The sequence below is a fragment of the Ascidiimonas meishanensis genome, from assembly GCF_037782385.1.
Taxonomy (GTDB): Bacteria; Bacteroidota; Bacteroidia; order Flavobacteriales; family Flavobacteriaceae; genus Ascidiimonas; species Ascidiimonas meishanensis.
On record NZ_JBBEXD010000004.1, the window covers coordinates 1 to 115,343 of the forward strand.

Genomic DNA, 115,343 nt, shown 5'->3' on the forward strand with positions numbered 1-115,343 from the left:
TTAGTCTATACGGAAGGTAAAGAACTCCACCAAACCGTGAAAATCGTTTGATTCGCATTTTTTATGCAATAGAACATCTATATCTTATTATTGGTGAAAATAAAGTAACTTTAAAGATTGAACTGAAAGTTTTCTTGAATTTCAATTTAGCTTATTCTAAACTTTTTTTGCCTAATGAAGATGAGAGTCATACTAATATCCTTATTGCTACCACTTTTTTTTTGAATCTTCAAGCATAGCCATCTTATGGAGAATTACAGAAAACCGACTACTGAAGAAGGCTTATCGCATAACTCTATAAACTATATAATTCAAGGTAATGATGGTTTAATTTGGATAGGCACATGAAACGGTATGCATAAATTTAATGGTTATACTTACTCTGTTTATAAATCCAATCCTAAGGATACCAACGTACTACATATACACCTTACTAAAGAGCATTTGTCCAAGCAAAATAAAGAAATTTTAGAATTAAACATTAACAACAACACAAAGATAAATACAAAGCGAGTTTTACAGAACTTTAAAGCTCTATATTGACAAGAGATAAATTCATGGTGAAGAATATTGATGCCAAAATAGTTGTTTAATATGTAGAATGGTATCAAGCTAGTAAGGAAGATTAATCAGTATGGTTTGCTCAAAATAATATAGAAAATTGAAAGGATTAGCTATATCAAAGGGAAATCATATGCTAATAAAGTTATTTTATCATTTAATGCCTTTTTATATGCGATTTAACCGCTATATTTTATTTTTGGTAAAAAAAGTTTAATTTTTATAACATATTGCAATTTTAATTAGTTGTATCCTGTTTTTAAATACTTTTTTCTCATGAATAAAGAAGTTCTTTTGATATGCCTACTTCTTGCGACGATTTTTAATCTGCAAGCGCAATCATTCTATACTGATTACAGGAAATTATCCACCGAAAACGGTCTATCACATAACTATGTTACATCTCTTATTCAAAGCAGAGATGGTATTATATGGGTAGGTACTATAAACGGTCTCAATAAATTTGATGGATACAATTTTACCGTCTATAAATCTAATCCTAAAGACAGCACCTCTATTTCAAATAATTCAATTACTGCTTTAGGTCAAGAAAGTAATGGACTTATTTGGATTTCTACAGATGGTGGTGGTATTTCTAGATTTGATCCAAACACTGATAAATTTAAGCAGTATGTTCAAAAACCCAACGACTCTTCAAAGATTACGCACAATCATTATTATACCTTATTTGTAGACTCTAAAGATAGAGTCTGGGCAGGAAATTGGGATGGATTAGATCTCTATAATCCAGAATTAGACATTTTTGAAAGGATACTAAGTTCTGAGGAATTTGATTATGCTTATGGAATATATAGTATCGTTGAAGATAAAAAAAACCGCCTCTGGCTAGGTACAGATAGTAATGGACTTCAACGCTACAACCCCGAAACTAAAAAAGTAGAAGCAGTATTTAAATATGATTATAAAAATTCAAGTAGTATAAGCGCTGATTTTGTGAATTATATTTTTATTGACAGTAAGGAAAATATTTGGATTCTGCATGGGAATGATACAGCATCCAAAATAGACAGGGTAAATCCTAATAATGGATTGGTAGATACCTTTGATTTTTCTTCACAAGGATATAAAGACCTCTGCACTGGACTATTTGAAGACAAAAATAATAACATTTGGGTTTTATTTGAAACTTCTGGAATCAAACAATTAAATACTTCAACAGGATTACTGGAGTCTTTAGATAAAAAGCTGCCAATAATTCAAGAACGCATAACGGAGGTTTTTAAAGATAGAGATGGTTCTCTTTGGCTAGGGACAGAAGAAGGCATTACCTATTTTTCCTCGAAATTAAAATCTTTTGAATTCTGGCCAAATATGCCTGTTTACCCTAGTGACACCAAAAAACCGGTGGATGGAATTCTAGAAAGTAAAAATGGTGATATCTGGTTTGTAAATGAATCTTACGGTATTCGCAAATTAAACCCAAAAACTAATAAAATAGAAACCTTTCCAAAATTACATGAATTTTTAGAAAAAAAAGGAAGTAAAATAGAGGTATCAGATGTTATGGAAGATAGTCTGGGAAATATTTGGTTTACCTATAGCTATGGTTTTATTAAGATAAATCCCTTAAACAGTGAGTTCAAAAATTATAACTATTTAAAATCGGTTAATGAATATGAATATTTTAAAACTACCCAGTATAACCGGATTATTCAATCTAAAAATGGTAAAATATGGGTAGGAACATATGATGGGTGGTTATTAGAATTTAATCCTATTACAGAATTATTTGAGAATGCTTACCTATATGGTCTCGAAGATGATAGCCTTAATATAGCCAAGCTCCCAGGTTACTATTTAACAGAGCTCTATCAAGATGATTCAGATAATATATATGTTGGTTTTTTAGACGAAGGTCTATATCAATTGCATAACGAAACCAAAGAATTCTCGAAAATAATCTATCAAGACACCGCTAATATAGACACCAATGCTAAATACGTTACTTATGCGTATCGTTCTAAAAACATACTATGGATAGGAACCGGAAACGGTTTATTTAATAAAAACTTGAAGACAGGAGAATTCTCTTCTTTTAATATTCAGGAAGGATTGGCTGATAATTTTATTTCCGCAATTACCGAAGATAATGTGGGAAACTTATGGGTTAGTACCAGCAAAGGAATTTCAAAACTCGATCCAAAAACAAACAAGTTTACCAATTATGATAGTAAAGAAGGACTGCAACAAGCTGATTTCAGAATAGGTAGTTGCTTTAAAAATAGCGAGAAAGGATTGTTATATTTTGGTGGAGACAAAGGCTTTAACGTATTTGACCCAAATAATATAAAAGATAATAACATCGTACCTTCTATAGTGATTACTAATTTCAAGAACCAAAATTCTGAAGGCAATTTTATAAATATTCCAGGCATTAATTTTAAAAATAAAATTAAACTCCCTTATGATGAAAGAGACTTTACCGTAGAAGTCGCCGCATTAGATTTCACAAATCCAGATAAAAATCAATACGCTTATTGGCTAGAGGGCTATAATAAAAACTGGATTAAAATTGGAGATAATAGAGAAGTTACTTTTAACAATCTTAGCCCTGGAACCTATACATTAAGGTTAAAAGGCTCCAATAATGACGGGATTTGGAATAAGGCTGGAAAATCAATTGACATAACCATTATTCCACCTTGGTGGCGCACCTGGTGGGCTTATTCTTTGTATCTTTTTTTGTTCCTTTTTTTACTGTACGGTATTTATAGCTATAGAATTAATCAGTTAGAAAACATTCGCTTACTGGAACTAGATGAGGCCAAAAGAACCATGTACACTAATATTACCCATGAATTTAGAACTCCACTAACCGTTATCTCTGGTATCAATCAAGAGCTTAGAGAACAAACTGGAGGAGCCTATAAACAACATTTTGACCTTATTGACAGAAATAGTAAAAACATGCTTGATTTGGTTAATCAGCTACTTGAACTTAGAAAATTAGAAATTGGCAAGAATCAAGTAAATTTTATTCAAAATGATATTATTGCCTATCTTAAATATATATCCGAAACATTTGTTAGCTATGCCAAAACCAATAACATTAATTTATATTTTGTCTGTATTACTAATGAATTGATCATGGATTATGATCCAGATAAACTATTGATGATTCTCTCTAATTTACTCTCTAATGCCATCAAATACAGTAAATCTGGTAGTGAAATCTATTTACAGGTAGATGAGTTTAAAGATGCCTTACAAATTAGAGTTGTTGATTCTGGAAAAGGCATTCCCGAAAAAGAACTTCCCCTTATTTTTGAAAGATTTTACAAAGTAAAAAATAACCATAAAGATAATATAGATGGTATTGGTGTTGGACTTGCATTAACAAAAGAATTAGTTCATTTATTAAAAGGTGAGATAACGGTAAACAGCCACCTAGATAAGGGAACTATTTTCACCGTTACCTTACCCATCCAAAAGAATGCATCTTTAGAAAAAAAGATGGCGCAAGCACCGCGATTTGTTGAAATTTTTAACAACATAAAAACTGATAATTTTGCAAAGAACCATCAAAATAAAAGTGCAAACGATGCCCTGAAATTATTGGTAATTGAAGATAATAAAGACATCATTACATATTTAACCAAATGTGTAGAAAAACAATGGAATCTCACCATTAGACAAGATGGACAAAAAGGAATTGATGAGGCTATTGAAAATGTTCCGGATATTATTTTATGTGATTTAATGATGCCCAATGCTGATGGTTACCAAGTATTAGATACTTTAAAAAATGACACCAAAACAAGCCATATTCCTATTGTTATTTTAACCGCAAAAGCAGACGATGAATCTAGAATTAAGGCATATAAAAAAGGGGCAGATGTCTTTTTGCTCAAACCTTTTAACAAAGAAGAACTTCTTACTATACTGGAAAAACTAGTACAACAAAGAAGACAACTGCAAGAACGACATACCTCACAGATAGCTACGTTTTTTAAAGAAAGTAGCGAGATTCATAAAGAAGACACATTTATAAAAAAACTAGAAGAATTAGTCTTGGCAGAAAATTCAAAAAATTCCTATAACGTAACCCGTTTATGTAATGATTTAGGGATGAGCCGCACACAACTTCATAACAAGATTAAGGCACTTACCGGTAAGTCTACTTCCATCTTTGTTAGATCGTTAAGATTAAGTAAAGGAAAGTACCTTTTGGAACATACAAACAAGGGTATTTCTGAGATTGCTTACGAAGTTGGATTCAATAATCCAAGCTATTTTACAAAATCTTTCACAGAAGAATTTGGACTTCCACCTAGTACCCTAAGAAAAGAATAAACAAATATGTTGTATAGCAGAATACCAGCTTATTACAACCATTTATTATCTTAAAATTAAACACCCTTTAAATTGCATTTTTTTCATTTTTTTAACATTTTTTATGGATAATAACTAACGGAATATTTAAAAAATCAAATCCAAATCCCTTTTTGTTCCGTATTTATTAAAACAAAGATTCCTAAAACTTTGTAATTGAAATGAAAACAAAAATTTTATTTTTCCCGCTGCTGTTCATCACGATATTTACGATATCTGGTCAACAATTTACAAGTAAAATCAATAAATTTGATATAGATAATAGTCTATCAGGAGTAGTAGTCACTTCCATTTTACAAGACAAACAAGGATTCATTTGGGTAGGCAGTCTTGACGGTCTTACTAAATACAATGGATATGAGTTTACCAAATTCCGAAATATCTCTGGAGATTCTACCTCTCTTTCCTATAATCAAATAATGAATCTTTCTGAAGATCGGCAGGGAAATATATGGGTTGCAACATTTGGAGGAGGTATCTCCAAATACAACCCAAAAACAAATACTTTCAAAAAGTATATGCAGAAACAATCAGACTCTACAAAAATAAGTCATAACCATATTGAATCTATTTTTGTTGATTCCAAAAACCAAATTTGGGCTGGACACTGGGAAGGTCTTGACCTTTACAATCCAGAAAAAGATCGTTTTGAGCGAGTTTTAGGCCCAGAATCAGATACCAATACATATCGCTATTTAGTTTTTGATATAGAATCTGATACGGAGAACAGTCTTTGGCTTGCTACTAATGGATCTGGATTATTAAAATTTAATACAGAATCCCTTCAAATTGAAAAATCATATAGTTTAAACCCAAATTATCCAGACAAACGACCTGGTTCTAAATACCTAAAAGTCAATAAAGTAGTAAAAGATGATCAGGGTACTTTTTGGTTTTCAGGAATGTATGGAGCAGCTCATTTTAATCCAAATACCGATGAAGTTCCAACAAATATTACCAACATTGTTAATGACCAAAAAGACTATTATCACTTTATAAGCAAAACAGAAGGTGGTGAAATTATTGTTCAATCTTCGTTAGATAAAAAGTTTAAACTTCTAGATCCTAAGACTGGAAAAATATTACACGTGTTTAATCGATTAAACCTATCAGAAGATTTAAATATTTCTTCTGTCATTGAAGATAAAGCAGGGTCCTTTTGGTTTGGAGGAAAAGGTCTTTTTTATGCAGGTGCAGAGAGCAAACCTTTTAGGTATCATGAAAGCATTTCAGATAATAAAATAGAACCAGATGTTTATTCTGAACTTTTTGAAGATAGTAATGGTTTTCTATGGTTCGCCAGTAAAAATGAAGGCTTGGTTCGTCTAAATAGGGATAATTGCCAAAGAGAAACCTATCCGCAAATCACTGCTAAGCTCAAACCAGATGAAAATGGAATTACTGTAAGGAACATAATAGAGGATAAATCTGGAAATATTTGGATTTTTTCATTTGCTCAGGTTATTCGTCTCAATACAAACACCAACGATTTTAAAATTTTTGATGATCTTGTAAAAACAACTTCAGGATATCCTATGGATGGGTATTTTGAATATGGTATTGAATCAAAAGACGGCACTCTATGGATTTGCACAAAACGAGGTTATTTATTCGCTTTTGACCCTATTTTAGGAAAAATAAAACAGCAATATCTTTTTCATGAAATTGAACGAGATGATGCCATTCCTGCTCCTGGTTTTTATATGAATATAGTCTATGAAGATTTGCAAGGAAACCTATTAATTGGTTATGAAGATGCAGGATTATTTAAACTTGATAGGTCTAAGAATATATTTCAAAAAATAAATTATCACAGTACCGATGAAACTGATATTGCTGCTAAACAAATCACTTCTATTTATCAAAACAATAAAGAGGTATTATGGATAGGCACAGCGAGCGGCTTATTTAAATTTAATACCCAAAACAATACATCTGTTCAATATGGAATAAAAGAGGGGCTTCCTAACGCTATGATTAATGATATTATTGATGATGGACTAGGCAATTTATGGCTCACTACGAACAGAGGTATTTCTAAATTTAATCCTTTAACAGAAACGTTTAAAAACTATGATTCTGATGATGGGTTAAATCAAAATTTCTTTAATCGAGTAAGCTCTTTTAAAAGTGAAAAAGACGGACTCATATTTCTATCCAGTTTGGAAGGAATAAATGTGTTTGACCCTAGGGACATAAAAGACAACAACTATATTCCTGAAATTGTTATTACAAATTTCAAAAAACACAATGCTCAAGGAGATTTTATTTCAATGCCAGGAATTAATTATCTAGAAGCCTTAAGCCTACCTTATAACGAAAGAGACTTCACCATAGAAATTGCCTCACTTGATTATACCAATCCTGGTAAAAATCAATATGCCTATTGGTTAGAAGGATATAATACCAACTGGGTAGAAATTGGTAGCAGAAGAGAAATCACCTTTACAAACCTGAGTTCTGGTAGCTATACACTAAGGATTAAAGGATCTAATAACGATGGTGTTTGGAATGAAAAGGGAAGAACGCTTAGTATTATCATATTGCCCCCTTGGTGGCTTACTTGGTGGGCTTATACAATATATATGTTTGTAGTACTCGCATTGTTCTATGGAGTGTATAGGTATAGAGTAAATCAGTTAGAGACCGTGCGGTTAAAAGAATTAGACCAAGCTAAGAAAACCATGTACACCAATATTACACATGAATTTAGAACACCTCTAACTGTAATCGCTGGTATAAATAAAGAGCTTCGAGATCAATCTAATGGTAATTTTAAAAAGCAATTTGATCTTGTAGAACGCAATAGTAAAAATATGCTTGATTTGGTCAATCAATTGTTAGAGCTCAGAAAATTGGAAATTGGTAAAATTAGAATAGAATATATTCAAGATAACATCATCTCTTATTTAAAGTATATAGCTGGAAGTTTTGAGACCTATGCACAAACTAAAGATATTACATTACATTTTGTTTGCATTACCAATCAATTACTTATGGATTATGACCCTGACAAACTTTTTATGATTTTGTCAAACTTACTTTCTAATGCCATTAAATATAGTGAACAAGGAAACGATGTTTTTATGCAGGTAGATGAACTTGATGGTAAGTTACAAATACGTATTGTTGATTCCGGTAGAGGAATTAGCGAGCAAGATCTCCCGCATATTTTTGATAGGTTTTATAAAGTTAAAAACAGTGGTCAAGACAATTTTGACGGTATGGGAATTGGGCTTGCGGTAACTAAAGAACTTGTGGAACTACTCAACGGAGAAATCACCGTAAATAGCACTGCCCATAGGGGAAGTATTTTTACTATTACACTTCCCATTCTAAACAATGCTTCCAAACCAAAAACAATAACACCCCCAGAACCTAAGGTTTGCAAAACACCAAATGAGTTTTCTTTGTCGACCAAAGAACTAGAAAAAAATACACTTCGTATTGCATCTAAAAAGGAATTAAGGCTATTAATCATTGAAGATAATGCTGATATTATTCATTATCTAACCTCCTGCCTACAGGAACACTGGGTTTTAGATGTAGCGCAAGATGGCAAGTTGGGCATTGAAAAAGCAATAGAGAATGTTCCAGATATTATTTTATGCGATTTAATGATGCCAAATGTTGATGGTTATCAAGTATTAAAAGTGTTAAAAAATGACACAAGAACCAGTCATATTCCAATAGTAATACTTACTGCGAAAGCTGATGATGATTCTAGAATTGAAGCCTATAAAAGAGGAGCAGATTCATTTCTTCTCAAACCATTTAACAGAGATGAATTGCTTATTATTCTAGAAAATTTAGTGGAGCAACGTGCTTTATTACAGCAGCGATACAAATTACAAAATGCGTTCCCAAATTCAGAGAATTTTGATATTAACAAAGAAGATCATTTTATTCAAAAGCTGGAAGAACTGGTTTTGAATGAAGATTCCAAAACTCCTTATAGCGTGAGCCGTTTATGTACAGATCTTGGAATGAGCCGTACACAACTTCATCACAAAATTAAGGCCTTAACTGGTAAGTCTACATCTATATTTGTTAGGTCTCTTAGGCTTAGGAAAGCAAAGTATCTTTTAGAGCAAACTAACAAGGGAATTTCTGAAATTGCCTATGATGTTGGCTTTAACAACCCTAGTTATTTTACCAGATCTTTTACAGAAGAATACGGTATACCCCCTAGCGCTATAAAAGATAGAAAAGTAGTTTAGCTTAAAATTTATAACCTCATAAAAGCGTATTGGGTACAATACGCTTTTATGAGGTTATGATGTGAAATTCTTTTAGTCTCTTTTTAAAAAATTACTAGTATTCTTGAAAAACGAGACCATTTATTATGTATAAATCAGTTTACAAAGACTTTGGTTTCATTGTTTATTTTATAAGGTTAGTTATATTATTTATCGCCTCATTTGAATGGAACTCCCTATAGTTTCTGCATTCCTTGCCTCCTTGCCTTTGACTTTTGTTCGAGTCTTCAGCCTCTCTTTTACCGCAGCAGTACCTGTTTGTGGGGTATAACCTTTACTTAATGCTTGTTTAGAAGGTTGGGCCTTAGAAAATGCATTTACATTGATAGTGGTAACTTGCCCCATAGAATTGGTTGCCACAGCTACTTCAGGTTTCACCGGAGCTTGTGTTGGCTTATTTTTCTGGTCCTTGATTTTAACCTTGGTTACCTTTCTAACTTTTTTAACCTCTTTCTCCTTTGCTTTCTTTTGTTCAATAATCTCTTTTCTTATACCACCGCTATCAGTTTTGGCTTTTGCCAGATTTTTAGCAACCTGTTTTGCAGGTGTTATTTTTGCTTTTGCGGTTACTTGCTGTACCGAACTTTGAAGCTCTTTTGCACCAGTTACAGGCTTTTGAAGACTTACTCTTTCTGTAACATTCAATTCTTTGGTAGCAACTCCTGACTTAATTTCTGTTTTGGCAGCAACTTCAGATTTTATTTCAGCTTTAGCAGCAACTCCTGATTTTATATTACTTTTTACCGCATCACCTGGCTTTATTTCTGCTTTAGCAGCAACCCCTGATTTTAGATCTTTTTTTACACTGGCAGTATTTGTAAGATCCGTTTTTGCAGCTAAGCCGGTTTTTGCACTGATCTCTTTTGCCGTGTCTAAACCCGTTTTAAGATTTGCTTGAAGTTCTTGAGCCGCTGTAGGAATAGCTGCTGTGGTATTTAAAGTGTTTGTAGCAGCTTTAGCGTTACTTAAACTTTTACTTTGAGTTACTTCTTGTGCTGCCTGCATAGCTGCTTCACCCATACTTTGTTTTGTGACGGGTGCATCTTGTGCAACAGGCACTATTTGTTGTTTCTTACGCCCAAATAAGCCAGCAAATAAATTTTGCAGCGGATTTTGGGTTTTCTGTGGAGTAGCATAAGGTCTTTGTTTAGGCCCCTGTTCTTCGCGTTGCTTTTTCTTTTCCTCCATACTTTTATTCTTAAATATTATCTTCTGTATTAAAATACCTAAAAAGTTTGAATAATGCTAATTAGATAAGCAGATTTAAACTTTAAAAGTAACAATATGTTCTTTAAACCTTTCAACTAGTTTACGCTAGTTAGTTTAATATTGGTCAGACATGTAAATTCTTATATAGCTTGCTACATACTAGGTTTTGATCTTTTTGCTTCCCGCGTTTCAGATTTATTGTTTACAGATGACCTCCTTTTATTTGATTCTTTTACCATAGCAGGTGATTTCCCTAATACCATAGCCTCTTGTGCCTTTGCCGTTTTTGTTGCCGTAGACATCGCTACAAGAAAATCTGGTGACCCAAAATCAGGAGTCTTACCTGAAATAGGTATCACTTTACCACCATTTTGGGAGGCTCCCAATACAGATTCATTGGTAACTGTACTTGCAAACGTAGATAAGGTAGCACTGCTCTCTTGTCTGGTTCCTTCCATACCCTTTTCCTGTGTTTTAGAATCTCCTAAATTATCTAGATCTGAAGCGATAGAAGAATTTTCACTTCTATCATCTGAAGAAATGGATATTTCATTAGGAATTCCGTTGTTCTTTTCATTTGAAGTACTATCAATACTTTCACTAGGAATTCCATCAATGCTTTCATTGAAAACATACGAATCCTGCATTTCACTTTGATTTAAACTGCTTTCATCTTCTGATCTGATACTTTCTTGTGAATTTGTTGCAGCAACTTGATTTTCTTTTTCACTATCATCTGCAAAATTAGAGGTTGCCAAAGAATCTGCAATACTTTCGGTATCACTTGCTGAATACGCCAAAGAATCTGTCTCAGGAACAAATTGCTCTCCAGATAATTCTACCGAAGAAGTTTCACTAATATTGTCAAATTCATTACTTAATCCTTTATCTGCTTCACTTTCATCGAAACTACTAGCTATACTAAAATCTCTAGCATCGTTCTTTAGTTCTGCTGCTTCTTGCTTATTTTCCGATATTTCTGTTGCTTTTTCCTCTTTTGCTTCTGCAACTTCTTGTCTATCCTCAAATGATTGCGTTACGCTTTCTTCCTTTTCCTCCGCTGCTTCTTGCCTATCTTCAAATGACTCCGTTACACTCTCTTCCTTTTCCTCTGCGGCTTCTTGCCTATCTTCAAATGATTGCGTTACGCTTTCTTCCTTTTCCTCTGCTACTTGTTCATTTTCGGCCACAATTTCTTCTGGCATATCAACATCAGAAGCGTTGTCAAAACTAATTTCTGAGCCAATTATTGAATCTACTTCTTCTGTTTGGGCTATCGTTGGATCAATATCTTCGTTTACAGATTCTTCTTCATCACTATCAACAGCTGCAAGATCTGGTAAGCTTTCATCTTCTACACCTTTCGTATTTTCTTCTTCTAATTGCTCTTCTTCCGAAAACTCAATGCTTTCCCCTACAGACTCTTCTTCATCACTATCAACAGCTGCAAGATCTGGTAAGCTTTCATCTTCTATACCTTTCGTAACTTCTTCACTTACCTCTTCTTCATTAGTTTCCGATTGAATTTCGGCCTCATCTTCCTCCTCTTCGTCCTCATTATTGTCGCCCTCACTAAAACTATCCGTGGTTAGATCACTTGATACCGAAGCGTCCTCTTCCGTTCCAATTCCATCCCTTGATTCTACTATGCTAGAAGCAACAGAAGTCTCTGGGGTATCTTCCCTTTCAGGATTTGTTGGGGGAGGCATTCCTTGCCCTTGCCCTTGTCCCTGCCCCTTATCTTGATCATTAGATGGATCGGGAGTTGGAGTGGCACCCGGTGGTGTTTGTGGAGGTGTTACATTGGGTCCATTACCTTGCTGTCTAGCAGCTAATAATTCTTTTACCTGTTCCTGTAACTGTTTGATTTGATTCTGTAGCGTTTCGCGTTCTTTATTAAATAATTCTCGGTATGATTCGTTCTCGCGTCTATTTGTAATTGATTTTTCAATGGCTTTAGCAGCAAAAAGACCTGCTGCAAATATCGCAAACAACATAGGGGCTATGGCAAGCATTAAAAGCCCTATAATCACATTTTGAGTAGTCAGCTTAATGTACAAGCCGTCATCCTTCTTCTTCTTTTTTCCCGTTTGATTATCGTCTGCCATTTTATTAGGTTTTACTTAAACTTTCTTAATTTAGATCATATTGGTATATGTATGTATCTATATAAGACAAAATCCCCCAATTATTATTTATTTTTTTAATAACGGTAAGATTCCAACTGTCAACCATGTGAAAACTCAAGAAATTCTTTTTGTAAATACTTATGGTATTCAACCAAAAACCTACTGTTTCTCAATAACTCTTTAGATGCATCTTTTAATTCTGGTATTTTATTTTGGGGAGCGGGCAAAACATATACATTGTATTTAATCTGAATTCTAGACTCTATATCTTTATTTGTAGCGTTTTTAGATTCAAGTAACAATGTGGACTCCTGGTTAACAATATCTTTTTCAAGAGTAGACGCAGCTTTTTTATTACATTTTTTTGCAGCACCTTTTCCAAACAAAGTAAAGAAGGACGTTTTAAGTACGACAAAAACCCGATAAGATCTATCTATCAGGTATCTAAAAATATATTGCCCTATTTTCTTAGTCATTACTTCATTTTTTTAATGAAAGGAAATTTTAGTTTGATTTATTTTCTTCTTCTTCCGTTTTTTTAGCAGCCAATTGCATTTGTTTTCTATTCCTTAGGCTATTAAACTCTTCTCTAAGTGCTCCGTACCATTCTTTAAAATCCTGTTTAATTCTTGCGCCAGTTTTATATTTTTTTTTCTTCTTTTGCTTTTTTAATTCTTGCACCTCTTTAACCCCTTCATTCATTCCCTTTTTAATAGAAACATAAGCTTCCTTAAAAAAAGGGGCTACTTCTTTGTATGTTAATTTAGTTTTTACAGGCTCTTTATTAGTTTCTTTTTTTTCAGATAATTTTAGTGCCTTTAAAACTAAAAATAATGTAAATGAAATTACGTCTTTAGACTTTGATAGGAATTTCTGAAAGCCTGTTTGTTTCTGTATTTCCATTTGATTCTTTCTTAATGAGTATCTAAACATAAACGTTAAAAAACGCTAAATATTTACGTAAACTTTTTATACAATATTTTTAATTTGTGCTTTACGATTATTATTGTTTAAAATCAATTTCGCGAACTGCTTTCACATCTCTTCTAATATCTATAGCAATACGTAATTTTTCTTTAATTTCCTTTCCATTCGCAATTCCTTTAATTAATATGGTAGGATTGGAATGATCTGTACTATCCAACCACACATTAGAAAGACCCACTATACGCAACCAAAAAGGTTGAAGGTGTCTAATATCCTTTACCCTATAAAGTTCTACTTCATTAGTGGTTCTAGAAAAAATACCTGAGTGCTCTATAATACGTTGATTTGTAATTTCCAGCTTATTTTTCTTAGTATCGTAATACTTCCAGATGGCCATGATTATACCAACTCCTATAACGGATAACAAAACACATAACAAATAAAATTTAAAATTCGTCCATTGAGATGGAGAACCTTCCCAAAGAAGTTTTTCTTCATTATCCATTATACTGGAATTTTCAATATTATATGTATTTTCCATAGTAAGCGTTATTTATTTTCTGCAACGGCCTGAGTACTTACATCATAATTCTCTATTAATAATCCATGCGGATTTTCATCGGTTCTGGTTACATTTAGGAGATCAAAAAATGCAGTAAAATTATCTGTTTTTTCATTTCTTTGATCTGTCCTTCTAATATTTAATTTGCCATAAACTGCTGCTTTATAAGGTACAATATCCATGTTTATTTTCACAGAGTCTATAAATACCGCCTGTACCAAATTTTGGGTTTTGATTTTGGTATAATGTCCTTTTGCCTTGAGTGAAAGGTATAGTTCTTTTCCCGAATTTCCAATTAAATATAAAGAACGTTCAATATCATTTTGCATACTAAACTGATCTATATTCCAAAACAATCTGTGAAAACTTTCTATATGATTTTTCACCTCTGGTTCTCTGTAAGTAGAGAGCTCCTGTCTGGATATTCCTTTTGCCAAGGCCAGTTGACCCGTATCTGTAAGAATGTATGCATTTTCTCGCGAAGATTCGTTTGACATGTATGTAAACACTAAACATCCAACAACTACCGTGAAAGCAACCACCATACTCATGATCATAGCTCTTTTTGCTAAAGCAAAACTGGTAGGAATATCTTTTAATGATTTTAACTCCATTTTTTATGTTTTTAGATTCTTACTTAATTCATTTTTACTTGTTTATTGAAGCTGCAGCACCATAAATGGTGCATGCAACTTCATTATAAACAATGACAAGCAATTATGTCACTAATAAATAAATTATTAGATAAACACAACTACCATTAATTCAGCTAAACCGAAAACAGCTAAACCAATCACGTATCTGATTAAGTTTTTCTGTGCTTGTTCGTTACCTTGCATGTACTGGATGAAAATTAAAAATGCACCCACAATAGCAAAAATAAGTACTGCTGCATCTAACGCTGTCTTTACATCATTTTTCCATCCTGTAATTTTACCTGTAACAGCAAAAATTGGCATTGCAGCTAACATCATAAGCGTTGTTAGCATCATGGTTCTCTTTTTGGTGTTACTTAAAACTGTGGCGTTTGCAACTTGGTTTTGATCTGAATTTCTGTTAATAGTTTTCATGTTAAAAAGTGTTAAGAATTATTAATTAATTTAATTGTTAAAAATTTATAAGTAAAAATGTTTATTCATCTGTTTTAGTTCTTATGAGTTGCTTTAAGGGCACATCGTGTTTAATACAATGACTGCTTGTATTGTATTTTATAAACTGGGAGAGCTCTCCTTTCCCAGGGAATCTAAAGGTGATTCCAAAGTATATTCCTGCAAAAGCCACAAAAATTAAGGAGACATAAAACTTTGTGAATACAGTAAAAAGAAAACCCAAACCACATCCTACAATAATGGCTACCTTAAGCATACTGAATCCCATTACCTCCGGTTCTTTTTCTAAAACTTTTGGGCTTTTAAACTCCATAATTATATCGCTTTTATTAAATAATTAAATTGTATCATTTACATTAAACCAGCTTTCTTACGCATGCCTCTACTAATGCTATCTCCAAGACCAGAGCCTAATTCACTGCCTTTACTCACCAACGCATTTGCGTATTTGGGTATTTGTAAAATAGTTAGTATCATAACCACTTGTAGTGCTACGGAAAGGATTCCATTAGGCACACCGGCTAAACCCTGAATAGTCACTACATTAAAGTTTTCCACATTCAACGCCACAATTATCCCCTTCATAATATGTAAAATGGGTCCCCATAACAAAATTGAGATAAAGCCAAAAAACCAACTTCCCAATACACTTTGATTCCCCACAATTAAAGAAAACGGCAACGCTAAAATTCCAATTACATAGTAAATAGAGGCAATCACCACTTGTCTTAACAAAATATAGAAACCTACCGCCGTAGCAGCAAAATAGATAACTAAGTGCAATACCTCCAGAAAAGGATTAATCGCAATAATATCATATACACCTGGAATACCTGCTGTACCTGGATACACATAAGACATTCCTGTATTAAACAAAGTCTCCCTTGCAGGCTCTGCACCTAATACATTAAAACCATTGGAAACCATTTCATCTACTATAAACATAGGCGTTAGAAGCAAAAGGTCTACTAAATCACGATAAAGACCCACAGCTGCCACCACTAAAACGGGTCTGATAATAACAAACGGATCTAATTTTGAATTTACGTCAGACAGATAAAGCATTACTTTATATCCAATATAAATAATAGCAATTACCACTACCAGACTCTGTACATCACCTTGAAGGTTACCTACTACCCCATATATGGTACCTCCCCCGCTTCTACCTACAAGATCATCCCAAAAAGCATCTAAGTTTAACATATATATATATATTTTATTTATTTATTTATTTTAGCGAAAGACGGTCATGAACGTTAGAGAATTCCCGTATTCGTAATCAATTTTTTGCACATTAGACTTGATTCTTTTTACCCGTAGAAAAAGTTTTAAACAATAGGTATACGAGTAGCCTGCACCACCCGTTATTCTAGGTGATAAGGCCGCTACATCAATATAACTAAGATCGTCTCTAATTCTCTGTAGATATACTTTTTCCCGTTCTAACTCACCTTTCAATTGTTTGTATCGTCTAAATACTCTAGCAGAAAGAATCCTAGCTATCTCAAAAGCAAATAAAAGATCATCAATTCTAGTTTCTAAATTGGTCAAACTAACTTGCGTTATTCCATATACGAAGACGGTTCCCGCTTCTGGTGTAGTGGTTAAGAAATCCCGATATTTTTGCTCCTCTGCACCTAACGCCTTGTAAGAATTTTCAATAAGCGCTTTTTCTACCGCTAAGGCGGCTAATAAACCAGCAACTATTGCTTTCTCTCCTGCCAACACCTCATCTCTCACTTCTGCCTGGCTCCAGCTTATTCCCGGTGCTAAACATAGTAACAATAGTATAATTTTAATATGTCTCATTTTCCAAAGTATAATTAATAATATTCCCTAACGCTTGGAGTGTAAATAACATTCGCTCTCCCTCGGGTATAAGCATTTCATGCGTTACTCCCGGTTTTATTTTACCTAAGTAGAATTCTATATTCTCTATCTCTGAATCTACTTTTTTATCATATCTATACCTAATAGCTACATTTTTAAAGAAATCATCACGTGGGTAAGGCACATAAATACCAAACAAATCTGTTATCAATGGATATTTATATCGGTAATATTGCTGTCTTGCATCAATATTTATAAAATTTATAATATCCGTTCGCCTAAGAGCTAGCGGGCTTCCTGCAATAAAAAGACGGTCATGTTTTTCTATAATAGCCATAGAAACTGCTTCTACTACTAGCCAATGCTCTGTATTCAACTTTGTCATTGTTCTATGATCTGCCAATATTTTTTTGTAGCTGCCCTTACTCAAAATATCTATCATTTTTGTTTTAATAGGAATAGGAAATAGTTGCGCATCTACTTGAGTAGAAAACACCAAAACCAACAGTATAATAAGCTTTTTCATATTTAAATTACTTTCATTTCTCTCTTTTAACTCTTGTTATACATACCTTAAAACGGGTATGATTTACTACAACCCAAGCATCACGCTTAGAATCCTGCTTTTAGCAATGTTTGATTCTATATCATCTAATTTGCGATGAATTTCTTCCAATGTCATTTCTGCGTTTTGATTTAAATTAATGCGCTCCCCATATATCATATCTGGAACAGAGGTCCGCAGCTCTGCATCTAATCTCATAATATGTGTCAAAATCAAATTTAGTTTTTCTCTGTTATCCTTCTTTTTGAAAGGATAGAAAAACGCTAATGATTCGTTATCCAATATTAATGTATTTGTACGTACTATAATCTCGTCTAAATCTGCCACTACCCCTCTGTCTAAAGCAGTTCCCGCATAATAGTCCATTCTATGCTTATACAAATCTGCAAAGTCTTCTACTTCTCTTCTTAAATCTGGTTCCAACTTCAAATCAATTGCGGCTAAAGGTGCTAGAATAAGAACGGAACCACCATTAGATCCTGCATTCCAACCGGGCACTTGCGCCATAACTGGTAAAGCCCACAGGCATAGTAAAACGCTAAAATAAATTGAATACTTCATAATGTCTTTAATTAATAATTTCCATTGCTTGTAGTGCCAGAAAAACCTCATCTACATTTTGTGCCATATAAAATGCTGCGGTAATCATGAGTAATGAACGCCCTCTCTTTTCATTTTTAGAATATTCTTTCATAATTTCACGGCGAATTCTATGTATATGCTGCCTGTCTGCATTTCTTATTTGGTTATCATTCTTGTACTGTAGCCAAGCTAGATTTAAACTCGTATTACTAATTTCCTGTAAATAGTCTTGTTTGGTTTGAGGAAAGTAAGCAACTCTATTATTTGATGATCTCATTAAAAGCATTTCTGCGGCTACCACATTTAAAGCTCTTAAAACACTACCTTGAATAAATTCACTATTTCTATCGTAGGGACTTGGTCCATAATTTCTGTCAAGCTCATCTCTAAGTTTGGATACCGCTTTGTTTAATTCCTTTTCCATAAAAGCATTCTCAGTAGCCTGCAGTGTTAATAAGACAATTTGCTCGCCTAGGTTTTTTATATGCGTAACATCAGTATTTGCATAATACCAAAGCTGCCCAAAACTAAACTGGCTAAACATCACTACAATTATGGATACTAACAGTTTCTTTTTTATACGATTTATTTGTTTCCTCATGATATTTATTGTTTATTAAATTCTACGCTCGCCCATTACTTTGATCTTACAATCTCTTTCTACTAATTAAATAGAATACGCGACAGACTTCTCTTATCACTCTCTATCATCATTAAATCCAGTTCATACTCTATAGTATTTATAATTTCTGTATACTCCTCCATAATTTGTGCACGCACACCTCTATTTAATCTGTACCTTGTAGGTGTATTTACCCAACCTCGCACCATTTCCTCTGATTTTCTTAAAAAATTAAACCTTCTGAGGCATAAATCTCTTGGGCGATACTTAGGGTTTATGGTATAAAACCCGTTACAAATAGTTGCATACTTGGGAGATAATGGAAAAACAGTTGGTAGCACAAATGTCATTTTTGCTCTAGAAGCGTTCTCCATAAAAGCAGGGATTTCCAGTTTTTTCACCTCTTTATTAGTTCTTTCATACGCTTTTTTTGCTCTATCGGCTTCATATTGTTCTAATAGCATCGTTGCCGCTGTAACTGGATCAGCATAAGGAACCTGTGCTTGTATTGTACTCAAACATCCAAAAAGACAAATAATCGCTATTAAATATTTCATGACTATAAAGTTTCTGGGTTAATTAATTTCTTTCTTGAGATTTCTAATCTTGCAGATCTTCCTCCCTTTTTCTCCAATACATCAATTACAAAATCTTCATTTTTGTTTGGAGTAAATTTGTCAAACACCATAATCATCGTATGCTGTTCATTGCCTTTAATCTTCTTTGTATCGTTTACGATATGTACAGGTTTCAAAATCCGTTCCTGATAAATATAATCTGGGCTAATTCTTTTGTTTAATTTTAACCGGAATAAAATTTGGTCAATATCTAAATCTATCGCAGATGTATTTTGCAATACCAACCTTAAGGCAATCAAATCTTTCTCGTAAAAAATTCCCATAACGGCAATACCAAAGTCTTCCCTTTTCTTTTCAATTTTGATATTTGAAGGTGCAAATCTCAGCCTATCGGTAAAATGTTTGATCTCAGTTTCTTTTTCCTTTTTTGCTTCTATTTCATCTTTAGGCTTTTCAAGATAGGCAGACCCGCGTCCAATTCTATAGGTTAGCTCTTCTGTATTTCTATTATACTTTAAGGGAATAGAATGAAAAGCACCATCTACGGTAATAACCGTTAAGTTTGTTTCCTGACTAACTGGTTGATCAATCTCTTCACCAATATGTCTAACCTTAATTAGTGTTTGAACGGTATCTGCAACAAAATAAGGCGATCCAAGATCTACATAGGTTATTGTTTTATCAAATATTAAATGAGTTGTTTTAATATCAGATACCCATAGTGCTTCCAAAGGTCTTATAACTTCTAAGTTTTTTTGCGCCTTTGTAATTTGCCCACAAAAAATAAAGAGCATTAGCACTACATATGTTTTTAAATCTTTCATTTTCGCTTATTTATTATGTTCTACAAAATTATTTAAGGCTAATGCCATATTTTCAGTTTTCTTATAATCATCAAAGATTTGTTTGTTTTCATCTGCATTAGAGCTGTAACACGCATATCTTTCTGGAGAGACATTTACTTTGTATACGTTTGAAATATTACCAACTTTTATATACACTTCTCTTTTATCTGTAGAAAACAATTTTTCTAAATCACTCTCACTAAAAGATAAATACTTTGCAAACTTATCTTTGGATGCCATTTTCTTTTTATGTGATAAGAGAATCATGGTATCTGTATTATTAATCATTGCTGGCCCTGCTGCTGTATCTAAGATATCTTCCACATCTTGCGTAGCAATGGCCACTTCACCATAGAATTTACGTACTGTTTTGTAGAGATACTTAATAAATTCTGCCATTTCCCCTTTAGAAATGGGTTTCCAGCACTCATCAATAAAAATAGATTTCTTTACACTTGGTGCTTGTCTAATTTTACTCATTACTACATCAATACATAGCATGGTAACTAATGGAAATAATACAGGATGATCTTTAATGTTATCCATTTCAAACACAATAAATCTTTCTTTTACCAGATTTATAGGTTTTCTGGAGTTTAAAATCTCTGCATATTTACCCGTATGAAAATCTTGTAGAGAGAGTTTAAAACTCATCTTATCAAAATATTTTGCTTCTGATTCTACTGCTATATTATCGCAAACAAACTCAAAAAATGTTGACATACATGGGAATATTGTATCGTCTTCTTCAAGTTTATCGTAATATGCATCTATATACATTCCCAAGATCTGTTTCTCTTCTCTTTTGTAGGGATCATCACCTTTCCAAAGAAATAGAATTAATGATATGAGGAATACTTTTTTCTCAATATTTACTTCTTCATCCCCAGTGTGAAATGGATTAAATTGAAGTGGCTCGCCAACATCATAAGTAAAATACTGTCCGTTGCACAATTGGCATAGTTTCTTATATGAATTCCCTATATCAATCATCACAATATGATGCCCCTGCTCGTGGTACTGGCTGGCAATATGGTTGATCAAGAAAGATTTCCCAGTACCAGAAGGACCAAAAATGAGCCTATTTCTATTAACAATTAGTCCTCTTTTTACAGGCTCATCCCAAAGATCTAATCTTAATGGTGCCAAGTTTTTTCGATCGCAAAACAAAATTCCATCTTTGTTACTTCCATAGTAACTTTCAAAATTCAAAAAGAGAGGTGTCTGCTCTGATATTCCAATAAACTTAAAGTCTTCAGGAAGCATCACTGCTGCTCCCGGACAATTATTAAGATACACATCTTCAATCGCAAATTTCACTTCATACGGCGTCATTCCCAGATCTCTGAATGCATTTGAAACTTCATTTTTGTTTGCTTCAAGCCCTTCCTCTGTTTTATTCCAAACAATAACACTAAAATGCTGTTTAATAAATTTTAATTCCTTTTCAAGCACTTCATCAATAAGTGCCTTGATATTATCGTACGTAAGTTTGTTCTCGTTTGATAGTACCGCTAAACTTTTAAACTGATTTAACTTTGTTTTTAATTGCGAAAAGATTTTATCAGACTTTTCAATATATATAACCTGATTATAAATATGATTGCAATCAAGCCCTACCGCTATTGGCTGTATAAAGGGAATTTGAAAATTAGTTTTAGGTGTAGAAAACTCACTATGCCGCATAGTGGGTTCCATTACAATAGGCAATTGATCATTTGAAGTAATCGCAAAAATTTCAGCCACATTGCTTCCTACTTGAAGCTTTTTATCTAAGAAAATATCTTTTAGACCCGTATCACCATCTTTAGATAGAGAGAAATAACACTCCAGAAGCTCTATAATCTCATCACTATTTAATTGCTTTACATCAAAATAAGATTCTTTGGTAAGGAAGGAAATAGTAGTTTCCACTAATTTCACAAATTCTTCAAACTGCTCTATGTAATTTTCATACATCTTAGGGTTAGAGCTAAATGACACCTTATTTCTTGCATTCTTTGAAATTATAAGGTAGCATTCATGACTTAATGTTGGCTTTTCATAGTAGAATTGATTATCGCTTCTGGATAAGATGTTCTCTGCCTTGGCAATTGCACCATCTACTTTATCTACATAAAAATAATCTTGCTTCTGTATTACTGTGTCCTCTGGAAGAGAACGGATAACCTTATCAAAAATTTCATTAATATTAGCTATAGAATCTTTGTCTAAAGAATAAATTTGAGGTAATCTAAGCTTATAAACTACACTTAAGTCTCCTTTCTTTGAGATTAACAAGTCGTTCTCAACTGCATAAATCGGTAAAATCTTACTAATAGATTGACTTTTCATAGTTTTTAGTTTTGTTCTTGTACTACATTAATCCATAAATGGTACTTCTTAGGCATAAAAACCCTTCTTCTATTAACGAGTTCATCAAGAACTTCGTTGATGGTAGACAAAAGTGCAACTGTTCTCACTTGTTCTGCATCAATATCGTTACCACCGCCCAAGGCAGAAACATTAGTTCCCCTTTGTTTCACGAACCTGAAAACTTCTTTAGCTACTTTTCCAGGAACTTTAGGCCAAGTATTGGTACCTAAATGCACGCCTTCTCTCCCATCAAAATCATAAATCGCTAAGGACACTGGATACAATTTTTTATTCGTCTTATAACTACTGATATCAATATTCAATCTGTTTTTATCATTAAATGAAGCTTTTCCATAAAGAACCGCATCTTTTGGTATCGTAATATTACTTTCGGGCACAAAAAGAAAACGTTTCAGTCTAATAGCAATGGTACTTCCGGCTATAATAATTGCCTGATCTACTGTTTCAGCAGGAGACAAATCTAAAATCTCTCCACTTCCAGAAAAACCTCCAACACCTTTAAAAGGATTTTTACGTTCACTTTGCTCACTCCACTTTTCTGCCAGTGTTGGCGGAGGTACTTCTTCTAGCGCAGAGGTCTCCGATACTGAGGTCACCTGAGTAGTAGGAACAGATTGATAATAGTTATCTTCTGGTACGGGTTCCGGATCACGTAGCTGCTCGCTCATTTCTTCTTGCATTTTTAACAGGAGCTCTAACTCTTCTTTTGCTTTCAATTGCTCCTCTTGCCGCATTCTCTCAAATGCATCCTGAGATACTGCTAAACTATCACCTGGATTATTTCTTTTAAAAGGATTGAAAACATATTCTGACCCCTTTTTCTTTCCATCTTCTTCTATTCGCTCTACAATTTCTTCATCATCCAATTTTCTATTACGAATTAAGTCTTTATCATACCCATCCAGTTTAGAAACACTATCCAAATCTTCTTCATTAACCTCTGGAACCGTAATAGAGAATTCTGGATCCTCCTCTTCTTCAGAAGCAAACAACGAGAATTTTGCATAGAGACCAATCGCAGTAATAAAAACCACAAAAACTGCAATTGCTATAATTTTTTTATTCTTATCCATAATTAATTTAATTAATGTAATTATTTAGAAGTACTAGAAACTTCGTTCTTTTTAAAAATTGTGTTATTCCAAAATATGAAAGGATTGATACGCTCCTCATCTACCCAAATCTCATAATGAAGATGTGGCCCTGTAACTCTACCGGAATCACCCACATAACCAATGACCTGACCCTTGACAATACAATCTCCTTCTTTAACAACAGCGCGTAATAAATGACCATATAAAGTTCTTATTTCACCATTATGCCTTACTACAAGATAATTTCCATATCCGGCTTCATATTTTCTTTCAACTACCTTACCCGAAGCAGATGCATACACTCCACTTCCTTTTTTAGCTACTAAATCTATTCCTCTATGCTTTTTTATTTCCCCATCTATTGGGTGTATTCTATATCCATAATTAGATGACAATCTTTTGAAATTATCTCTATGCAGTGGGAAGTAGTTGGGAAGATCACTTGAATACTGATCTATACCTGTGGAATCTTTTTGACCAGAAACGGTTACGAACCCCATAAGGAACAAGTATAGTATCGTTATTTTAAATGATCTCAACATATATAATTTTTTCTATTGTTTATTTAATTATTCGCCAGATATGTTTCCTTGTGTTCCAGTGGCAGACATCTCTGTTCCAGCTAGCTCATCTTGTGCTTTTTGAGCCTGCTCCTCAGCATCTAAAATTGCGTCTAGCTCATAGGAAACCAAAATATTAATCTCTTCAATAATTCTATTGTAATTCCCATTTACAAGTTCTTCAAGAGACTCTTCAGGAATGGTAATAGGTAATGGTATTTTGATCTGATCATGCCGTTCTGCCTCCACCTTAATCTTACCTCTAAAAATCTTACGCTCTATAGATTCTCCAAAATTATCTGCAACCACTCCTACAAATTCTCCTTGTGATAATTGTGAAATAGTAGAAACAGGTATTACAAATTCTAAGCTTTCGTTTATTGTATAAGAAGTACTGCTAGTATCAACAGAAACATTCTTCAACTTTTGCTTTTTCTTACCAAAAATCTCTTGCAGTTTAGTTGCCGTACCACTACGAACAGAACCACTAAAAATATTACCTACAATATTGAAAATAGTTTCAGCAATCTTATCGCCGTAATCACGTTTTAACTGCTCCAAATCCTGCATTCCAATAGTAGTTGAAATCTTGTTGGACCTTGCCGTTGCAATCAAGTTATCTAACCCCATAAAATACATAGTGGGTAACTCATCAATAATAACAGAACATGGCTGTTTACCTTGTTTATTAATTTCTTTTAATATTTGAGTAGATATTAATCCAAGTGCTGGTGAATTTGTGGTTTGTGTTGAAGGTGAATTTGCCAGAATAAAAATAGATGGCTTTTCTGGATTGTTAATATCCAATGTCACATTCATATCTGGATACACATTGTTACCCATTACCCAAAATAGTTCTTTTGTAGCCAATTGAGAGAGAGGTATCCTTGCAGAAGCAGTCTGACCTGCTAATTGCTCATAAGCTTCTTTTGCCAAAGCATCTGCAAAAGGTGTCATAAAAAACTTGAGTTCTGGATAGGTTACAAAAATTTTAAACACATCCTCATCTGGACAGGAAGCCAATGCAATTGCATGCGGCAAGGTGCAATACTTACCATCTTCATAAATTTTTAAAAAATAAATACAACTTGCGAAATATGAAATTGCAGATTGTGCAAAGAAATCTTTTTTAGTAATCCACTCTTTATTCAAATTAAAGAGAACCGTTTGCGATGCTTCAATTGCATCTGCCGCCTTTCTAATGAGGTTTGGAGCAATAGGGTTTACAAAACTAGATTGATGCAAATCATCTAAAGAGACTACTGTAAATTTTGGCTCAATTTTGTAAACCGACTTATAATATTGAAAAAAAGCATGTGTTTCCTTGGCTAATGACGGAAATTTAAAATCATACACCATCATTGTAAACTGTTTCTGGATGTGCTGTCTAATATATTCTTCAATTACAGAATATGACTTACCAGAACCGGGTGTACCTAATACCATGGTAGCTCTAAAGGGATTCACCACATTTATCGTACCGTTGTCCGTTACAAAATTAACAGAATAAGGATTTACTTTTACCCCTTTTTCCTGTTTGAAAATTTGATTCTTCTCATTGAATTCGTCTTTATGCCCAAAATATCTAAAATGCTTACGTAATTTAATGAAAGCCCAAACAAAACCTACTAATGAAATTGTGGTAAGGGGAATATTTAAGTATAAATGTGGTCTAAATGCGGGAGTTAAGATAAATATTACTAAAAATAAAAAGTAAAATCCAATATATAAGTTTTGATCCTCATCTTCTTCTGGTTTTAACTTTACATGGAAACCTAAACAAGCAAATGAAATAACAAAGGCACAAGCTAATCTTAAAATTTCAGGATATTCATGTATCGCTATTATTTCTGTTATTTGAAGTACCGTGTTTGTAACACTACCGTTAGTAAAAGAATTGGATGATAAAAAATCATAATAAGTCACATAACCTTCCGATATCAGCAAGATAAAGCAAAGGACGAAAGCCAAAATAAGAAGTACATCTACAGAGAACTTTTCGTTTTTCATTTCTTTTTATGGTTTATTAGATTCTTTAATTTGTGTTTTACAATCAATTTCCATTTAATTAAATCTAGGAAATCAGCTTTAAACTTATTCAAATGTACCAGTGTAGAAGAGAAAAAAGAACGCTTTAGTAATAAGTGGGAAGCAAAAGTTGAATAGGTGGGAATATAAATTAATAAGTGATTTTTGATACTTTAACCTGAATTTAACAGGAATAGTATACCATAAAATAAGGTGTCAAATATAAAAAAATAGGATGAAAAAATTTATAACAACACTTAATATCAGACACTTAAAAACATCTTTGTCTGCTGTATTCTGACATTCTAAAAATAGATCTATCTATGGAGAAGATATTTGAATTTGTAGTATAAGTAAGAGTTTTATTCAAAAAAGTGATCCCAATTTTACCATACCAGTTATCTTACTTTTTTGAATAACCGTATTTTTACTCTTTACTGATTTCTGCCTTTTCTTTTGGGCTTAGGCGATGGCTTTTTATCTTTTTGATTTTTTATTGCAGAGGCTTTAAGATGGTCTCTCCGTATGGTCTCATTTGACTCAATGGAAGATTCATCATTATCAGACTTCAGTTTCACAGGTGTTTTTAAAGCATTCCATTTATCAATACCTAATTCGCTTTCGCTACTTTCCCATTCAGCTTCCATAATTGCTCTTTCTGCCTCTGTTGGCATTGAAGCTACATTGGAAGTTACTGGAACCGTACTTGACGTTTGTTCTTGCACATCTAGAATGCCTTGAACCACTTCTGATTCATGCAAGTTTTGAAGTTGAATTGCTTCACTTATTCCTTCAAAAATGCCTAAAACATCTCTTTCCAATGCATATTTCAAAAATTCTTGTATGTCTTCTCCTTCTAAAAAAGTATGCTGTTCTGCATTTGTTAATTCTTCCAAGTGCTGCAATTCTCCACTTTGAAGAACTGGTAACCGTTGCTGCTCTGTTATTTTTAAATTTTGTCCTAATTCCTCAGAATTAGATGCATTAAGAATCATATTTGCCATTATAGATCTGGCTACTTCTTGTTCTTCAGGCAAAAATGGAAACCCTAATTCATCTTCAGCATTTCTAATCTCGTCTAATAAATGAGCTAAGACATTTTCAGCATTCTCAAAAAAGGGTTCTTGAACCTGTTCTAAAGTGAGGCCAAAATCAATCATCCCTATAGTTTGTAGAGTATTAAGTTCAGTAGCTTCTCGTAATGCTTGCCTCCTGTTCATTGATTCTGCTGCCATTAAATGAGACGCCGCATCTATTATTCTTCCAGAAATAGAATTTTCATTATGATTACTTTGTATAATACTTTGATTGGCTACTACGAGACCTAGTTGTGCAGGGTTAAAACCATATTGTGAAATAGCTCTCACTTGATATTCTGGCAATCTAATTACATTTTCAAATAGGTTTTGATTCGTAATTTGTGCATTATCTCTTTGAAAAGCTTGCATTGTTCTTAATGTATTTTCTCCAAAAGCAGGATTTAATACGTGTTGTAATTCAAGTCCATAATTCAAAACCCCCATAACTTGAACCTCATTCATACCCCGTATACTTTGAAACGCCACACGATGTGAATAATTAACCTCTCTATTTGCAATTGCATTCAAGCGAAATTGGTCTAATCCTCTCAAGGTATGTGCGCCAAAATTTGGCGCAAGTACATCATCTCGCATGAGCCTATACTGATCTAACCCCCAGGCTTGGTTTACATCTAGATGCTGCACCATGGCAAAAGCTTCTGGAATGTTCTGTGCTCTTCCTTGTGCCATAATTCTGAGCATTGTATTTACTGTATGTTCTCCAAAATTTCTTGATTGAACTTGATCAGGTGTAAGGTTAAATACAAGAATACCTCTTACTTGATGGGCATCTAAGCCCTGAATTCTTCTAAATGCACTTTGATTTGTAAGCGTTTGATCTATATCTATCAAATGACCAATTCCATCAAGGGTATGTTCTCCAAAATTAGATGTTAGGACTTGATCTCGGCGGAGTCCAAATCTTGTAATTCCATTGGTTTGAAATTGATCTAAACCCCTAACCATTTCAAAGGCATCACTTCTACTTACCACCTTCCTTTGTTGAAGTAACATGTACATGGAGTCTGTAGTATGTTCTCCAAAATTAGGAGAAAACACATCAGCTCTGCTAAGTCCTAATTCAGTAATAGCGTGCGTTTGATTTTGATCTAAGCCTTGAACCATCTTAAAAGCATCCATTGTATTTTCTGCTCTTCGCTGATGAAGCAACATCCCTAAAGACCTAAGTGTATGTACTCCAAAATTTTCTGTTTGAACCTGCTCAAGATTCAAACCATAATCATTAATACCTCTGATTTGGTTATAGTCAAGATTTGTTTGATCCATAAGTTGCCGATGAATATTCTGGTTGTTCATTATTTATGCTTTAGGAAATTCTCATTCTTACATTCCTGAACCTCTTTTATAAGTTGAAGGTCGCTTTTTATTTGAATTATTCTTGTTAGCTCGTTTTTTATCATTAGTTAAACTGGCATCACTTGAAGCTCTTTTTAGTTCACTAGAAACTGGCAACGCCGCAGTAGTAAAAGCTGTTAAGTTTGATTCTTGATTAAGTGAATTTTCGGTTGAAACAGTAGGTGCTGCTGCTATACCTGAGGTTGCTATCACCGCTTCTATCAATTTGCTATCTGTGGCAGCGATGTCTGCTTCTAGAGTCTTTTGTTCTTCTAAAATCTCTGTTTTTGATGCTTGCTTCTGCAAAGAGTTAAATATAGCTCTAGACATATCATATTTATCTTGTATCAGAGGAAGTTCCAAATCATCATCATCACCTGCTAATTGGATAGCTATGATAGGTAATATATTTTGTTCAGATTGAAAAAATGGGCTTTGCACCTGATCAAGGGAAAGTCCATAATCTGTAATACCCATAATTTGATTTTGAGTAAGATCAATAGCCATTACAAAGGCTTCATTATTTGATACATCTAATGAATTCATTAGATTCTCAATTACTTCAATGGTTCCTCCAGTCACTCTATTATAAGGTTCTTCGGTAGTATGATCTAAGCCATCTTCTCCATAACGCAAGCCAACTTGTTCTAAAGATAAATTAAGAGCTCCTAAACCCCGAATTTGATACTCATCTAGAGAAGCTACTTCTGAATATAAATTATATCCTGTTTGGTTGGGTTGTATTCTGTCTAGTGTATCCATTGCATTGACAAATGTTTGGTTAAAACTCGGCTCTTGAACTTGCGCTCTTGTTAACATATAGTTGGTAATTGCATTCACTTGCACGGCATTTAATCCTCTTACCACCTCAAATGCTTCTACCGCATTTTGGATATTGTCCTCATCTGCCATTAAATTTCCTATTCCACGCAATGTATGAAGGCCAAAATTAGGGGTGGTTACTTGTTCTCGATTTAAGTCATACTGATATACACCTCGGGTTTGCGCATCATTCATACCTTCAACCATTTGAAAAGCTTCTGCATTATCCTGAGCTCTATGAGAACTAACTAATATGTGCATTGCATCCGTAGTATGTCTTCCAAAATTTTCTTCCAATACTTGCCCTCTTAATAATCCATTTCTAACGACACCTTCTACCTGATCTTCATTTAATCCCCGTATCATATTAAAGGCTGCTGATACCGACAAATTCTGATTTTGTGCTCTAAGTTCTGTAATACCCTCTAATGTATGCTGCCCAAAATTTTGCTCATTTACTTGACGGGCAGTCAACCCTAAACCGTTTATACCTTGGCGTTGTTCAACGGATAGTCGTCTGTTTTGAACTCTCTCATTATTATTTGGTTGATCCATAATACCCTATCTGTTTTAAAAGAATAACTTTAGTTTTTATTTGTAAATTCCGTTGAGGTTTTTATTATCTTTTGGGACCGTTTCGTTTAGATTTATCCCTTTCTTGGTTGTTGTTTTTTTTTGCCGCTGGTTTGCGATTCTGATTTTTTTCAGTTGATTCTTCTGATTCTTCTGATTTAAATTTAGGTGAAACTGGAATCGTAAAAGCTCCAAGATTTCTTTCCTCAAACACACTTCCCTCAAGTTCATTATTTTCATTTTCTCTTGGCATCGCTGCAACCCCTGTAGTTGCTAGAGTAAACTTCATGATTTCTTGCTCTGTCTCTTCTATATCTCTTGCGTTAGAAACTTGGGCAGGTAAACTCTCTTGAGTATTATTCTCTAATGCTCCCAGAATTCCATCAAAAATACCTAAGAAATCCCTTTCAAAAGCGTAACTAAGAAATTCGTTTAGATCTTGATCATCAAGTAAAACATCAATACCTGAAGGTAAATTCTCAGTTGAGGTTACGCTATTTAATAACTCATTTTGTGGGTTTTCTGACTCTAAAATCATTTGAGCCATTAACGCTCTTACTCTGTCCCTGTCCTCGGGTAAAATGGGTATATTAAATTCTCCTTCTTCATCTCTAGTGTTTTCCAGTAATACATCTAATATTCCGTCTTCATTTTGAAATAGTGGAATTTGCACTTGTTCCAGGCTAAGACCTAAATCTATCATTGAGATAATCTGCGTACTGTTTAACTCCGTTGCGGTAGTTTGTGCTTCTTCCCTATCCATTCCTTCCTCAGAAATCAAATGCGCAATGGCATCAATATCACTTCCTGAAATATGGCTAACACCTTCAAGATCACTTTGAACAAACTCATTGTTTTCAACCACAATTCCTAATTGTTCTGCCGTAAAGTTATGTTCTGAAATTGCTCGAATTTGATATTCTGGCATTTCCATTGCAAAATTTAGAAGGTTTTCTCCGGAGGCTTCCGGATTAATGGCTTGAAGTGCTGTTAACGCATTGGCAATACCGGCAATATATCTAGGCTGCTCTACCTGCTCCCTAGTAAGCCCAAAATTGGCAACACCTCTAACTTGATGTTCTTGTAAGCCTTCAAGTGCCCGAAAAGCTTGACGAAAGCTTAATCCGGGATTAGAAAATCGCATTTGCCACATCCCCGCAAGAGTATGCCTTCCGAAATTTGGAGACAAAACTTGATTTCTTCTTAAACCATAGAAATTAACAGCATTTGTCTGCGTTTCATCAAATCCTCTTACTAGATTGAAGGCGGCTCTAAAATCATCCACTCTTCGATTGTCCACTAGCTCCCGTATAGCAGTTAGCGTATGCTGTCCAAAATTAGGTGATTGTACCTGTTCTCTCCCAAGTCTAAAATCAATAATTCCTCTGGTTTGGATAGGATTTAAACCAGTTACTATTTGCAAAGCCTGTGGAAAACTCTGAACGCGTCTAAAACTATTTAAATGTTGTATTGCTTCATTAGTATGTTCTCCATAATTAGTTGTTAACACTTGGTCTCTTGTAAAACCAAAAGCCACCAAACCTGCGGCTTGATCTGGATTTAAACCAGTTAATATTTGTGCTGCATCCTGTTTACTTCTAGCTCTGTTTTGTGATAGTAGCGCATTAATACCATTAAGGGTATGAATTCCAAATTGTTCATCAAGTACCTGTGACCTTGTCATATCATAAATCACAACACCTTGGATTTGTTGTTCGCCTAATTCTCTGATGATCTCAAAGGCTTCCTGAGGCGTTTCAACTCTGTCTTGTGATAACAATGCAGCTATCCCATCTAATATTTGATCTCCAAAATTTGGAGAATGCACATCTTCTATGGTAAGTCCAAAATTTTGTATTCCCATTTCTTGCGCCTGCGTAAGCAATGGGTTTTGTGAAGGCTCTTTATTAAATTCTAATTCTTTCATATCATCATACTTAAAAATCATTAAAAGGTTATGTTGATTCTCTTGTATTATTGCTTCTCCCTTTCAATCATTATTTATAAGTACCTACAGGGTTTAAATACCCCCAACTGCTTTTATTTTTAAACCAACCTCTTCTAATTAAAAGTTCAATTAAAGAACTAAAAATCAAGCGATGTGAAAAAGCGAAAAAAAATCTACTAGGGGGTTTTAATATGAGTTGATACTTATTATAGAACACATAAAACCAAAGTGATATGATTACCAAAGCTCACAAGTCGTGTATTAGAGAATTAATAGGACTAAACGTACAATTAAGAGAAGCCACAATTTATGACTTCTTTAGAGGAGAAGGAAAAATTTATGCACACCTGACAAATATCCAAGGAATTATTTCCTGTGTAAAAGATAATGATAAACCATTTAGGAAAGCGTCTGAATTTGATATTAGAAAATACATTGTTAATGAAATGTATAATATTTCTATTCCTCATTCCTACTCACCCAGTTTAAGACAGGTGCGAAGAAATTTTTTAAGAAAAGTGTATCCACTAAAACAAACAATGGATGATGCATTTTTTAATGAGATTAGAAGTGATTTAAATATCTTAGAAGCACTCCCAGATTACAGGCGAAATTGAATTAGATACTAACACTCCATATTTTTGAAATACGTGCTATAAAAAGATTAAACTATCAATATAATACCCTACAAAAGGTAATCATCTTTAGGAAGTAGGCATCAAAACAAATAAATATGCTTTGCACTCATATTAGGATGTCAAGTTGATCTTAATTGCTATGTATCATGATACTAAAAAATTTAAACTTTGCTTGTTTACTCAGATCATGTCTCGGTATTCTTTCATACGTCCTAAAAGTAAGCTTTGCTATAGGTATATACGTATTTGAATCATTTAAAAGTTTATATTTCAAACGATTAGTGTTATTAATACCCCATTTCAAAACCTAGCTAAAAACAGAAGGGTGAGCATAACGTGCGGCCTAAATGAACTTTGTTCTAAGAACAAGAATGGATGCTTTATTGAACAACCCATATATCTGGAAAACTTATATTAAGATTACGCAGGGTAAAAGAAAATTCCAATGACTAAAAGGTTACCCAATAAACCACAGAACACCCGTTCAGCATATTAAAGGACCATGAGAACCCAAATTTATCCTAGTCTAGAACAAAGAAAATACCCTTTACAAAGTTTTCATAATGATCCTACAACCTGAGAAAACTAATTCCATTTTAGATCTAAAAGAGTTCAAAACCAAACTCAAAGTGCTTGACTTTCTTATCTTTTGATTCCAGACCTTATAAGCCCATCTTCAAGGTTCCATTATAGCACAACAGAACTTTCTCTAATTGAATCAAATTATCTTGGAAATTCTTATTTTTATTAAAATTGAAGTTGATCCACAGACTCCAGTTAGGGCAACGTTTAATGCAGTAACAATACAAATTTAAATAGTTTATGAAAGACAACTTTTCTTCGCAATCAGACGAATACGCAAAATTCCGACCAACATATCCGGCAGACTTTTTTGATTATTTGAATTCAATTATTCCGAATAAAGAAAATGCCTGGGATTGTGGAACAGGAAACGGACAAGTTGCTTATGAATTGGCAAAGGCATTCAGCAATGTTTTTGCAACAGACATTAGCCAATCACAAATAGACAACGCCCTAAAAGCAGATAACATAAAATATGCTGTTCAGCCTGCCGAAAGGACAAATTTCAACAATGGGATATTTGACTTAATTATTGTTGCTCAAGCTATACATTGGTTTGACTTTGAGAAATTCTATGCAGAAGTAAGACGAACAGCAAAAGAAAATTCCAAAATCTGCATAGTTGGTTATGGCAGAATAGAAATTACACCACAGATAGATAAAATAATTTTGGGTTTTTACACAAAAATTATTGGGAACTATTGGGATAAAGAAAGAAAATATATTGACGAAAAATACAAAACGATTCCATTTCAATTTAAAGAAATCAAAACGCCAATATTTGAGAATAAACACCCATGGGATTTAGAACACTTGATTGGATATTTGAATACTTGGTCTGCTGTGAAACATTTTATCAAACAAAATAATCACAATCCAGTCAATAAGCTTGAAAAAGAGTTAAAACAACTTTGGAAAAGTAAACAAATTAAAGAAGTGAAGTTCCCAATGCTCCTGAGAATCGGAAAAATTAATGGCAACGCTCGCTAAAATTGACGGTTCTCCATTAAAATTGAGGAGCGTGCTCCTCTCAAAGTTCTATCCGCTAATTCTAAGATATCCAGTACATCTATCTAATTCATCTGGCTTGTTTTGCCTGATGTAAGGTAATGAAGCAAACGAATTACTAACCTCTAGAAAGTTAAGATTAAAAAATGATAATTCTATATGTCTCATTTTTTAAACAAGGCTCTGTTGCGCTTTTTATCAAACTTATAATAGTTAACTGAATAGTTACCTTTATTTGATATCAAAAAGAGGTACAAAAATAAAAAAGCCTGATAATCAATAATTATCAAGCTTTTTGAGTTAAACAAATAGTTTAAAGTGACCGCGGAGGGACTCAAACCCCCAACCCTCAGAGCCGAAATCTGATGCGCTATTCAGTTGCGCCACGCGGCCTAATTTTCAGCAAATATAGCTGATTATTCTAATAAGAAATAACTTAAGATAATTTTTGCTTTACGATACTAGAAATAGTCTTTCCATCTGCCTGTCCTGCAAGTTTCTGGCCAACTATTCCCATTACTTTACCCATATCTTTCATACTTGCTGCCCCAGTTTCTGCAATAACCGCTTCTACTGTGGCAAGCACTGCTGCTTCATCTAACTGTGCAGGAAGAAACTGCTCAATCACAGCTGCCTGTTCTTTTTCTGGAGTAGCCAAGTCTTCTCGACCTTGCTCTGTAAAAATGGCTGCACTGTCTTTGCGTTGTTTTACCAATTTCTGCAATAGCTTTATTTCATCCTGTTCAGAAATACTCCCTCCTGCTCCTCCTTCTGTTTGAGCCAATAAAAGTGCTGATTTCACAGCGCGTAATGCTTCCAAAGAAGTAGAATCCTTTGCTTTCATGGCTGTTTTCATTGCCTCCATAATTTTGCTCTGTAAACTCATTTGATTTTCTTTTAAAATGGATAGCGAAGATAATAAATAACCCGAAATCTAATGAAGATTTCGGGTTAAAATGTAGCAGATACAGTAGGTTAATTATATATTTTTAATCTACATTATCGTGCAAAAATGAATTGTTTGACCGCAGTTGATTTTCGTCATTACTATCTGTACCAATAGAGGTTCTTGATGAGTTTTCAGTATTACTCTTACTCTCAAGCTCTATACCCATTCTCTTATATGCAGGCTGTTTCTCAATTTCATCTATCCTTGAAATATTATTTTGAAACTTGTAGTTAAATTCCTTGAGCTTCTTTCTTCTCTCTTCGGCTCTCAGCTTCAATGTATCGGCAATGGAGCAATTTAAAGGATCTATTTCGTCTATATTTTTTTCAGTCTCAATAGTGGCTTCCACCCTTTTTTCAAAAACCAAAGCCTCTTCAGTAATTTCTGTCTTGTTCTCTTTTGCCTTAGCCGATGACAGTTGTTGCTCTATTTCCATATAGTCGTCCAGACTATATCTTTTTTCGCCTTGATCTGAATACTCTGTGATAGGAATTACTTCTACCGGATCTTTCACTTCATAATCTTTTACATCCTCAGTTAAATCAAATAGCACCACATTAGATGGATTTTCTTCGTTCTCAACCTCCTTGTTCTGAACTGGGAGATCAAATGCAAGCGTAATTTGATTTTCATTTTCAGATTTCACAATTTCTGGATCAACCACATCCATATCTTTTAATTTTGGAGTGGTATCTATAATCACAAAATCGTCTGTATCTGCAATGATCTCGTCATATACTACGTTTATATTTCTTATGATATCCGTTGTAGGAATCAAATTAGTATTTAATGAAGAGGTTTCATCTGTAAGGGTATGCCTAATTACAGGAGCAGCAGGTTTCTCTTGTGGTAAAAACTGTTTTTTACTAATTGGAGGATCAAAAAAGCTAGCTGTTTTTTGCGGACTTAGATTCTGAGTTGCTTTTTGTTCATCTTCTAAGGTATGAATAATCTTTTTAGTCTCGGTATTTACAATTTCATCTTGCTGTTCTACATTAAACCCAGTTGCTATTACAGTCACAGCGATAGCATCTCCTAAATCTTCATCTTCACCCACACCCATAATAATATTAGCTCCATGCCCTGCCTCATTTTGAATATGGTCATTAATCTCTCCTATTTCATCAATAGTAATTTCCTGACTTCCTGAAACAATTAATAGCAAAACATTCTTAGCACCTCGTATTTTATTGTCATTTAACAATGGGGAATCTAAAGCTTTTGTAATAGCCTCTTGAGCTCTACTCTCTCCGTCTGCGGAGGCCGATCCCATAATTGCAGTACCACTATTAGACAAAACGGTTTTTGCATCTCTAAGGTCAATATTTTGAGTATAGTGATGTGTTATTACCTCAGCTATACCTCTAGAAGCCGTAGCAAGCACTTCATCTGCTTTTGAAAAACCAGCTTTAAACCCAAGGTTTCCATAAACCTCTCGTAGTTTATTATTATTGATAACAATTAAAGAATCTACATGTCTTCGCAAATTTTCTACACCTAATTGCGCTTGTTTATTTCGCATTTTGCCTTCAAACTGAAATGGTATGGTGACTATTCCTACCGTAAGAATATCCATATCCTTTGCCATTTTGGCAATTATAGGAGCTGCCCCTGTACCTGTGCCGCCTCCCATACCAGCGGTGATAAAAATCATTTTGGTATTAGTGTCTAGCATTGCTTTTATCTCTTCTAGACTTTCTATGGCAGATTGCTCTCCAACTTCTGGATTGGCGCCAGCACCCAAACCTTCTGTTAAAGAAACACCTAATTGTATTTTATTAGGTATTGAACTATTTTCTAATGCCTGTGCATCTGTATTACATATTACAAAGTCTACCCCTTTAATGCCTTGCTTAAACATATGGTTAATAGCATTACTGCCGCCGCCTCCTACACCAATTACCTTGATAACGTTACTTTGGTTTTTAGGAAGATCAAATGAAATATTGCCAAAATCTGTGTTGCTGCTCATAATTAATATTTACTGGTTCTTTTGTAGCTTATTCTGCGTTATCTAAAAAATCTTTTAACTTTTCCGACCATTTTTCAAAAATGGACTTCCGTTGTTTCTTGTAGGCTTCGTTGGTTTGGGATTCTTGCGGTTCTGTATCTAAAACTGCTTCTTCATTTTTATGAGATGATTGTTGTTCTAAATCTGTTGATTTAAAATTATTTTTATGCTGTCTTCTTAAGGCATTCATCACAAGACCTACTGCGGTTGCATATAATGGACTTGCTGTTTCTGCATCAGAATCTCCAGCGAGGTGTTCGTTTGGAAAACCAATACGAGTGTCCATTCCTGTAATATATTCAACTAATTGTTTTAAATGTTTTAACTGGCTACCACCACCCGTTAATACGATCCCTGCTATTAGCTTTTTCTTTTGGTCTTCATGCCCGTAATTTTTTATCTCCATATATACCTGCTCAATAATTTCAACTACTCTTGCATGTATAATTTTAGATAAATTTTTAAGGGTAATTTCTTTAGGTTCTCTTCCTCTTAGTCCTGGAATGGATACTATTTCATTATCCTTATTTTCACCAGGCCATGCCGATCCGAATTTTATTTTCAACAATTCAGCTTGTTTCTCAATAATGGAACAACCTTCTTTAATATCTTCTGTGATTACATTACCACCAAAAGGAATCACTGCTGTATGCCTTATGATACCATCTTTAAAAATAGCGAGATCTGTAGTACCACCTCCAATATCTATTAAGGCAACCCCAGCTTCTTTTTCTTCCCTGCTAAGAACTGCGTTAGCAGAAGCAAGAGGCTCTAATGTTATACCCGAAAGATCAAGACCTGAGCTTTTTACACAACGTCCAATATTTCTAATGGAAGATACTTGCCCAACCACCACATGGAAATTAGCCTCCAATCTTCCTCCATACATCCCAATAGGCTCTTTTATTTCTGCCTGCCCATCTACTTTGTATTCTTGAGGTAGTACATGAATAATTTCTTCTCCAGGAAGCATTACCAATTTATAAACCTGATTACAAAGATTGTCCACATCGTCTTCATCTATCACTTCGTCAGAATTGGGACGAGTGATATAATCACTGTGCTGAAGGCTTCTGATATGCTGTCCTGCAATACCAACTACTACCTCTGCAATTTTTAGCCCAGAATTACTCTCTGCCTGTTCTACTGCCTGTTGTATAGACTGGATAGTTTGAGTGATGTTATTAACCACGCCACGATGTACCCCAAGACTCTTGGACTTACCAATACCAAGAATTTCAATTTTACCATACTCGTTCTCACGACCAATCATGGCCACAATCTTAGTGGTACCAATATCTAACCCTACTGCATAATTTTTGTGTTCCATCTTTTACTTTTTGGTGCACACTACCTGATTATCAAATTTCAAACTCACCACTTTATAGTTATTTAAAGTTCCATCTTTTAATGCTTTCTGATAAAATGCTTTAAAATTTCTAAACTTTGTCTCTAGCTTTTCTACTTTACCTAAGCCTATTTTAAAATCATAGGTACGTACACTTAATATCATATTTTTTTCACCAGAATGTATTCCGGTAATATTCTTTAAGAGAAAATCATCTTTTACAATGTAATCTGCCAAACCATAGAGCGCTTCTAAAGTATTTTCATTTACCACCCCTGTAATTAGTGGAACTCTTGCAGAAAACACGGGTGAAAGCGGCATCTTTTTCCCTTCTGAATCCAGATAATAAGAATCAACACCTTCAATACGGGCTATTGGCTTTCTTTGATTTATTCTGGCTTCAAGCTGCCCATTAACTGTCATATAGACTTGAGCATCCTGAATCATTTGGTTTTTATTAAGTACATTCTCCAGCGTATTCAAAACTAATTTTTCTTTGGTAATACTCGTTATAGTTTCTTCATTTTGTATTAACAATTTATTAACCATCGGATACGTAATAAAAGGAGGTTGCCCATCTGTAAATTTAATCTCTAATTTTGCCAGGTTTCTTTTCTCGTTACGCATGTTGGTGAAAGAAAACAATAGTATTGCCAATACTACTGCAATCACCAATCTCAGTATATTTAGCTTACGATGCATTCTTCAAAATATTTATTATTTGTTGTACTTCCGCTCCTATATCACCTGCTCCCATTGTTATTATTAATTCAGCAGGCTTGGTTTCAACATATGCTAATAATTCAGGTTTTGTTTTTAGCGATTTCTTAGACCTACTTATTTTATTTAAGAGCCAAGATGAAGTAACGCCTTCAATAGGCAACTCTCTGGCTGGATAAATATCTAATAAAACAACTTCATCAAATTTTGATAAGCTACTTGCAAATTCTTCAACAAAATCACGCGTACGAGTGTACAAATGAGGCTGAAAAATTGCCAATGTTTTTTTATTGGGATACATTTCACTTACAGCTTGATGAACCGCATTAATTTCAGTAGGATGATGTGCATAATCGTCAATATAAACCAATTCCGGTTTATTGATATGTACACTAAAACGTCTTTGCACACCTTTAAAAGTCTTGAGTGCTTTGGCGAGGCGGTTGGTGGGGGTGCCGGTCTCTACCGCCATCGCAAAAGCTACTAATCCGTTTAACAAATTATGTTTTCCAGGCTTGTTAAACTCTACACCCCTGATCACCTCAGTTGGCGTCACCACATCAAAAACGTAGGTCGCATTTTTGATCTTCAAATTCTGTATGCTATAATCGGAATCATCGTCAATTCCATAGGTTATACCCTTGATAGGGAGTCCGTTTCTAATAAATAATTTACCATTAGGTTTTATGCATTTTGCAAAATCCCTAAATGATTTTTCTAATTCAGATGCATTTCCATAAATGTCTAGATGGTCTGCGTCCATAGAGGTAATGCAAGCTACATCTGGAGAAAGGTGCAAAAAAGAACGATCAAACTCATCAGCTTCCGCTACCGTTACTTCACTGCCATCCATTATAAAATTACTACCAAAATTCTCTGACACTCCGCCTAGAAAAGCGGTTAAGGAAGTGCCTGTTTCATTCAAAATATGAGTTAAAATAGCAGATGTTGTGGTTTTACCATGCGTTCCTGCTACTGCAAAACTAAAGGTGCTTTTTGTAAGCATTCCTAATACTTTTGCGCGCTTTTCAACCACAAATTCATTTCTACTGAAAAACTGAAACTCTGTATGAGTCTCCGGAACCGCAGGTGTATAAACCACGAGTGTTTTTTCTTTGTTAAGACACCATTCTGGGATGAGACTTATATCATCTTTATAATGTATTTCAATGTCATTTGCCTCCATCTGCTCAGTAAGCTTTGTACGAGTCTTATCGTAACCTGCCACTTGCTTTCCTATAAATCTAAAATAGCGAGCGAGGGCAGACATGCCAATGCCACCAATCCCTATAAAGTATACGCTATGTACAGATTCTAGATTCACAATTTTGACTTTAATATATTCTCAATTTCATCTACTATGTGCCGAGTTGCTTCTGGTTTTGCCAACCGGCTAATGTTGGTAGATAATTCTTTTTGAGCAGCTTCAGAAGACATTAAATTCTTAAGCATTGCGCCAAATTCTTGAGCTGCCTGATCCTCCTTCAACATTAAAGCAGCTCCTTTATCTACTAATGCTTTTGCATTTTTGGCTTGATGATCTTCTGCTACATTAGGAGACGGAATAAAAATTACAGGTTTCCCTACAATGGCTAATTCTGAAATAGATCCAGCTCCTGCTCTTGATATAATTATATCTGCTGCTGCATAGGCTTCATCCATATTGGCAATAAAGGATACGACCTTTATAGCGTCTTGATTGTATTTTTTATAATCCTCTTTATATAATTTTCCACATTGCCAGATGAGTTGAAGTTTTAATTTTTCAAATAGCGGTAGATGATCCTCAACAATTTTATTCATCATTCTTGCTCCCAAACTCCCGCCAAGTATTAGGATAGTTTTTTTTGTTTCATCTAACTCAAAAAAACGAATTCCATTATCTCTCTTAGACGCTATATTCAAAAGGTCTTTACGCACTGGGTTCCCCGTTTTAACAATTTTGTCTTCTGGAAAATATTTTTCCAAACCATCATAGGCTACACAAATTCTAGACGCATTAGAAGCAAGCATTCTATTTGTAATTCCCGGATATGAATTCTGTTCTTGCAATACATAAGGAATATGATTTAAAGCAGCCATTTTAAGGAGCGGTCCGCTTGCATAACCACCTGTACCAATAACAAGGTCTGGTTGTCTTTTTTTAATGATGCTCCTTGCCTTTAACATACTACTTACCAATTTAAATGGAAACATTAAATTCTTTAATGTAAGTTTCCGTTGAAATCCAGCAATCCATAATCCTTTTATTTCGTATCCAGCCAGTGGCACTTTCTCCATTTCCATTCTTCCTTTAGCGCCTACAAAAAGGAAAGTTGCTTCTGGATATCTAAGTCGCAATTCATTTGCTATAGCTATTGCTGGGTAGATATGCCCCCCAGTTCCTCCACCTGATATGATAAATTTATAACTGCTCACTTAAAATTTCTAAAGGGTTGGGTTCTTCCATTTCATTTTTCAGCTCGTTTAACGCTTCCTGTCTTTTAGCACTCACACTCAAAATAATTCCTAAAGCGAGACATGTCATCCATATTGAAGTTCCCCCACTACTTATTAAGGGAAGTGTTTGTCCTGTAACAGGAAACAACTCTACTGCTACTGCCATATTAATAAACGCCTGAATTACAATTGGTAAGCCAACACCTATCACTACCAATTTCCCGAAAATATGATCTGATTTATGTGCAACCACTACAATTCTAAAAAGTAGCAACAGGTACAGAAAAACCAACAATAAACCGCCTAATAAACCATACTCTTCTACTATAATTGCGAAAATAAAATCTGATGTACTTTGTGGAAGAAAATTTTTCATAACACTCTTTCCTGCGCCTAAACCAGCAACGCCTCCTGTAGCAATGGCTATTTTTGCTTTCTCTATTTGATAATCTGCTTCTGTATCTTCATTATCTGCAAAATTCTCAATACGGCTAATCCAAGTATCTACACGGTTAGGAAACAACTTTGGAAATGCTTTTGCTGTAAGCACAAAAAAACTAAGCGCTAAGACCCCAACCCCTAAAATTCCAACAAGATATTTTAATGGATATCCTCCTAGGAAACACAACATTAAAACCATAAAAAAGATGATTGCTGTTGTTGAAAAATTAGCGGGAAGAATTAGTGCTAATACGAAAAATACTGGCATCCATAAAGGAACTAAAGAATCTTTAAAAGTGATTGCCTGATCTTTGATTTTTGACAAGTATCTAGCCACATAAATTAAAAGCACTACCGAAGCTAATGTAGAGGTTTGAAAAGTGACCCCTACAAATGGCACTTGAATCCATCTGCTAGCATTTGCTCCTTCTATAACTTTTCCTTGTGCAAGCGTGTATACCAACAAAATTAGTACTACTGGAAGGGCTATAATGGAAAGTGCTCTGAAGTAGTGGTATGGTATTTTGTGAACTGCATAAATAATAGCAAACCCTAGAACAAGTAACATTGCGTGTTTCACTAAATACCCAATTGTGGTGCCTTTACCTACCACATATACCAAATTTGTACTTGCGCTATAAACAGGTAAGAATGAGAATAAAGCCAATAAGGCCACTACTGCCCAAATAGCTCTATCTCCCTTAATATTCTTAAAAACATCCTGCAAACGCATATGTATGATTTATAGATTTTTTACTGCATTTTTAAATTGATTTCCACGATCTTCATAGTTTTCAAAAAGATCAAAACTAGCACAGGCTGGAGATAATAATACTGCATCTCCCTTTTCTGCTATTTTATATGCCATCTTTACAGCATCACTCATAGCATCTGTTTCTACCATTAAATCTGCTATATTTCCAAAAGCCTCCATTATTTTAGAATTATCTAGCCCTAGACAAATAATTGCTTTTACTTTCTCTCTCACCAATGGCAATAAAGGAGTATAGTCATTTCCTTTATCTGTACCCCCTACGATCCAGATAGTTGGAACCGACATACTATCTAGGGCAAAAAAGGTGGCATTAACATTGGTTGCCTTAGAATCATTAATGTATTGTACATTATGTATTTTAAGTACCTTCTCCAATCTATGCTCAGCTCCGTGAAAATTCTCTAAAGACGCACGAATGGTTTCTTTTCTTATACTTAAGAGCTTTGCAATGGTAGATGCAGCCATTGCGTTTTTGGCGTTGTGCTTGCCCTCTAATGCAAATGTTTCTGTTGACATATTTACTTGTTCTTGGTCTATATTTATTATTATTTCCTTGTTATCTAAATACGCTCCCTGGGTTAATTTTTCCTTAATTGAAAAAGGAAGTAATGTTGACTTCACTGGATGGTTTCTCAACCAATTTGTAATTACTGCATCATCATTATCATAGATTAGGTAGTCTGTCACGTCCTGATTCATTGCAATTCTAAATTTTGATGCGATATACTTTTCAAAATTGTAATCATACCTATCTAAATGATCTGGGGTAATATTGGTAATTACGGCTATATGTGGTTTAAAACCTTTTATACCATCTAGCTGAAAACTACTTATCTCAAGTACGTAATAAGCCTTATCATCTAAGGCCACTACTTTGGCAAAACTATCTCCAATATTACCAGCAACACCTACATTTAATCCCGCAGCCTTGAGCATATGCCCTGCTAACATAGTGGTAGTTGTTTTTCCATTACTGCCAGTAATACCTACCAATATTGCCTTAGTATAGCGTGCTGCAAACTCAATCTCAGAAATTACTGGCACCCCTAGCTCTTGAAGGCTTTTAACTAAAGGGACACTCTCTGGTATACCCGGACTCTTCATTACCAGATCTGCATCTAAAATCAATGCTTCCGTATGCCCTTGCTCTTCCCATTCAATCTCAAAATCTTTTAAAACATTTTTATATTCATTAGTCATCTTTCCATTATCGGAAACAAATACTTTGAATCCTTCTTTCTTACCCAAAATGGCCGTGCCTACTCCGCTTTCTCCTCCCCCTAAAATGACCAACTTTTGCATTTCGTTTTACTTAATTTACTTTCTTAATTCTTATCGCAACTTTAAGGTTACGATGGTAACTATTGCTAAAACAATTCCAACAATCCAAAATCGAGTTACTATTTTACTCTCGTGATATCCTTTTTTCTGATAATGATGATGTAATGGCGCCATTAAAAAAATACGTTTCCCTTCGCCATATCGCTTTCTAGTGTATTTGAAGTAGCTTACTTGTAAAACCACCGATAAATTTTCGGCAAGAAAAATGCCGCACAAAAGGGGAATTAACAATTCTTTTCTAACAGAAATAGCAATTACTGCAATCACTCCTCCAATAGTAAGACTGCCAGTATCTCCCATAAAAACTTGGGCAGGAAAGGTGTTGTACCATAAAAACCCAACCAAAGCTCCTACAAATGCCGTTATGTATACGGTAATTTCCCCTGCGTTAGGGATGTACATAATATTGAGATAATCAGAAAAAATAAGATTCCCTGAAACCCACGCAAAAATCCCTAGTGTTAATGCCATTATAGCAGAAGAACCTGCGGCTAGCCCATCAATTCCATCGGTTAAGTTTGCACCATTTGAAACAGCTGTTACTATAATGATCACCACAGGAATAAAAATCAACCATGCAAAACTTTTGTAATTATCTCCTGTCCAGGCAATTATAGATGAATAATCAAATTCGTTATTTTTAACAAAAGGAATGGTTGTCTTGGTAGATTTTTCATCATTCTTAAATTCAAGTTCGGCAGGTCCATTAACCACTATCTCTTGATTGGTTTCTGGATTACTGATTTCTTCTCTCATAGTCACATCTGGATGAAAATAAAGTGTAGTGCCTACCACAATACCCAATACCACCTGTCCTAAAATTTTAAAACGACCTTTGAGGCCTTGTTTATCCTTTTTAAATATTTTAATATAATCATCAATAAAACCAATAATTCCCATCCACACGGTAGTTACTATTAACAATAAGACATATATATTTTCAAGTTTAGCAAAAAGTAACACGGGTATTAGGGTAGCGAGAATAATGATTACTCCGCCCATAGTAGGTGTTCCTGCTTTTTCATTTTGACCCTGTAAACCAAGATCACGAACTGTTTCCCCAACTTGTTTTCTTTGGAGGTAATTTATAATTCGTTTACCGTAAATAATGGAGATAAGCAAAGAGAAAATAATAGCTATAGCCGCCCTGAAGGATATAAACTGGAATACCCCTGCCCCAGGCAGCTGATAGTTTTTTTCTAAATATTCAAACAAATAGTATAACATAATTTCTATTTATGCTTTGGTATATTATTTACTTAATTGCGTTAACAATTCCTGTACAATTTTAAAATCATCAAAATCAACTCTTTTACCATGAGTTTCCTGATAGGTTTCATGCCCTTTTCCTGCTATTAAAATGATGTCTTTGGCACAGGCCATTTGGCAGGCAGTTTTAATTGCCTGTTTTCTATTCGTAATAGAAACAATCTTTTTAAAATCCAAAGGTGCTACCCCCTCCTCCATTTGCTCAATAATTTTTTCCGGATCTTCAGATCTGGGATTGTCTGAGGTAAAAATTGCTTTGGTACTAAGCGCTGCCGCAATTTTTGCCATAATAGGTCTTTTAGACTGGTCTCTATCACCCCCACAGCCAACAACAGTGATTAAAGATTCATTTCCTGTACGGATGTTGTTAATAGTTTCAAGTACATTTTTAAGTGCATCTGGGGTATGTGCATAATCAACTATAGCAGTTATTTTTTCTGCTGAAATAAAATATTGAAAGCGCCCCTTTACATTTTCAAGTTCACTTATCAGTCGTAGCGTTTCTAAGGCATCAAGTCCTAAAATATCGGCGGTAGCATAAATTGCCAACATATTGTATGCATTGAAAGAACCTATTAATCTTGACCATACTTCACTTTCATTAATTTTCAGTAATAAACCTTCAAATTGATTTTCAAGAATACTAGCCTTGTAGTCTGCATAAGTTTTGAGCGCATATGTGAATTTTTTTGCTTTGGAGTTTTGAATCATCAGAAGACCATTCTTATCATCTTTATTAACCAAGGCAAAAGCGCTTGAATCTAATTGATCAAAAAATGACTTTTTCACATCTCTATATTCAGCAAACGTTTTATGATAGTCTAAATGATCATGAGAAAGATTAGTAAAAATGCCTCCTTCAAAACTTAGTGCTTCGGTTCTTTTTTGATGAATTCCATGAGAACTCACTTCCATAAAGCAATACTCAACTCCAGCCTCATTCATCATAGCCAGATATTTATTAATTAAAAGTGAATCTGGAGTAGTATGGGTTGCAGAAAACTCTTGGTCTGCTACCAATACCTTAACCGTTGAAAGTAGTCCTACTTTAAAACCTGCATTTTTGAATAGCTGGTACAGCAAGGTGGTTACTGTAGTTTTTCCATTGGTGCCAGTAACACCAATTAGCTTAAGGTTTTGGGAAGGGTTTTCATAATAATTAGCTGCCATAACTGCCAAAGAATGCTTGGTGTCTGCAACTTCTATATAGGTAACTCCATTTACTGTTTGCGCAGGTATGCTTTCGCAAACTACTGCAATAGCTCCCTGTTTAACGGCACCCTCAATATACGTATGCCCATCTACAGAACCACCAACTATTGCCACAAAAACATCATCTAACGAAACAGCTCGTGAATCAAAGTGAATTTGGTTTACAGAAATAGCTGTATTACCAATTACCGCATTGATATGAACTTTGTAAAGTATGTCTTTTAGTAATTTCATATAAGCTCTAATACTATTGTTTTCTGTGGTTCAATTTTCTCTCCTGGTTTTAAAGACTGGTTTGTCACCTTCCCATTGCCACTTACTTTAACCCTTAAACCGAGGTTTTCGAGTAAAGAAACTGCATCCATTCCACTCATTCCTGAAACATTGGGCACTACCTTGTACTTCTTTTGTGCTTTGACATAGAAAGCTTCATAGTTCTCAATAACTGTTTCACTTTCTTTTTCTAATTCTTCAATGGTATCTATAAGAGGAGAATTGGTGTAAATTTTTTGTGCTATACTTTTAAAGACAGGACCAGAGACATCTGCACCATAGTATCCCTTGCTTTTATCTGGTTCGTGAATAACTACAATACAAGAATATTTAGGATTGTCTGCAGGAAAATAGCCTACAAAAGAAGAGATATACTTTAATTTATCACTATCCTTAGAAGCATAGTTTTTCTGACAAGTTCCCGTTTTACCTGCCATTGAAAAATCAGCAGAAAATAAGTCGTGCCCTGTACCATGTTCTTTATCTACTACGTTTTTAAGCATTTGCTTTACCATACCAATGGTTTCCTGAGAGCAGATTGAAGGATTAAGAATTTCTTTATCAAACCTTCTTACTGTTTTATTAAAACTCCTTACCTCTTTTATGAGTCTGGGTTTTACCATTTCCCCATTATTCGCTATTGCATTATAGAACGTAAGGGTCTGCAAAGGTGTTAGTGAAACATTATACCCATAAGCCATCCACTGCAGTGTTATCCCACTCCAATTCTTTTTATCATTTGGATGTGGAATATATGGCTTACCCTCTCCTTTTATAGAAAGTCCCAATTTATTATTCAAACCCATATTGTAAAGTCGGTTTACAAATCTCTCAGGGTCATCTTTATAAAAGTTATCTATAATTTTTACCACTCCTGTATTTGAGGAAAGCTCAAAGGCTTTAGAAGCTGTGATCTTACCGTAGCCCCCGTACTTGGAATCTCTCACTTTTTTTCCATAAAAAGTAAGCACTCCTTTTTCTGTATCTACCACGTAACTAGTATCTATAACCTTATCTTCAAAAGCAGCTATTAATGACATTAATTTAAAGGTGGAGCCAGGTTCATGCGACTCACCTATGGCATAGTTCAATTTTTCATAGTAGGTTCCTTTTGATGTGCGACCTAAGTTTGAAATTGCCTTAACCTCTCCAGACCCAACTTCCATTACCACCACCGAACCGTGATCTGCTTCATACTTCTCTAACTGACTCAATAAGGCATGATGCGCTATATCCTGAATATTAATATTAATAGTTGAAACTACGTCATAACCATCTTTAGGCTCTTTCTCATTACTGTCACTAATAGGCTTCCATTGTCCTTTAGCTATTTTTTGTTTGAGTCTTTGACCGGTTTCTCCACGCAAATATTCTCCATATGCACCTTCCAAGCCTACACGAGTTACATAACCATTTTCATCAAACCGCTCATAACCTATACTCCTTTCTGCTATGCGCCCTAAAGGATGTTCCCTTACCGTGCGCTGTTCTATAATTATCCCTCCACTATTTCCTCCAAGATTGAATAGTGGAAAAGATCTTAATCTCATATGTTCTGAATAGCTAAGGTTACGAACAAGTAACAAATACCTATTCTTTAAACTTCTTGCTTTTTTAAACGTATTTTGATAATATGAAGAAGGCTTACCCAACATTACGGAAAGCGAATCTGATAGTGGTTTAAGATGTTTCTCAAAATTCTTCTCATTAGAAGCCAACGCATCAAAACGAATATCAAATCTAGTAGCAGAAGTTGCCAAAAGACTTCCATCATCTGAATACAGATTTCCTCGGTTAGGTTGAATAGTGAAATTTCTAATTGTTTGCTCTTGGGCAAGGCGCCTATAATTATCTCCTTCTGACAACTGAATAGAGACAAGCTTCCCTACCACCGTAAAGGCGAATAAGAAAACACATGCTGTAACAAAATACAACCTGTTTAATACTTGCTTTTCTGTTGTAGGCATAATAGACTACTTCTGTGTTGCTATTTTTATCTTCTTTGGCGGCACCAATGAAGGTGCTAGCCCTTTTTCTTTTACTTTTGAGGTTACCGTAGATTCGAGCTTTTGTTTTTGTAATTGAAAGCGAGTATCAATAAACTCGCTTCTTAATTCTTTTACTTCTTCGTTAAGACGTGCTATTTCAAGTACCTTTTTATCTACACTATGAGAGCTTGCTATCATAACAACTGCCAATACAGAAGCAAACAGTATAAATTTCCAGTTTTTAACAGAATCGTTGCTAATCAAAAACTTTCCTTTCAGTAATGCAATGACATTCTTTTTCATGGTTCTGTTTTTTAATTTAATCTTACAGCAACACGAAGTTTTGCGCTTCGTGCCCGATTATTTAATGCTATCTCTTGTTTATCTGGCACAATTAATCCTCCTACTTTTTTAAACGGCACGTTTACATTGCCATAAAAATCCTTCTCTGCTTCACCTTCAAACTTACCATCTCTTATAAATCGTTTCACTAACCTATCTTCTAGTGAGTGGTAACTAATTAAACTTATTCTCCCATCTTTCAAAACCAGTTCTGGCAATTGCAGTAAAAACTCTTTTAAGACTTCTATTTCTTGATTCACTTCTATGCGTATTGCCTGATAGATTTGAGCTAACATTTTGTTTTCTTTAAATCTTGGAAGTAATTTTTGAATTACCTCTTTTAATCTATCTGTGGTATCAATTACGACATCCTGTCTTGCAGCTACAATAGTATTGGCCAAAGCTCCTGCATTTTTCAACTCTCCATACGCTCTAAAAACCCTTAGTAGCTCTTCGCTTTTATATTCATTTATAACCTCATATGCTGAAATACCATTCTTTTTATTCATTCGCATATCCAGAGGCGCATCAAACCGAATAGAAAACCCGCGCTCTGCAACATCAAACTGATGAGAGGAAACCCCAAAATCTCCTAAAACTCCATTCACTTTTTTTATACCATAGAACTTTAAATATCTTTTGACATATCTAAAATTCTCATTTATCAAAGTAAACCGATCATCCTTTATTGTGTTTAATAATGCATCTTCATCTTGATCAAAAGCAAACAATTTTCCCTTTTCACCCAAACGAGCTAAAATTTCTCGGGAATGTCCACCTCCACCAAACGTTACATCCACATAAATCCCATCTGGTTTAATATTGAGCCCGTCAACAGACTCCTTAAGAAGTACTGGGTTATGATAAGACATCTTCATCATCTCCTCCCATTACTTCTTCAGCCAAATCAGCAAAATCTACTGTAGCATCATTTACCGAAGCTTCATACCTTTCTTTATCCCAGACCTCAATAATGTTTATCCCTGAAGACAGCACTACTTCCTTTTGCAATCCAGCAAAAGCAAATAAATCTTTGGGTATTAACAACCTCCCGTTACTATCTACTTCAACAACTTTAACCCCAGCAGTAAATCGGCGTATAAAATCAATATTTTTTTTCTTAAACCTATTTAACTTATTAATCTTTGCCATCATTGTATTCCATTCCTGCATTGGGTACAACTCTAAACAAGAATTAAATACCGCCCTTTTCAAAACAAAACCAGCGGCAAGCATAGGTGCAAGCTGACTTTTAAGAGCAACAGGAATCATAATCCTACCCTTAGCATCTGCTTTACACTCATATGTTCCAATGAAATTGTTCATTGTATTTTATCCACTAAATATTGTTTTCATTTCAAATATATAGAAATATTTACCACATTTTACCACATTTTACCACATTGTTGATAAGTTTTACTATTTATCCGATGAAATCCCACCTTTCTCTCCAAATAGCGTCCTAAAAAAGCATTTACTCAATCGATGTAAAAATGTGGCTAAATACCTGTAATAATATGGTTTTGAAGGTATTCAATCATTTTAAATTATATAAAGATGAAATCGCTATATTTGCTCTTTTAGAACCATAATTTACGTTAATGGTATATCGCTTAAAAAAGGAAAAAAAGTTTAGTTATTTAGAAGTAGGAGAAGGAACACCTATCCTTATTCTTCATGGTTTGATGGGCGGATTAAGCAATTTTGACAAAGTAACCAATCACTTCTCTACCAGAGGCTACAAAGTACTTATTCCTGAACTTCCTATTTATAGCATGTCTCTTTTAAAGACTAATGTTAAAAGCTTCGTTAAGTACTTAGAAAAATTTATTGAATTTAAAGAATTAGACGATGTGATTCTTTTGGGAAATTCATTAGGTGGTCACATAGGGCTTTTATACACTAAATTACATGCTGAAAAAGTAAAAGCACTTGTAATTACTGGAAGTTCTGGTCTTTATGAAAGTGCCATGGGAGCAGGGTATCCCAGAAGAGGAAGTTACGAATTTATCAAGAAAAAAAGTCAAGATGTTTTTTACGACCCTGAAGTAGCTACAAAAGAAATTGTTGATGAGGTTTACGCGACGCTTAACGACCGAAATAAACTAATCAGAACTATTGCTATTGCCAAAAGTGCTATACGTCATAACATGGCAAAAGACTTGCCCAAAATGCAAACTCCTACCGGAATTATCTGGGGAAAAAATGACATTGTAACACCTCCTAATGTTGCAGAAGAATTTCATGAATTATTGCCTAATTCCGACCTTTTTTGGATTGATAAATGTGGGCATGCTGCCATGATGGAACATCCAGACACTTTTAATGAAATTTTGTATTCATGGTTAAAAGAAAAGAAATTCTAATCTCAAACTGATGCAAATAAAATCGGCGGAATTTGTTATTAGCAATACAGAGGTAAGTAAATGTCCTTCAAGGCCTCTGCCAGAATATGCATTTATAGGAAGGTCTAATGTTGGAAAGTCTTCTCTTATAAACATGATTACAAATCGCAAGCATCTTGCAAAAACATCAGGAAGACCCGGAAAAACACAACTTATTAATCATTTTATCATTAACGAAGATTGGTACCTTGTAGACTTACCTGGATATGGGTATGCACGGGTCTCTAAAAAAAGTAAAAAAACCTTTCAAAAATTTATCACCAATTATTTTTTAAAGAGAACACAATTAGTTTCTGCATTTGTATTGGTTGATATTCGCCATGAACCTCAAAAAATAGACCTAGAATTTATGGAATGGCTAGGAGAAAACTCCATTCCGTTTTCTATTATCTTCACTAAGGCCGATAAATTAAAACCAAAAGCTATTGAAAGACAAGTACTTTCTTATCAAGAAGAGCTTTTGAAAACTTGGGAAGAAACTCCCCAATATTTTATCACTTCTGCTACTTCATCTATTGGCAAAGATGAATTGTTATATTATATAGATCAAATAAATCTGGAGTACAAAAAAACGCTAAAAACATAAACTTTTTAAAGACGCCTTGTTATGAGTTTTATTAAGGCCTCTAGTTCTTGAATCTCATTAAGTTCTTTAGGAGTAATAAATACTTCTAAATCATCATTAGTTCTCATTAAGACAATTGGGAATTTGAATGTATAACCAAACTTAGATTTGTACTCTTGCGCAAATTCATTTGCATGCAAAAACTCCATTTCTATAGCTGTGTTCTTCCTAAAACGCTTCCATTGTTTATGCTCTGTAAAGACTCCATGGGTGAGCTTACATAAATTACATTTATACGTTTCGGGACTCACCATTTTATGATACACATCAAGAAGTGTATTTGCTTTTCCTGAATTTGCATTGTATACAAAAATTAGTGTGTCGTTCATTTATGATGTTACATGACTTTGTAGCTATCCCTTTTTTAATTCCATTTTATCAGCGAAATAGTCGCAAAAATCTTTCATAGTCGCAGTCATTTTATCATCGGCAACCGCCCTGTTGAACGTATCGCTCATAGCTACTAATGTTTGATGAAAAAAGATTTTCATTTCATCAACAGGCATATCTTTAGTCCATAAATCTATCCTAAGTGTTTCCTGTTGTTTACTATCCCAAATAGATAGAAGCATTGCTTTTGCTTCTTCATCATTCACACCGCCATCTTGGGCACTCCACTTGATATTTTCAGGCACTCTATTTTCGTCAAGCTCTACAAGCAATTTGATTTCTGAAGTATGTGTCTCAGCCATTTTTTTTTGGTTTGAAACCTGATTTGGAAAACAGTTTTTCCTCAGGCTCGATAAACATTTCCTGCAAAGATACATCATTATTCTCCATATAAGACTTGACAATCTGCCATCCTATAAACCTTCCTATCTCCCCTGGAGATTCTGCATCCAACTCCAAATAGAATTTAGAAAATGGTGCTGGGTCAACAAAACGAGCTCTCAGTTTTTGATCTGTAGAAAACAATAATTTTCGATCTACAAAATACCTCCAAATTTCAGCCTCATTTACTTGCGACCACTGAAACTCTTCTTTTGTATAGCCTATTTTCCTGTAATCTTCTACCCAGGGAATAACTAAATCCATAAAATACAATTGTTTTCCGTGATGAATTATTTGCGATATAAAGGAACGACTGGATGGCGGAGGTAATAGTTCTTTTGAAATCGCTACAGCTGCATCTGGTATTATCTGCTCTCTTTTAAAGTTTTTTCTTATATAATACTGAATACCTTCATAAAACTTATGGTTTTCCCCTAAATAGGTGTCGAGAGAAATCAGCAACAAACTATCTGCATAAATCATCTTTCTCCTGTAATCTACATAGGAAGTCAAGGTTACGATATCTGGAATAGATAATTCTGGGGTGTAATAACGTAAATGTTTAAAGAGTTTTTCAAAATCATTTTCCATATTTTTAAAATCATTAAACTCCTTCTTTACGGCTTGATTCAACTCCAACTGTAAGGTATCTCTTATTTTATTAATCCAAATACTATCTTGAAAATGTACGGGAAACAGGTAAGGGTATTCTGATTTTATATTAGGCAATGTTTCTATGGTAGTATTGGCAAAATCCAAATCAAATCTTTTCACGTTGACATCTACTTCAATCGCCTCTATTTCCTTTGTAATTTTGGAATCATCTTTACAACTCCAAATAAAAAAAATACTGCAAAGTAATATGCTTTTTAATATTCTCATTTCTTCAAATTTGTTGACAAATATAGGCAAAGTTGCTCTGTTCATTTAACCGAAAATTTAAACTACAAAGGCTAGCATCTATTACCGAGATTACCGGCGATAATGCAAATTAATACTGAATGCGTTATTTTTGCAGGAAAAGGAGAGAAACGAAACAAAAATTACAAATACATGAAAACAGAAAAAGTTGTTGAACATATTGTTAATTGGTTAAAAGACTATAGTAATAACGCGGGTACCAAAGGATTTGTCGTAGGTGTATCTGGTGGTATTGACTCTGCAGTCACTTCTACACTATGCGCACTTACCAAAATGCCAGTTTTATGTTTAGAAATGCCTATTCATCAGGCAAATAGCCAGGTAACCAGAGCCGAAAGACATATTGCATCTTTAAAAGAGCAGTATTCTAATGTATCTTCGGAGCATGTTAATCTCACCCCAGTTTTTGACAGTCTTGTAGCCACCTTTCCTGCGGTTGCCGATGAAGAAGCGCGTTTTATGTCTTTAGCAAATACTAGAGCACGATTGCGCATGACTTCCTTGTATTATTTTGCTGCACTTAAAGGTTATCTTGTGGCTGGAACGGGAAATAAGGTGGAAGATTTTGGAGTTGGTTTCTACACAAAATATGGTGATGGAGGTGTAGATTTAAGCCCTATTGCTGATTTAATGAAAACAGAAGTGTACGAAATTGCTGAATTTATGAATGTAAATAAAGAAATTATCCAAGCAGCTCCTACAGATGGATTATGGGGAGATGACAGAACTGATGAAGACCAAATTGGTGCAAGCTATCCAGAATTGGAATGGGCTATGGAAATGGACGCAAAGGGTAAGAATATTTCAGATTTTGAAGGAAGAAATAGGGAAGTTTTCTTAATCTATAAAAAGTTTAATACTGCAAATATGCATAAAATGCTTCCAATTCCTGTATGTAAAATACCCGATGGTCTAAAATAGTCGTCATTAGAACGAAAAATTGTAAAGTTTTTGTGGTAATCTGATTTTTTACTTACTTTTACTTACCGAATACCCTTAAGCCGAAGAGTATGATTATTGTATTTTGGCATAATAATTAAACTATTCGGTGACGGTTTTTAATAGGATTAAAAACTAACTCTAAACCTTTTTTAATTATGATTAAAGTTCTCGTGGCTGACAACCACCCAATCGTTCAAGCAGGAATTGCTTCTGCTTTACAAGGCTCCAAGGATATACAGATATCCGGTAATGTTTCTACAACAGAGGAGTTATTTGAAAATCTTTCTAAAAAGAAACCAGATTTGGTTCTTTTAGAAATGGATATTCCTGAAGTTAATGGAATAACCGCACTTAGAAAAATGAAGAAAGATTTTCCAGATGTAAAAGTATTAATGTATAGCTCTCAACCCGAAGATGTTTATGCATTAAGTACGCTAAGAGCAGGAGCCTCAGGTTACCTCTCAAAAAATGCAGACACCACTCTTATTGCAGAAGCAATTAGAAAAATTACTAATGGTGGTGTATTTATTACTAATGAACTTGCACAACGCCTCGCGGTTGACGAAAGTACTAACAAACCACGTAGATTCTTTAGAAAATTATCTACTCGTGAAATTGAAGTACTCAAGTTACTTGCCGCAGGTAAACGTAACAAGCACGTTGCAGAAGAATTAAATCTCAACGAAAAAACAGTAAGTACTTATAAAGCAAGATTAATGCGTAAACTTAACGTAGATAATCTAGTGGATATGTTACAACAAGCAAAAGCATTGGAATTGTTACAATAATTATTCTTTTACTTATAAAACTCGATTGAGTTTTTGTGATAATAATATCTTTAATTGATGGTAATTCATGATTTCTTCTAAGACTTCATGATTACCATCTTTTTTTTCTTTGGTGGTTTCGCCCAAATGTTTTACACGCTTTTCTATTAAATAACAGCGTAAGCTTAAAATTGTTTCACTCACCAATTGAGCTACCGTTGCATCTTTTTTCTTTACGAATATATTATTCCGCTCCCAATCATGTAATACATACCGTTCTTCCTCCATCAGAATCCCTGAAATTTCTGCTGCTAGCTCTGCATCTATCTCTTTCATAAAAGCATCTATACTATAATTTTCATCCTCATTCAGTTTTTGCACAATATCTTGAAAAAGTTTACGAAAGGTAGGATTACTTAATTCAATTTCATCTTGTTGCAGATCTAAATATAATTTCTCAAAAACCTTTATCTCATGTAATTCAGGTTCCAGTACTAAATCTCCTTTATCATTCTCTTTCAAGATATAATCTTCAAAAGATTCTTTTCGGTTTCCATACAACATCAAAATCTCAATGATCTTTTTCTCCAATTCATGCTGTACATCCACTTTACTTGCAGAAGGCTCATTTTTAACTACTTCAAACGATTTTTGTTGTTGCTTATGCTTTTTATTAGCATCTGCAAGCTCTTTTTTTCCAATTTGTGCTAAGGTGTTAAATAAAACATCTTCTGAAATATCAAGAATTCGAGAGCTTTCTTGTACGTATATTTCTTGTTTGATGCGATCTGGGATTTTTGCAATACTATTTACAATATCTCTAATCGTATCTGCTTTTTTTACCGGATCATTTTGTGTTTCCTGAAATAAGAGAGATGCCTTAAATTGAATAAAGTCTCTTGCATTATCCTTTAGGTAAGACACCAAAGACTCATGATCATTTTTCTTTGCAAAGCTATCAGGATCTTCTCCTTCCGGAAACGTACAGACCTTTACATTCATTCCCTGTTCAAGAATTAAATCTATGCCGCGTAAAGAAGCTCTTAATCCTGCTGCATCCCCATCAAATAACACAGTAATATTATTAGTAAGACGATTAATGAGTCTTATTTGCTCGGGAGTCAATGCGGTTCCGCTAGAAGATACTACGTTTTCAATTCCGGCCTGATGAAATTGAATCACATCTGTATAACCTTCTACTAAGTAGCAATTATCTTCTTTTGCAATCGCTTGTTTTGCGAAATAGATACCATACAATACCTTGCTTTTATGGTATATATCACTTTCAGGAGAATTTAAATACTTGGCTGCTTTTTTATCATTCGTTAAAATTCTACCTCCAAAGCCCAAAATACGCCCACTCATGGAGTGAATAGGAAACATTACTCGGCCTTTAAAGCGATCAAACCTTTTATCTTCTTTTACAATGGTAAGTCCGGTTTTCTCTAAATATTCTAATTGGTATCCCTTATCTAGTGCGTGATTTGTAAATACCTCCCATTGATCTGGTGAAAATCCTAATCCGAATTTATTTATAATAGCATCGTTAAAACCTCTTTCTTTAAAATAAGTGAGTCCAATAGCTTTGCCAGTTTCGGTTTCCCAGAGTACTTCTTTAAAATACTTTTGCGCAAACTCAGAAACCAAATACATACTTTCTCTTTCCCCCGCTTTTGCTTTCTCTTCATTAGTTTGCTCTGTTTCTTCTACTTCTATATTGTATTTTTTTGCCAGGTACTTAATGGCTTCCGGGTAGGTAAAATGCTCGTGCTCCATTAAAAATGCTACCACATTGCCTCCTTTACCACTGCTAAAATCTTTCCAAATCTGTTTTACAGGAGAAACCATAAAACTAGGTGAGCGCTCATCCGTAAAAGGACTCAATCCTTTAAAATTACTCCCAGATTTTTTAAGCTGCACAAAATCACCAATTACCTCCTCAAGTTGAGCAGTTTCATAAACTTTGTCTATGGTAGATTTTGCAATCAAGAAATACGTGTTTTAGAGAGGTTAAAAGTAACCAAAATATAGCATATAAGTAAAGGAGCATTAGATCTCTAATGCTCCTTTATTAAATATTAAAATATAAGCTCTTTGTCAATTAATTTAATCCATGTCAAATCGTACTCCTAATGAAATGTTTCTCTGGATAGGTTGATTGTCATCAAAAAGAGGTGATAAATCATACTTAAGATATAAACCTGTAGAACCCCAGGCTATATAGCTACTCAAACCATAGACTAAATTACTGGTATTAAAATCTCCTTTTATCTTTTCTTTAACCCTTTCACCTCCATCGTCATAGATTAACTTTTGCCGAGTACCAATATTAAAACCCGCATAGCCTCCGAGGCCTATTTTAAATTTTTTACGAATAGAATAACGCTTGTAATTTTCTCTTTTAATTACCCTTGAAGGTCCAAATTCAAAATGAACAGGCACTACCAGATTGGTGAATTTTAATTTAGACTTATCTAAGTCTAGCGGAAAATTTTCAAGTACAGTTTCACCATTTTGGTTAACAAATATGCGATTGTCTGTTGGTTTTAAATTATTTATCTGAAATGAAATTCCATAACGGAAACGTATAAAATTAGATTCTTTTAGGAGCGGGGTTCGCCATGCCCAGCCAATTTCTAGAAAACGAGAACCTCCAAACTTATAATCAGAGTCTCCAAAAGATTCGCCTTCACTAACAACATTATTAAAACCTACGGCTAACACCAATTGAGAATCTGTTCTATTATAATGCCTATTCTTACGCTTCTTTACAATATGAAAATAATAATTGTTATCATCCTCATCACTAAATTCGGCATCTGTTTCCTGTTTTAAATTTGAAATCTCTTCCTTAAGTCTAGCAGTGCGCACTTCTATATTGATAACTCGTTTTTCCGCAGCAGTTTCTTTAAGCTTTTGTGCCTCTTCTAAAGATAACTCTCCTTTATCAAATCTTTGATTAATTGCTTTTACCTCTTGCTTTAAACCTTCTCGCTCTTCTTTGGTAATTGCTTCTATTTTAGTCTCTAATGATTGAATTTTAGCCGTTTTATCCTGAGCTTGCGCCTTGAAATTTGAAAATAGCAGTGCTATTAAAACAACTACAATGGATAACTGTTTCATTTTTTGATGATTTATAAATTGATGAATATTAAATAATTAAAAGCTTACTGATTCCTTTCTGCGACTGCCGTTTTAACTTTTACCATTCCTTTTTTTAGCAATTCAAAAACTTTATCTCTAAAAGACTGGTCTAATTCTTCTTCCACATCTTGTAACAAAGCCATAGCCGCTTTAGGAGTATTACTTTTCTGCAAGGCGTTATTAATTTTAATTCGCTGCTGGGCTTTCAAAATAAGGCTATCAATAGTTTCTTCACTTATATCTCCCTGCGCCTCTTGAATACGTTTAGCCTCTAAAAAAACAGCGGCAACCGCATCTTCATTCTTATCAACTCCTTGCAATTCTAGTGTATCAGGTTGTTTTGTTTCCTTTTTGATTTCATTAGAAGTTATCCCTATATTTTTATCAATAACAGGGAGCTCTTTTTCCTGATTTAACGTTACTTTTAATTCCTGCTTCTGTACTTTAGAAGCATTTGAGTTTTCCGAGGAATAAAGTTCCTTTTCGTTTTTGATTATCGTATTCATAGATTTTTCATTCTCCTCAAAAGAATCTACTATAGGAATTTGATTTGAAGGAAGCTCCCCTTGATTTCTGTCTACCGAATAATTAACTACTGCTAAAATAATTGCTATTGAAGCGGCTGCAAACCAATAAAAATGAGTATTCCGGAATGACTTGTTTGGTGATTCTGGAAGCATTTCGTTCAGTTTTATCCATGAATCAGGAGAAGGTTTAATTTCCCTTTTTAAAAACTTATCCTGTATTTCTTTTTCAAACTTATTAGGTTCCATTTTGTAATACATTTAATTCAATGAAGCTTTTTTGAAGCTTTTTGCGTGCTTTGTATAATTGAGATTTTGAAGTACTCACGTCAATTTTCAGTATTTCGGCAATTTCCTGATGTTTAAATCCTTCTATAGCAAACATGTTAAATACTACCTTATATCCATCTGGAAGCATATCTATTAATTCCTGTAATTCATTTATAGTTAAAGAATCACTAGGCATGGTTACTGGTATGGTTACAGAGTCAAACTTGTCTATAGAAAATTCAAAATCCTTTTGTCTCCGTAAAAAAGAAATACATTCTCTAACCATTATACGGCGTATCCAACCCTCAAAACTACCTTGACTTTTATATGTATGAAGGTTTTTAAAAACCTTTGCAAAGCCTACAAGCATGCAATCTTCTGCATATTGAAGGTCTCTTATATATTGCCTGCAAGCACCTAACATTTTGGGCGCATATTTCTCGTACAAAAGCCGTTGTGCTTCACGATTTTGCTGTTTTGCCTTTTTTATTAGGTTTTCTTCGCTTTTATAAAGTTGAATCACTTTCAAACGCAACATCTTTATACCTTCTTTTATAATAGACGCAATTTACTCATAAAAGGTTGCCCGAAGTTTTACTATTTAAAGAAAAAGACTTCTTTTTAATTGATAAACAAATAGATAGGTTTTATTTTTTTCGATCAATTACATAATTAACCATCAATTCCAGCGAGGCTTTATATTCAGAATCAGGATAGGTATGTAGAAGTGAAAGCGCCTCATGCTGAAATTTTTTCATTCTTTGTTCTGCATATTCTAGGCCTCCGTGAGATTTTACGAATGCGATAACTTCCTTTACTCGTTTCTTATTTTTGTTGTGATTCTTAACAGAGTTTATCAACCAGCTTCGCTCTTTGTTACTCACATTATTAATAGTATAAATAAGTGGAAGTGTCATTTTTTGCTCCTTGATATCAATACCCGTAGGTTTACCAATAGGACCATCTGTATAATCAAAAAGATCATCTTTTATTTGAAATGCCATACCTATTAGCTCTCCAAACTGACGCATTAATTCGGTTTCTTCTTTATTTTGATTCACAGAACAGGCGCCTAAAGCGCAACAAGAGGCTATAAGAGTGGCTGTTTTTTGTCTAATAATCTCATAATAAACATCCTCTGTAATGTCAAGATTACGTGCTTTCTCAATTTGAAGTAACTCTCCTTCACTCATTTCTCGAACAGCAACTGAAATAATTTCCAATAAATCAAAATCCCCATGATCTATGGATAATAGCAATCCTTTAGACAATAAGTAATCTCCAACGAGTACTGCAATTTTGTTTTTCCAAAGTGCATTAATGGAAAAGAAACCTCTTCTTCTATTGCTATCATCCACAACATCATCATGAACCAGTGTTGCCGTATGAATTAGTTCTATAACAGAAGCACCCCTATAAGTTCTTTCGTTTACCTTTCCATCAGAGACCATTTTTGCCACTAGAAATACAAACATAGGGCGCATTTGTTTTCCTTTACGATTGACTATAAAATGGGTTATCCGATTTAGTAGTGCCACCTTTGAAGACATTGATTCGTAGAACTTTTTTTCAAAAAGTTCCATCTCATCATAGATGGGCGATTTAATCTGTGCTACTACTTTCATTTGATAATCAAAGATAAGGCATCAGAAACAGAAACACCACTTCCACCTAAAGAATAATAGTGGTAATAAAGCTTTTATGATTTATTGGCTAATTGTCCGCAGGCTGCATCTATATCTTTTCCTCTAGATCTTCTTACGGTTACGGTAATGTTATTTTTCTCAAGCATTTCCCGATACATCTCTATCGCATTATCTTCGGCTTGTTGAAATTCTCCCTCATCTATAGGGTTGTATTCTATAATATTTACTTTTGAAGGGGCAAATTTGCAGAATTTAATCAATGCATCAACATCTTCTTTTCTGTCATTGATTCCTCTCCAAACCACATATTCATAAGTAATTCTACTCTTAGTATGTGCATACCAATATTCTAACGCCTCTCTTAAATCTGCCAATGGGAAATGTTCATTGAATGGCATAATTGCGGTTCTCACTTCATCTATCGCAGAATGTAATGAAACTGCTAACTTAAATCTAACCTTATCATCTGCAAGTCTTTTGATCATTTTTGGCACACCCGATGTAGAGACTGTAATACGTTTGGGTGACATTCCTAAACCTTCTGGCGCAGTTATTTTATCGATAGCTTTGATAAGATTATTGTAATTCATCAAAGGCTCCCCCATACCCATAAAAACAATATTTGTAAGTGCTTTATTATGGTACAGTCTACTTTCATTATCAATAACTACTACTTGATCATAAATTTCATCCGGATTAAGGTTGCGCATTCTTTTAAGCCTCGCTGTTGCACAAAATTTACAATCTAAACTGCAACCTACCTGACTTGAAACACAGGCTGTTGTTCTTTTACTGGTAGGGATTAATACAGATTCTACAATAAGACCGTCATGTAACTGAACTGCATTTTTAATAGTCCCATCAACACTGCGTTGCATGCGGTCTACTTTGATATGATTTATCACAAAGTTGGCTTCCAACATCTGACGGGTTTCTTTTGACAAATTGGTCATCTCATCAAAAGAATGAGCTGCTTTTTTCCATAACCATTCGTACACTTGATTGCCCCGAAAAGCTTGATCTCCATTTCGAGCAAAGAAATCGCGAAGCTGTTCTTTGGTAAGTGCCCTGATGTCTTTTTTATTGGGTTGCATGAAATTAGTGCTCTTTTTTTAAAAAATGATGGTTCAAAAAAAATCCTGCATGATGCAGGATTTGATTTTTTTAGATGATAAGCATCGCATCTCCATACGTATAAAACTTATACTTTTCTTTTACAGCCTCATCATATGCTTTTTTAATTAAGTCATGGCCTGCAAAAGCAGAAGTCATCATCAATAATGTTGATTTTGGTGTGTGGAAATTAGTAATCATTGCGTTAGCAATACTAAACTCATAGGGAGGGAAAATAAATTTATTAGTCCATCCACTAAATGTATTTAAAGTATGTTCTGAAGAAACAGAACTTTCCAGTGCACGAATTACGGTAGTTCCAACAGCACAAACTCTTCTTTTATTTGTTTTTGCGCTATTAACTATATCACATGCTTTTTCTTCTATAAACAACTCTTCACTATCCATTTTATGTTTAGAAAGATCTTCCACCTCTACAGGATTGAAAGTTCCCAAACCTACATGTAAGGTTACCTCGGCAAAATCTATACCCTTAATTTCTAATCTTTTTAGAAGGTGTTTTGAGAAATGAAGACCTGCTGTAGGAGCTGCAACTGCACCTTCATGCTTTGCATAAATTGTCTGGTAACGATCTTCGTCTTCCGGTTCTACATCTCTTTTTATATACTTTGGCAAGGGTGTTTCTCCCAATTCCTTAAGTTTCCTTCTAAATTCTTCATATGAATCATCGTATAAAAAGCGAAGTGTACGACCTCTTGAGGTAGTATTGTCTATTACCTCAGCTACCAAACTTTCATCTTCACCAAAATAAAGCTTATTTCCAATTCTTATTTTTCTTGCAGGATCTACAAGCACATCCCAGAGTCTTTGTTCTGCATTTAACTCTCTCAATAGAAAAACTTCTATTCTTGCACCCGTTTTCTCTTTATTACCATAGAGTCTAGCTGGAAATACTTTGGTATTATTTAAAACCATCACATCTCCTTCTTCAAAATAATCAATAACATCTTTAAAAAGTTTATGCTCAATGGTTCCCGTGTCTCGGTGCACCACCATAAGACGGGCTTCGTCTCTGTTTTCTGAAGGATATTCTGCTAATAATTCTTTTGGAAGCTCAAAACTAAAGTGCGATAATTTCATAGAATTTTATAGATTTTTATAAGGCTGCAAATATACGATCCTAGTATAGGCGTTGTCAAGTAATTAGGTGTTTATTTCTGATAACTTATTTTAAGATTTTAAATAATCTAATTCAAAGCCGATTTTTTCCATATCATCCCAGAAATCAGGGTACGATTTTGAAACCACCTCAGCTTCATTAATGATGATGTTTGTTTTTAACGCTAAAGGAGCAAAAGCCATTGCCATTCTGTGATCATGATAGGTGTCAATAGCAACTCCTGAAAAGATTCTTTCCGATGGTTGGAGTATGAGTTCTTTATCTGTAACCTCAATTTTTGCACCTAATTTAGATAATTCGATTTTTAAGGCCTCCAAACGATCTGTCTCCTTTATTTTTAAAGTATGTAAGCCCGTTAAATGGCATCCCTTGCCAGCACCAAAACAGCTCACAGCGATAGTCTGTGCGATATCTGGAGCTTCAGTGAGGTCTAATGACAGTACTTCTCTATTTAAATTAACCTCCTGTTTCTTAATTAATCTGATGGTATTATTTTCAAATTCTGTGGTAACTCCAAAAAACTGATAAATTTCTGCAAGAACACTATCTCCTTGCAAACTATGCTCCTTATAACTCTTTAATGTTATAGCAGCTTCTTCAGAAAGCGCTGCCAAACTATAAAAATAGGAAGCAGAACTCCAATCTGACTCTACCACCAAATCTGTTTTGCTAATAACTTCTGCTGGATATACCTTGATATGATTTTTATTAAAATCACACCGAATTCCAATCTCTTCTAAAAGTGCAATGGTCATTTTTAAATATGGAAGAGACGTTATTTCACCATCCAAATACAAATTAATTCCGTTCTCAAGACTAGCGCCAACCAGTAAGAGAGATGATATATACTGGCTGCTTACATTAGCTTTTAAAGTAACCTCTGATTTACTTAGTCTTTTCCCTTTTATTCTTAGAGGAGGATATCCTTCATTTTTTTCGTAAGTAATAGAGGCTCCTAATGAACTTAAGGCATCTACTAGTATCTTCACAGGTCTTTCCTGCATTCTTGATGAACCTGTCAACACTATTTCCCTACCTTCTTGGGTAGCGAAAAAAGAGGTTAAAAATCGCATAGCAGTTCCCGCATGATGAATATCTATAATGTCTTTTTCAGATACCAATGCTGCCTCCATTAGTTTAGAATCGTCTGAATTAGACAAATTAGAAATTTGTATTTCTGGAAAAATTGCTTTTAGTAGTAATAAACGATTACTTTCACTTTTTGAGCCTGTAATAGCAATGGTAGAATGCAGCCTTTTGTTAGGTGCTTTAAGAAGAAGTTTCAAAGCCTTTGTAATTTAAAATATCATTTAAAAAGTAAAGCTATCTCTAATATTTCATTAAAGACAGCCTTACTGTAAAACCTTCTCGCAAGGTACGGCAATTATTTTAATTTTTCATTGTTGTGATGCCTGTCGTGATCTCGTTTTGTTTTCTTGTCCATTTTCTTATCAAAAGCTTGTTGAAGATTAATCCCGGTTTGATTAGCGAGGCAAAGCACTACAAAAACCACATCTGCTAATTCTTCTCCTAAATCTTTAGATTTGTCACTTTCTTTCTCACTCTGTTCTCCATATCTACGAGCTATAATTCTGGCAACTTCTCCTACTTCTTCGGTAAGCTGCGCCATATTAGTGAGCTCATTGAAGTAGCGTACGCCATGCTCTTTTATCCAAATATCTACCGCTTCTTGTGCATTTTCTATGTTCATGAGTTATGCTTTTGAAAGAACTATTTTTTCTGCTTCTTTGTCAATAATCTGTTTGAAATATTCTTTAAGGATATCGTAATACGCCGCTGGTAAAATCGCGCTGTTGATCTCTACCGATGCTAATACCTGTACACTTATAGTATTGGATGTTATTTTATATTTAAAGATACCTAAATTATCTGGTAATTGTACAGCTGCATTTTCTGGTAATGATTCAATTTTATATCCTTCAGGTAATTGTATATTAAACATATATTTCTCCATTCTAGGATAGGTAAAGTCAACAGGATATTCACGCTTTTCTGCTTTAAATGGATTCTCAGTTTCTGCCATAAAAAGTAATGGTGAAATATATAGTTTATCACCTACTACTTCAAAAACATTTTCTGCATAAAAACCATAGGTTTCTATAATTGGTTTTGATATATCATCTGTATTTTTCACTTCATAATTAGATATTTCAATTCCGTTATATGCATTTTCAAGTCTTTCCAAGTATTGTTCTTTTACCAAAGGCTTGATGTTTTGTCGGTAATCTAAGGCGATATGTTCTGTACAAAACATGCGTATTCTTCCTTCTGCATCTCCATTTTCAGACAATTTCACACTCATATTGTAAAACTCATTAGATTTTTTGGAAGGGATCAGATTGATCACCGAGGAGCTACCATCTTCACGGATCAGGCGTCCGTTCCAGTTTAACACATGCGCTGGAAGTATGTTGGGTGAACTGTTTTTATCGGTGGCATCTAACAAGATTACCGCATTTTCTACTTCTATAGCTGCTATTACATAGTTAAATCCGTTTCTTGTAGGATATAAAGGAATACCATTAGATCTTGTGCTTACTAAGACAGGGTTTGCATTGATGCCTGCATAACGCAACATTGCCGTGAGCATTAAATTAATCTCAGCTACATTCCCAGTATTTTCTTCATAAGCTTTTTTAACACCATCGTCAGTTGTAAATCCATAATAATCATTCCAGATCATTTTAGATTTTATGTAATTAAAAATGAGGGCCGCTTTTTTTGCTTCATCTGTAGTAGTACCAATTAAGGCATCTATATCTTGTTCAAAATATCTTGTTTTATTTAACTCATTCCCAAAATCGTCTATTTGATAAATACTTTTAGTAACATCATCCCAAGTTTGTGCCATATTTTTATAAGGTTCTCCTGGCCATTGTATAGAAGATAGTTCAAAAATTATTGCTGTTCTATAGTTATCAATGTTATTGGTATATAACTCTTCTTTTAAAGAAGGGATATTCTTGGCAGATATGCTATACACATTTTCTTTTATGGTGACGTTTTCATTTGAGAAAGAAGTTTGCGAGGTAAGGTCATTCCTTCTCCTGTTTTTTGAAGTGAAATTAATGGTTAGATTTTCTAAACTTTCCTCATAGTTTATTGGAAAAAAACCTTTGCTATAGGTCTTAAAAACATAATATTCTGGAATATCAACTTTGGTATAAACCTCATCAACAGGTATAGCGTATTGAAACATAACCTCACCTACATTGCTTAAAAAAGGCGAATAGATGGTGTACGTTAGATCAATTACACTTCCTTCTTTGACACTAGGCATCGTAATAGATGTTTTATTTCTATACCTATTCATTTCTTCTTCAAAAATCCCTTCTTTTTTAAGCTTTTCATCTGTGATTTTACCATCCACAACATTAAAGGTATACCCTTTAATCCCACTTACCTTTTCTTCATCATTTGCTGAAACAATTAATGGAATTTCAAAGGTCCCCCAGCCAGTACCTTCTTTTGAATAGACCTTTAACCGCAATTCTATCTCCTTTTTTAGCACAAAACCTTTATTCTTTTGATATTCAAAGAAAATACGATTTCTTTTATATACAATAGCAGCATCTGTATCTGGTTCTAAAGCATGCGCCGTTTGAGTTAGTAATTCTTTAGGTGGTTTTCCAAATTTAAAATCATCTTGTGCCCATGATGTACCTATGATTAAAAAACACAGTATTAAAAAAGTAATCAGTTTGTTCATTTTACTTAGTCATTTTTATTAAAACAATTTTTGCATTATCGAAGCCGGCCACTTTACGTTTAAAATCTCGATATGCTTTATATTCTTCTTTTCCATAAGCACCATGCTTCTCAAGAAAACTACGCTTGTAATAAACCGTACCATCCTTGATTTCTATTATGGCCTTATAGATACCGTATTTACTCTTGGCAATTAGGTTTTCAGGTTTTGCTTCTATAATATACCCTTCTGGTAATTTGATTTCAAAAGCTGCTTCATGAAAGTAGCCTCTTTCTATTTCAAAATCTAAAGTACGATTCCGGTAGCGATTGGGAATACGGGTTTCCTTATTGAATACATTGGGTGCAAACAAAATTCGATTGCCGCTCATGGTACCGTAAGCAAGTGCCTCAATATCCAGAGTTTCTTCAAAAAGAATACGATCTTTTAAGTTTTGAAATTGTATATTAAAAACTTTTAAATTATTGATGTAATTCCAATGATTTTTATAATGTTTAACCTGATCATCTACCCCTAAACGTTCCATATAGAACCTATTATCATATTCAATTCCAGTTGCCTGTATTTCAACATTCCCTTTCAACGCTCCTTTATCATCTAGTTTTATTAGAGCTGATGTCTTTAATACATTGGTAGTATCCAAATAACGAGGTGTATGTTTAATAATACCCCCTTCAGGAGTCATTACCAATACATCACGATCATCTGTAAAATCCCCAACAAACCCAAAAGGATGTATTTGACTTGTACAATCCAGCCAGTAATCCTTCCCTTTATAAGGGATATTAAGAATTACATGATCTCCCTGACTTAAAGATGCAAAATCATCTTCCAAACTCATTTTTCTTCTACCAGATTCTACATGTGTATAATATGCAGAAACACCTACTGTTTCTAGTAGCGCTTGTGTATAATTAGTTAATCCTTTACAATCACCATACTTCACCTCGTCAACGGCTGCTGCACTTATAGGTTGATATCCACCAATACCTACTTGTACACTGATATACCGGGTATTATCTTGTACAAAATTATATACGATTTTTGCTTTTTCTATAGGATCTTCTACATTCGCTGTTAGCTGTTTTATACTATTGGCTGTTTCTGGCGCAAGCTGCTGCCTGCCTGAAAGTATTTTTTCATACATCCACTTACCATACTCTTTCCAATCTGAGGCTTGTCCTAATACACCATTTGCATTAAATTCTTTACAAGCTACCAATAGCCTTGGAACAAATTTTATTACAGACGGACTTAAATCTTCTGGTTTGATTGCTTGTATATTATGTACTTTGTAATGAATGCTATTATCAGAAGTAGTGTTCTCAATTCCATAACCTTCAAAGTTCTTTTTCTTAAAAAACAATTCAGATCCCATTAGATTATTGATTGTATAGGTAGCTTTTTCAACACTTTGATAATAATTCAATACTGGAGTCCAGGAAGGTATAAAAACCGTAACTGAGGTTTTCAATGTATACGTAAAATCTACGGTGTATGGATAACTAACTGGATTATAATCAAGGCATAATACTCTAGAATCAGAATATAAGGTGCCTCCACTAATAGCACTTTCATCACTAAAATCTTTGGACTTTATTTTTTTAATTTCATTACCCAACTGATCATAAATACGTGCTTCAATATCTATCACTTTTCTACTATCATCATAACCTACGCCAGCCTTCACCAAACGATTTCCAGATTTATTAAAAACGGTTACCACTCTTCTGTAGCTAATTTCCATATCATCTACACTTAAGATGGTCATAATCTTGGAATCTAATCTAACAACAGCATTTGCATTTTTTTTAAGATCAGCTGAGATTGTTAATGAGGAATAATCAAAATCTTGAGCACTTAGGACAACAACATTGATTATACTAAAAACAAAAACCCTTAAAAAGAAAAAGTTCATTAATATATGGTTTCACTTGAATGTAGAAATATAAAAAAGAATTTACACATACAATAATTCTTTCGACCAATGGAAGAATTATTCCCGATTTTTGGAGTCTATACTTATAGTCACCGGACCATCATTTAAAAGCCTAACTTTCATATCTGATCCAAAGATTCCAGTACTTACCTTTTTGTGAATTATTTGTTCAAAATTCTTGATAAATGCTTCATACAGTGGAATAGCGATGGACGGTTTAGCAGCACGAATATAAGAGGGTCTATTGCCCTTTTTAACAGACGCATGTAGGGTGAACTGACTTACTATTAAAGCTTCTCCATCAATATCAATTAAGGATAGATTCATAACGCCTTCCAGGTCATTAAAAATTCTAAGTCCGGCAATTTTACGTGTAAGCCATTGAATATCTTCTTGATTATCTTCTTCTTCTATTCCTAATAAAATCAAAAGACCTTGATTAATCTGAGCAACCACTTTATTTTCAACTACAACATTTGCTGTGCTTACGCGCTGAATTACTACTCTCATTTTTTTTAATTCAATCTTCTTTATAAATATCAGTCCTGTAATTTTCTTCCTCGCCTTCAATTATTTGTAAATAACTTTTGTACCTGCTCCATGCAATGGCATCATTCTCTAATGCTTTCTTCACAGCACATCCAGGTTCTTCTATATGCACGCAATTATTGAATTTACAATTGGGCTTTAACTCAAAAAATTCTGGGAAATAGTCTCCTAATTCTTCTTTTTCCATATCCACAATACCAAAGCCCTTGATACCCGGAGTATCAATAATTTTAATATCATTAGGAAGATCAAACATTTCGGCAAATGTGGTTGTATGCTGTCCTTGTTTATGTTGTTCTGAAATTTCTGAAGTTCTCAAATTTAAATCTGGACAGATATAGTTGATTAAAGTGGATTTACCAGCTCCTGAATGTCCTGCAAACATGCTTACTTTCCCTTTCATTAATTGAACTACCTGATCTACGTTTTTACCAGTCTCAGCTGATATTCCAATACAGGTGTAACCTATCTCCCGGTATAATGCCGCAAGATATTTTACTTCTAGAAGTTCATCTTCATTATAAGTATCAACCTTATTAAAGAGAAGAATAGTTTTTATGCCATAGGCCTCTGCGGTAACTAGAAACCGATCTATAAAACCAGTAAATGTGGGAGGGTTATTTAAAGTGATTATTAAAAAAACCTGATCAATATTTGCGGCAATAATATGAGTTCTTTTGGAAAGTTTTACCGATTTACGAATAATGTAATTTTTACGGTCTTTAATCCGGTGAATAATCCCTACAGTCTCGTCTCCTTTGGTCTCCAACTTAAAATCTACAAAATCTCCTACTGCAACAGGATTAGTACTTTGTATTCCTTTAATTCTAAACTTTCCTTTAATACGGCATTCGTAACTTTCACCCGTTTTAGTTTTTACAAAATACCAACTACCTGTAGACTTATATACTCTTCCAGTCATTCATTTTCTAAATAAGATTTGCAAGATAACTATATTTTAATGCAGAAGAAAAATAGGAAATTAGTAAATTGGCAATCTAAACTTAATTATACTACATTATGAAAAGATCTTTTTTACTTACTGTACTCGTTTTTTTAACATTCGTAAGTATTCATGCTCAAGGCTACGAATACAAAGTTATTACAAGCGTTGAGTCTATTGTTTCAAGTGGTCTTGGTCGTTCTCGTATTGTTTCAGCCAACGAAGAAAGAGATTATAAAGAATTTACTTCTACCAGATCTGATGAAAATGACGAAAGAAATAAATCTGATCGCGGTGATATTCGAGTAAAGAATTTTGATGAAACCAAATTATTAAACTTTTACAATATTGGTGGTATTCGATTTCAAAATATTGCTGCTAATGATGCTGTAATTACTTCAAAAATTAACACTATGATTGAAGAAGGATGGGAACTTGCTTTTGTGGTAAGTGCCGTAGAAAGTGATGGTGGAAAAGGAGACAAACAAGGTATTTTTATTACTAGGTATATTTTTAAAAGAGCTAAATAACATTTAAGTTTTAATAATCCCATAAAAAAAGGGCTTTCTCTTTATTTAGAGAAAGCCCTTTTTACTTACCATTTAGATATTATGAATTCATAATTTTTTCCTGGTGGTTAATAGATTCTTGGTGAATTGCCTTGAACATTCTCAAAACAAACTCTTCACTTAAGCCTCTACCTTCTCCTTCTAAAATCATTTTACCCAAGATCTCATTCCAACGTTTGCTTTGTAAAACGGCTACGTTTTTCTGCTTCTTTAAGTCTCCAATATCACCCGCTACTTTCATGCGTTTTCCCAAAATGTCTAATAATTGATTGTCAATTACATCTATTTGAGCTCTAAGATTAGATATTTTAGAATTGTACTCCGCTTCTTCATCTGTTTCTTTACGTATTCTTAGATCTTTCATTATTTGAACTAAGGCAGTTGGTGTTACTTGTTGCGCTGCATCACTCCATGCATCATCAGGATCGGTATGTGTCTCTATCATTAATCCATCATAATTAAGATCTAAAGCAGTTTGACAAACATCAAATATCATTTCTCTATTTCCTGTGATATGTGAAGGATCGCAAATAAGAGGAAGGTCTGGAAACTTATTTTGTAATTCAATAGGCAATTGCCATTCTGGAATATTTCTATACTTTGTCTTTTCATAGGTTGAAAAGCCTCTGTGAATGACCCCAAGGTTTTTTATATCTGATTTATATAATCGCTCTACCGCTCCTAACCATAGTGCTAAATCTGGATTAACCGGGTTCTTAATAAGCACAATTTTATCGGTTCCTTTAAGTGAATCTGCTATTTCCTGAATAATAAAAGGACTTACTGTACTTCTAGCGCCAATCCATAAAATATCTACATCATGATCTAATGCTAGTTTTACATGTGCAGGGTTTGCTACTTCTGTAGCCGTGAGCATGCCTGTTTCTTCTTTCGCTTTTTGTAACCACTTTAAACCAATTGCGCCTACCCCTTCAAACATACCGGGGCGGGTTCTTGGTTTCCAAATTCCGGCTCTTAAAACATTTGTATCACTATCTTTAAGCTCATGTGCTATTTTTAATACCTGTTCTTCCGTCTCCGCACTGCAGGGACCAGCGATAACTAAAGGGTGGCTAAGTCCAAACTGATCTAACCAGGATCTCATTTGCTTGTTATTTTCCATTTTTCCTAAATTTCTAGTTGTGTTTTATTGTAATTCCGTTTAATATTTCTTTAATTCTGTTAGTGTCTTCCATTTCCTGAAAAATTGCCTCATAGTGATCATTTTCCATTAAATTCTTAAATCTTTGTAAGTTAAGTATGTATTCCTCTAAAGTTTCAATTATATTGGTTTTGTTTTGCTTAAATATAGGTGTCCACATAGCTGGTGAGCTTTTTGCAAGTCTTACCGTACTTTCAAATCCGCTACTTGCCATGTCAAATATATCACGTTCATTTTTCTCCTTCTCAATTACGGTTTTCCCTAACATAAAAGAACTTATATGTGACAGGTGTGACATATAGGCTATGTGTTTATCATGAGAGGCAGCATCCATATATCGAATTCTCATACCCATATTCCGAAATAATTCTAATGCGATCTCTTGTAATTTGAAAGCTGTTTTCTCAACCTCACAAATAATATTGGTTTTCCCTTTAAATAAATTTTCAATTGCTGCAGATGGTCCTGAAAATTCTGTACCGCTTATAGGGTGTGCTGCTAGAAAATTTCTTCTTTTAGGATGTTTTGCTACCGCCTTACATACTAATTCTTTCGTAGAACCTACATCAAACACCAGTGTTTCATGATCCACGATGTCTAAAATTTCTGGAAGAAGCTTAATTAACTTATCTACGGGAATTGCTGCAATCACTATATCTGCTTTATCCAGCATTTCAAAGGTTGCTTTTCTATCTATAAAACCAATTTTAATAGCTTCTTCTATGTGATTTTCATTTGCATCAATTCCAAAAAGCACTGCTTCCTTGTTAGTTGCCTTTATATCTTTGGCCATAGAGCCTCCAATTAAACCTAATCCAATAACAAAAACATTCATCCTTCCCTATTTTAAAATCTACTTAATGCTTCTTTAATTTTATCTCCTGATAGGCATAATGAAAAGCGTATGTAACCTTCTCCATTAGAACCAAAGATAGTTCCTGGTGTTATAAAGACATTTTTTTCTATTAATATATCATCTATAAATTCTTCCGCTTTTTTCGCGGTTGATGGAAGCTTTGCCCACACAAACATTCCCACGCCATTTTTATCAAAAGTGCAGTCTAGTTTATCTGCTAAATTAAATATGTGTTCTCTTCTACTTTTGTAGGTTTTATTTAATGTTTCATACCAATCAGAACTGCTATTTAACGCCTGAACTGCTCCTTTTTGTATTCCGTAGAACATTCCACTATCCATATTACTTTTTACCTTTAACACAGCTTTAATATGTTCACTATCTCCTGCAAGCATTCCTACTCGCCAACCCGCCATATTAAACGTTTTACTAAGAGAATTTAACTCCATTACGTGAGATTGATTCCCAGTGGCTTTTAGAATGCTACTAGGTGAATTATTGAGCACGAAACTGTATGGATTATCATTAATAATTAGAATATGATTTCTGGCGCCAAAAGCTATGATTTCTTTTAATCTACTCAAATCTGCATTGGTGCCAGTAGGCATATGAGGATAATTTACCCACATTATTTTTACTCTTGAAAGATTGGTTGCTTCTAATTTTTTAATATCAGGATACCAATTATTCTCAGCGGTAAGGTCGTAGGTTTTTACCTTTGCGCCTACTAATTTAGTTACTGAGCTATAGGTTGGATAACCTGGATTAGGAATTAATGCCACATCACCTTCATTCAAAAAAGCCATGCTAATATGCATAATACCTTCTTTTGATCCCATTAGAGGCAGTACTTCATCATCAGGATTAAGAGTAACATCAAAATTTGTCTGATAGAAATTTGCCATCGCTTTTCTCATCTCAGGAATTCCCTGATAGCTTTGATATTGATGCGCACCTTCTTCCAATACAGCCTCTTGTATCGTTTTAATCACATTTGGAGGGGGCGGCAAATCTGGACTACCAATACCCATATTAATTATAGGTTTTCCCTGCGCTATAAGTGCACGTACTTCCCTTAATTTTTTAGAAAAATAGTACTCCTCTACCGTATTCAATCTATTTGCATATTGTATCATATACGTGCATTTTTGTATTCACCGAGTACCTTAAAATGATCTGCCATAATGTTAATAATGGATTTAGCCTTTTGAAAATCTGAGTAAGTTTTAAACGTCACATCCACAAAAAAAGAATACTTCCATGGTGTATCAATTTTAGGTAAAGATTGAATTTTGGTCAAACTAAGTTTGCAATCGCTCATTACATTTAAAACAGTAGCAAGACTTCCTCTTTTATGATCTAATTGAAATTTTAAAGAAGCTTTACTTATTTCATCTTCTGGTATGATGGAATTTCTATTCTTAACTATTACAAAACGTGTCACATTGTTCTTAATAGTTTGTATCTCTGGAGCCAGAATCTCAAGGTCGTATAATTTTGCAGCCACTGAACTTGCTATGGCTCCTAAACCGTGTATTTTATTGTTGTGTATTCTTTGCGCTGTTTCCGCAGTATCTGCATCTTCAACTAATTTAATATCAGGATAGTTTCTAAAAAACTCCTTGCATTGCAACAATGCCATTGGATGCGAGTGTACTTCCTTTAAATCTGAAATACTTTGTCCAGACATGGCCATTAAATTATGGTGAATGTTTAGGTAGAATTCTCCAATAATGTGTAAATGCCTACTATCTATTATGGCATAATTAGGTATAATGGAGCCTGCAATAGAATTTTCAATTGCCATGACTCCTATATCCGCACTTTTATCAATCAGGTTGTCTGCAAGCTTATCAAACGACATACACTCGCAGATATTTATATGTTCACCAAAATATTCTCTTGCCACTTGATGGTGAAAAGACCCCTTTATACCTTGTATTGCTACTTTACCTTCCATTTTTTACTAAAAAAAAAGCCTCGATTTACCGAGACTCTTTATATTTTTATTGATAACGTTCAATATTAAAAAAGCCTCCCCTGTCCTCTAAAGTAATAGAAGAAGAAAAAGAAACTTTTATTGAATAAAATAGTCGTTATCATCAATTAATCATATTAACACTAGGCTAAAGTAGCGTTTATTTTTAAAACTTAAAACAAAAAAATTACAAAAAAATAACTAAAACGTTATCGAAAATGAAAGAATTGAAAACTATATTCTTATTTTACCCATATATGGTTATTTTTGAAAAAAAAGGTAATGTCTATAAAGGTAAATTCAATCACAAAAAGCTACGGATCTCAGAAGGCACTTAACCAATTGTCTTTTACCGTAAAGAAAGGAGAGGTTGTAGGTCTTTTAGGGCCTAATGGTGCTGGAAAATCTACCTTAATGAAGATTTTAACTACCTACCTTAAGGCAGATGAAGGATCTGCAATGGTTGGTGGTTATGATGTGGTTACTCAAAAGAAAATGGTACAACAAAAAATAGGTTACCTTCCTGAACACAATCCCTTATATCTTGACATGTATGTAAAGGAGTATTTAGGGTTTAATGCCTCTATTTACAAAATTCCCGCTACCAGAATAGCTGAGGTAATTGAAATAACCGGGCTTTCTTCTGAATCACATAAAAAAATAGGCCAATTATCAAAAGGGTATCGCCAACGTGTTGGCCTGGCTAATGCGCTACTTCATGACCCAGGGGTATTGATTTTAGATGAACCTACTACAGGCCTAGACCCTAATCAGCTTATTGAAATGCGTGAGCTTATAAAAAACATGGGGAAAGAAAAAACGATTCTGCTTTCTACACATATTATGCAAGAGGTAGAAGCAATTTGTGAACGTGTTATTATTATTGACAAAGGAAAAATTGTAGCGGACCAAAAATTAGCTGACCTACATGAGGGACAAAAGCAAATTATTCTGGTAGAGTTTGATTATCGTGTAGAGGAAATTTTGCTTAGCAAACTCCCTGGGGTTATCTCTGTTAAAAATACTGGAGGATTTAGTTATGAATTACAATTTAAGGGATCTACGGATATGCGTCCGGCAGTTTTTGATTTTGCGCATGATAATGGACTGAAGACACTACAACTAAATCAAAAGAATAGAAATCTGGAAAGCCTCTTTACAGAGCTTACTACTCAACAGGTAAAACAGCAGACATAATTTCATCAACAATGATACGAAATTCCTTTTCTATAGCTGGATTAGTCATATTAGTTAAAATAGTAAAGACCATTTGTTGAGCTGGATAAATTCTAAAAAATGCATAACCACCAACGCCATTTCCTGTATGCCCCATATAAGGTCTTTTCTTATGGTCATAACTTACTTCCCACCCAATACCATAATAAGTGAGTTTATCACCAATTTTTTGAGACGTAAGAAATTCTGAGATAACTTCAGGCTTTAAAAAGTTAGTAACCAAATAAGCATTTCCTAATTTGCTAATATCTTCGGAAGTAGATAAAAAACCCCCTCCTGCCAGTTTAAAGAAATTATTTACCGTTTTTGCTTTTCTAAACTTTTTTCCCCTTGCCCGACTATAAAATGATACTAATTCTGGAATGTTAATACTTGTAGAATCTGGATAGGTATGATTCATTTGTAATGGTACTAACACATTTTCTTTTGTATACTTCTCAAAAGGGGTTTTGGTTATATTTTGTACTGCGGCAGAAATAAGAACCCAATCATAACTATTGTAAAAATATTTGGTACCTGGTTCAAATAACAGTTTGTCGTTTGCAAAAAGTGCGACTCCTTCTGAGATAGAAAGCGGATTATTATTTAAAAACTCATTGTCTTTATAAGTACGAATTCCAGCAAGATGTCCTCCTAATTGTCTAATCGTAAAATCATACTTCTTTTTTGGAAACTCTGGAAGATATGTATACAATGAAGTATCTAAATCTATTTTTTCTTGCTCCACCATTTTTGCCAAAACGGTTGCTGCTAATGGTTTTGATACACTTGCTACTCTAAAAACACTTGTTTTTGCATTTACAGGTATTTTTTTTTCAATATTAGCATAACCATACCCTTTTTGAAAGATAGTGTTTCCATTTTTTGAAACTGTAATTGCCAGTCCAGGTGTTTTTTTCTTTCTAATAATTCTTTTAACAACCCTATCTACCTTTTTATTACTCCCTACAAATGCTATTTGAGGAATCTCTGGATTTTCCTGAGCAAATAATGAATTCAGAAATGAGAAGAAACCAAAAAATATCATTATTAGAATTTTACGATTCATCAATCTTTATAAATTAATCTTCCCCTATAGTGTTCAATCACCTCTACTTGATCTGGTCTGGTTACAGAAATAATATTTCCAGTACTAAAAATATCACCAATCAATGAATTCGTAGTATTTAATATTATATCATTGGTTCCCCGGTGAAAAACGGCGGCATTATCAATAATGAGATTTTCGGCTTCAAATCTTCCATTCCCAGACTGAAATTCGATATCTACCTCTTCAACAGTACCTTCAATAAATGCATTAGAAAGATTATTAAATACTACTTTTAAATTTCTGCATTGAATATTTAAATAAAAATTTCCCACACTTTGCAAAGATGTATCTAAAAAATCTTCCGAGATAATGGTAAGGTTTTCAAAATTCAAGACACCTTCCGAGTGGATGTCAAATTGAGTTGAGCTTCTTATTTCGGTTAAATTAGGCACGGTTACAAAAGCCGTAGTATTCTCATAAGACCTAAAAAAGTTGCAGTTATTATTATTTGTTAGAATCAATCTTCCTTCTTCTATTTTAACCTGTATATCATTAATAAGGTTTTCCCCAGATTCTATGATTACCGTATACTCGTTGCCTTGCTTTATAATTAAGCTGATACCTTCATTTACCAATATTTTAGAAAAAGTAACTACTTCTCTCTCTTGCTGAACAGTTTTACCGACAGATTTAAAACAATTTGGAACGCTTTCATTATCGCATGAAAATAACATCCCTATAATTAAAATAAAATACACCGTTTTTTTCATTCCTAGTTTTTTTTCAAGTGTCTTTACTTTTAGTATTTGTTATAACCGAATCCCCAAACCAAATTCTACGGTTTCTGCCTTTGCACCATGTGATTTCAAGGTTAATTCACCAAAGAAACGCTTCCCAAAATACCGTTTAAGTCCAGCTCTTATATAGACTCGCCCTTCAAATTCTACGGGATAATATACATAATATCCCAATTGGGTTAAAACTGAAAAACGATTAATATATAATTCGTGACCTACAAAAACACCTACTCGTTTATAATCTTCATCTCCATTAATCCCGAAATCACCTGGAAAAGCAACTCCTCGATAGGTGATGTATTCTTTTAAGAAATTAGACAAAAATAATTCTGCACCAGCATGTATTCCACTTTTTCTGTTTAATCTTTTATCTGCATAGGCGGTAAAAACAAGAAAGCCGAACTGACCACTATCAATTACATCACTTTCGTTTATCCCTGTTCTAACCAACATATTATAATTCCAAGGTGTTCTATAATCCTTCTTTTCCAAATTATAAATGTATTCAGGCAAGTTATCTTCCAAATTATAGGTTACACCAAGATTGAATGTAATAGAATTTACGCTTGTATTTGGCGCTTCAACATTTGCATTACTATAATGTATTAAAGAAAAGCCTCCTTGTAATCCGAATCTATCCAGTATATTCTCTTTTCTGTAATTAAGCATTACATAGGTGCTACTTAACAAACGTGTTCCAAAAGCTACATTTCTAAAATTCGTTTCTCGATTGTAAGGATTGGTTGTAACTGCCAGTCCCTGAGCAATACGAAACATCAATTTTCGTTTAAGAAAATAAAAATTATAGTGCGCGTATAAACCGTAATTCTCGCCTAAAAATTCATTTTTTAAATTCTGATAGGTAAAAGAAAGTCCGTAATCTGGATAATTATATTGTTGTTCCCATTCTTCATATCCAAATGTTTTTTTACTGTAACTCAAGATCAAACCCTCTGGGTGACCTGTAATTAAATGAAGAATATCATCATTATGCCTTGCTACATTGCCATAAAAGTAATTAACATCTAGAACGCCACTGGTTTTGTTTTCTTGAGAAAAAACACAGAGGGTACATAAAAAAAAGAATAGCCGGAAAATATTTTTGCCCATAAACAGGGGCAAATGTACTATATATTTAAAAAACTTCGCTAGCGATTGCTTTTATATTTTGTGCTTTACCCATAGAGTAATAATGTAAAACAGGCACTCCACTTTTTACTAATTCTTTGCTTTGTGCAATGCACCATTCTATCCCCACCTGTCTTATTTCTTTATTATCCTTACATTTTATAACAGCATTTATTAGCTGGTCTGGAAGGTCTACACTAAAACGATGTGGAATCATATTGAGCTGTTTCTTATTTGCCAGTGGTTTTAGCCCAGGGATAATAGGAATAGTAATTCCTGCACTTCTACACTTCTTCGTAAATTCAAAAAACTTTGAATTGTCAAAAAACATTTGTGTTACTACATAAGTGGCTCCTGCCTCTTCCTTTTTCTTTAAAAAATGGATATCACTATCTAGGCTAGGCGCCTCCATATGCTTTTCTGGATAACCCGCTACTCCCACACAAAAGTCTGTAGTAGCCTTATTCAAAACATCTTCATCCAAATAAATTCCTTTATTTAGATCTACAATCTGTTTCACCAAGTCTATGGCATATGGATTCCCTTCTTTTTCAGGTTTAAAATAAGTTTCGCTCTTAACAGCATCCCCTCTTAAGGCCACTACATTGTCTATACCTAAGAAATCAAGATCTATCAAAAAATTCTCTGTATCTTCTTTTGTAAACCCTCCGCATAAAATATGTGGTACTGCATCTACCTGATATTTATTTTGAATTGCGGCACAAATACCCACAGTGCCGGGTCTTTTTCGGACTACCTTTTTTTCTAACAATCCATTTTCATGTTCTTTGTAAATATATTCTTCTCTGTGATATGTCACGTCTATAAATGGAGGTTTGAACTCCATGAGCGGATCTATACTATCAAAAATTGATTGTATGTTTTGACCTTTGAGTGGTGGAAGAATCTCAAAAGAAAATAACGTACTGTCTTTTGCATTCTCTATATGTTGGGTAACTTTCATCTTTTTTTTTAATTTTAGTGTTCGTTTAAATAAACTCCACTTTTAATTTTTATAGTATTTTTTTGTTAGGATGCCAGGTTAGGATTTAACCATTTCCTAGCCTTTTCAACAGAAATTCCTCTTCTTTGTGCATAGTCTAATAACTGGTCTTCTGTTATCTTCCCTAATCCAAAATAACGACTCTCTGGATGTGCAAAATAATATCCTGAAACTGATGCCGCAGGCCACATAGCTAAGCTCTCTGTAAGGCTAACCCCTATTTGTTTTTCAACTTCAAGTAGAGACCAAATAGTTTCTTTTTCTAAATGATCTGGACACGCAGGATAACCTGGCGCTGGACGAACTCCTTTATACGATTCTTTTATTAACTCAAGATTACTCAAGGCTTCATCAGAGGCATATCCCCAATATTCTTTTCTTACTTTTTCATGAAGATATTCGGCAAAAGCTTCTGCAAATCTATCTGCCAGTGCCTTTACCATAATGCTATTGTAATCATCATGATTTGCTTCATACTGAGCCGCTAGCTCATCGGCACCAAAACCAGTAGTCACACAAAAAAAACCCATATAGTCTTGAATACCAGATTCTTTTGGAGCGATAAAATCTGATAGTGCAAAATTAGGCTTTCCGGCATGTTTCTTTAATTGTTGCCTCAATGTTAGAAATGAAAACGATTGATCTTTATGCAGAACTTCAATATCATCATCATTTATAGTGTTTGCAGGAAATATTCCAAATACGGCTTTTGCATGGATTAGTTTTTCTTCAAGAAGTTGCTTCATGATTTCCTTTGCATCTAAAAACAAGGCACTCGCCTGCTCCCCTACTACTGGATCCTCTAGAATTTCAGGATATTTACCATGTAAATCCCAGCTTCTAAAGAAAGGACTCCAATCAATATAAGGAACCAGTTTTTCCAAATCCATTTCTTCAATAACTTTTATTCCGTTTTGGGCGGGAGAAATAGGTTTGTAGTTTTTAAAATCTGCTTGATATTTATTGGCTCTTGCTGATTCAATAGAAATATAATCTTTCTTTTTACCTCTTTCCAGAAATTGGGTTCGAAACTGATTATATTCTTCATGGATAAGTTTCTTAAATTCATTGTTATTTTTTTTCAACAAACTTCCAACCACAGTTACTGCTTTGGAGGCATCATTCACATGAATAACTGTATTTGAATATCCGGGTGCTATTTTTACCGCTGTATGCGCACGCGAAGTGGTGGCACCTCCAATGAGTAATGGAATTTCCATCTGTTGTTTTTCCATTTCATTTGCCAGATACACCATTTCATCTAGTGATGGAGTTATAAGTCCACTTAGCCCTATTATATCTACTTTTTCTTCTACTGCTTTTTGTATGATTTTTTCAGGAGGCACCATTACACCAAGATCAATAATCTCATAATTATTACATCCAAGCACTACCCCTACAATATTCTTTCCTATATCATGAACGTCCCCTTTAACGGTAGCTAATAATATTTTACCTGCATACTCTTTTTTTCCATCCTTTTCTGCCTCTATAAAAGGCAACAAGTAAGCAACCGCACGTTTCATTACTCTGGCAGATTTAACCACCTGTGGCAAAAACATTTTTCCACTCCCAAATAAATCACCTACCACATTCATGCCTTTCATTAAATACACTTCAATGACCTCAATAGGCTTCTCAACTTTTAAACGTGCTTCTTCTGCATCTTCAAGTATAAATTCATCAATACCCTTTACCAAAGCATGCGTAATTCGCTCTTGCAACTCAAGATTTCTCCACTCTTTTTTCTGCTTTTCGGTAACTTTAGCAGACCCTTTAACTGTTTCTGCAAATTCCAAAAGACGCTCTGTGGCATCATCTCTTCTATCAAACAGTACATCTTCTACATGGGTAAGTAAGTCTTTAGGAATTTGATCATAAACCTCTAATAATTCTGGGTTAACGATTCCCATATTCATTCCATTTTTAATGGCATGATATAAGAATGATGAGTGCATTGCCTCTCTTACTGTATTATTACCTCTAAAAGAAAACGACACGTTGCTTACCCCTCCGCTTACGCTTGCATGCGGCAGGTTTGTTCTTATCCATTTGGTTGCTTTAAAAAAGTCCAAAGCATTTTTCCGATGCTCTTCCATTCCTGTAGCTACCGGAAAAATATTAGGATCAAAAATAATATCCTCTGGGGCAAAGTTTACCTGATTAACCAGAATATCATAAGATCTTTTGCATATTTCAATACGGCGTTCATAGGTATCTGCCTGACCATCTTCATCAAATGCCATGACAATAACGGCTGCACCATACATTTTAATGAGTGAGGCTTGTTTTATAAAGTTGGCTTCTCCTTCCTTAAGACTAATAGAATTTACCACACTTTTACCTTGAACCACCTTTAAACCAGCTTCAATGATTTCCCATTTAGAACTGTCAATCATTATGGGTACTCTTGAAATATCAGGTTCAGAAGCAATTAAATTTAAGAAGATAGTCATGACTTTAACTCCATCTAACATGCCTTCATCCATGTTGATGTCTATAATTTGGGCTCCTCCTTCTACCTGCGCTCTAGCGACTTCTAAAGCTTCTGTATACTTTTCTTCCCTGATTAGTCTAAGAAATTTTCGGGAACCTGTAACATTTGTACGTTCACCAATATTTATAAAATTACTATCTGGAGTTATAACTAATGGCTCTAGCCCGGAAAGTTTTAGATAATGAGTACTCATACTTTATATACTATTAGACATTAACATTTAACTTTCTAGGCTGGTATTGTGCCGCAGCGATGGTAATTGCCTTAATATGTGCGGGCGTTGTTCCACAACAACCCCCAATAATATTTACCAAACCATCTTTTAAGTAGCTTTCAATTTGTTCACGCATTTCTTCTGGGGTTTCATCGTAGGCACCAAAAGCATTTGGCAAACCTGCATTAGGATGTGCTGAGGTATAAAATGAAGCTTCCCTAGCAAGTCTTTGTAAATAAGGTTGTAATTGTTTAGCTCCAAGTGCACAATTAAACCCTACACTTAATATAGGTATGTGCGAAATTGAAATTAGGAAGGCTTCCACGGTTTGTCCAGATAAGGTTCTACCGCTAGCGTCTGTAATGGTGCCACTTACCATTATAGGAATCTCCACCTGTTTTTCCTTTTTAACTTTCTCTATGGCAAACAGCGCTGCTTTAGCATTTAAGGTATCAAAAATAGTTTCCACTAATAAAAGATGACATCCTCCTTCTATTAGAGCAATTGTCTGTTCTTCATAAGCAACTACCAATTCATCAAACGTAACTGCCCTATATGCCGGATCATTTACATCTGGAGACATACTTGCTGTTCTATTTGTTGGACCTATAGAGCCTGCAACAAATCTTGGCTTTTGAGGTTCTTTCTCTGTAAATGAATCTGCTACTTCTCTGGCTAACTTTGCAGACTCATAGTTAAGTTCATATACAAGAGACTCCATTTCATAGTCAGCCATGGCTATTGAAGTTCCTGAAAATGTATTTGTTTCTACAATATCGGCACCTGCTTCGAAATATTTTCGGTGAATTTCTTTTATTGCATAGGGTTGTGTAAGAGATAAAAGGTCATTATTTCCCTTTAGTAGAAGATGGTAATCTTTAAAACGTTCCCCTCTGTAGTCTTCTTCAGTGAAATTATATTCCTGAAGCATGGTTCCCATCGCTCCATCAAGTATTAAAATTCGCTTTTCTATTTCAGCATAAATCTTATTCATTATTTTTCAATTTAATTGACTTTTAAAATCTTGTAAAAACTTTAAACCGAGTGTATACTCGAAAACCTAATAAGTTTAATTTATAGGTTATCAAAAAAATTGAATGGAGTAAAAAATACAAAAAAAATTGTATTTGTCATCTTTCCCCTTTCGGGTAGAATGTAGCACCTTCTCTGTTAAGAACTGAGGGTTGCTAAGGTTTCCACGGGTCTATTCCCTTCACCTTTCTTGATAACACATGATGTAATTAGAACTTATAACAAAGAACGGCATTAAATTTATTTTATACAATACTTTTTACAACTTCCTTTTTAGCTTCTTTAACTGTACCATCAAAACCGCTAACTCCACTAACCGTAGTATATTTCATAACATAACGTTTACCAGGGTTAATTCTTTGGTAAGCACTTTGACACATAATAGCAGCTTCATGAAACCCAGAAAGTATCAATTTAAGCTTCCCTTTGTAGGTATTTACATCTCCAATAGCGTAGATACCTGGTATGTTTGTTGAATAATCGTATGAATTATCTACTTTAATAGCATTCTTCTCAATTTCGAGTCCCCAGTTGGCTATAGGACCAAGCTTAGGCGATAATCCAAACAGAGGAATAAATTCATCCAGTTCTCTTACGGCCTCTTGACCAGAATTGTATTTAATGGTTACCGATGATAGCTCATCTTCACCATGCAAACCAGTTACTTGTGCCTCTGTAATTAAGTCTATTTTACCTAATTTAGAAAGCTCAGCTACTTTTTCAACTGAATCTAATGCACCTCTAAATTCTTTTCTTCTATGAACCAGAGTTACTTCTTCTGCCACATCTGCTAAAAAAATCGACCAGTCAAGTGCTGAATCTCCACCTCCTGCAATAATTACTTTTTTACCTCGAAATTTTTCAGGATCTCTAATGATATATGAAACTCCCTTATCTTCAAAATTGACAATATTTTCTAATGGTGGTTTTCTAGGCTCAAAAGACCCTAATCCTCCAGCAATAGCTATAACGGGTGCATGGTGTTTTGTTCCTTTATTAGTGGTTACAATAAAAGAACCATCTTCAAGTTTTTCAATGGTTTCTGCGCGCTCTCCCAAAGTAAAACCTGGTTCAAAAGGTTTAATTTGTTCCATTAGATTGGTTACTAAATCACCAGCTAATATCTCAGGGAAACCAGGAATATCATAAATGGGTTTTTTAGGATAAATCTCAGAGCATTGTCCACCTGGTTGAGGCAATGCATCTATAAGGTGTGTTTTCATTTTTAACAATCCTGCTTCAAAAACCGTAAATAGTCCTGTAGGTCCTGCACCTATTATAAGTATGTCTGTTTTAATCATTTTTTCTATTTTTTTAAATCTTAATCAATTGGTTTTAAGTTTATTAGACTGATACTTTGTATTGTCAATCCACTTAAGAATTAATTACATGCACCAATTCTTCTTTATAAAAGTCTCTCAGTTTATGACTATGTTTTACAACTTCGCCAATCACAATAACTGCCGGAGAGCTTAATTTCTTTTGCTTCACTACTTGTACTATCGTTTCAACAGTACCAATCCCTGTTTTTTCTTGAGTTGTGGTGCCATTTTGAATAATTGCTACTGGCATATCATGCTTATCTTGTGCTTTGAAAATGTCAACAATCTCTGTGAGCTTGCTCATTCCCATTAGAATCACAACGGTTGCAGAAGATTTTGCTGCATGCACCACATCATTAGACAGTTTTCGCTGTGAAGTAGTGCCCGTGATCACCCAGAAGCTTTCTGTAACTCCTCTTTTTGTGAGTGCAATTCCCTGATTTGCTGGAACGGCGGCTGAAGATGAAATACCTGGAACTACCTCACTGGAAATTCCAAAACTTTCTGCATGTTCAATTTCTTCTGTACCACGACCAAAAATAAAAGGATCACCTCCTTTAAGACGAACTACGTGACCATGTTCAAAGGCTTTGTTTACAATAAGCTGATTGATTTCGTCTTGGGTATGTGCCATATACCCTTTTCTTTTTCCAACGAATATTTTTATAGCATTTTGAGATGCATAGGTTAGCAGTTTTTTATTCACTAAAGCATCATATAAAACTACATCTGCTTCTGCCAAAGCTCGCGCACCCTTTATGGTAAATAAATCCGGGTCTCCAGGCCCTGCTCCTACAAGAGTTAATCTTGCTTTTCTAGTTTGTTGCATATTCCAATTCCTTTTTACGGTACGCATCACTCAATTGATAAAAGTTTTTTGCGTCACTTAGATATTTAAGAGCAAAAGCCTCTGTAGGCTCATTGGCTTTTACCTGATAGACAAAATCTTCAAAACTTCCCTGAAAATCAATTTTCTGATTTTCAATAAAGGCTTCATTAAATTGTTTAATAATGCCTGCCTGCGTATTAGTTGTTATTTTTTCACCCAGAAGTAATGCTTTCGCTGTGTTTACAATACTTGTATAAGAATGGTAAATACTATCTGACCATTTATTCTGATTAATTGCCTCCTGAGAAAGATCTAATTTTTCTTCACTTTCAAAAAGTAGCGTTGCCACCAAATCAATTACCACTCCTGCACACTCACCTACTCCTACGGCTTTGATATATGGTTTATTGTGACCCCAATCTATAAATTCTTCTGGTTCTAGATTGGTTACATCTGCCAGAGGCTTTAAGAAATCATAAAAATATATCTGTCCTTGTCTGTTGTAGTATTCAACAAAGGTTTCGTTATTTAATCGATTATTTTCATAATCATTTAACACTAATCTTAAGGCTTGAGGCCCTCTTTTGCTAGGAACCTTAATTACTTTATCTGCAAACTGCCCTTTTCCATCTCCCAGAACACCTCCGCCCAATAAAACTTGTAAAGCGGGCGCAACCAACTTGCCGACGCGTACAGACATTCCCTGAAAACCAATTTGTGCCATGTTATGCTGACCACAAGCATTCATACACCCACTAATTTTGATAGTGATATCTTTATTATTAAGATATTGTGGATATTCCTTATGAAGTACTTCCTCTAATTTTGAAGCAATTCCTGTACTACTTGCGATACCTAAATTACAAGTATCTGTGCCAGGACATGCAGTGATGTCTACCGCAGAATTGTATCCAACATCCGTAAATCCTAAAGATTTTAACTGTTGATAAAAATAAGGTAAGTCTTCTACTTTAACATGAGGTATTAAAATGTCTTGTCTTAAAGAAAGACGTAATTCATTTGCTGCATGATTTTTAATCAATGTAGCTAATTTTCTGGCTTTATCTGTATAGAAATCTCCTAAAAAGACTTTTACGCCAATGGCAACATATCCTTCCTGTTTTTGAGAGATCACATTCAACGCCTTCCATTGCTCATAGTCCTCAAAATTCTCAATATTTGTTTCAGGAGTATTTAATTTATCTGAAAAATTTGGCTCAAAACTATTCTCCGAAATTTCAAATGCATGATGTGAAAGTGCTTTTTGTTCATCTACTACCAATTTCAGAAATTCTTCAACTCCTAGATCTTTGATAAGAAACTTCATTCTTGCTTTAAGTCTTTTTGATCTTTCTCCGTAACGATCAAAAATTCGTAGCACACCTTCTGTTAAAGGAATAATTTTATCTGTTTCCAAAAATTCATAGATAACATCTGCATGACGAGGTTGAGAACCCAATCCTCCGCCTAGTAATACTTTAAATCCTTTTTTACCATCTTTTATTTTCGCAATAAAACCTAGATCATGAATATAACTTAATGCCGTATCTTCATCACTACCACTAAATGAAATTTTGAATTTACGCCCCATTTCTTGATTTACCGGGTTTCGCAAGAAGAATTTGAACATGGCATCTGCGTATGCACTTACATCAAATGCTTCCTTTTTGTCAATTCCTGCGGTTTCACTTGCCGTGATATTTCTAACGGTATTTCCGCAAGCCTCTCTAAGAGTTACATCATCTCTTTCTAATTGTGCCCAAAGCTCTGGAGTTCTATCTAAAGAAACATAATGAATTTGAATATCCTGACGGGTGGTTATATGTAATCTTCCTGTAGAAAACTCGTCGGAAACATCTGAGATTCTCAATAATTGATCTCCGGTAAGACGTCCATATGGAATCTTAATTCGTATCATTTGCACTCCTGGCTGTCTTTGTCCATAAACTCCCCTTGCCAGTCTGAGGCTTCTAAAACGTTCCTCATCAACTTTACCTTCTTTAAAAAGCCTAATCTTTTTTTCGAGTTCTACAATATCTCTTTCAACTATGGGGTTTTCTATTTCCGTTCTAAAGCTTTGCATTATTAGTCTATTTAATCTATAGATTTATAGTATTTGTACGCTAAAATATAGTTTATTATTTAAATTTCGATGATTTTTTTAATTTATTTCAGGTATTAAGTGCTTGATTGATATCATTTATGATATCTTTTGGGGCTTCTAAGCCTACAGAAATTCTCACTAAACCATCAGTAATACCAACCTCTAACCGATCTTCTGGCGATAATTTACTATGGGTTGTTGAGGCAGGATGGGTTACAATAGTTCTGGTATCGCCTAAGTTGGCAGATAAAGAACACATTTGCAGATTATTTAAAAAATTACGTCCTGCGGATAGTCCTCCTTTAAGTTGAAAAGCAATAATGCTTCCACCAGCTTTCATTTGTTTTACCGCAATTTTATATTGGGGATGCGATTCTAAAAAAGGATATTTTACCATGTCAATTTCAGATTGACTTTCTAAATATGTGGCTACCTGATGTGCATTTTCACAATGCCTATCTACTCTTACTGCCAGAGTTTCCATACTTTTAGAAAGTGTCCAGGCGTTAAATGGAGAAAGGGAAGGGCCTGTATTTCTGGCAAAAAGATAAATTTCTCTTATAAGTTCTGCGCTCCCAACGGTAACCCCTCCTAAAACTCTTCCTTGTCCATCAATAAGTTTTGTAGCTGAATGAATTACTAAATCTGCTCCATACTTAATTGGATTCTGTAAGTAAGGAGTAGCAAAACAATTATCTATTATTAAAAGTAAATTATGCGCTTTAGCAATTTTCCCTAATAATTCTAAATCCAAAATATCCACCCCAGGGTTTGTAGGGGTTTCGGCATAAATAATCTTTGTTTCCGGTTTAATTAATGTAGTTATTTTTTCTACCTCATCAATTTTAAAATAGGAAGTTTCAATATTCCATTTAGGTAAATACTTGGTAAACAATGTATGTGTAGAACCAAAAATTGATCTTGCAGATATAATATGATCTCCACTTGACAACAATGCAGCAAATGTTGAAAAAACAGCTGCCATACCAGTAGCAAAAGCGTATCCTGCTTCTGCATTTTCCATTTCACAAATCTTAGCTACAAATTCAGAATTATTTGGATTCGTAAATCGCGAATAAATATTTCGAGATTTTTCCTCCGAAAATGAAGCTCTCATATCTTCGGCATCGTCAAACACAAATCCCGATGTAAGATAAATAGGAGTTGTATGCTCGTTATATGCTGTTTTATCTAAAGTGTTGCGAATAGCACCGGTTTCCTTTGAATTATAGCTCATAATTTTGTTCCGTTGAGGTGAACCTCATATGTTATTTTCATTGTCTTTTCAAGCGTTTTAGAAACTGAACAATAAACATCAAAAGAGAGTTGTGCTGCCCTTAATGCTTTTGAAGGATCTATTGCTCCTTCCAAAAATACTTTTAAATGTGCATTTTGAAACAATGCGGGGACTTTATCTTGTTCACGTTCTGCCTCTAATTCTACATGATATTTGGTGATTGTTTGCTTTTGTTTTTTTAAGATAGATACAATATCAATTCCACTGCACCCAGCAATACCCATAAGCAATAACTCCATGGGCCCAGCCCCTTTTACAATACCATCTTGACGGTTCTTATTGTCCATTAAAACCGTATTTCCTCTTTCATTTCTTGCTTCAAAAAGAAACTCGTTATCAATTCTATCTAAAAATATTTTCATGATTTGCCTTATTTACTTTAAATCTTATCGTCCTTAAAATTATTAAAATACATCGATCTTTTTTGTGATTACTGTTGCCTTTGCAATCTTTATAACATCTGAAAGTAGGCCACGCGCTGTAACTTCCTTGCCAGCTCCAGCTCCTCTAATCACCAATGGCTCTTCTCCATAAGATGTAGTATATATTTCAAATAAAGAGTCCGTTCCTTTTAACTGACCTAATGACGAATTTTCTGGTTCTGACACCAATTTTACTTCCAAGGTTTTGTTTTTGACATTTAATTCTCCAATATACCTCAAAACATAGTTTGGTTTTTGCGTAATCTTTGCCGTTTCAAATGGTTCATCTAATTCTGAAAGATTCCTTAAAAACCAATTGAGAGAAGATTGTTCATCTAAGTTTGGAATAAGTAAACTCCTTATTTTCACTTCCTCAAGTTCAAATGAAATTCCCACTTCTCTTGCTAGAATAAGTAATTTACGTGCTACGTCTTTACCGCTTAAATCAATTCTGGGATCTGGTTCTGTATATCCTAATTTTAGTGCATCTCTTACTACCGCAGAAAAAGAAATATCTGCTTTACAAAATGTATTAAAAATATAACTTAGAGAACCTGAAAAAACCCCTCTAATTTTTGTGATTTCATCACCACATTCATATAATCCTTTTACAGTCTCAATTACAGGTAACCCCGCCCCAACATTAGTTTCATATCTAAATGATTTATCATACTTATGAAGTGCCTCCCTTAATTCATTATAGTTTTTTTGTGAGTCTGTATTTGCAATTTTATTCGCCGCAACTATATGAAATCCGTTACTTATCAAAAATTTATAAGACGAGCTTAAGGTATGACTTGCTGTTGCGTCTATTGCAATAAGATTCTCCATTTGATGTAATTGTAACAATTGAATCATATCATTTAAATGATAATCTTCTATTTCTATTATCTTGCCTTTAGCATTAACTATTCCATTTGGATTAAATTGAAACTTATTTGAGTCTGCAAGACCTATTAAATTCAATTTTAGATTTAATGAAGATTGGATAAAACCAGAGGCTTCCCTTAATTGCTTGACCAAGGTGTTGCCAACATTTCCATTGCCAAACAATACAAGATTTATATTAGTGTGGAACATAATTTTTCTCGCTTGTGGGTTTAAAAATTTTTGAAAGAATTGCGTGAAGTTGTTTAAATTCAATTAAAAAAGCATCATGCCCATGAATGGAGTCTATTTCTTCATAATAGACATTTTCTTTCACTTCCTTGAGTATTTGTAGTGTTTGTCTGTTTTGATCGGGGGTAAAGAAAATATCAGAATTAATACCTATCATGTGGATGTCAGATTTAATATCTTTCACTACTTCTACAAAACTTCCTCTTCCTGAAGTGATATCAATTGTTCTTAATAAATTATTCAATAACTTATACGCTGCTAATTCAAATCGCTCTTCTAACTTATTTCCATGATGCAGTAACCAGGTTTCTACATTGAAAAGATTCTTTTCCTCATTTACTGAGCGTCCAAATTTGGCTTCTAATGATTTTTGCGAACGGTAACAGAGCATTGCATGCATACGAGCATCTTGCAATGGTTGTGATGAATTTGTAAGTATTTGATCTTGCACTCTACAATTTGCAATAAGCCAATCTGTTGATTTCCAATCTGAAGCTATAGGAATTAAATGTTGAATCAACTCTGGTTCCAATACTGCCATTTCCCAAGCAATACCGCCACCAACTGATCCACCAATAACTGCAAAAACATTTGTGATCTCAAGCTTTTTCAAACCTTCATTAATAATTCTTGCTGCATCACGCGCAATAAAATCTAAATAATTATCTATCAAACTTCCGTCATAACCATTACCTGGAACATTAAAGGCTACTACTGAGTAAATATTTGTGTCTATTAGCTTTTGTGAACCAATAAGATCATTCCACCAACCATCTGATCCTGTCACTGTTGAATTACCAGTAAGCGCATGGTTTACTACCACAATAGGGGCTGTACCCAAAGGCTTTCCAAAACTTTCATAAGACAAACGAAGATCTGCATATGCCTTTCCCTTGCAGGTAATAAAATCTGGTATATCAATAAAATTTAAGTTACTCATCTTTTAATATTTATAGCCCACTATTATTTTTAAGCAAAACGTTAAAAGAAAAGCGATAGAAAAGAAGTAAAATCTCTTGTTATCTGTCCTTACCAGAAAAACCTGGCAAAAGGTAGAATGTAGCACCTTCTTTAATAAGTAAAGGGTTGCTAAGGCATCAACGGGTCTAGTCCCTACGCCTTTCTTTATAACATTTTCAATATATATATGAATTAATGAAAACAAAATAATAGTATTTCTATGTATTGAACATCATTTTTGTAATTTTTAAACGGAAACTAGCTTTTTTGTTTCAAATAATGCTTTTTTAAGATCTTCTTTAAGGTCTTCAATATCCTCCAAACCTATGGACAAACGAACCAAATCTTTGGTGACACCAGTAGCCTCCTGTTGTTCATCTGTTAGTTGTTGATGGGTAGTACTCGCTGGGTGAATAATTAATGACTTTGTATCTCCTATATTGGCAAGTAGCGAAAAGAGTTTGGTTTGATCTGCAATTATTTTTGCCGCTTCATATCCACCCTTTGCACCAAATGTTACAATACCACTTTGCCCAAATGGTAAATATTCTTTTGCCAAAGCATTGTATTTACTACTTTCCAGTCCTGGATAATTAACCCAGCTTACCTCTTCTTGATCAGAAAGCCATTTAGCTAACTCTAATGCTTGTTCACTATGCTTTTGAATACGAATTTTTAAGGTCTCTAAACCTTGTAGTATTTGGAAGGCATTCAGCGGACTTAACGCAGCTCCATAATCTCTTAGGCCTTCAATTCGTACTTTAGCAATAAAAGCTGCTTCTTTTAATGCTTCATGATAAATAAGCCCGTGATACCCTTTTGAAGGTTCTGTAAATTCTGGGAACTTTCCATTACTCCAATCAAAATTTCCTGCATCTATAATAACACCTCCAAGTGAAGTACCATTACCATTAATATATTTGGTAAGAGAATGGATTACAATATTTGCACCGTGTTTAATAGGGTTTAACAGAGCTGGTGTTGCAACTGTATTATCTACAATCAACGGCACCTTTATGTTAGCAGCCTTCTGGGAAACAGCTTTAAGGTCCACTACATCCAATTTCGGGTTTCCTAAAGACTCGACAAATACAGCTCTTGTATTTTCTTGAGCTCCCAACTCAAAATTCTCAGGCTTAGAAGGATCTACAAAGGTGGTTGTTATTCCTAATCTGGGTAATGTTACATTCAAAAGATTATAAGTACCTCCGTAAAGGCTATTGGAGGCAATAATGTGATCTCCCGCTTTAAGCAACGTAAGTAATGTTGTAGCTATAGCAGCCGTTCCTGAAGCAGTCACTACGGCTGCTATACCTCCTTCAAGTTTCGCTAACCTTTGTTCTAAAATATCATTCGTGGGGTTATTAAGCCTGGTGTAAATATATCCAGGTTTTGAAAGTGAGAATAGATCTGCTGCGTGATCTGAGTCATCAAAAACATAAGAGGTTGTCTGATAAATAGGCACCGCCCTTGTTCCTTTATTCTCTTTTACATCATGCCCCGCATGTAGGGCATTAGTATCAAATTTTAAATCGCTCATACTTGTGTTGTTTTTATTAATTTATAGTTACTTCAATAAAAAAGGCCCTTGAAGCATTGATTGCTAAAAGGACCTCTTTGCTAATACCTTATTACTTAAGAAATCTGGTTACAATCAATATCCTTTCTATTGCGCATAGACATACAAATACGCTTTATAAAGTGCATATATACTAGTTTGTGTATGTTTAAGAATTCTATATTCATTTTTCTTCATTAGTTTATTCCACAAAAAAGCCTCTACTAATGCAGAGGCTCTAAGGTTACCATATATATACTTTTTAGGCAATAAAAGACTCTGCTGCTTTAAGCTGCATGGACATCATAATATCGCGCATTTTTAAATTCATATCTTCACTGTTATTTAACAAATATTCAGAAACAATTTTTTGATTTCCAAATTTTTATTCAAAAAAAATAAAATTCCTACTTTTTAGAGATCAAAAGCTTTCTTTACAAGATCTACATAATCCAATTTTTCCCAAGTAAATAATTCTACTTCTTTCTCAACTTTTCCATTATACGGAGATTCAAAAACTTTATTAATTACTATTGGATCTTTGCCCATGTGTCCATAAGCCGCAGATTCTAAATAAATAGGATTTCTAAGTTTGAGTCTTTCTTCAATTGCAAAAGGTCTCATATCAAATAATGCTTCTACTTTTTTTGCAATTTCACCATCAGTCATTGCTACTTTTGAAGTACTGTAAGTATCTACAAAAATAGATGTTGGTTTTACTACTCCTATGGCATAACTTACCTGAACCAATATTTCATCGGCTACACCAGCAGCTACTAAGTTTTTTGCAATATGTCTTGCCGCGTAAGCTGCACTCCTATCTACCTTACTAGGATCTTTTCCACTAAAAGCGCCTCCTCCATGAGCTCCCTTTCCTCCATAGGTATCCACTATAATCTTTCTTCCCGTAAGCCCAGAATCTCCATGAGGACCTCCTATTACAAACTTTCCAGTGGGATTGATATGATACTTGATTTGATCATTAAACAATGTCTGAACGTTCTCCGGGAATTTGCTTTTTACAAGTGGAATCAATATGTTTATGATATCAGACTTAATCTTGGTAAGCATTATCTCATCATCATCATCAAAAGCATCATGTTGTGTAGAAATCACTATAGTATCAATACGTTGAGGCTTGTTTTCATCATTATATTCAATGGTTACTTGTGCCTTTGCATCGGGTCTTAAATAGGGGATTTCTTTGCCTTCTCTTCTTAAAGATGCCAATTCCTGAAGGATTTTATGAGAAATATCAAGTGCCAGGGGCATGTAATTCTCCGTTTCTTTGGTGGCATAACCAAACATCATCCCTTGATCTCCTGCTCCCTGTTCTTCTTTGGTGGCACGATCTACTCCCATATTAATATCTTGAGACTGTTCGTGTATCAACGAAATAACACCACAAGAATCTCCACTAAATTGATAGGCTCCTTTAGTATACCCAATTTTATTAATAACATCTCTTGCAATACTTTGTACATCTAAATAAGTATTGCTTTTTACTTCTCCTGCCAAAACTACTTGACCTGTAGTCACTAATGTTTCACAAGCAACCTTACTTTCAGGATCAAAAGCAAGAAAATTATCTAACAATGCATCACTAATTTGATCTGCGATTTTATCAGGATGTCCTTCACTAACAGATTCAGACGTAAATAAATATGCCATATATTTAATTATTAAAACGAGAAAAGACCAATGATACTGCTAAAGAAGAAACCTGCTTTAGCATTTTTTATCGAGGTTGCAATCAGTCAAATCTTTCCTCTATGATTTGATGCAAATGTAAACATTTGTTTTTATTTGAAGAAGGTTTTAACATTATATTTAATTCATTTATTTATAAGAAATATCTTTCTATACTGGAAATAGGTATGTCAACACCAACTTTATAATTTGCAGATTTTCAATAGAAATATTTGTATTTTGCCAGAGTTCAATACGTTACTTTATGATTTCTATACGAAAAATAATTTGCTGTAGTTTTCTTTTGATAATCAGCTCATGCAGTCTCATCAAAAAACCAACATACGATTTACTCATAGAAAATATAAATGTTATTGATTATAAATCGGGGAAAATCATATCCAATCAAAATATAGGAATTTTAGAAGACAGCATTTTATTCGTAAGACACTATTCTAATAATCAAGACAAAAAAGCTAAAAAAATCATCAAAGGAACGGGAAAATACGCTATCCCAGGATTATGGGATAATCATATTCATCTAAGAGGTGGCGATTCTTTGATAAAAGCAAACAAAGAATTCCTTTCTTTATTTATTGCTAATGGAATCACTGGAATAAGAGATGCTGGAGGAGATCTAAGTGTTCAAATCCGCAAGTGGCGTAATGAAATTAACAAGGGGATACTTGTGGGGCCTAAAATTTATACTTCTGGTCCTAAGATTGACGGAGCAAAGTCCAGATGGCCAGGATCTATTGAAGTTGAAGATATTTCACAAGTTGAAAAAGCACTTGACAGCCTTGAAGCTATTGAAGCCGATTTTATTAAACTTTATGACAGCAAAATTTCGAGAACCGTATATCTTGAAGTTCTAAAACAGGCAAAATCAAGAAATATGATTACTTCGGGACATATGCCTTTTACCGTTTTGCTAAACGAGAATATTGAAAATGGAATTGGGTCTATAGAACATTTATACTATATATTGAAAGGATGCTCATCTAAAGAAGAGGAGGTAACGCATAAAATTAGCAACGGTGAGCTTGGTTTTTGGGACTCATTTGAAATATTAATGAATTCGTATGATGCTGAAACCGCTAAAAATAGTTTTCAACTTATGCGCAATCATAATACATTCGTAACTCCTACCTTATATATTGGAAATGTTTTAAGCAACCTCAAAACTACAAAACACGAACATGACACTTATTTGGAATATATAAACAACAGTCTGGCAAACACCTATAAAGGAAGAGTTAATAGTGCATTAAACGCTAATGAAGAACGTTATCAAATGAGATTAAAACTTCAACATAAATTTCAAGAACTTACCGCGTATTTACAAAAGGCTGAAGTGTCTCTTTTAGCGGGTTCAGATTGCGGAGCATTTAATTCTTATATATACCCTGGTATTTCCCTGCATCAAGAGTTAGAAGCAATGGTAGCTGCCGGTTTATCCAACATTGAAGCTCTTAGAACCTCAACTTATAACGGAGCATCATTTTTAAGACAAGATGATTTCTATGGTTTAATTGCCCAAGGCAAAGCAGCAGATATACTTTTATTAGATAAAAATCCTTTAATTGACATTACCCATACGCGTAAAATTCATATGCTAATTTATAAAGGCAAGGTTTTTTCCAAAGACCGTTTAAATCAATTAAAGCAAGCTACAAAGAATTAAAAATATCTTAAAACATGGAAAGGATTACTAAAAAATAACGTTACATCGAATTTTCTCTTTAAGACGCCCATATTTAAGACACATATCTTTAACTAAAGCATCAGAACTTGTATATTTACACATACCGATATAAATTTTATAATAAAATCAACAAGAAATAACACAGTATAATGCACGTTGCAGTAGCAGGAAATATAGGAGCCGGAAAAACAACTTTAACTAAATTACTATCCAAGCATTACCAATGGGAATCTCATTTTGAAGATGTTGTTGACAATCCGTATTTAGACGATTTCTACAATCAAATGGAACGTTGGAGTTTTAATTTACAGATTTACTTTTTAAATAGTAGATTTAGACAAATTCTTCAAATTAGAGAAAGTGGTAAACAAATTATACAAGACCGAACAATTTATGAAGATGCGCATATTTTTGCTCCCAACCTTCATGCAATGGGCTTGATGACAAATAGAGACTTCAATAATTATAAATCACTTTTTGATTTAATGGAAAGTTTGGTCTTGGCACCAGATTTATTAATTTATTTACGAAGTTCTATTCCAAATCTTGTCAATCAGATTCACAAACGAGGACGCGAGTATGAGAACTCTATTTCTATTGATTATTTAAGTAGATTGAATGAACGCTACGAAGCATGGATTCATAGTTATGATAAAGGAAATCTTTTAATTATAGATGTAGACAACCTTGATTTTGTTGACAATCCTGAAGATTTAGGAAGTATTATCAATAAAATTGACGGAGATTTACATGGCTTATTTTAAACGATCAAAGCTATTTGATGACTAGATACCTATATAAAAAAAGACCTGCATTAATTTTGCAGGTCTTTTTAAATTTTACATCTTATTTATGATTTACGCAACTTCTCCACTTTGGATTTCACTTCTTCCAAAGAAGCTCCTTCAACTGTTTGCGTTTCAATAGTAGTTTTACCATTAATGGTAGTTTCAGAGGTTACCACACCCTTAACCGTTCCATCTTCATTAGTGATAATCTCTACTTTCATTTCGTTTTGAGCACTGTATGCTGTATCATTTTTGGTCTCAACTGTAATCATAACCTCTTGATTATCTATATGCTCAGCATTGGCAGTTTCTGTATGACCTCCCAAAATAGGGGCGATAACAAGACCAATTAAACATGTCAATTTAATAAGAATGTTCATTGAAGGTCCTGAAGTATCTTTAAAAGGGTCACCAACAGTATCTCCTGTAACCGCTGCCTTATGGGCATCGGAGCCTTTATACGTCATCACTCCATCAATTTCAACACCTGCTTCAAATGATTTCTTAGCATTATCCCATGCACCACCAGCATTGTTTTGAAAAATAGCCCAAACAACACCAGATACTGCAACGCCTGCCATATAAGAACCTAAAGCTTCGGCTCCCATTACAAATCCTATTATAATAGGGGTTATAATTGTTAATAATCCTGGAAGTAACATTTCTTTTAATGCTGCTTTGGTAGAAATCTCAACACATTTAGCATAATCAGGTTTTCCGGTACCTTCAAGAATACCAGGAATCTCTTTAAATTGCCTTCTTACTTCCTGTACCATTTCCATAGCAGCTTTCCCTACACTTTGCATTGCTAATGCAGAAAAAACTACGGGTATCATACCACCTATAAACAAAGCTGCAAGTACGTCTGCTTTAAAAATATTAATTCCGTCAATACCCGTAAAGGTTACATAAGCCGCAAAAAGAGCCAATGCTGTTAACGCAGCAGAAGCAATTGCAAAACCTTTACCAACTGCCGCTGTAGTATTCCCTACAGAATCTAAAATATCTGTTCTACCTCTTACCTCGTCTGGAAGTTCACTCATTTCTGCAACTCCACCCGCATTATCTGCTATAGGCCCAAAAGCATCAATTGCTAATTGCATCGCAGTAGTCGCCATCATAGCTGACGCAGCAATTGCAACACCATAAAAACCAGCAAGTGAATAGGAGCCCCAGATAGCAGCTGCAAATAACAATACAGATGAAAATGTAGAGATCATACCTGTTGCTAATCCTGCAATAATGTTAGTAGCAGCTCCAGTAGATGAATTCTTAACGATATTTAGAACTGGTTTTTTTCCTAATCCTGTGTAATATTCTGTAAATGCAGAAATAAGAGCTCCTACTGTAAGTCCAATAAGTGTCGCATAGAATACATTTATATTTGCAATTTCTTTAACTCCTTCTCCAAAAAATTTCATAGAAATTGTTTCAGGCAACATCCATTGAATAAGAAAATAAACTGCTATAGCTGTTAAAATAATAGAAGACCAGTTACCTTTATTTAGAGCAGCTTGAACTTGCGCTTCTTTGGCATCATTACTCTTTATTCGGATTAAAAAAGTTCCAATAATTGAAGCAATAATACCAACTCCTGCAATTACAATTGGGAGTAAAATTGGTCCTAAACCTTCAAAAGCATCAGAAAACGGAGCTCCTGCAGCCTCAGACATATCTTTAATAATATAATTCCCTAATACCATAGAGGCAAGCACAGTAGCTACATAAGACCCAAAAAGGTCTGCTCCCATTCCTGCTACATCACCAACATTATCTCCTACATTATCTGCTATGGTTGCAGGGTTACGAGGGTCATCTTCTGGTATTCCCGCTTCTACTTTACCTACTAAGTCAGCACCTACATCGGCCGCTTTCGTATAAATCCCACCCCCAACACGGGCAAACAATGCGATAGATTCAGCTCCTAAAGAAAAACCAGCAAGTGCTTCTAAAACTATAGTCATTTCATTGTAGAAAGAATCCGCACCTACTAGAAACATTTTTATGAAAATAAGAAAGAAAAGGCTTAATCCTAAAACGGCGAGACTTGCAACACCCAGCCCCATAACTGTACCTCCAGAGAAAGATACTTTCAAGGCCTGCGGCAAGCTGGTTCTTGCAGCTTGTGTAGTTCTAACATTTGATTCTGTTGCTATTCGCATTCCAATATTACCTGCTAATGCAGAAAAGAACGCTCCAAAAACAAAAGCAACAATAATTAACCAGTGTGTAGTAGGCACAAAATATGAAATAGCGCCTAAAGCTAATGCTGCGATTACAACAAATACAAGAAGTAGCCTGTATTCTGCATTCAAAAAAGCTAATGCTCCTTCTTTAATACTTTTTGAAATACTTTGCATTTTTTCATTACCGGGATCCTGCTTTTTAACCCATGAGGATTTTATCATCATAAATACCAGTCCTAAAATTGCCATTACAATTGGCAAATAAATAGTGTTTGATTCCATTCTTTCTATAGTCTATAATTTAGCGGTGCAAAAGTATAAAAAGAATGCTATAAACAAAAGGTATACAGAGGTTTTGTTAAAAAAAGAATCCGAAGGCTCCTGTAACGCTAAAACGCCTAGCATCTGGCAAATCAAGGTAGTTACCTCTAAAGTTAAAATCTATTCTAAAGACTTTAAAAATATTTCCAACTCCAAAAGAATACTCCCAATATATTTTATCATTCGGTGCCCGTAAAACGATATTAGAAGGTGCATTTAATGCAATATTTTCATTAGAAAGCTCTCCCCAAACACCTCTTACACCTACAATTTCGCGAAGATTTAAGTCTCTTATTCCCGGGATACGAGAAAAAATACGACCTCCAAAATTATGTTCTAAATGAACAGACGTGTACGTGTCTGTAACAAACTCGTAAAAGTCTAAATTTGGAAAGGTATTGAAAATAGAAAAGTAAGTTTGGTTTCCAGGAACAACACTAAGTAAACTTAGTGGCACGTCTCCAAATGTTTTACCCGCCTCAACGGTTGTTAATAATCTTCCAAAACCTCCAATTTGTGTAGGTTTTCTAAAAAATAACTGAATTTTTCTGTATTCAAAGTCACTTTCAAGTACACCTGTCATTCCCAAAGTATAGTTTAAAAACAGTCTTGAATAATCATCATTTACGTCCCGTCTTTCCACCCCATACCCAATTGTTCGGCGTTTGGGAGTAATTTCTAAGGACGCATTCATTTCAAATTGTTTCACTTGCGAGGAAATACCGCTTGGATCATTAGCATCTATGTAATCTAAACTAAACTCTTCCGGAATGGCAGATCTTAAAGTTTTATAAGTTCCTCCTGTTTTAAAAATTACGTTCTTAATAGGTTCAAACTCAAAAGCTGCTGTAGTGAGATTAATATTTGTTAACGTATTATTTACCCCCGCGGTGAAGATAGCAGAGGAAGCAAAACTTCTACCTAAAACATCTGTAGTAGAGGTTAGACTTACTCCAATCTGTTCTACATCTCGTCTATTCCCAGCTGAAATGATAATTCTGTTTTTTCTGTCTAGCAACCATTTACCAGAAATACCATATTTAAATTTCTGATCTTTGAATCCATAGGCCGTATAACCTTCCAAACGCCATCTGTCATTCTGCCCAAAATAGGTTCTACCTCCTACTCTCAACCTTAAGCCTTCTACCACGTTGGCGCCAAAAGTTGAAAAAACAGGGCCGTAATCCAAATTCCATTTATCTATTTCCCAATAACCAGAAGCTAACACCGTTCCTATATTAAAAAGTCTTTTAAATTTAGGAACGTTTTTAAGAGTATCAATTAACTTGTAGACACTTTTCTCATCTTTATTTAGTTTTTCCAGACGATTCGTTTCCCAGAAGGCATCATCTCTATTATAAACCTGATCATTATATGGGTTTATTTTTTTATCGTAGAAGGAAGAAGGTTTTTCAATATCAAAAACATAATTATCGTAAACGGTAGTTCTTTTTCCATAAATACCTTTAGCTTCTTCCTTTTTGCGAAGTGCAAAATCACTCAACATATAATCTCTTTTCAGCAAAAACACCGAATCGTTTACCACATCAAATTCTTGCTCTATATAGATTTCTTTTACCCAGTTAATATTTGCACTTTTAGTTACCGCCATTCGTATTCTTTTTATGGCATATGTACTATCACTAACCCAAAAATTTCCTTTAAAAGTCAATTCATTGGATCTTCTGGGATAGAAAATAACATTAAAGCATTGTTTATCATCAATGGTAGCTGTATCAGTAAGCACATAATTATACACATCTATTCCAGTTCTGGAGAGCGGACTCGTAAAACTTTTATCAAAGAATTTTAAATAGTTATTGTAGATATCATAATCTGCATATAAATCTTGAACAAAAGCAATAATGCTTTGATTATTACTAAAACCAGAATTTTTATTTCCTGTAAGCGTTTCTTTTTGTTTATTGATTTTATTATCACCCCATACTTTATAGAAAGCCTCATTGATGAAAATAGGCAAATAGGTTTTACCTGTAATTCTTGAGGTGTCTACTTCATCAAAAACAAACTCCAACCCTTTAAATAGTTTGCTTTTGATCATCGCACTATCTATCGTATTTAAATCGAACTCAACTTTCTCATATTTATCATATGCATATTGATCCATCATTTTTAGGCCGTTTACTCTTTTCCGCGCCCATATTTTACGCAGTAAATCAATTGCCGGGTTGTTTTTTTTAGATATTTTGCCAGAATAAACTACTACCTCATCTAGTTGCTCACCTTCCGCAAGTACAATATTCATATCGTAGGTTACACTATTAGCAAGCTCAATCTCTTGGGTTGCATATCCTATGAAAGACACTATTAGAGTTTGATAATTCTTATTAGATTCCATATAAAATCTTCCGTTATCATTTGATATTGTCCCTTCTGATGAGTCTTTAAAAATTACATTGGCAAATGGAACCGGATCTCCATTTTCATCAACCACAATACCACTCACTTTAGTTTGAGAATACAGGTTCCCACAGAAAAACAAAACAAAAAATATCCCTAAAACCTTTTTCATAATCAAAAAATAAAAAAACTTCACCAACAAACGTGCCAGTGAAGTCTTTTTAACGTTATATTTTATTAATTATTTATACAATACCTTTTTTACTGCTTTTACTACATCTTGAGAATTTGGCAACCATTCTTCCAATAAGACAGGAGAATAGGGTGCGGGGGTATCTGCGGTATTAATTTTTATAATAGGCGCATCTAAATAATCAAAAGCTTGCGATTGCACCTGATAAGTGATTTCTGTAGCAACATTACCAAATGGCCAAGCTTCCTCAAGAATTACAAGACGATTGGTTTTTTTAACCGATTTCAAAATAGCGTCATGATCCATAGGGCGTACGGTACGTAAATCTATGATTTCACAACTTATCCCCTCTTTTTGTAATTCGTCTGCTGCCTTATACGCTTCCTTAATAATTTTTCCAAAAGAAACAATAGTGACGTCTTTACCTTCTCTTTTAATCTCAGCAACTCCTATTGGAATCATATATTCTCCTTCAGGTACTTCACCTTTATCCCCATACATTTGTTCTGATTCCATAAAAATAACAGGATCATCATCTCTAATGGCACTTTTAAGAAGTCCTTTTGCATCGTTAGGATTAGAAGGAACGACTACCTTAAGTCCAGGGCAATTGGCATACCAACTTTCAAAAGCTTGTGAGTGCGTAGCGGCTAATTGACCCGCAGAAGCCGTAGGTCCGCGAAAAACAATTGGAATATTAAACTGTCCACCACTCATATGACGCATCTTTGCCGCATTATTTATGATCTGATCAATTCCTACAAGTGCAAAGTTAAAGGTCATAAATTCTATGATAGGGCGATTCCCATTCATGGCAGAACCTACTCCAATACCCGAAAAGCCTAATTCCGAAATAGGCGTATCAATTACTCGATCTGCGCCAAATTCATCTAGCATTCCTTTTGAAGCCTTATAAGCACCATTATATTCTGCCACCTCTTCACCCATTAAGTAAATGGTTTCATCTCGGCGCATTTCTTCACTCATTGCTTCAGCAATTGCTTCTCTGAACTGTATCGTTTTCATGTATTGTTTATTTGAATCATCTTCTTTAAAAATGGAAAAGCAAAAATAGTAATAATTGAAAAACTATTATTCAGTAAATTTAATAAAATTTACTATGCATGCATAGTATATTTGAGAAAATATCAGTATCTTCGCACTCGACATTTTAAATCTTAAAATTCGCTATTAAATGAAAATATTAGTATGTATTAGTCACGTTCCAGATACAACATCTAAGATTAATTTCACCGATGGGGACACCAAATTTGACACCAATGGTGTACAATATGTTATCAATCCTAATGACGAGTTTGGATTGACACGCGCTATGTGGTTTAAAGAAAAGCAAGGAGCTACCGTAACAGTAGTTAGTGTTGGAGGTGCAGAAACAGAGCCAACGCTTAGAAAAGCGCTTGCAATTGGAGCTGATGAAGCAATTCGTGTAAACGCAGAGGCAACAGATGGGTTTTTTGTTGCCAATCAATTAGCTAAAGTAGTCGAAGAAGGTAATTACGATCTTATTATTGCAGGAAGAGAATCTATTGATTATAATGGAGGTATGGTGCCAGGTATGTTGGCTACCTTAATTGATGCAAATTTTGTAAATACATGTATTAGTCTTGAGATTGATGGAAATGACGCCACTGCTATTCGTGAAATAGATGGTGGTAAAGAAACCGTTGTTACCCAATTACCTTTAGTAATCGGCGGTCAAAAAGGTTTAGTGGAAGAAAGCGACTTAAGAATTCCTAATATGCGTGGTATAATGATGGCTCGTAAAAAATCACTTAGTGTAATTGAACCAGCTGTGGCCGATGAACAAACTAAAATTAGCAAGTTCGAGAAACCAGCCCCAAAAGGTGCCGTTAAATTAGTTTCATCAGATAATATTGATGAACTAATTAATCTTCTACATACGGAAGCTAAAGTAATTTAATTTATAATTTAAAATCTGATTATGTCTGTTCTTATATATACCGAGTCTGAAAACGGAAAATTAAAAAAAATAGCTTTTGAGTTGGCATCCTATGCTAAAGAGCTCGCTACTCAAATGAACACCACAGTTACTGCATTAACCATAAATGCAAACGAAAGCTCAGAATTAGCTACTTATGGTGTTGATAAAGTTCTTACGGTTACTAATGATCAACTTAATGAATTTAACGCTAAGGCCTATGCATCTGTTTTAGCAGAAGCGGCAGCAAAAGAAAACTCTAAGGCAGTAATTTTAAGCTCAAGTGCTAATAGCAAATTTTTAGCACCCATTCTTGCTATTCATCTAAAAGCTGGCTACGTGCCAAATGTAGTGGCACTTCCAGAAAATCTTAGTCCTTTTACTGTGAAACGCACTGCTTTTACCAATAAAGCATTTGGTGTAACGCAAATCACTACCGATATAAAACTTATTGGACTTTCAAAGAATTCATTCGGAATTAAAGAAAATAGCGGTTCAGCAACAGAAGAATCATTTACTCCTGCGATTGATGATGCTCTTTTCTCAGTGAAAACAAAATCAGTAGATCAAGCTTCTGATAAAGTAACCATTGCAGATGCAGAGATCGTAGTATCTGGAGGACGCGGATTAAAAGGGCCTGAAAATTGGGGACTTATTGAAAATCTCGCGGAAGTTTTAGGTGCTGCAACTGCATGTTCAAAGCCAGTTTCAGATCTTGGCTGGAGACCTCATAGTGAACATGTAGGGCAAACAGGGAAGCCCGTTGCATCAAATCTTTACATTGCTGTAGGTATTTCTGGTGCTATTCAACACCTTGCAGGTATTAACTCTTCTAAAGTTAAGGTAGTAATTAATACTGATCCTGATGCACCCTTCTTTAAGGCTGCTGACTATGGTATTGTTGGAGACGCCTTTGAAGTAGTGCCTCAACTAACAGAAAAATTAAAAGAATTTAAAGCTCAAAACGCATAATTTTTGCTAAATTGTGCCCCGATAAGGGCTGCCTGAATCAAAGTAGAAAAACCTTAATTCAGACAGCCCTTTGATTTTTAAAAAAAATAATGAGTCTAGTTCGATTAAACATAAAAGGAATATCTTACAGCCAGACACAAAATGGTGCGTATGCACTCATACTAAATGAAGTTGATGGTGAGCGAAAACTACCTATTGTAATTGGGGCTTTTGAAGCCCAGTCTATTGCAATTGCCCTTGAAAAGGAAATAAAACCTCCTAGGCCACTTACGCACGATCTCTTTAAGAATTTTGCAGATAGGTTTGATATTGTTGTTAAACAGGTAATCATTCACAAATTAGTGGATGGTGTTTTTTATTCAAGCATCATATGTGAGCGTGATAAGATTGAAGAAATTATTGATGCCAGAACATCAGATGCTATTGCATTGGCATTGCGCTTTAATGCACCCATTTTTACCTATAAAACCATTCTAGACAAAGCAGGAATCTATCTTAAGTTTTCTCAAAAAGAAGAAGATGAAACAGAAGAAAAAAATGAAAGTATTTTGGTTGATGAGATTTTATCAGGTGGTGGTAAAGAAACTCCCGGAGTGCCTGATGAAAGTTATAAATCTCATTCTCTTCAAGAATTATACTCTTTGCTAGATGCAGCTGTGAATAACGAAGATTATGAAAAGGCTGCAAAAATTAGGGACGAGATCTCCAAAAGAGAGAAGTAACCGCTTTTATTTTATGAAAAAACACTTCTTTTATTTTTTTTTATTTCTTCTTTTTGCTTTTAGTAGTAATTCTCAGGATATAGAAAAAAAATGGCGTTTTGAGAAAATTTCAAAAGAAAATAGCAAAAGTATTGTTCCCATTTCATCTACCGATTATCTTGAATTAAAAGATGGTGGTTTTTATTATAAACTAGACGGCAAAGATAGTCTTGAAGCATCTGGTAATTATATCTACCAAAATAATCAACTGGTATTTTATTATCAAAAACCCAAAGATACTGTACGATTTTATAAAATCACGGAACTATCAGACTCTACCTTTATATTTAAAGAAAATAACATATTCTATGCTTTTAAATCTAAGGTTAAAAACCAATCTCCTATTTCCGCAGAAGATAGGGAAGAAATAGAAATAATTGCTAGTCAAGGTATGTCAACAATGGGAATTTTAAGAGGAATCTTAGGAATGTTCTCCTTGTTAATAATCGCATTTTTATTTAGCAGCAACCGCAAGGCAATTAATTGGAAAACAGTAGCCGTCGGATTGTCTTTTCAACTGTTAATTGCCATAGGCGTCTTAAAGATTTCATTTATTCAAAAAGCTTTTGAAGGTATTGGAAAATTATTTGTAAGTATTCTTGATTTCACAAGAGCAGGAAGTAAATTTCTATTTGAAGGCCTTGTTGTAGATATGGATACCTTTGGTTTTATCTTTGCCTTTCAGGTACTCCCTACAATTATCTTTTTTTCGGCATTGACCTCATTGTTGTTCTATCTTGGAATTATTCAAAGAGCTGTGAAGGCACTTGCATGGCTACTCACTAAATTATTAAAGATTTCTGGTGCAGAAAGCTTGAGTGTTGCTGGAAATATTTTTTTAGGTCAGACAGAAGCTCCGTTGCTTATTAAAGCATATCTTGAGAAAATGAATCGCTCCGAAATGTTATTAGTTATGGTGGGCGGTATGTCTACTGTTGCCGGAGCTGTGTTAGCAGCCTATATAGGATTTTTAGGAGGCGATGACCCGGTATTAAGATTGCAGTTTGCAAAACACCTGCTGGCAGCATCGGTAATGGCAGCTCCTGGAGCTGTTGTAATTTCAAAAATGTTATATCCTCAAACCGAAGAGATCAATACAGATGTACATGTTTCTCAGGAAAAAATAGGCTCCAATATTTTAGATGCAATTGCTAATGGCACCACCGAAGGTTTACGCTTAGCAGTAAATGTAGGAGCAATGCTTTTAGTTTTTGTTGCGTTTATTGCAATGGTTAACGGTATTTTAGGATGGGTAGGTGATATTACTAGTTTTAATGATTGGATTGCCGAAAACACAGTGTACAAAAGTTTATCTTTAGAACTTATCTTAGGGTATATCTTTGCTCCTCTCATGTGGTTAATTGGTGTAGCAAAAGAAGATATCGCATTAATGGGACAACTTTTAGGAATTAAATTAGCGGCTAGTGAATTTATTGGATATATTCAGTTAGCTGAACTTAAAGACCCTGTAAGTACCTTGCGCCTTACCTATGAAAAATCCATAATTATGGCCACCTATATGCTTTGCGGCTTTGCCAACTTTGCATCTATCGGTATTCAAATTGGAGGCATTGGATCTTTAGCTCCAGGCCAGCGTAAAACACTTTCTGAATTTGGTATTAAAGCCGTAATTGGAGGTACACTTGCTTCACTTTTATCAGCTACCCTGGCAGGAATGATTATTGGGTAATTACGTTAATAACCTCTTGATAAAAATAAAGGCACTCTACCTAAATAGAAATTCGTTTTTCGTTACTTTTATCCACATAAAAAATTTACCGATTTATGAAGCAGTACCATGATTTACTGAACCATGTTCTAGCGCATGGCAATGAAAAAGGAGATCGAACAGGAACAGGAACACTTAGTGTATTTGGATATCAAATGCGATTTGATCTATCTCAAGGATTTCCAATGGTTACTACCAAAAAACTTCATTTAAAATCAATCATTCACGAATTGCTTTGGTTCCTTAAAGGAGACACTAACATTGCCTATTTAAAAGAAAATGGTGTACGTATTTGGAATGAGTGGGCAAACTCCAATGGCGATCTTGGTCCGGTTTACGGACATCAATGGAGAAATTGGAATGATGATGACATTGACCAGATTAAAGAAGTGATTACTATTCTTAAACACAATCCTAACAGCAGAAGAATGCTTGTAACCGCCTGGAATCCAAGCGTACTCCCAGACACAACTCTTTCTTTTGAAGAAAATGTACAAAACGGCAAAGCCGCTTTACCTCCATGCCATGCGTTTTTTCAATTTTATGTAGCTGATGGAAAACTGTCTTGTCAACTGTATCAGCGAAGCGCAGATATATTTTTAGGAGTACCTTTTAATATTGCTTCTTATGCTTTATTTACTATGATGATTGCACAAGTATGTGGTTATCAACCAGGAGATTTTATACACACCTTTGGAGATGCTCATATTTATAAAAACCACATGGAGCAAGTGAAATTACAACTTTCAAGAGATCCAAGACCACTCCCAAAAATGCATCTCAATCCTGATGTAAAAGATATATTCAATTTTTCATTTGAAGATTTTGAATTGGTAGACTATAATCCACATCCGCATATTAAAGGTGCGGTTGCCATTTAGTTTTTTAACAAGCTATTTATGTACCAGTACTCTTTATTAAAAATCAGACACCACCTAACACCTATTAGATATAAAAAGGTACTACTTGTTTCCGGAATCCTTTTTTTTACCTTAATATCTCAGGCTCAAAATACAAATTTTGAACACCAAGACCTCAAAGCGCAGTATAAACTTGACAGCCTTAGAAGACAAAATATCAAAATGTCTTTGCTGTCCTTTCTAAAAGACATCCCTAAAGATAGTATGACACCTTACACCACCAGAGGTTTTTTTCAGGCCGCGGTTACACTAGAAATCTTTGAAAAACCATTAAGTGATGAAAATTTATTTATAATAGAAACAGCCTCTTATCATATTTGTAAACGTTTTAAAGAAGTATTTCTATCTCAGGAAAACAAAGATCTCTTTACAACAAAAATAACCAGCAAAAAAATCCTTGGCCCTTATATCTATACTTTTTTAATAGAAGAAAATGGAAATATCTCAGAAACAAGTAAAGAACAACTAAAGGACGTTGAAGGATTAATCACATATACTGATTTAATAACTGCTCCTGTTTTTCCTGGTTGTGAAAATCTTAAGGAAAAAGAATTAAGAAATTGTTTCGAGCAACAGCTTCAAGGACATATAGCAAATAACTTTCGTTATCCTAAGGAAGCATTGGGAAATGGATATCAAGGTAATGCTATCGTAAGTTTCACTATCTCACAGGATGGAACATTGATCAATGTGCGCTCAAAAGCTAAGCATCCTGAATTTGCTGATGAGGCTGAGCGTATTATAAAATTACTTCCAAAATTTAAGCCTGGTATATATAAAGAGCTTAAAGTGGATACTTCTTTTTCTATTCCGTTTCGGTTTCGTTTAAATTAGTTCTAATCCGGTCCTGTCTTTGGTGTAATATCCATGTAAAGTATACATTTTGCTATTGTCAAAAAGGACCACTCTGCGTCTCTTTTGATAAAACGGGCTAATCCAAATAACACTTACCCTTGATTCTTCAAAATACACACTACAGATCTTTGTTATGAGCGCTTTCAAATCATCTCCTAGAAAATCTATAAGCGGCGCTCCATCTCATTACCTTCAAGACAAGAAATCATTTGTTGGATGTCCATATTCAGTTATTGACAGGTCATTACAAAAAAGACCGTAGCATCTTCCTATGTAAATGGGATATTTGGTTTTTGCACAGCTAACCTAAAAAGGCAATGGCTCACAAAGCAAACAATTATGCTTGGCCAAAATTCATCCTAGAAAAAATGAAACTAGCAACAAATTATTAAAAGCGGATAGATTTTTTTTCCTGAAGATATTTCATTTATTCACCGTGTAAAAATCCTACAATAACTAATGTGTTATCGTATTAGCATTTTTTTGATTGTGAAGTACTTCTAGATTTCTCATCACCATGTTTTAAAGGTCTTTTTACCTAAGCTACATAGAAAAATAGTATCTTTAAAGCAAAATCAAATTTCTTCAAATGATAGTAACCAGTAACTCACTGGCATTTTTCACAGAAACTCGAAAAGTAACAGAGCAACTATGTAAACCGCTTGAGACGGAGGATTATGTGGTACAACCTGCAGTAGATGTTTCACCCCCTAAATGGCACCTAGGTCATACCACTTGGTTTTTTGAAGAGTTTGTACTACAGAAATTCTCAAAAAACTATATTAGATTTGACTCAGATTTCGCTTTTGTTTTTAATAGTTATTATGAAACTATAGGGAAAAGGGTAGTACGCGCAAATCGAGGAAATCTTTCCCGACCATCTGTATCAAAAGTATATGAGTACCGAGCTTATGTAGACAAAGCAATGGCTAATTTGCTTTCAGAAGAAGTTTCAGATGCACTTTTTGAAATTCTGGAGGTTGGCATTCATCATGAAAAACAGCACCAGGAACTTTTACTTACCGATATTAAATATATATTAGGCAATAACCCCTTGCTTCCGGTTTATAATCCTCATTTTCTTGAACATATAGAAATTACTCAAGAAAGGAAATGGATTTCTTTTGAGGCAGATCTTTATGACATTGGATATCAAGGTTCAGCGTTTTGCTATGACAATGAATTGGGCACACATAAGGTCTATTTACAAGACTTTCAAATATCTAATACACTTGTTTCCAATGAAGAATATATGGAGTTCATTGAAGACAAAGGGTATCAACGTTTTCAATTCTGGCATGCTGAAGGCTGGGATTGGATAAACACAAACCATATTAAAGCTCCTTTATATTGGCATCAAATTGAAGGCACACCATATCATTATACCTTTAATGGCTTACAGAAAATAAACATGCGAACTCCTATTACACATATTTCGTATTACGAGGCCTATGCATTCGCACAGTGGAAAGGTCTCCGGCTTCCTACAGAATTTGAATGGGAAGTTGCCCAAAACAACTTTGATTGGGGTAAACGTTGGGAGTGGACAGAAAGTGCTTATCTCCCTTATCCTGGTTATAAAAAAGCTGATGGGGCCTTAGGAGAGTACAATGGAAAATTTATGGTAAATCAAAAAGTACTAAGAGGTGGTTCTGTGGCTACTTCAAAAAATCACACCAGACCTACATACCGAAATTTCTTTCATCCGAATTTACAATGGCAATTCACCGGATTAAGGTTAGCAAAATAATCACGACTTATAGTAGATGAAAACAGAAACTAAGATTACATTTCAAGATAATTTTGAAGAAGAGGTCTATAATGGACTCACTACATCTCCAAAATTTCTTTCGTCCAAATATTTTTATGATAAGAAAGGCGACAAGCTTTTTCAGGACATCATGAAACTACCAGAATATTATCTTACCAATTGTGAGATGAATATTATAGAAAGGTTTAAAAGTATCATTTCAGAATATTTTAATGATGATAATGGTTTTGACCTTATTGAACTTGGCGCAGGAGACGGTAAGAAGACAAAAATCTTACTCCGAGAAATGATTGCAAAATCATTTGATTTTAATTTTATGCCTATTGATATAAGTCAGAATGTATTAGAAGAACTCAACAAATCCCTTAGAAAAGAAATTCCAGGTATAAAAGTAACACCTCAACAAGGCACTTACTTTGAGGTATTAGACAAATTAGCTACCTATAACAAAAGAAAAAAAGTAATCATGGTGCTAGGTTCTAATATTGGCAACCTATTGCATCCTGACGCTATAAAATTCTTGAAACAAATTCAGGAAGGCATGTCTAAAAAAGACCTTTTATTTATGGGTTTTGATCAAAAAAAGAATCCTCAAACTATTTTAGATGCTTATAATGACACCACCGGAGTGACCGCGGCATTTAATAAAAATGTCTTAGTTAGAATTAATACTGAAATGGATGCAAACTTTGAAGTGGATAAATTTCTACATTGGGAAGTATACGATCCAGAAAGTGGTACCGCAAAAAGTTATCTGGTATCAAAAGAAGCTCAAAATGTAACCATAAGAAGTCTAAATCTAACTATTTGTTTTGATCCATGGGAGACTATTCATACGGAGATTTCCCAGAAGTATGATGACAAAGTGGTTCACTGGCTGGCTACTGAGTCTGGGCTTAAAGTTGATCATTCTTTTACAGATGAAAAAAAATATTATAAAAATTATATTTTCTCAAAAAAATAATTAAATCTCATTACATAAAACTCACATTTATGAAAGCATTATGGAACGGTGAAGTAATTGCCGAAAGTACAGAAACTGTAATTATTGAAAATAACCATTACTTTCCACCAGAAGCCATTAGGCAAGACTTTTTCAAACCTAGTAATACACATAGTAACTGCCCATGGAAAGGAACTGCTTCTTATTATACACTAGAGGTAAATGGAAAAGAAAATAAAGATGCCGCTTGGTACTATCCAGAAGTAAGCGAACTAGCAAAAAGTATTAAAGGATATGTTGCCTTTTGGAAAGGGGTAACAATTTCTGAATAAAAAAAAGCCTACTGAAAATACATACAAACAATGGTATTTTCAGCAGGCAATTTTATGTTAACCAACAATTAATTTAAATACTTATACGACTACGACTGCATTTTCTGCACCTGCATAATCATTCCATTGGAAACGATCTGCAGATTCTTCGTTTACGTAAGCTCCGTCAATTATATATCGAAACTCATAAGCATTATCTTTTTCAAGGTTAAAAGTGCCCTTGAAACTTCCGTTTTTAAGTTTTTTAAGCATGCTCCCTTTAGGGTTCCACTCGTTGAAATCTCCTACAACAGCCACGTTATCAGCATCAGCTGCAGGTACTGTAAATGTAACTTTACAAATAGGCTTACTTTTTAAATATTGCTTTGATATTGCCATAATAATCAATAATTAGTGTAGTTGTTTTACGGAACAAAAAAAAACATAAATACGCTCATATACAACAACTTACCAAAGAATTACAATTTTGACAAAATAATGTTTATAAAATAGTAGCATTGATAAAATTCGCAAGACTAAAATACCAAATCAACAAGTGTTTAACTACTTTCTTAGATTCAACAAGAATGTATTGAGGTCTTTTTCAGTGTTATAAAAATGAAAACTTACTCGAATTCCGCTACCGCGTTGTGCACAAAGAATATATTTTGATTGTAACTTAGAAAATAATTTAGAATCTCCGCGTATATTGAAGATGGATGAATGGTCTTTTCGTTTCACAACAGCTTCTTCTAACAATTCTAGTTCTATTAGCTTTTCTTTAGCTTTATCACTAAGCAGTTTGATTTGTGAGGTAATAGATTTCATTCCAATAGATTGTAAAAACTGAATGGAAAACAACAAACTACCAAAACTTTTGGTATCCAGGTGCCCCGGTTCAAAATGATTCATTAAATGCATCTGATGGATAGAAAATTGACCTGAGGATGTTTGTTTAGTAAAGTGATTTGCAAAAACTTCTGGTATGCTATTTTTTTTAAATAACATGAAACCATTGCCATAGCCAGAAAGTAGCCACTTATATGCACTTGCGAGCAGAATATCAATTCCTGAATTCTCAAAATCAAACTCTGATGTTCCACAAAACTGAGTACCATCTGCAATAATTAATAGATTTGGATGCTCTATTTTTAATTGCTTTAAAAAAGGGAAGTCTATTTTAATTCCATTAATGTATTGAACAATGCTGAACACAAATATATCTGGCTGATATGTAGAAACGGCTTCTCCTATATTTTCTTCCAGATTTTCATCAATCTTTGCATACACTACTTCAAAATCACCTCTTTCAACCGGCTCATTAATAGATGGATAGTCATTCTCTAATAACAACACTTTTTTTCTTACTCCTAAACCCGATAGCAAGGTATTAAACGCATATGAAAAATTTGGTATTAAAGAAACATGACTGGGTTTGCAATTAAAGAAATCCCCAACTCCTTTTCGCACTTTTTCTATAAAAGTATGATGTTGCTCTCTATACAAGCTACCTTTAAAGAGGTAGTCAAAATCCTGTTCTTGGCGCCACTCCACAAGAGAGGTCTGCATTAAGCCTGAATAAGCAGTATTCAAATAAGTATATTGAGATAATACCGGAAACTCTTTCTTAAAATCTCGCATAAAAGATATCAACTAAAAGATGTAATTTTACAAGTCTAAAGGTAAAGATTCTATGTTTTCAAAAAACAAATCGGATGAAATAATTGATAAGGAGCAGCATGAGCTTCTTGAAAATGCTCAAAAACGAATCAGTCAAAAGAAAAAACTGTATATCCATTTTGTAATTTTTTTGGTTGGTAGTGTTTTTTTGATCATTGTTAACAAAGTACTTGGCTATGGAGAAACCTACGATTGGTTTGTTTGGGCAATTACATTTTGGGCGTTTCTGTTTATAATTCACCTAATCAACGTATTTATTACTAACAAATTCATGGGAAAAGAATGGGAAAGAGTACAAAGAGAGAAATTGGTGAAGAAACAAGAGGCAAAAATTTCCAAACTGGAATTA

100 protein-coding genes, 1 tRNA gene and 2 riboswitches (1 of these 103 running past the window's edge) are annotated in these 115,343 nt (G+C 34.3%); of the genes, 23 read left to right on the forward strand and 78 right to left on the reverse strand.

What is annotated here, in order from left to right; translation table 11 throughout:
- Positions 1-246: 246 nt before the first annotated feature.
- From WBG07_RS19455 to WBG07_RS07685, 3 genes are all read left to right on the forward strand, one after another.
- Complete coding sequence (locus WBG07_RS19455) at positions 247-348, forward strand: two-component regulator propeller domain-containing protein (RefSeq protein WP_413788814.1); 102 nt, start codon at positions 247-249, stop codon at positions 346-348.
- Between the two features lie 489 nt (positions 349-837).
- The gene (locus WBG07_RS07680) at positions 838-4,875 is read left to right on the forward strand and encodes a hybrid sensor histidine kinase/response regulator transcription factor (RefSeq protein WP_340200088.1); all 4,038 of its coding nucleotides are present in this window, start codon (positions 838-840) and stop codon (positions 4,873-4,875) included.
- Positions 4,876-5,075: 200 nt separating this feature from the next.
- Positions 5,076-9,134 carry a hybrid sensor histidine kinase/response regulator transcription factor gene (locus tag WBG07_RS07685; RefSeq protein ID WP_340200089.1) on the forward strand — a complete coding sequence of 1,353 codons (4,059 nt, stop codon included), beginning with the start codon at positions 5,076-5,078 and terminating at the stop codon, positions 9,132-9,134.
- A gap of 189 nt (positions 9,135-9,323) precedes the next feature.
- Here WBG07_RS07685 and WBG07_RS07690 read toward each other — a convergent pair whose 3' ends face one another.
- From WBG07_RS07690 to WBG07_RS07795, 22 genes are all read right to left on the reverse strand, one after another.
- A complete protein-coding gene (locus tag WBG07_RS07690; protein WP_340200090.1) occupies positions 9,324-10,361 on the reverse strand; it encodes a hypothetical protein in 1,038 nt (345 codons plus the stop codon).
- 173 nt (positions 10,362-10,534) lie between these two features.
- Entirely contained in the window at positions 10,535-12,490 is a 1,956-nt protein-coding gene (locus tag WBG07_RS07695; RefSeq protein WP_340200091.1) for a hypothetical protein, read from the reverse strand.
- 119 nt (positions 12,491-12,609) lie between these two features.
- Complete coding sequence (locus tag WBG07_RS07700) at positions 12,610-12,987, reverse strand: hypothetical protein (RefSeq protein ID WP_340200092.1); 378 nt, start codon at positions 12,985-12,987, stop codon at positions 12,610-12,612.
- 28 nt (positions 12,988-13,015) lie between these two features.
- Positions 13,016-13,414, reverse strand: coding sequence for a hypothetical protein (locus tag WBG07_RS07705; RefSeq protein ID WP_340200094.1), 399 nt, complete (start codon positions 13,412-13,414; stop codon positions 13,016-13,018).
- Positions 13,415-13,514: 100 nt separating this feature from the next.
- Positions 13,515-13,979: a PH domain-containing protein gene (locus WBG07_RS07710; RefSeq protein WP_340200095.1), complete on the reverse strand. Its 465-nt coding sequence runs from the start codon at positions 13,977-13,979 to the stop codon at positions 13,515-13,517.
- A gap of 8 nt (positions 13,980-13,987) precedes the next feature.
- Positions 13,988-14,614 (reverse strand): hypothetical protein, encoded by a 627-nt coding sequence (locus WBG07_RS07715; RefSeq protein WP_340200096.1) that lies wholly within the window; start codon positions 14,612-14,614, stop codon positions 13,988-13,990.
- Between the two features lie 126 nt (positions 14,615-14,740).
- Entirely contained in the window at positions 14,741-15,070 is a 330-nt protein-coding gene (locus WBG07_RS07720; RefSeq protein WP_340200097.1) for a hypothetical protein, read from the reverse strand.
- A 61-nt stretch (positions 15,071-15,131) separates the two neighbouring features.
- On the reverse strand, positions 15,132-15,422 hold the full coding sequence (locus tag WBG07_RS07725) for a hypothetical protein (RefSeq protein ID WP_340200098.1): 291 nt from the start codon (positions 15,420-15,422) through the stop codon (positions 15,132-15,134).
- Positions 15,423-15,460: 38 nt separating this feature from the next.
- Complete coding sequence (locus WBG07_RS07730) at positions 15,461-16,315, reverse strand: hypothetical protein (RefSeq protein WP_340200100.1); 855 nt, start codon at positions 16,313-16,315, stop codon at positions 15,461-15,463.
- A 30-nt stretch (positions 16,316-16,345) separates the two neighbouring features.
- Complete coding sequence (locus tag WBG07_RS07735; protein ID WP_340200102.1) at positions 16,346-16,921, reverse strand: hypothetical protein; 576 nt, start codon at positions 16,919-16,921, stop codon at positions 16,346-16,348.
- Positions 16,908-17,468: a hypothetical protein gene (locus WBG07_RS07740; RefSeq protein ID WP_340200104.1), complete on the reverse strand. Its 561-nt coding sequence runs from the start codon at positions 17,466-17,468 to the stop codon at positions 16,908-16,910. Before WBG07_RS07740 ends, WBG07_RS07735 begins: the two co-directional genes overlap by 14 nt.
- Positions 17,469-17,534: 66 nt before the next feature.
- Positions 17,535-18,068 (reverse strand): hypothetical protein, encoded by a 534-nt coding sequence (locus tag WBG07_RS07745; RefSeq protein WP_340200106.1) that lies wholly within the window; start codon positions 18,066-18,068, stop codon positions 17,535-17,537.
- A gap of 7 nt (positions 18,069-18,075) precedes the next feature.
- Entirely contained in the window at positions 18,076-18,690 is a 615-nt protein-coding gene (locus tag WBG07_RS07750; RefSeq protein WP_340200108.1) for a hypothetical protein, read from the reverse strand.
- 62 nt (positions 18,691-18,752) lie between these two features.
- Complete coding sequence (locus WBG07_RS07755) at positions 18,753-19,268, reverse strand: hypothetical protein (protein ID WP_340200110.1); 516 nt, start codon at positions 19,266-19,268, stop codon at positions 18,753-18,755.
- Positions 19,269-19,270: 2 nt separating this feature from the next.
- Positions 19,271-20,113 (reverse strand): DUF4138 domain-containing protein, encoded by an 843-nt coding sequence (locus WBG07_RS07760; RefSeq protein WP_340200112.1) that lies wholly within the window; start codon positions 20,111-20,113, stop codon positions 19,271-19,273.
- Positions 20,114-20,119: 6 nt separating this feature from the next.
- Positions 20,120-22,468: a TraG family conjugative transposon ATPase gene (locus WBG07_RS07765; protein ID WP_340200113.1), complete on the reverse strand. Its 2,349-nt coding sequence runs from the start codon at positions 22,466-22,468 to the stop codon at positions 20,120-20,122.
- A gap of 5 nt (positions 22,469-22,473) precedes the next feature.
- Positions 22,474-23,583, reverse strand: a complete 1,110-nt coding sequence (traM, locus tag WBG07_RS07770; protein ID WP_340200114.1) for a conjugative transposon protein TraM — start codon at positions 23,581-23,583, stop codon at positions 22,474-22,476.
- Positions 23,584-23,603: 20 nt separating this feature from the next.
- Complete coding sequence (locus WBG07_RS07775) at positions 23,604-24,146, reverse strand: M23 family metallopeptidase (protein WP_340200116.1); 543 nt, start codon at positions 24,144-24,146, stop codon at positions 23,604-23,606.
- Positions 24,147-24,173: 27 nt separating this feature from the next.
- Positions 24,174-26,174, reverse strand: coding sequence for a TraM recognition domain-containing protein (locus WBG07_RS07780; protein ID WP_340200118.1), 2,001 nt, complete (start codon positions 26,172-26,174; stop codon positions 24,174-24,176).
- Between the two features lie 452 nt (positions 26,175-26,626).
- Positions 26,627-28,588, reverse strand: a complete 1,962-nt coding sequence (locus tag WBG07_RS07785) for a hypothetical protein (RefSeq protein ID WP_340200119.1) — start codon at positions 28,586-28,588, stop codon at positions 26,627-26,629.
- Between the two features lie 27 nt (positions 28,589-28,615).
- A complete protein-coding gene (locus WBG07_RS07790; protein ID WP_340200120.1) occupies positions 28,616-30,004 on the reverse strand; it encodes a hypothetical protein in 1,389 nt (462 codons plus the stop codon).
- A 64-nt stretch (positions 30,005-30,068) separates the two neighbouring features.
- Positions 30,069-31,949, reverse strand: coding sequence for a hypothetical protein (locus tag WBG07_RS07795; RefSeq protein ID WP_340200121.1), 1,881 nt, complete (start codon positions 31,947-31,949; stop codon positions 30,069-30,071).
- Positions 31,950-32,203: 254 nt separating this feature from the next.
- Between WBG07_RS07795 and WBG07_RS07800 the strand changes: the two genes are divergently transcribed.
- A complete protein-coding gene (locus WBG07_RS07800) occupies positions 32,204-32,587 on the forward strand; it encodes a hypothetical protein (RefSeq protein ID WP_340200122.1) in 384 nt (127 codons plus the stop codon).
- Positions 32,588-33,430: 843 nt separating this feature from the next.
- Complete coding sequence (locus WBG07_RS07805) at positions 33,431-34,180, forward strand: class I SAM-dependent methyltransferase (RefSeq protein ID WP_340200123.1); 750 nt, start codon at positions 33,431-33,433, stop codon at positions 34,178-34,180.
- A 48-nt stretch (positions 34,181-34,228) separates the two neighbouring features.
- On the opposite strand, the gene WBG07_RS07810 is transcribed toward WBG07_RS07805, so the two are convergent.
- The 16 genes from WBG07_RS07810 to mraZ all read right to left on the reverse strand — a co-directional run bounded on the left by WBG07_RS07810 (position 34,229) and on the right by mraZ (position 50,632).
- Positions 34,229-34,366: a hypothetical protein gene (locus WBG07_RS07810; RefSeq protein WP_340200125.1), complete on the reverse strand. Its 138-nt coding sequence runs from the start codon at positions 34,364-34,366 to the stop codon at positions 34,229-34,231.
- A 151-nt stretch (positions 34,367-34,517) separates the two neighbouring features.
- Positions 34,518-34,591, reverse strand: a tRNA-Arg gene (locus tag WBG07_RS07815).
- Between the two features lie 43 nt (positions 34,592-34,634).
- Positions 34,635-35,084: a GatB/YqeY domain-containing protein gene (locus tag WBG07_RS07820; RefSeq protein ID WP_340200127.1), complete on the reverse strand. Its 450-nt coding sequence runs from the start codon at positions 35,082-35,084 to the stop codon at positions 34,635-34,637.
- Positions 35,085-35,187: 103 nt separating this feature from the next.
- The gene (ftsZ, locus tag WBG07_RS07825) at positions 35,188-37,119 is read right to left on the reverse strand and encodes a cell division protein FtsZ (protein WP_340200129.1); all 1,932 of its coding nucleotides are present in this window, start codon (positions 37,117-37,119) and stop codon (positions 35,188-35,190) included.
- A gap of 28 nt (positions 37,120-37,147) precedes the next feature.
- A complete protein-coding gene (ftsA, locus tag WBG07_RS07830) occupies positions 37,148-38,488 on the reverse strand; it encodes a cell division protein FtsA (protein ID WP_340200131.1) in 1,341 nt (446 codons plus the stop codon).
- A 3-nt stretch (positions 38,489-38,491) separates the two neighbouring features.
- Entirely contained in the window at positions 38,492-39,208 is a 717-nt protein-coding gene (locus WBG07_RS07835) for a cell division protein FtsQ/DivIB (RefSeq protein ID WP_340200133.1), read from the reverse strand.
- Positions 39,198-40,550 (reverse strand): UDP-N-acetylmuramate--L-alanine ligase, encoded by a 1,353-nt coding sequence (gene murC / locus WBG07_RS07840; protein ID WP_340200135.1) that lies wholly within the window; start codon positions 40,548-40,550, stop codon positions 39,198-39,200. The genes WBG07_RS07835 and murC overlap by 11 nt, the downstream gene beginning before the upstream one ends.
- Entirely contained in the window at positions 40,547-41,644 is a 1,098-nt protein-coding gene (gene murG, locus WBG07_RS07845) for an undecaprenyldiphospho-muramoylpentapeptide beta-N-acetylglucosaminyltransferase (protein WP_340200137.1), read from the reverse strand. The genes murC and murG overlap by 4 nt, the downstream gene beginning before the upstream one ends.
- Positions 41,631-42,839: an FtsW/RodA/SpoVE family cell cycle protein gene (locus WBG07_RS07850; protein WP_413788815.1), complete on the reverse strand. Its 1,209-nt coding sequence runs from the start codon at positions 42,837-42,839 to the stop codon at positions 41,631-41,633. The genes murG and WBG07_RS07850 overlap by 14 nt, the downstream gene beginning before the upstream one ends.
- A 9-nt stretch (positions 42,840-42,848) precedes the next feature.
- The gene (murD, locus tag WBG07_RS07855) at positions 42,849-44,183 is read right to left on the reverse strand and encodes a UDP-N-acetylmuramoyl-L-alanine--D-glutamate ligase (RefSeq protein ID WP_340200139.1); all 1,335 of its coding nucleotides are present in this window, start codon (positions 44,181-44,183) and stop codon (positions 42,849-42,851) included.
- A 30-nt stretch (positions 44,184-44,213) separates the two neighbouring features.
- Complete coding sequence (mraY, locus tag WBG07_RS07860) at positions 44,214-45,449, reverse strand: phospho-N-acetylmuramoyl-pentapeptide-transferase (RefSeq protein WP_340200141.1); 1,236 nt, start codon at positions 45,447-45,449, stop codon at positions 44,214-44,216.
- A 24-nt stretch (positions 45,450-45,473) separates the two neighbouring features.
- The gene (locus tag WBG07_RS07865) at positions 45,474-46,937 is read right to left on the reverse strand and encodes a UDP-N-acetylmuramoyl-L-alanyl-D-glutamate--2,6-diaminopimelate ligase (RefSeq protein WP_340200143.1); all 1,464 of its coding nucleotides are present in this window, start codon (positions 46,935-46,937) and stop codon (positions 45,474-45,476) included.
- Positions 46,934-48,943 carry a penicillin-binding protein gene (locus WBG07_RS07870; RefSeq protein WP_340200144.1) on the reverse strand — a complete coding sequence of 670 codons (2,010 nt, stop codon included), beginning with the start codon at positions 48,941-48,943 and terminating at the stop codon, positions 46,934-46,936. Before WBG07_RS07870 ends, WBG07_RS07865 begins: the two co-directional genes overlap by 4 nt.
- 6 nt (positions 48,944-48,949) lie before the next feature.
- Positions 48,950-49,267, reverse strand: coding sequence for an FtsL-like putative cell division protein (locus tag WBG07_RS07875; protein ID WP_340200145.1), 318 nt, complete (start codon positions 49,265-49,267; stop codon positions 48,950-48,952).
- 11 nt (positions 49,268-49,278) lie between these two features.
- Positions 49,279-50,178 (reverse strand): 16S rRNA (cytosine(1402)-N(4))-methyltransferase RsmH, encoded by a 900-nt coding sequence (gene rsmH / locus WBG07_RS07880; RefSeq protein ID WP_340200958.1) that lies wholly within the window; start codon positions 50,176-50,178, stop codon positions 49,279-49,281.
- A complete protein-coding gene (gene mraZ / locus WBG07_RS07885; RefSeq protein ID WP_340200146.1) occupies positions 50,165-50,632 on the reverse strand; it encodes a division/cell wall cluster transcriptional repressor MraZ in 468 nt (155 codons plus the stop codon). The genes rsmH and mraZ overlap by 14 nt, the downstream gene beginning before the upstream one ends.
- Positions 50,633-50,907: 275 nt before the next feature.
- On the opposite strand from mraZ, the gene WBG07_RS07890 reads away from it, so the two are divergent.
- A complete protein-coding gene (locus WBG07_RS07890) occupies positions 50,908-51,672 on the forward strand; it encodes an alpha/beta fold hydrolase (protein WP_340200147.1) in 765 nt (254 codons plus the stop codon).
- 10 nt (positions 51,673-51,682) lie between these two features.
- The gene (gene yihA / locus WBG07_RS07895; protein WP_340200149.1) at positions 51,683-52,297 is read left to right on the forward strand and encodes a ribosome biogenesis GTP-binding protein YihA/YsxC; all 615 of its coding nucleotides are present in this window, start codon (positions 51,683-51,685) and stop codon (positions 52,295-52,297) included.
- A gap of 5 nt (positions 52,298-52,302) precedes the next feature.
- Here the strand turns inward: yihA and WBG07_RS07900 are convergent, their stop codons facing one another.
- The 3 genes from WBG07_RS07900 to gldB are packed head-to-tail and all read right to left on the reverse strand — an operon-like array spanning position 52,303 to position 53,989.
- The gene (locus WBG07_RS07900; protein ID WP_340200152.1) at positions 52,303-52,665 is read right to left on the reverse strand and encodes a GTPase; all 363 of its coding nucleotides are present in this window, start codon (positions 52,663-52,665) and stop codon (positions 52,303-52,305) included.
- A 24-nt stretch (positions 52,666-52,689) separates the two neighbouring features.
- The gene (gene gldC, locus WBG07_RS07905; protein WP_340200154.1) at positions 52,690-53,028 is read right to left on the reverse strand and encodes a gliding motility protein GldC; all 339 of its coding nucleotides are present in this window, start codon (positions 53,026-53,028) and stop codon (positions 52,690-52,692) included.
- On the reverse strand, positions 53,021-53,989 hold the full coding sequence (gldB, locus tag WBG07_RS07910; protein WP_461781914.1) for a gliding motility lipoprotein GldB: 969 nt from the start codon (positions 53,987-53,989) through the stop codon (positions 53,021-53,023). The genes gldC and gldB overlap by 8 nt, the downstream gene beginning before the upstream one ends.
- Before the next feature lie 171 nt (positions 53,990-54,160).
- Here gldB and nadE point away from each other — a divergent pair, with 171 nt between their 5' ends.
- Both nadE and WBG07_RS07920 read left to right on the forward strand, forming a co-directional pair.
- Positions 54,161-54,949, forward strand: a complete 789-nt coding sequence (gene nadE, locus WBG07_RS07915) for an NAD(+) synthase (protein ID WP_340200157.1) — start codon at positions 54,161-54,163, stop codon at positions 54,947-54,949.
- Between the two features lie 176 nt (positions 54,950-55,125).
- Positions 55,126-55,758 (forward strand): response regulator, encoded by a 633-nt coding sequence (locus tag WBG07_RS07920; protein WP_340200159.1) that lies wholly within the window; start codon positions 55,126-55,128, stop codon positions 55,756-55,758.
- 12 nt (positions 55,759-55,770) lie between these two features.
- On the opposite strand, the gene dnaG is transcribed toward WBG07_RS07920, so the two are convergent.
- The 13 genes from dnaG to rsgA all read right to left on the reverse strand — a co-directional run bounded on the left by dnaG (position 55,771) and on the right by rsgA (position 70,715).
- Positions 55,771-57,726: a DNA primase gene (gene dnaG, locus WBG07_RS07925; protein WP_340200161.1), complete on the reverse strand. Its 1,956-nt coding sequence runs from the start codon at positions 57,724-57,726 to the stop codon at positions 55,771-55,773.
- A gap of 117 nt (positions 57,727-57,843) precedes the next feature.
- Entirely contained in the window at positions 57,844-58,860 is a 1,017-nt protein-coding gene (locus tag WBG07_RS07930) for an OmpH/Skp family outer membrane protein (protein WP_340200163.1), read from the reverse strand.
- 44 nt (positions 58,861-58,904) lie between these two features.
- Positions 58,905-59,654 carry a hypothetical protein gene (locus WBG07_RS07935; protein WP_340200165.1) on the reverse strand — a complete coding sequence of 250 codons (750 nt, stop codon included), beginning with the start codon at positions 59,652-59,654 and terminating at the stop codon, positions 58,905-58,907.
- Complete coding sequence (locus tag WBG07_RS07940; RefSeq protein ID WP_413788821.1) at positions 59,644-60,204, reverse strand: RNA polymerase sigma factor; 561 nt, start codon at positions 60,202-60,204, stop codon at positions 59,644-59,646. Before WBG07_RS07940 ends, WBG07_RS07935 begins: the two co-directional genes overlap by 11 nt.
- Positions 60,205-60,322: 118 nt before the next feature.
- A complete protein-coding gene (locus tag WBG07_RS07945) occupies positions 60,323-61,300 on the reverse strand; it encodes a polyprenyl synthetase family protein (protein ID WP_340200169.1) in 978 nt (325 codons plus the stop codon).
- Positions 61,301-61,374: 74 nt separating this feature from the next.
- Positions 61,375-62,415, reverse strand: coding sequence for a dual-specificity RNA methyltransferase RlmN (gene rlmN, locus WBG07_RS07950; protein ID WP_340200170.1), 1,041 nt, complete (start codon positions 62,413-62,415; stop codon positions 61,375-61,377).
- Positions 62,416-62,485: 70 nt separating this feature from the next.
- Entirely contained in the window at positions 62,486-63,535 is a 1,050-nt protein-coding gene (gene queA / locus WBG07_RS07955) for a tRNA preQ1(34) S-adenosylmethionine ribosyltransferase-isomerase QueA (protein ID WP_340200172.1), read from the reverse strand.
- A 90-nt stretch (positions 63,536-63,625) separates the two neighbouring features.
- On the reverse strand, positions 63,626-64,861 hold the full coding sequence (gene aroA, locus WBG07_RS07960) for a 3-phosphoshikimate 1-carboxyvinyltransferase (protein WP_340200174.1): 1,236 nt from the start codon (positions 64,859-64,861) through the stop codon (positions 63,626-63,628).
- 98 nt (positions 64,862-64,959) lie between these two features.
- A complete protein-coding gene (locus WBG07_RS07965; RefSeq protein ID WP_340200176.1) occupies positions 64,960-65,286 on the reverse strand; it encodes a nucleotide pyrophosphohydrolase in 327 nt (108 codons plus the stop codon).
- 3 nt (positions 65,287-65,289) lie between these two features.
- The gene (locus WBG07_RS07970) at positions 65,290-67,305 is read right to left on the reverse strand and encodes a transglutaminase domain-containing protein (protein WP_340200177.1); all 2,016 of its coding nucleotides are present in this window, start codon (positions 67,303-67,305) and stop codon (positions 65,290-65,292) included.
- A 1-nt stretch (position 67,306) separates the two neighbouring features.
- Positions 67,307-69,223, reverse strand: a complete 1,917-nt coding sequence (locus WBG07_RS07975) for a DUF3857 domain-containing protein (protein WP_340200178.1) — start codon at positions 69,221-69,223, stop codon at positions 67,307-67,309.
- 78 nt (positions 69,224-69,301) lie between these two features.
- The gene (gene dtd, locus WBG07_RS07980) at positions 69,302-69,754 is read right to left on the reverse strand and encodes a D-aminoacyl-tRNA deacylase (protein ID WP_340200180.1); all 453 of its coding nucleotides are present in this window, start codon (positions 69,752-69,754) and stop codon (positions 69,302-69,304) included.
- A gap of 10 nt (positions 69,755-69,764) precedes the next feature.
- Positions 69,765-70,715 carry a ribosome small subunit-dependent GTPase A gene (gene rsgA / locus WBG07_RS07985; protein ID WP_340200181.1) on the reverse strand — a complete coding sequence of 317 codons (951 nt, stop codon included), beginning with the start codon at positions 70,713-70,715 and terminating at the stop codon, positions 69,765-69,767.
- A 98-nt stretch (positions 70,716-70,813) separates the two neighbouring features.
- Between rsgA and WBG07_RS07990 the strand changes: the two genes are divergently transcribed.
- The gene (locus tag WBG07_RS07990) at positions 70,814-71,266 is read left to right on the forward strand and encodes a hypothetical protein (RefSeq protein WP_340200182.1); all 453 of its coding nucleotides are present in this window, start codon (positions 70,814-70,816) and stop codon (positions 71,264-71,266) included.
- 79 nt (positions 71,267-71,345) lie between these two features.
- Here the strand turns inward: WBG07_RS07990 and WBG07_RS07995 are convergent, their stop codons facing one another.
- Genes WBG07_RS07995 through WBG07_RS08010 form a run of 4 tightly spaced genes read right to left on the reverse strand, consistent with a single transcriptional unit; the run spans position 71,346 to position 75,283 of the window.
- The gene (locus WBG07_RS07995) at positions 71,346-72,428 is read right to left on the reverse strand and encodes a chorismate mutase (protein ID WP_340200184.1); all 1,083 of its coding nucleotides are present in this window, start codon (positions 72,426-72,428) and stop codon (positions 71,346-71,348) included.
- A gap of 13 nt (positions 72,429-72,441) precedes the next feature.
- Positions 72,442-73,302, reverse strand: coding sequence for a prephenate dehydrogenase (locus WBG07_RS08000; RefSeq protein ID WP_340200185.1), 861 nt, complete (start codon positions 73,300-73,302; stop codon positions 72,442-72,444).
- Between the two features lie 11 nt (positions 73,303-73,313).
- Positions 73,314-74,459, reverse strand: a complete 1,146-nt coding sequence (locus WBG07_RS08005) for a pyridoxal phosphate-dependent aminotransferase (protein WP_340200186.1) — start codon at positions 74,457-74,459, stop codon at positions 73,314-73,316.
- A complete protein-coding gene (locus WBG07_RS08010; protein ID WP_340200187.1) occupies positions 74,456-75,283 on the reverse strand; it encodes a prephenate dehydratase in 828 nt (275 codons plus the stop codon). Before WBG07_RS08010 ends, WBG07_RS08005 begins: the two co-directional genes overlap by 4 nt.
- 300 nt (positions 75,284-75,583) lie before the next feature.
- Between WBG07_RS08010 and gldA the strand changes: the two genes are divergently transcribed.
- A complete protein-coding gene (gldA, locus tag WBG07_RS08015; protein ID WP_340200189.1) occupies positions 75,584-76,498 on the forward strand; it encodes a gliding motility-associated ABC transporter ATP-binding subunit GldA in 915 nt (304 codons plus the stop codon).
- Here gldA and WBG07_RS08020 read toward each other — a convergent pair.
- The 15 genes from WBG07_RS08020 to metK all read right to left on the reverse strand — a co-directional run bounded on the left by WBG07_RS08020 (position 76,470) and on the right by metK (position 95,520).
- Entirely contained in the window at positions 76,470-77,564 is a 1,095-nt protein-coding gene (locus tag WBG07_RS08020) for a serine hydrolase domain-containing protein (protein ID WP_340200191.1), read from the reverse strand. The two genes, gldA and WBG07_RS08020, sit on opposite strands and share 29 nt — an antisense overlap.
- 20 nt (positions 77,565-77,584) lie before the next feature.
- On the reverse strand, positions 77,585-78,337 hold the full coding sequence (locus WBG07_RS08025; protein WP_340200193.1) for a head GIN domain-containing protein: 753 nt from the start codon (positions 78,335-78,337) through the stop codon (positions 77,585-77,587).
- 39 nt (positions 78,338-78,376) lie between these two features.
- On the reverse strand, positions 78,377-79,474 hold the full coding sequence (locus tag WBG07_RS08030; RefSeq protein WP_340200195.1) for an acyloxyacyl hydrolase: 1,098 nt from the start codon (positions 79,472-79,474) through the stop codon (positions 78,377-78,379).
- Positions 79,475-79,499: 25 nt separating this feature from the next.
- Positions 79,500-80,456, reverse strand: coding sequence for a methylenetetrahydrofolate reductase [NAD(P)H] (metF, locus tag WBG07_RS08035; protein WP_340200197.1), 957 nt, complete (start codon positions 80,454-80,456; stop codon positions 79,500-79,502).
- Positions 80,457-80,521: 65 nt separating this feature from the next.
- Positions 80,522-83,185, reverse strand: coding sequence for a methionine synthase (gene metH, locus WBG07_RS08040; protein ID WP_340200199.1), 2,664 nt, complete (start codon positions 83,183-83,185; stop codon positions 80,522-80,524).
- 13 nt (positions 83,186-83,198) lie between these two features.
- Positions 83,199-84,200 carry a homocysteine S-methyltransferase family protein gene (locus tag WBG07_RS08045; RefSeq protein WP_340200201.1) on the reverse strand — a complete coding sequence of 334 codons (1,002 nt, stop codon included), beginning with the start codon at positions 84,198-84,200 and terminating at the stop codon, positions 83,199-83,201.
- Positions 84,201-84,333: 133 nt separating this feature from the next.
- Positions 84,334-84,438: riboswitch (SAM riboswitch) on the reverse strand.
- Between the two features lie 45 nt (positions 84,439-84,483).
- Positions 84,484-85,539 carry an NAD(P)/FAD-dependent oxidoreductase gene (locus WBG07_RS08050; protein WP_340200203.1) on the reverse strand — a complete coding sequence of 352 codons (1,056 nt, stop codon included), beginning with the start codon at positions 85,537-85,539 and terminating at the stop codon, positions 84,484-84,486.
- A 73-nt stretch (positions 85,540-85,612) separates the two neighbouring features.
- On the reverse strand, positions 85,613-86,389 hold the full coding sequence (gene cobA, locus WBG07_RS08055) for a uroporphyrinogen-III C-methyltransferase (protein WP_340200205.1): 777 nt from the start codon (positions 86,387-86,389) through the stop codon (positions 85,613-85,615).
- Positions 86,376-88,472, reverse strand: a complete 2,097-nt coding sequence (locus WBG07_RS08060; protein ID WP_340200207.1) for a nitrite reductase — start codon at positions 88,470-88,472, stop codon at positions 86,376-86,378. The genes cobA and WBG07_RS08060 overlap by 14 nt, the downstream gene beginning before the upstream one ends.
- 88 nt (positions 88,473-88,560) lie before the next feature.
- On the reverse strand, positions 88,561-89,730 hold the full coding sequence (locus WBG07_RS08065; protein WP_340200208.1) for a trans-sulfuration enzyme family protein: 1,170 nt from the start codon (positions 89,728-89,730) through the stop codon (positions 88,561-88,563).
- Positions 89,727-90,152 carry an OsmC family protein gene (locus WBG07_RS08070; protein ID WP_340200210.1) on the reverse strand — a complete coding sequence of 142 codons (426 nt, stop codon included), beginning with the start codon at positions 90,150-90,152 and terminating at the stop codon, positions 89,727-89,729. Before WBG07_RS08070 ends, WBG07_RS08065 begins: the two co-directional genes overlap by 4 nt.
- A 42-nt stretch (positions 90,153-90,194) precedes the next feature.
- Positions 90,195-91,292: a homoserine dehydrogenase family protein gene (locus WBG07_RS08075; RefSeq protein WP_340200212.1), complete on the reverse strand. Its 1,098-nt coding sequence runs from the start codon at positions 91,290-91,292 to the stop codon at positions 90,195-90,197.
- The gene (locus tag WBG07_RS08080; protein ID WP_340200214.1) at positions 91,279-92,271 is read right to left on the reverse strand and encodes an alpha/beta fold hydrolase; all 993 of its coding nucleotides are present in this window, start codon (positions 92,269-92,271) and stop codon (positions 91,279-91,281) included. The genes WBG07_RS08075 and WBG07_RS08080 overlap by 14 nt, the downstream gene beginning before the upstream one ends.
- Before the next feature lie 76 nt (positions 92,272-92,347).
- Positions 92,348-92,465: riboswitch (SAM riboswitch) on the reverse strand.
- Between the two features lie 73 nt (positions 92,466-92,538).
- On the reverse strand, positions 92,539-93,831 hold the full coding sequence (locus WBG07_RS08085) for an O-acetylhomoserine aminocarboxypropyltransferase/cysteine synthase family protein (RefSeq protein WP_340200216.1): 1,293 nt from the start codon (positions 93,829-93,831) through the stop codon (positions 92,539-92,541).
- 432 nt (positions 93,832-94,263) lie between these two features.
- A complete protein-coding gene (gene metK / locus WBG07_RS08090) occupies positions 94,264-95,520 on the reverse strand; it encodes a methionine adenosyltransferase (RefSeq protein ID WP_340200218.1) in 1,257 nt (418 codons plus the stop codon).
- 283 nt (positions 95,521-95,803) lie between these two features.
- Here metK and WBG07_RS08095 point away from each other — a divergent pair, with 283 nt between their 5' ends.
- Positions 95,804-97,222, forward strand: coding sequence for an amidohydrolase family protein (locus WBG07_RS08095; RefSeq protein ID WP_340200219.1), 1,419 nt, complete (start codon positions 95,804-95,806; stop codon positions 97,220-97,222).
- Positions 97,223-97,392: 170 nt separating this feature from the next.
- Positions 97,393-98,007: a deoxynucleoside kinase gene (locus tag WBG07_RS08100; protein ID WP_340200220.1), complete on the forward strand. Its 615-nt coding sequence runs from the start codon at positions 97,393-97,395 to the stop codon at positions 98,005-98,007.
- An 86-nt stretch (positions 98,008-98,093) separates the two neighbouring features.
- On the opposite strand, the gene WBG07_RS08105 is transcribed toward WBG07_RS08100, so the two are convergent.
- The 3 genes from WBG07_RS08105 to WBG07_RS08115 form a co-directional block, all read right to left on the reverse strand.
- Positions 98,094-100,499, reverse strand: coding sequence for a sodium-translocating pyrophosphatase (locus WBG07_RS08105; protein WP_340200221.1), 2,406 nt, complete (start codon positions 100,497-100,499; stop codon positions 98,094-98,096).
- Positions 100,500-100,575: 76 nt separating this feature from the next.
- Entirely contained in the window at positions 100,576-103,071 is a 2,496-nt protein-coding gene (locus WBG07_RS08110; protein WP_340200222.1) for a DUF5686 family protein, read from the reverse strand.
- Positions 103,072-103,140: 69 nt separating this feature from the next.
- Positions 103,141-104,151 carry a pyruvate dehydrogenase complex E1 component subunit beta gene (locus WBG07_RS08115; RefSeq protein ID WP_340200960.1) on the reverse strand — a complete coding sequence of 337 codons (1,011 nt, stop codon included), beginning with the start codon at positions 104,149-104,151 and terminating at the stop codon, positions 103,141-103,143.
- 136 nt (positions 104,152-104,287) lie between these two features.
- On the opposite strand from WBG07_RS08115, the gene WBG07_RS08120 reads away from it, so the two are divergent.
- The 9 genes from WBG07_RS08120 (at position 104,288) to WBG07_RS08160 (ending at position 113,335) form a co-directional block, all read left to right on the forward strand.
- On the forward strand, positions 104,288-105,034 hold the full coding sequence (locus tag WBG07_RS08120) for an electron transfer flavoprotein subunit beta/FixA family protein (RefSeq protein WP_340200223.1): 747 nt from the start codon (positions 104,288-104,290) through the stop codon (positions 105,032-105,034).
- 21 nt (positions 105,035-105,055) lie between these two features.
- Positions 105,056-106,024 carry an electron transfer flavoprotein subunit alpha/FixB family protein gene (locus WBG07_RS08125; protein ID WP_340200224.1) on the forward strand — a complete coding sequence of 323 codons (969 nt, stop codon included), beginning with the start codon at positions 105,056-105,058 and terminating at the stop codon, positions 106,022-106,024.
- 89 nt (positions 106,025-106,113) lie between these two features.
- Entirely contained in the window at positions 106,114-106,746 is a 633-nt protein-coding gene (locus WBG07_RS08130; protein WP_340200226.1) for a bifunctional nuclease family protein, read from the forward strand.
- 13 nt (positions 106,747-106,759) lie between these two features.
- Entirely contained in the window at positions 106,760-108,475 is a 1,716-nt protein-coding gene (locus WBG07_RS08135; protein WP_340200228.1) for a nucleoside transporter C-terminal domain-containing protein, read from the forward strand.
- A 95-nt stretch (positions 108,476-108,570) separates the two neighbouring features.
- Positions 108,571-109,395 carry a thymidylate synthase gene (locus WBG07_RS08140; protein WP_340200230.1) on the forward strand — a complete coding sequence of 275 codons (825 nt, stop codon included), beginning with the start codon at positions 108,571-108,573 and terminating at the stop codon, positions 109,393-109,395.
- Positions 109,396-109,413: 18 nt separating this feature from the next.
- Positions 109,414-110,268: an energy transducer TonB gene (locus WBG07_RS08145; protein WP_340200231.1), complete on the forward strand. Its 855-nt coding sequence runs from the start codon at positions 109,414-109,416 to the stop codon at positions 110,266-110,268.
- 610 nt (positions 110,269-110,878) lie between these two features.
- Complete coding sequence (egtB, locus tag WBG07_RS08150) at positions 110,879-112,039, forward strand: ergothioneine biosynthesis protein EgtB (RefSeq protein WP_340200233.1); 1,161 nt, start codon at positions 110,879-110,881, stop codon at positions 112,037-112,039.
- A 16-nt stretch (positions 112,040-112,055) separates the two neighbouring features.
- Entirely contained in the window at positions 112,056-113,024 is a 969-nt protein-coding gene (locus tag WBG07_RS08155; protein WP_340200235.1) for an L-histidine N(alpha)-methyltransferase, read from the forward strand.
- 29 nt (positions 113,025-113,053) lie between these two features.
- Positions 113,054-113,335 (forward strand): DUF427 domain-containing protein, encoded by a 282-nt coding sequence (locus WBG07_RS08160; RefSeq protein ID WP_340200237.1) that lies wholly within the window; start codon positions 113,054-113,056, stop codon positions 113,333-113,335.
- Between the two features lie 81 nt (positions 113,336-113,416).
- Here WBG07_RS08160 and WBG07_RS08165 read toward each other — a convergent pair whose 3' ends face one another.
- Together WBG07_RS08165 and WBG07_RS08170 are read right to left on the reverse strand one after the other, a co-directional pair.
- Positions 113,417-113,713 carry an isoamylase early set domain-containing protein gene (locus WBG07_RS08165; RefSeq protein ID WP_340200239.1) on the reverse strand — a complete coding sequence of 99 codons (297 nt, stop codon included), beginning with the start codon at positions 113,711-113,713 and terminating at the stop codon, positions 113,417-113,419.
- Positions 113,714-113,878: 165 nt separating this feature from the next.
- Positions 113,879-114,955 (reverse strand): aminotransferase class V-fold PLP-dependent enzyme, encoded by a 1,077-nt coding sequence (locus WBG07_RS08170; RefSeq protein ID WP_340200241.1) that lies wholly within the window; start codon positions 114,953-114,955, stop codon positions 113,879-113,881.
- 52 nt (positions 114,956-115,007) lie between these two features.
- Here WBG07_RS08170 and WBG07_RS08175 point away from each other — a divergent pair, with 52 nt between their 5' ends.
- Positions 115,008-115,343, forward strand: partial view of a 2TM domain-containing protein gene (locus WBG07_RS08175; protein WP_340200243.1) — the 5' portion only. It continues 48 nt past the right edge of the window; 336 of the gene's 384 nt are visible here — the first part of the coding sequence; it begins with the start codon at positions 115,008-115,010; its stop codon lies off the right edge, out of view.

Coding starts and splice junctions, on each gene's coding strand:
- WBG07_RS08085 (WP_340200216.1), bottom strand. CDS start 93,831: ATGAGCGATTTAAAATTTGATACTAATGCCCTACATGCGGGGCATGAT.
- metF (WP_340200197.1), bottom strand. CDS start 80,456: ATGAAAGTTACCCAACATATAGAGAATGCAAAAGACAGTACGTTATTT.
- traM (WP_340200114.1), bottom strand. CDS start 23,583: ATGGATAAGAATAAAAAAATTATAGCAATTGCAGTTTTTGTGGTTTTT.
- WBG07_RS07795 (WP_340200121.1), bottom strand. CDS start 31,949: ATGAAAGAATTAGAATTTAATAAAGAGCCTTCACAAAACCCATTGCTT.
- mraY (WP_340200141.1), bottom strand. CDS start 45,449: ATGTTATACTATTTGTTTGAATATTTAGAAAAAAACTATCAGCTGCCT.
- WBG07_RS07970 (WP_340200177.1), bottom strand. CDS start 67,305: ATGAACAAACTGATTACTTTTTTAATACTGTGTTTTTTAATCATAGGT.
- nadE (WP_340200157.1), top strand. CDS start 54,161: ATGAAAACAGAAAAAGTTGTTGAACATATTGTTAATTGGTTAAAAGAC.
- WBG07_RS08160 (WP_340200237.1), top strand. CDS start 113,054: ATGAAAGCATTATGGAACGGTGAAGTAATTGCCGAAAGTACAGAAACT.
- queA (WP_340200172.1), bottom strand. CDS start 63,535: ATGAAATTATCGCACTTTAGTTTTGAGCTTCCAAAAGAATTATTAGCA.
- WBG07_RS07715 (WP_340200096.1), bottom strand. CDS start 14,614: ATGGAGTTAAAATCATTAAAAGATATTCCTACCAGTTTTGCTTTAGCA.
- WBG07_RS07820 (WP_340200127.1), bottom strand. CDS start 35,084: ATGAGTTTACAGAGCAAAATTATGGAGGCAATGAAAACAGCCATGAAA.
- WBG07_RS08120 (WP_340200223.1), top strand. CDS start 104,288: ATGAAAATATTAGTATGTATTAGTCACGTTCCAGATACAACATCTAAG.
- gldA (WP_340200189.1), top strand. CDS start 75,584: ATGTCTATAAAGGTAAATTCAATCACAAAAAGCTACGGATCTCAGAAG.
- rsgA (WP_340200181.1), bottom strand. CDS start 70,715: ATGACTGGAAGAGTATATAAGTCTACAGGTAGTTGGTATTTTGTAAAA.
- WBG07_RS07890 (WP_340200147.1), top strand. CDS start 50,908: ATGGTATATCGCTTAAAAAAGGAAAAAAAGTTTAGTTATTTAGAAGTA.
- WBG07_RS07685 (WP_340200089.1), top strand. CDS start 5,076: ATGAAAACAAAAATTTTATTTTTCCCGCTGCTGTTCATCACGATATTT.
- WBG07_RS08005 (WP_340200186.1), bottom strand. CDS start 74,459: ATGATACAATATGCAAATAGATTGAATACGGTAGAGGAGTACTATTTT.
- WBG07_RS07900 (WP_340200152.1), bottom strand. CDS start 52,665: ATGAACGACACACTAATTTTTGTATACAATGCAAATTCAGGAAAAGCA.
- cobA (WP_340200205.1), bottom strand. CDS start 86,389: ATGCAACAAACTAGAAAAGCAAGATTAACTCTTGTAGGAGCAGGGCCT.
- WBG07_RS08045 (WP_340200201.1), bottom strand. CDS start 84,200: ATGAATAAGATTTATGCTGAAATAGAAAAGCGAATTTTAATACTTGAT.
- WBG07_RS07935 (WP_340200165.1), bottom strand. CDS start 59,654: ATGGAACCTAATAAGTTTGAAAAAGAAATACAGGATAAGTTTTTAAAA.
- WBG07_RS19455 (WP_413788814.1), top strand. CDS start 247: ATGGAGAATTACAGAAAACCGACTACTGAAGAAGGCTTATCGCATAAC.
- rlmN (WP_340200170.1), bottom strand. CDS start 62,415: ATGCAACCCAATAAAAAAGACATCAGGGCACTTACCAAAGAACAGCTT.
- WBG07_RS07755 (WP_340200110.1), bottom strand. CDS start 19,268: ATGAAATATTTAATAGCGATTATTTGTCTTTTTGGATGTTTGAGTACA.
- ftsA (WP_340200131.1), bottom strand. CDS start 38,488: ATGGAACACAAAAATTATGCAGTAGGGTTAGATATTGGTACCACTAAG.
- WBG07_RS08130 (WP_340200226.1), top strand. CDS start 106,114: ATGAGTCTAGTTCGATTAAACATAAAAGGAATATCTTACAGCCAGACA.
- WBG07_RS08075 (WP_340200212.1), bottom strand. CDS start 91,292: ATGTTCCACACTAATATAAATCTTGTATTGTTTGGCAATGGAAATGTT.
- metK (WP_340200218.1), bottom strand. CDS start 95,520: ATGGCATATTTATTTACGTCTGAATCTGTTAGTGAAGGACATCCTGAT.
- WBG07_RS08125 (WP_340200224.1), top strand. CDS start 105,056: ATGTCTGTTCTTATATATACCGAGTCTGAAAACGGAAAATTAAAAAAA.
- WBG07_RS08060 (WP_340200207.1), bottom strand. CDS start 88,472: ATGCAAAGCTTTAGAACGGAAATAGAAAACCCCATAGTTGAAAGAGAT.
- WBG07_RS08080 (WP_340200214.1), bottom strand. CDS start 92,271: ATGAGTAACTTAAATTTTATTGATATACCAGATTTTATTACCTGCAAG.
- WBG07_RS07720 (WP_340200097.1), bottom strand. CDS start 15,070: ATGAAAACTATTAACAGAAATTCAGATCAAAACCAAGTTGCAAACGCC.
- mraZ (WP_340200146.1), bottom strand. CDS start 50,632: ATGAACAATTTCATTGGAACATATGAGTGTAAAGCAGATGCTAAGGGT.
- WBG07_RS07850 (WP_413788815.1), bottom strand. CDS start 42,839: ATGCGTTTGCAGGATGTTTTTAAGAATATTAAGGGAGATAGAGCTATT.
- WBG07_RS07710 (WP_340200095.1), bottom strand. CDS start 13,979: ATGGAAAATACATATAATATTGAAAATTCCAGTATAATGGATAATGAA.
- WBG07_RS08170 (WP_340200241.1), bottom strand. CDS start 114,955: ATGCGAGATTTTAAGAAAGAGTTTCCGGTATTATCTCAATATACTTAT.
- WBG07_RS08065 (WP_340200208.1), bottom strand. CDS start 89,730: ATGAGCTATAATTCAAAGGAAACCGGTGCTATTCGCAACACTTTAGAT.
- WBG07_RS07920 (WP_340200159.1), top strand. CDS start 55,126: ATGATTAAAGTTCTCGTGGCTGACAACCACCCAATCGTTCAAGCAGGA.
- gldC (WP_340200154.1), bottom strand. CDS start 53,028: ATGGCTGAGACACATACTTCAGAAATCAAATTGCTTGTAGAGCTTGAC.
- WBG07_RS07700 (WP_340200092.1), bottom strand. CDS start 12,987: ATGACTAAGAAAATAGGGCAATATATTTTTAGATACCTGATAGATAGA.
- WBG07_RS07765 (WP_340200113.1), bottom strand. CDS start 22,468: ATGAAAAGTCAATCTATTAGTAAGATTTTACCGATTTATGCAGTTGAG.
- WBG07_RS08050 (WP_340200203.1), bottom strand. CDS start 85,539: ATGATTAAAACAGACATACTTATAATAGGTGCAGGACCTACAGGACTA.
- WBG07_RS07705 (WP_340200094.1), bottom strand. CDS start 13,414: ATGGAAATACAGAAACAAACAGGCTTTCAGAAATTCCTATCAAAGTCT.
- WBG07_RS07930 (WP_340200163.1), bottom strand. CDS start 58,860: ATGAAACAGTTATCCATTGTAGTTGTTTTAATAGCACTGCTATTTTCA.
- WBG07_RS07990 (WP_340200182.1), top strand. CDS start 70,814: ATGAAAAGATCTTTTTTACTTACTGTACTCGTTTTTTTAACATTCGTA.
- WBG07_RS07975 (WP_340200178.1), bottom strand. CDS start 69,223: ATGAACTTTTTCTTTTTAAGGGTTTTTGTTTTTAGTATAATCAATGTT.
- egtB (WP_340200233.1), top strand. CDS start 110,879: ATGATAGTAACCAGTAACTCACTGGCATTTTTCACAGAAACTCGAAAA.
- metH (WP_340200199.1), bottom strand. CDS start 83,185: ATGAGTACTCATTATCTAAAACTTTCCGGGCTAGAGCCATTAGTTATA.
- WBG07_RS08070 (WP_340200210.1), bottom strand. CDS start 90,152: ATGAAAATATTTTTAGATAGAATTGATAACGAGTTTCTTTTTGAAGCA.
- WBG07_RS07775 (WP_340200116.1), bottom strand. CDS start 24,146: ATGTTGAGATCATTTAAAATAACGATACTATACTTGTTCCTTATGGGG.
- WBG07_RS07745 (WP_340200106.1), bottom strand. CDS start 18,068: ATGAAGTATTCAATTTATTTTAGCGTTTTACTATGCCTGTGGGCTTTA.
- WBG07_RS08145 (WP_340200231.1), top strand. CDS start 109,414: ATGTACCAGTACTCTTTATTAAAAATCAGACACCACCTAACACCTATT.
- gldB (WP_461781914.1), bottom strand. CDS start 53,989: ATGAGAATATTAAAAAGCATATTACTTTGCAGTATTTTTTTTATTTGG.
- dtd (WP_340200180.1), bottom strand. CDS start 69,754: ATGAGAGTAGTAATTCAGCGCGTAAGCACAGCAAATGTTGTAGTTGAA.
- WBG07_RS07760 (WP_340200112.1), bottom strand. CDS start 20,113: ATGAAAGATTTAAAAACATATGTAGTGCTAATGCTCTTTATTTTTTGT.
- WBG07_RS07865 (WP_340200143.1), bottom strand. CDS start 46,937: ATGAAATTACTAAAAGACATACTTTACAAAGTTCATATCAATGCGGTA.
- WBG07_RS07870 (WP_340200144.1), bottom strand. CDS start 48,943: ATGCCTACAACAGAAAAGCAAGTATTAAACAGGTTGTATTTTGTTACA.
- WBG07_RS07740 (WP_340200104.1), bottom strand. CDS start 17,468: ATGAAAAAGCTTATTATACTGTTGGTTTTGGTGTTTTCTACTCAAGTA.
- WBG07_RS07965 (WP_340200176.1), bottom strand. CDS start 65,286: ATGAACATAGAAAATGCACAAGAAGCGGTAGATATTTGGATAAAAGAG.
- WBG07_RS08135 (WP_340200228.1), top strand. CDS start 106,760: ATGAAAAAACACTTCTTTTATTTTTTTTTATTTCTTCTTTTTGCTTTT.
- WBG07_RS08110 (WP_340200222.1), bottom strand. CDS start 103,071: ATGAAAAAGGTTTTAGGGATATTTTTTGTTTTGTTTTTCTGTGGGAAC.
- murD (WP_340200139.1), bottom strand. CDS start 44,183: ATGCAAAAGTTGGTCATTTTAGGGGGAGGAGAAAGCGGAGTAGGCACG.
- WBG07_RS07790 (WP_340200120.1), bottom strand. CDS start 30,004: ATGGATCAACCAAATAATAATGAGAGAGTTCAAAACAGACGACTATCC.
- WBG07_RS08010 (WP_340200187.1), bottom strand. CDS start 75,283: ATGGAAGGTAAAGTAGCAATACAAGGTATAAAGGGGTCTTTTCACCAT.
- WBG07_RS07680 (WP_340200088.1), top strand. CDS start 838: ATGAATAAAGAAGTTCTTTTGATATGCCTACTTCTTGCGACGATTTTT.
- WBG07_RS08100 (WP_340200220.1), top strand. CDS start 97,393: ATGCACGTTGCAGTAGCAGGAAATATAGGAGCCGGAAAAACAACTTTA.
- WBG07_RS07875 (WP_340200145.1), bottom strand. CDS start 49,267: ATGAAAAAGAATGTCATTGCATTACTGAAAGGAAAGTTTTTGATTAGC.
- WBG07_RS07785 (WP_340200119.1), bottom strand. CDS start 28,588: ATGAACAACCAGAATATTCATCGGCAACTTATGGATCAAACAAATCTT.
- WBG07_RS08165 (WP_340200239.1), bottom strand. CDS start 113,713: ATGGCAATATCAAAGCAATATTTAAAAAGTAAGCCTATTTGTAAAGTT.
- WBG07_RS08030 (WP_340200195.1), bottom strand. CDS start 79,474: ATGGGCAAAAATATTTTCCGGCTATTCTTTTTTTTATGTACCCTCTGT.
- WBG07_RS07730 (WP_340200100.1), bottom strand. CDS start 16,315: ATGTTAAACTTAGATGCTTTTTGGGATGATCTTGTAGGTAGAAGCGGG.
- ftsZ (WP_340200129.1), bottom strand. CDS start 37,119: ATGAGCAGCAACACAGATTTTGGCAATATTTCATTTGATCTTCCTAAA.
- WBG07_RS08025 (WP_340200193.1), bottom strand. CDS start 78,337: ATGAAAAAAACGGTGTATTTTATTTTAATTATAGGGATGTTATTTTCA.
- WBG07_RS08105 (WP_340200221.1), bottom strand. CDS start 100,499: ATGGAATCAAACACTATTTATTTGCCAATTGTAATGGCAATTTTAGGA.
- WBG07_RS07735 (WP_340200102.1), bottom strand. CDS start 16,921: ATGAGACATATTAAAATTATACTATTGTTACTATGTTTAGCACCGGGA.
- WBG07_RS07780 (WP_340200118.1), bottom strand. CDS start 26,174: ATGAAAAACGAAAAGTTCTCTGTAGATGTACTTCTTATTTTGGCTTTC.
- WBG07_RS07725 (WP_340200098.1), bottom strand. CDS start 15,422: ATGGAGTTTAAAAGCCCAAAAGTTTTAGAAAAAGAACCGGAGGTAATG.
- WBG07_RS07835 (WP_340200133.1), bottom strand. CDS start 39,208: ATGCATCGTAAGCTAAATATACTGAGATTGGTGATTGCAGTAGTATTG.
- WBG07_RS07805 (WP_340200123.1), top strand. CDS start 33,431: ATGAAAGACAACTTTTCTTCGCAATCAGACGAATACGCAAAATTCCGA.
- WBG07_RS08000 (WP_340200185.1), bottom strand. CDS start 73,302: ATGAATGTTTTTGTTATTGGATTAGGTTTAATTGGAGGCTCTATGGCC.
- WBG07_RS07800 (WP_340200122.1), top strand. CDS start 32,204: ATGATTACCAAAGCTCACAAGTCGTGTATTAGAGAATTAATAGGACTA.
- WBG07_RS08020 (WP_340200191.1), bottom strand. CDS start 77,564: ATGATATTTTTTGGTTTCTTCTCATTTCTGAATTCATTATTTGCTCAG.
- WBG07_RS07750 (WP_340200108.1), bottom strand. CDS start 18,690: ATGAGGAAACAAATAAATCGTATAAAAAAGAAACTGTTAGTATCCATA.
- WBG07_RS07945 (WP_340200169.1), bottom strand. CDS start 61,300: ATGAAAGTAGTAGCACAGATTAAATCGCCCATCTATGATGAGATGGAA.
- WBG07_RS07695 (WP_340200091.1), bottom strand. CDS start 12,490: ATGGCAGACGATAATCAAACGGGAAAAAAGAAGAAGAAGGATGACGGC.
- WBG07_RS07810 (WP_340200125.1), bottom strand. CDS start 34,366: ATGAGACATATAGAATTATCATTTTTTAATCTTAACTTTCTAGAGGTT.
- WBG07_RS08095 (WP_340200219.1), top strand. CDS start 95,804: ATGATTTCTATACGAAAAATAATTTGCTGTAGTTTTCTTTTGATAATC.
- rsmH (WP_340200958.1), bottom strand. CDS start 50,178: ATGTCTTATCATAACCCAGTACTTCTTAAGGAGTCTGTTGACGGGCTC.
- WBG07_RS07995 (WP_340200184.1), bottom strand. CDS start 72,428: ATGGAAAATAACAAGCAAATGAGATCCTGGTTAGATCAGTTTGGACTT.
- yihA (WP_340200149.1), top strand. CDS start 51,683: ATGCAAATAAAATCGGCGGAATTTGTTATTAGCAATACAGAGGTAAGT.
- WBG07_RS07690 (WP_340200090.1), bottom strand. CDS start 10,361: ATGGAGGAAAAGAAAAAGCAACGCGAAGAACAGGGGCCTAAACAAAGA.
- WBG07_RS08140 (WP_340200230.1), top strand. CDS start 108,571: ATGAAGCAGTACCATGATTTACTGAACCATGTTCTAGCGCATGGCAAT.
- WBG07_RS08155 (WP_340200235.1), top strand. CDS start 112,056: ATGAAAACAGAAACTAAGATTACATTTCAAGATAATTTTGAAGAAGAG.